The sequence below is a fragment of the Rhizobacter sp. SG703 genome (genome assembly GCF_012275445.1).
Lineage (GTDB): Bacteria > Pseudomonadota > Gammaproteobacteria > Burkholderiales > Burkholderiaceae_C > Rhizobacter.
This window is the reverse complement of the sequence record NZ_JAAZQK010000005.1, coordinates 395,450-506,722: the sequence shown is the minus strand read 5'-3', so window position 1 is coordinate 506,722 and position 111,273 is coordinate 395,450. Positions and strand designations below refer to the sequence as shown.

The 111,273-nt window shown below is 70.5% G+C and carries 101 protein-coding genes, 1 pseudogene and 1 riboswitch (2 of these 103 only partly in view); of the genes and pseudogenes, 42 read left to right on the top strand and 60 right to left on the bottom strand.

The annotated features are described in order from the left end of the window. Positions 1 to 480 carry the 3' portion of a lipase family protein gene (locus tag FHT26_RS12980; RefSeq protein WP_168560524.1) on the top strand. It extends 705 nt beyond the left edge of the window, so 480 of the gene's 1,185 nt are visible here — the last part of the coding sequence; the start codon falls outside the window, past its left edge; its stop codon occupies positions 478 to 480. On the opposite strand, the gene FHT26_RS12975 is transcribed toward FHT26_RS12980, so the two are convergent. Next, positions 432 to 1,547 (bottom strand): AI-2E family transporter, encoded by a 1,116-nt coding sequence (locus tag FHT26_RS12975; RefSeq protein ID WP_168560523.1) that lies wholly within the window; start codon positions 1,545 to 1,547, stop codon positions 432 to 434. The genes FHT26_RS12980 and FHT26_RS12975 overlap by 49 nt on opposite strands. Before the next feature lie 191 nt (positions 1,548 to 1,738). Then, a complete protein-coding gene (locus FHT26_RS12970; protein ID WP_168560522.1) occupies positions 1,739 to 2,410 on the bottom strand; it encodes a DUF2236 domain-containing protein in 672 nt (223 codons plus the stop codon). Between the two features lie 91 nt (positions 2,411 to 2,501). Here FHT26_RS12970 and FHT26_RS12965 point away from each other — a divergent pair, with 91 nt between their 5' ends. Both FHT26_RS12965 and FHT26_RS30335 read left to right on the top strand, forming a co-directional pair. Beyond that, positions 2,502 to 3,692, top strand: a complete 1,191-nt coding sequence (locus FHT26_RS12965; protein ID WP_168560521.1) for a M20 aminoacylase family protein — start codon at positions 2,502 to 2,504, stop codon at positions 3,690 to 3,692. After that, positions 3,693 to 6,122 (top strand): diaminopropionate ammonia-lyase, encoded by a 2,430-nt coding sequence (locus tag FHT26_RS30335; protein WP_168560520.1) that lies wholly within the window; start codon positions 3,693 to 3,695, stop codon positions 6,120 to 6,122. A 769-nt stretch (positions 6,123 to 6,891) separates the two neighbouring features. Here the strand turns inward: FHT26_RS30335 and FHT26_RS12955 are convergent. Continuing rightward, complete coding sequence (locus tag FHT26_RS12955; protein WP_168560519.1) at positions 6,892 to 7,788, bottom strand: NAD(P)-dependent oxidoreductase; 897 nt, start codon at positions 7,786 to 7,788, stop codon at positions 6,892 to 6,894. Between the two features lie 53 nt (positions 7,789 to 7,841). On the opposite strand from FHT26_RS12955, the gene FHT26_RS12950 reads away from it, so the two are divergent. Further along, entirely contained in the window at positions 7,842 to 8,510 is a 669-nt protein-coding gene (locus FHT26_RS12950; protein ID WP_168560518.1) for a GntR family transcriptional regulator, read from the top strand. On the opposite strand, the gene FHT26_RS12945 is transcribed toward FHT26_RS12950, so the two are convergent. Continuing rightward, positions 8,498 to 9,481, bottom strand: coding sequence for an aldo/keto reductase (locus FHT26_RS12945; RefSeq protein WP_168560517.1), 984 nt, complete (start codon positions 9,479 to 9,481; stop codon positions 8,498 to 8,500). The genes FHT26_RS12950 and FHT26_RS12945 overlap by 13 nt on opposite strands. A 237-nt stretch (positions 9,482 to 9,718) precedes the next feature. Between FHT26_RS12945 and FHT26_RS12940 the strand changes: the two genes are divergently transcribed. From FHT26_RS12940 to FHT26_RS12915, 6 genes are all read left to right on the top strand, one after another. Then, positions 9,719 to 11,821: a TonB-dependent receptor family protein gene (locus FHT26_RS12940; protein ID WP_168560516.1), complete on the top strand. Its 2,103-nt coding sequence runs from the start codon at positions 9,719 to 9,721 to the stop codon at positions 11,819 to 11,821. Beyond that, positions 11,821 to 12,924, top strand: coding sequence for a PepSY-associated TM helix domain-containing protein (locus tag FHT26_RS12935; RefSeq protein WP_168560515.1), 1,104 nt, complete (start codon positions 11,821 to 11,823; stop codon positions 12,922 to 12,924). The genes FHT26_RS12940 and FHT26_RS12935 overlap by 1 nt, the downstream gene beginning before the upstream one ends. A gap of 158 nt (positions 12,925 to 13,082) precedes the next feature. Further along, positions 13,083 to 13,820 carry a hypothetical protein gene (locus FHT26_RS12930; protein ID WP_168560514.1) on the top strand — a complete coding sequence of 246 codons (738 nt, stop codon included), beginning with the start codon at positions 13,083 to 13,085 and terminating at the stop codon, positions 13,818 to 13,820. A gap of 10 nt (positions 13,821 to 13,830) precedes the next feature. After that, entirely contained in the window at positions 13,831 to 14,289 is a 459-nt protein-coding gene (locus FHT26_RS12925) for a hypothetical protein (protein WP_168560513.1), read from the top strand. Between the two features lie 223 nt (positions 14,290 to 14,512). Continuing rightward, positions 14,513 to 17,527, top strand: a complete 3,015-nt coding sequence (locus tag FHT26_RS30330; RefSeq protein ID WP_168560512.1) for an RICIN domain-containing protein — start codon at positions 14,513 to 14,515, stop codon at positions 17,525 to 17,527. Between the two features lie 79 nt (positions 17,528 to 17,606). Beyond that, positions 17,607 to 18,227, top strand: coding sequence for a glutathione S-transferase family protein (locus tag FHT26_RS12915; protein WP_168560511.1), 621 nt, complete (start codon positions 17,607 to 17,609; stop codon positions 18,225 to 18,227). A gap of 15 nt (positions 18,228 to 18,242) precedes the next feature. Here FHT26_RS12915 and FHT26_RS29890 read toward each other — a convergent pair whose 3' ends face one another. After that, the gene (locus FHT26_RS29890) at positions 18,243 to 18,482 is read right to left on the bottom strand and encodes a DNA polymerase beta superfamily protein (protein WP_246867850.1); all 240 of its coding nucleotides are present in this window, start codon (positions 18,480 to 18,482) and stop codon (positions 18,243 to 18,245) included. Positions 18,483 to 18,554: 72 nt separating this feature from the next. After that, positions 18,555 to 18,822, bottom strand: a pseudogene (locus FHT26_RS29885) (nucleotidyltransferase domain-containing protein); the annotation flags it as partial. 176 nt (positions 18,823 to 18,998) lie between these two features. Between FHT26_RS29885 and FHT26_RS12905 the strand changes: the two are divergent. Beyond that, on the top strand, positions 18,999 to 19,373 hold the full coding sequence (locus tag FHT26_RS12905; RefSeq protein WP_168560510.1) for a hypothetical protein: 375 nt from the start codon (positions 18,999 to 19,001) through the stop codon (positions 19,371 to 19,373). A 12-nt stretch (positions 19,374 to 19,385) separates the two neighbouring features. Here FHT26_RS12905 and FHT26_RS12900 read toward each other — a convergent pair whose 3' ends face one another. Genes FHT26_RS12900 through FHT26_RS12890 form a run of 3 tightly spaced genes read right to left on the bottom strand, consistent with a single transcriptional unit; the run spans position 19,386 to position 21,476 of the window. Beyond that, positions 19,386 to 19,793 (bottom strand): SRPBCC family protein, encoded by a 408-nt coding sequence (locus FHT26_RS12900; RefSeq protein ID WP_168560509.1) that lies wholly within the window; start codon positions 19,791 to 19,793, stop codon positions 19,386 to 19,388. A 38-nt stretch (positions 19,794 to 19,831) separates the two neighbouring features. After that, positions 19,832 to 20,485 (bottom strand): phosphatase PAP2 family protein, encoded by a 654-nt coding sequence (locus FHT26_RS12895; RefSeq protein WP_349238138.1) that lies wholly within the window; start codon positions 20,483 to 20,485, stop codon positions 19,832 to 19,834. A 43-nt stretch (positions 20,486 to 20,528) separates the two neighbouring features. Further along, positions 20,529 to 21,476: a LysR family transcriptional regulator gene (locus FHT26_RS12890; protein ID WP_168560508.1), complete on the bottom strand. Its 948-nt coding sequence runs from the start codon at positions 21,474 to 21,476 to the stop codon at positions 20,529 to 20,531. A gap of 94 nt (positions 21,477 to 21,570) precedes the next feature. Here FHT26_RS12890 and FHT26_RS12885 point away from each other — a divergent pair, with 94 nt between their 5' ends. After that, complete coding sequence (locus FHT26_RS12885) at positions 21,571 to 22,590, top strand: SDR family oxidoreductase (RefSeq protein ID WP_168560507.1); 1,020 nt, start codon at positions 21,571 to 21,573, stop codon at positions 22,588 to 22,590. A gap of 119 nt (positions 22,591 to 22,709) precedes the next feature. Beyond that, a complete protein-coding gene (locus FHT26_RS12880; RefSeq protein WP_168560506.1) occupies positions 22,710 to 23,525 on the top strand; it encodes a hypothetical protein in 816 nt (271 codons plus the stop codon). 24 nt (positions 23,526 to 23,549) lie between these two features. Here FHT26_RS12880 and FHT26_RS12875 read toward each other — a convergent pair whose 3' ends face one another. From FHT26_RS12875 to FHT26_RS12865, 3 genes are all read right to left on the bottom strand, one after another. After that, the gene (locus tag FHT26_RS12875; RefSeq protein WP_168560505.1) at positions 23,550 to 24,881 is read right to left on the bottom strand and encodes an esterase/lipase family protein; all 1,332 of its coding nucleotides are present in this window, start codon (positions 24,879 to 24,881) and stop codon (positions 23,550 to 23,552) included. Next, positions 24,878 to 27,265 carry a hypothetical protein gene (locus tag FHT26_RS12870; RefSeq protein ID WP_168560504.1) on the bottom strand — a complete coding sequence of 796 codons (2,388 nt, stop codon included), beginning with the start codon at positions 27,263 to 27,265 and terminating at the stop codon, positions 24,878 to 24,880. Before FHT26_RS12870 ends, FHT26_RS12875 begins: the two co-directional genes overlap by 4 nt. 67 nt (positions 27,266 to 27,332) lie before the next feature. Further along, entirely contained in the window at positions 27,333 to 28,115 is a 783-nt protein-coding gene (locus FHT26_RS12865; RefSeq protein ID WP_168560503.1) for a hypothetical protein, read from the bottom strand. 207 nt (positions 28,116 to 28,322) lie between these two features. Here FHT26_RS12865 and FHT26_RS12860 point away from each other — a divergent pair, with 207 nt between their 5' ends. Then, positions 28,323 to 28,592: a ParD-like family protein gene (locus FHT26_RS12860; protein ID WP_056813685.1), complete on the top strand. Its 270-nt coding sequence runs from the start codon at positions 28,323 to 28,325 to the stop codon at positions 28,590 to 28,592. After that, a complete protein-coding gene (gene map, locus FHT26_RS12855; protein WP_168560502.1) occupies positions 28,589 to 29,392 on the top strand; it encodes a type I methionyl aminopeptidase in 804 nt (267 codons plus the stop codon). The genes FHT26_RS12860 and map overlap by 4 nt, the downstream gene beginning before the upstream one ends. Before the next feature lie 74 nt (positions 29,393 to 29,466). Here map and FHT26_RS12850 read toward each other — a convergent pair whose 3' ends face one another. The 4 genes from FHT26_RS12850 to FHT26_RS12835 form a co-directional block, all read right to left on the bottom strand. After that, positions 29,467 to 30,204, bottom strand: a complete 738-nt coding sequence (locus FHT26_RS12850) for a GNAT family N-acetyltransferase (RefSeq protein ID WP_349238137.1) — start codon at positions 30,202 to 30,204, stop codon at positions 29,467 to 29,469. Then, positions 30,191 to 30,409: a hypothetical protein gene (locus FHT26_RS12845; protein WP_168560501.1), complete on the bottom strand. Its 219-nt coding sequence runs from the start codon at positions 30,407 to 30,409 to the stop codon at positions 30,191 to 30,193. Before FHT26_RS12845 ends, FHT26_RS12850 begins: the two co-directional genes overlap by 14 nt. A gap of 235 nt (positions 30,410 to 30,644) precedes the next feature. Continuing rightward, on the bottom strand, positions 30,645 to 32,417 hold the full coding sequence (locus FHT26_RS12840) for a PAS domain-containing sensor histidine kinase (RefSeq protein WP_168560500.1): 1,773 nt from the start codon (positions 32,415 to 32,417) through the stop codon (positions 30,645 to 30,647). Between the two features lie 2 nt (positions 32,418 to 32,419). Then, a complete protein-coding gene (locus tag FHT26_RS12835) occupies positions 32,420 to 32,815 on the bottom strand; it encodes a polyhydroxyalkanoate granule-associated phasin (RefSeq protein WP_168560499.1) in 396 nt (131 codons plus the stop codon). 175 nt (positions 32,816 to 32,990) lie between these two features. Between FHT26_RS12835 and FHT26_RS12830 the strand changes: the two genes are divergently transcribed. Continuing rightward, the gene (locus FHT26_RS12830) at positions 32,991 to 33,944 is read left to right on the top strand and encodes a hypothetical protein (protein ID WP_210427360.1); all 954 of its coding nucleotides are present in this window, start codon (positions 32,991 to 32,993) and stop codon (positions 33,942 to 33,944) included. A gap of 127 nt (positions 33,945 to 34,071) precedes the next feature. Continuing rightward, positions 34,072 to 35,142 (top strand): flavodoxin family protein, encoded by a 1,071-nt coding sequence (locus FHT26_RS12825; RefSeq protein WP_168560498.1) that lies wholly within the window; start codon positions 34,072 to 34,074, stop codon positions 35,140 to 35,142. Between the two features lie 25 nt (positions 35,143 to 35,167). Here the strand turns inward: FHT26_RS12825 and FHT26_RS12820 are convergent, their stop codons facing one another. The 3 genes from FHT26_RS12820 to FHT26_RS12810 are packed head-to-tail and all read right to left on the bottom strand — an operon-like array spanning position 35,168 to position 38,117. Beyond that, complete coding sequence (locus FHT26_RS12820) at positions 35,168 to 37,522, bottom strand: catalase (protein ID WP_168560497.1); 2,355 nt, start codon at positions 37,520 to 37,522, stop codon at positions 35,168 to 35,170. A gap of 17 nt (positions 37,523 to 37,539) precedes the next feature. Next, the gene (locus tag FHT26_RS12815; RefSeq protein ID WP_168560496.1) at positions 37,540 to 37,881 is read right to left on the bottom strand and encodes a four-helix bundle copper-binding protein; all 342 of its coding nucleotides are present in this window, start codon (positions 37,879 to 37,881) and stop codon (positions 37,540 to 37,542) included. A 14-nt stretch (positions 37,882 to 37,895) separates the two neighbouring features. Beyond that, the gene (locus tag FHT26_RS12810; RefSeq protein WP_168560495.1) at positions 37,896 to 38,117 is read right to left on the bottom strand and encodes a hypothetical protein; all 222 of its coding nucleotides are present in this window, start codon (positions 38,115 to 38,117) and stop codon (positions 37,896 to 37,898) included. A gap of 207 nt (positions 38,118 to 38,324) precedes the next feature. Here FHT26_RS12810 and FHT26_RS12805 point away from each other — a divergent pair, with 207 nt between their 5' ends. Both FHT26_RS12805 and FHT26_RS12800 read left to right on the top strand, forming a co-directional pair. Continuing rightward, positions 38,325 to 38,858: a hemerythrin domain-containing protein gene (locus FHT26_RS12805; RefSeq protein WP_168560494.1), complete on the top strand. Its 534-nt coding sequence runs from the start codon at positions 38,325 to 38,327 to the stop codon at positions 38,856 to 38,858. 21 nt (positions 38,859 to 38,879) lie between these two features. Next, positions 38,880 to 39,401: a DUF421 domain-containing protein gene (locus FHT26_RS12800; RefSeq protein ID WP_168560493.1), complete on the top strand. Its 522-nt coding sequence runs from the start codon at positions 38,880 to 38,882 to the stop codon at positions 39,399 to 39,401. A gap of 12 nt (positions 39,402 to 39,413) precedes the next feature. On the opposite strand, the gene FHT26_RS12795 is transcribed toward FHT26_RS12800, so the two are convergent. Genes FHT26_RS12795 through FHT26_RS12775 form a run of 5 tightly spaced genes read right to left on the bottom strand, consistent with a single transcriptional unit; the run spans position 39,414 to position 44,452 of the window. After that, a complete protein-coding gene (locus tag FHT26_RS12795) occupies positions 39,414 to 41,951 on the bottom strand; it encodes a hybrid sensor histidine kinase/response regulator (RefSeq protein WP_168560492.1) in 2,538 nt (845 codons plus the stop codon). Continuing rightward, positions 41,948 to 42,268, bottom strand: coding sequence for a circadian clock KaiB family protein (locus FHT26_RS12790; protein WP_168560491.1), 321 nt, complete (start codon positions 42,266 to 42,268; stop codon positions 41,948 to 41,950). The genes FHT26_RS12795 and FHT26_RS12790 overlap by 4 nt, the downstream gene beginning before the upstream one ends. Next, on the bottom strand, positions 42,265 to 42,576 hold the full coding sequence (locus FHT26_RS12785; protein WP_168560490.1) for a circadian clock KaiB family protein: 312 nt from the start codon (positions 42,574 to 42,576) through the stop codon (positions 42,265 to 42,267). The genes FHT26_RS12790 and FHT26_RS12785 overlap by 4 nt, the downstream gene beginning before the upstream one ends. Beyond that, positions 42,573 to 44,069: a circadian clock protein KaiC gene (gene kaiC, locus FHT26_RS12780; RefSeq protein ID WP_168560489.1), complete on the bottom strand. Its 1,497-nt coding sequence runs from the start codon at positions 44,067 to 44,069 to the stop codon at positions 42,573 to 42,575. Before kaiC ends, FHT26_RS12785 begins: the two co-directional genes overlap by 4 nt. A 17-nt stretch (positions 44,070 to 44,086) precedes the next feature. Continuing rightward, positions 44,087 to 44,452 (bottom strand): response regulator, encoded by a 366-nt coding sequence (locus FHT26_RS12775; protein WP_168560592.1) that lies wholly within the window; start codon positions 44,450 to 44,452, stop codon positions 44,087 to 44,089. A gap of 326 nt (positions 44,453 to 44,778) precedes the next feature. Between FHT26_RS12775 and FHT26_RS12770 the strand changes: the two genes are divergently transcribed. The 4 genes from FHT26_RS12770 to FHT26_RS12755 all read left to right on the top strand — a co-directional run bounded on the left by FHT26_RS12770 (position 44,779) and on the right by FHT26_RS12755 (position 53,244). Further along, positions 44,779 to 49,704 (top strand): HAMP domain-containing protein, encoded by a 4,926-nt coding sequence (locus FHT26_RS12770; protein ID WP_168560488.1) that lies wholly within the window; start codon positions 44,779 to 44,781, stop codon positions 49,702 to 49,704. After that, positions 49,701 to 51,866, top strand: coding sequence for a response regulator (locus tag FHT26_RS12765; RefSeq protein WP_168560487.1), 2,166 nt, complete (start codon positions 49,701 to 49,703; stop codon positions 51,864 to 51,866). Before FHT26_RS12770 ends, FHT26_RS12765 begins: the two co-directional genes overlap by 4 nt. Positions 51,867 to 51,961: 95 nt before the next feature. Beyond that, on the top strand, positions 51,962 to 52,348 hold the full coding sequence (locus FHT26_RS12760) for a hypothetical protein (protein ID WP_168560486.1): 387 nt from the start codon (positions 51,962 to 51,964) through the stop codon (positions 52,346 to 52,348). 125 nt (positions 52,349 to 52,473) lie between these two features. Beyond that, positions 52,474 to 53,244 carry an alpha/beta fold hydrolase gene (locus tag FHT26_RS12755; protein WP_168560485.1) on the top strand — a complete coding sequence of 257 codons (771 nt, stop codon included), beginning with the start codon at positions 52,474 to 52,476 and terminating at the stop codon, positions 53,242 to 53,244. Positions 53,245 to 53,265: 21 nt separating this feature from the next. Here the strand turns inward: FHT26_RS12755 and FHT26_RS12750 are convergent, their stop codons facing one another. Genes FHT26_RS12750 through FHT26_RS12740 form a run of 3 tightly spaced genes read right to left on the bottom strand, consistent with a single transcriptional unit; the run spans position 53,266 to position 56,091 of the window. Continuing rightward, on the bottom strand, positions 53,266 to 54,000 hold the full coding sequence (locus tag FHT26_RS12750) for a substrate-binding periplasmic protein (protein WP_168560484.1): 735 nt from the start codon (positions 53,998 to 54,000) through the stop codon (positions 53,266 to 53,268). A 17-nt stretch (positions 54,001 to 54,017) separates the two neighbouring features. Beyond that, a complete protein-coding gene (locus FHT26_RS12745; RefSeq protein WP_168560483.1) occupies positions 54,018 to 55,349 on the bottom strand; it encodes a diguanylate cyclase in 1,332 nt (443 codons plus the stop codon). Then, entirely contained in the window at positions 55,321 to 56,091 is a 771-nt protein-coding gene (locus FHT26_RS12740) for a substrate-binding periplasmic protein (RefSeq protein ID WP_210427358.1), read from the bottom strand. Before FHT26_RS12740 ends, FHT26_RS12745 begins: the two co-directional genes overlap by 29 nt. 149 nt (positions 56,092 to 56,240) lie before the next feature. Between FHT26_RS12740 and upp the strand changes: the two genes are divergently transcribed. Then, positions 56,241 to 56,873, top strand: coding sequence for a uracil phosphoribosyltransferase (upp, locus tag FHT26_RS12735; RefSeq protein ID WP_168560482.1), 633 nt, complete (start codon positions 56,241 to 56,243; stop codon positions 56,871 to 56,873). A gap of 21 nt (positions 56,874 to 56,894) precedes the next feature. On the opposite strand, the gene FHT26_RS12730 is transcribed toward upp, so the two are convergent. From FHT26_RS12730 to FHT26_RS12700, 7 genes are all read right to left on the bottom strand, one after another. Next, the gene (locus tag FHT26_RS12730) at positions 56,895 to 58,244 is read right to left on the bottom strand and encodes a sensor histidine kinase (protein ID WP_168560481.1); all 1,350 of its coding nucleotides are present in this window, start codon (positions 58,242 to 58,244) and stop codon (positions 56,895 to 56,897) included. A gap of 7 nt (positions 58,245 to 58,251) precedes the next feature. Then, the gene (locus FHT26_RS12725; RefSeq protein ID WP_168560480.1) at positions 58,252 to 59,586 is read right to left on the bottom strand and encodes a sigma-54-dependent transcriptional regulator; all 1,335 of its coding nucleotides are present in this window, start codon (positions 59,584 to 59,586) and stop codon (positions 58,252 to 58,254) included. 92 nt (positions 59,587 to 59,678) lie between these two features. After that, complete coding sequence (locus FHT26_RS12720; protein ID WP_210427357.1) at positions 59,679 to 60,896, bottom strand: ABC transporter permease; 1,218 nt, start codon at positions 60,894 to 60,896, stop codon at positions 59,679 to 59,681. A 31-nt stretch (positions 60,897 to 60,927) separates the two neighbouring features. Beyond that, positions 60,928 to 62,232, bottom strand: coding sequence for an ABC transporter permease (locus tag FHT26_RS12715; RefSeq protein ID WP_168560479.1), 1,305 nt, complete (start codon positions 62,230 to 62,232; stop codon positions 60,928 to 60,930). Then, positions 62,232 to 63,578 (bottom strand): TolC family outer membrane protein, encoded by a 1,347-nt coding sequence (locus FHT26_RS12710; protein WP_168560478.1) that lies wholly within the window; start codon positions 63,576 to 63,578, stop codon positions 62,232 to 62,234. The genes FHT26_RS12715 and FHT26_RS12710 overlap by 1 nt, the downstream gene beginning before the upstream one ends. Before the next feature lie 208 nt (positions 63,579 to 63,786). Beyond that, a complete protein-coding gene (locus tag FHT26_RS12705) occupies positions 63,787 to 64,500 on the bottom strand; it encodes an ABC transporter ATP-binding protein (protein ID WP_168560477.1) in 714 nt (237 codons plus the stop codon). A gap of 37 nt (positions 64,501 to 64,537) precedes the next feature. Then, entirely contained in the window at positions 64,538 to 65,842 is a 1,305-nt protein-coding gene (locus tag FHT26_RS12700; protein WP_210427356.1) for an efflux RND transporter periplasmic adaptor subunit, read from the bottom strand. Positions 65,843 to 65,990: 148 nt separating this feature from the next. On the opposite strand from FHT26_RS12700, the gene FHT26_RS12695 reads away from it, so the two are divergent. Then, on the top strand, positions 65,991 to 66,455 hold the full coding sequence (locus FHT26_RS12695; protein WP_168560476.1) for a hypothetical protein: 465 nt from the start codon (positions 65,991 to 65,993) through the stop codon (positions 66,453 to 66,455). A gap of 7 nt (positions 66,456 to 66,462) precedes the next feature. On the opposite strand, the gene atpE is transcribed toward FHT26_RS12695, so the two are convergent. Continuing rightward, positions 66,463 to 66,714, bottom strand: coding sequence for a F0F1 ATP synthase subunit C (gene atpE, locus FHT26_RS12690; protein WP_056813613.1), 252 nt, complete (start codon positions 66,712 to 66,714; stop codon positions 66,463 to 66,465). 98 nt (positions 66,715 to 66,812) lie between these two features. Here atpE and FHT26_RS12685 point away from each other — a divergent pair, with 98 nt between their 5' ends. Beyond that, on the top strand, positions 66,813 to 68,111 hold the full coding sequence (locus FHT26_RS12685) for an amidohydrolase family protein (RefSeq protein WP_490362784.1): 1,299 nt from the start codon (positions 66,813 to 66,815) through the stop codon (positions 68,109 to 68,111). Between the two features lie 76 nt (positions 68,112 to 68,187). On the opposite strand, the gene FHT26_RS30495 is transcribed toward FHT26_RS12685, so the two are convergent. Both FHT26_RS30495 and FHT26_RS12675 read right to left on the bottom strand, forming a co-directional pair. After that, positions 68,188 to 69,243, bottom strand: coding sequence for a DUF7092 domain-containing protein (locus FHT26_RS30495; RefSeq protein WP_168560475.1), 1,056 nt, complete (start codon positions 69,241 to 69,243; stop codon positions 68,188 to 68,190). Then, positions 69,240 to 70,541: a YjgN family protein gene (locus FHT26_RS12675; RefSeq protein ID WP_168560474.1), complete on the bottom strand. Its 1,302-nt coding sequence runs from the start codon at positions 70,539 to 70,541 to the stop codon at positions 69,240 to 69,242. Before FHT26_RS12675 ends, FHT26_RS30495 begins: the two co-directional genes overlap by 4 nt. A 161-nt stretch (positions 70,542 to 70,702) precedes the next feature. Here FHT26_RS12675 and FHT26_RS12670 point away from each other — a divergent pair, with 161 nt between their 5' ends. After that, complete coding sequence (locus tag FHT26_RS12670) at positions 70,703 to 71,320, top strand: glutathione S-transferase N-terminal domain-containing protein (RefSeq protein ID WP_168560473.1); 618 nt, start codon at positions 70,703 to 70,705, stop codon at positions 71,318 to 71,320. Positions 71,321 to 71,790: 470 nt separating this feature from the next. On the opposite strand, the gene FHT26_RS12665 is transcribed toward FHT26_RS12670, so the two are convergent. Further along, complete coding sequence (locus FHT26_RS12665) at positions 71,791 to 72,441, bottom strand: LuxR C-terminal-related transcriptional regulator (RefSeq protein ID WP_168560472.1); 651 nt, start codon at positions 72,439 to 72,441, stop codon at positions 71,791 to 71,793. A gap of 88 nt (positions 72,442 to 72,529) precedes the next feature. Further along, positions 72,530 to 74,158 carry an FMN-binding glutamate synthase family protein gene (locus tag FHT26_RS12660; protein ID WP_168560471.1) on the bottom strand — a complete coding sequence of 543 codons (1,629 nt, stop codon included), beginning with the start codon at positions 74,156 to 74,158 and terminating at the stop codon, positions 72,530 to 72,532. A gap of 144 nt (positions 74,159 to 74,302) precedes the next feature. On the opposite strand from FHT26_RS12660, the gene FHT26_RS12655 reads away from it, so the two are divergent. Continuing rightward, positions 74,303 to 74,773: an META domain-containing protein gene (locus FHT26_RS12655; protein WP_168560470.1), complete on the top strand. Its 471-nt coding sequence runs from the start codon at positions 74,303 to 74,305 to the stop codon at positions 74,771 to 74,773. Between the two features lie 80 nt (positions 74,774 to 74,853). Here the strand turns inward: FHT26_RS12655 and FHT26_RS12650 are convergent, their stop codons facing one another. The 3 genes from FHT26_RS12650 to FHT26_RS12640 form a co-directional block, all read right to left on the bottom strand. After that, a complete protein-coding gene (locus tag FHT26_RS12650; protein WP_168560469.1) occupies positions 74,854 to 75,333 on the bottom strand; it encodes a DUF4148 domain-containing protein in 480 nt (159 codons plus the stop codon). Positions 75,334 to 75,388: 55 nt separating this feature from the next. Further along, the gene (locus FHT26_RS12645) at positions 75,389 to 76,612 is read right to left on the bottom strand and encodes a 6-phosphofructokinase (RefSeq protein ID WP_168560468.1); all 1,224 of its coding nucleotides are present in this window, start codon (positions 76,610 to 76,612) and stop codon (positions 75,389 to 75,391) included. A 140-nt stretch (positions 76,613 to 76,752) separates the two neighbouring features. Beyond that, complete coding sequence (locus FHT26_RS12640; protein ID WP_168560467.1) at positions 76,753 to 77,058, bottom strand: hypothetical protein; 306 nt, start codon at positions 77,056 to 77,058, stop codon at positions 76,753 to 76,755. A gap of 116 nt (positions 77,059 to 77,174) precedes the next feature. On the opposite strand from FHT26_RS12640, the gene FHT26_RS12635 reads away from it, so the two are divergent. Then, positions 77,175 to 77,330: a DUF3096 domain-containing protein gene (locus tag FHT26_RS12635; RefSeq protein ID WP_082541910.1), complete on the top strand. Its 156-nt coding sequence runs from the start codon at positions 77,175 to 77,177 to the stop codon at positions 77,328 to 77,330. A gap of 18 nt (positions 77,331 to 77,348) precedes the next feature. Here the strand turns inward: FHT26_RS12635 and FHT26_RS12630 are convergent, their stop codons facing one another. Next, positions 77,349 to 77,711, bottom strand: a complete 363-nt coding sequence (locus FHT26_RS12630) for a hypothetical protein (protein WP_168560466.1) — start codon at positions 77,709 to 77,711, stop codon at positions 77,349 to 77,351. Between the two features lie 115 nt (positions 77,712 to 77,826). Between FHT26_RS12630 and FHT26_RS12625 the strand changes: the two genes are divergently transcribed. Next, positions 77,827 to 78,033, top strand: coding sequence for a hypothetical protein (locus tag FHT26_RS12625; protein ID WP_168560465.1), 207 nt, complete (start codon positions 77,827 to 77,829; stop codon positions 78,031 to 78,033). 13 nt (positions 78,034 to 78,046) lie between these two features. Here the strand turns inward: FHT26_RS12625 and FHT26_RS12620 are convergent, their stop codons facing one another. The 7 genes from FHT26_RS12620 to urtA all read right to left on the bottom strand — a co-directional run bounded on the left by FHT26_RS12620 (position 78,047) and on the right by urtA (position 84,641). Next, positions 78,047 to 78,373: an FmdB family zinc ribbon protein gene (locus tag FHT26_RS12620; protein WP_168560464.1), complete on the bottom strand. Its 327-nt coding sequence runs from the start codon at positions 78,371 to 78,373 to the stop codon at positions 78,047 to 78,049. Positions 78,374 to 78,389: 16 nt separating this feature from the next. Further along, the gene (gene fmdA, locus FHT26_RS12615) at positions 78,390 to 79,619 is read right to left on the bottom strand and encodes a formamidase (RefSeq protein ID WP_168560463.1); all 1,230 of its coding nucleotides are present in this window, start codon (positions 79,617 to 79,619) and stop codon (positions 78,390 to 78,392) included. Between the two features lie 40 nt (positions 79,620 to 79,659). Beyond that, a complete protein-coding gene (gene urtE, locus FHT26_RS12610) occupies positions 79,660 to 80,349 on the bottom strand; it encodes an urea ABC transporter ATP-binding subunit UrtE (RefSeq protein ID WP_168560462.1) in 690 nt (229 codons plus the stop codon). Between the two features lie 10 nt (positions 80,350 to 80,359). Further along, positions 80,360 to 81,103 (bottom strand): urea ABC transporter ATP-binding protein UrtD, encoded by a 744-nt coding sequence (gene urtD, locus FHT26_RS12605; RefSeq protein ID WP_168560461.1) that lies wholly within the window; start codon positions 81,101 to 81,103, stop codon positions 80,360 to 80,362. Continuing rightward, positions 81,100 to 82,290 carry an urea ABC transporter permease subunit UrtC gene (urtC, locus tag FHT26_RS12600; protein ID WP_168560587.1) on the bottom strand — a complete coding sequence of 397 codons (1,191 nt, stop codon included), beginning with the start codon at positions 82,288 to 82,290 and terminating at the stop codon, positions 81,100 to 81,102. The genes urtD and urtC overlap by 4 nt, the downstream gene beginning before the upstream one ends. Before the next feature lie 43 nt (positions 82,291 to 82,333). Next, positions 82,334 to 83,248, bottom strand: a complete 915-nt coding sequence (gene urtB, locus FHT26_RS12595) for an urea ABC transporter permease subunit UrtB (protein ID WP_168560460.1) — start codon at positions 83,246 to 83,248, stop codon at positions 82,334 to 82,336. A gap of 124 nt (positions 83,249 to 83,372) precedes the next feature. After that, the gene (urtA, locus tag FHT26_RS12590; protein WP_168560459.1) at positions 83,373 to 84,641 is read right to left on the bottom strand and encodes an urea ABC transporter substrate-binding protein; all 1,269 of its coding nucleotides are present in this window, start codon (positions 84,639 to 84,641) and stop codon (positions 83,373 to 83,375) included. Between the two features lie 238 nt (positions 84,642 to 84,879). Between urtA and FHT26_RS12585 the strand changes: the two genes are divergently transcribed. The 3 genes from FHT26_RS12585 to FHT26_RS12575 all read left to right on the top strand — a co-directional run bounded on the left by FHT26_RS12585 (position 84,880) and on the right by FHT26_RS12575 (position 90,921). After that, positions 84,880 to 88,281, top strand: a complete 3,402-nt coding sequence (locus FHT26_RS12585; RefSeq protein ID WP_168560458.1) for an ATP-binding protein — start codon at positions 84,880 to 84,882, stop codon at positions 88,279 to 88,281. Further along, positions 88,278 to 89,138 (top strand): response regulator, encoded by an 861-nt coding sequence (locus FHT26_RS12580; protein ID WP_168560457.1) that lies wholly within the window; start codon positions 88,278 to 88,280, stop codon positions 89,136 to 89,138. Before FHT26_RS12585 ends, FHT26_RS12580 begins: the two co-directional genes overlap by 4 nt. A gap of 70 nt (positions 89,139 to 89,208) precedes the next feature. Further along, complete coding sequence (locus FHT26_RS12575) at positions 89,209 to 90,921, top strand: VanW family protein (RefSeq protein WP_168560456.1); 1,713 nt, start codon at positions 89,209 to 89,211, stop codon at positions 90,919 to 90,921. Here FHT26_RS12575 and FHT26_RS12570 read toward each other — a convergent pair. Then, positions 90,907 to 92,691, bottom strand: coding sequence for a pectate lyase (locus tag FHT26_RS12570; RefSeq protein ID WP_168560455.1), 1,785 nt, complete (start codon positions 92,689 to 92,691; stop codon positions 90,907 to 90,909). The genes FHT26_RS12575 and FHT26_RS12570 overlap by 15 nt on opposite strands. 205 nt (positions 92,692 to 92,896) lie before the next feature. After that, positions 92,897 to 92,968: riboswitch (SAM riboswitch) on the top strand. A gap of 52 nt (positions 92,969 to 93,020) precedes the next feature. On the opposite strand from FHT26_RS12570, the gene metX reads away from it, so the two are divergent. Together metX and metW are read left to right on the top strand one after the other, a co-directional pair. Next, positions 93,021 to 94,163: a homoserine O-succinyltransferase MetX gene (gene metX / locus FHT26_RS12565; RefSeq protein ID WP_168560454.1), complete on the top strand. Its 1,143-nt coding sequence runs from the start codon at positions 93,021 to 93,023 to the stop codon at positions 94,161 to 94,163. Next, positions 94,160 to 94,744 carry a methionine biosynthesis protein MetW gene (metW, locus tag FHT26_RS12560; RefSeq protein ID WP_168560453.1) on the top strand — a complete coding sequence of 195 codons (585 nt, stop codon included), beginning with the start codon at positions 94,160 to 94,162 and terminating at the stop codon, positions 94,742 to 94,744. Before metX ends, metW begins: the two co-directional genes overlap by 4 nt. A gap of 103 nt (positions 94,745 to 94,847) precedes the next feature. On the opposite strand, the gene FHT26_RS12555 is transcribed toward metW, so the two are convergent. From FHT26_RS12555 to FHT26_RS12535, 5 genes are all read right to left on the bottom strand, one after another. Continuing rightward, positions 94,848 to 95,042, bottom strand: coding sequence for a hypothetical protein (locus tag FHT26_RS12555; protein ID WP_056813541.1), 195 nt, complete (start codon positions 95,040 to 95,042; stop codon positions 94,848 to 94,850). Then, positions 95,042 to 95,356: a hypothetical protein gene (locus FHT26_RS12550; RefSeq protein ID WP_246867848.1), complete on the bottom strand. Its 315-nt coding sequence runs from the start codon at positions 95,354 to 95,356 to the stop codon at positions 95,042 to 95,044. The genes FHT26_RS12555 and FHT26_RS12550 overlap by 1 nt, the downstream gene beginning before the upstream one ends. An 82-nt stretch (positions 95,357 to 95,438) precedes the next feature. Then, the gene (locus FHT26_RS12545; protein ID WP_246867847.1) at positions 95,439 to 96,041 is read right to left on the bottom strand and encodes a chalcone isomerase family protein; all 603 of its coding nucleotides are present in this window, start codon (positions 96,039 to 96,041) and stop codon (positions 95,439 to 95,441) included. 48 nt (positions 96,042 to 96,089) lie between these two features. After that, positions 96,090 to 97,211, bottom strand: coding sequence for an S-adenosylmethionine:tRNA ribosyltransferase-isomerase (locus FHT26_RS12540; protein ID WP_168560451.1), 1,122 nt, complete (start codon positions 97,209 to 97,211; stop codon positions 96,090 to 96,092). After that, positions 97,208 to 97,921: an SDR family NAD(P)-dependent oxidoreductase gene (locus FHT26_RS12535; RefSeq protein WP_168560450.1), complete on the bottom strand. Its 714-nt coding sequence runs from the start codon at positions 97,919 to 97,921 to the stop codon at positions 97,208 to 97,210. The genes FHT26_RS12540 and FHT26_RS12535 overlap by 4 nt, the downstream gene beginning before the upstream one ends. A 130-nt stretch (positions 97,922 to 98,051) precedes the next feature. Here FHT26_RS12535 and FHT26_RS12530 point away from each other — a divergent pair, with 130 nt between their 5' ends. Continuing rightward, complete coding sequence (locus FHT26_RS12530) at positions 98,052 to 98,657, top strand: helix-turn-helix domain-containing protein (protein WP_168560449.1); 606 nt, start codon at positions 98,052 to 98,054, stop codon at positions 98,655 to 98,657. A 124-nt stretch (positions 98,658 to 98,781) separates the two neighbouring features. Continuing rightward, positions 98,782 to 99,744, top strand: a complete 963-nt coding sequence (locus FHT26_RS12525; protein ID WP_168560448.1) for an MBL fold metallo-hydrolase — start codon at positions 98,782 to 98,784, stop codon at positions 99,742 to 99,744. 60 nt (positions 99,745 to 99,804) lie between these two features. Here FHT26_RS12525 and FHT26_RS12520 read toward each other — a convergent pair whose 3' ends face one another. Then, the gene (locus tag FHT26_RS12520) at positions 99,805 to 100,575 is read right to left on the bottom strand and encodes a DeoR/GlpR family DNA-binding transcription regulator (RefSeq protein WP_168560447.1); all 771 of its coding nucleotides are present in this window, start codon (positions 100,573 to 100,575) and stop codon (positions 99,805 to 99,807) included. Between the two features lie 98 nt (positions 100,576 to 100,673). Here FHT26_RS12520 and FHT26_RS12515 point away from each other — a divergent pair, with 98 nt between their 5' ends. Beyond that, positions 100,674 to 101,852: an MFS transporter gene (locus FHT26_RS12515; RefSeq protein WP_168560446.1), complete on the top strand. Its 1,179-nt coding sequence runs from the start codon at positions 100,674 to 100,676 to the stop codon at positions 101,850 to 101,852. Here the strand turns inward: FHT26_RS12515 and FHT26_RS12510 are convergent. Next, the gene (locus FHT26_RS12510) at positions 101,782 to 102,483 is read right to left on the bottom strand and encodes a TetR family transcriptional regulator (protein WP_168560445.1); all 702 of its coding nucleotides are present in this window, start codon (positions 102,481 to 102,483) and stop codon (positions 101,782 to 101,784) included. The genes FHT26_RS12515 and FHT26_RS12510 overlap by 71 nt on opposite strands. 227 nt (positions 102,484 to 102,710) lie before the next feature. On the opposite strand from FHT26_RS12510, the gene FHT26_RS12505 reads away from it, so the two are divergent. From FHT26_RS12505 to FHT26_RS12495, 3 genes are read left to right on the top strand one after another with little or no spacing between them, the layout of a single operon-like run. Further along, positions 102,711 to 103,982, top strand: a complete 1,272-nt coding sequence (locus FHT26_RS12505; protein ID WP_490362786.1) for an efflux RND transporter periplasmic adaptor subunit — start codon at positions 102,711 to 102,713, stop codon at positions 103,980 to 103,982. Positions 103,983 to 104,022: 40 nt separating this feature from the next. Next, complete coding sequence (locus tag FHT26_RS12500; protein ID WP_168560443.1) at positions 104,023 to 107,211, top strand: efflux RND transporter permease subunit; 3,189 nt, start codon at positions 104,023 to 104,025, stop codon at positions 107,209 to 107,211. Beyond that, positions 107,204 to 108,619 carry an efflux transporter outer membrane subunit gene (locus FHT26_RS12495; protein WP_168560442.1) on the top strand — a complete coding sequence of 472 codons (1,416 nt, stop codon included), beginning with the start codon at positions 107,204 to 107,206 and terminating at the stop codon, positions 108,617 to 108,619. Before FHT26_RS12500 ends, FHT26_RS12495 begins: the two co-directional genes overlap by 8 nt. Positions 108,620 to 108,636: 17 nt before the next feature. Here the strand turns inward: FHT26_RS12495 and FHT26_RS12490 are convergent, their stop codons facing one another. Further along, entirely contained in the window at positions 108,637 to 108,855 is a 219-nt protein-coding gene (locus tag FHT26_RS12490; protein WP_168560441.1) for an addiction module protein, read from the bottom strand. A 53-nt stretch (positions 108,856 to 108,908) separates the two neighbouring features. Next, positions 108,909 to 109,814 carry a DUF1993 family protein gene (locus tag FHT26_RS12485; RefSeq protein ID WP_168560440.1) on the bottom strand — a complete coding sequence of 302 codons (906 nt, stop codon included), beginning with the start codon at positions 109,812 to 109,814 and terminating at the stop codon, positions 108,909 to 108,911. 73 nt (positions 109,815 to 109,887) lie between these two features. On the opposite strand from FHT26_RS12485, the gene FHT26_RS12480 reads away from it, so the two are divergent. Then, positions 109,888 to 111,273 carry the 5' portion of a ferritin-like domain-containing protein gene (locus FHT26_RS12480; RefSeq protein WP_168560439.1) on the top strand. It continues 618 nt past the right edge of the window, so only the first 1,386 of its 2,004 coding nucleotides appear in the window; it begins with the start codon at positions 109,888 to 109,890; the stop codon falls past the right edge of the window.

Sequence of the window (111,273 nt, the reverse complement as noted above, 5' to 3'; positions counted from 1 at the left end):
CGCATCACCTCGTCGTACCTGCTGCAGGCCTACAGCGACACCTATGGCGACGTGAGCTTCGACGCCTACGCGCACGGCTGGCCGGCGCGGGTGGCGCGCGACATCGCGTCGCGCTGCCTCGCAGGCCGCGGGGCCTGGTTCACCGCGCTCGAGGCGTTGGCCGCCGGCGGCAGCATCTTCTCGGCGCCACCCACCAGCGGCCCGCTGGGGCAGCGGCTCGCGCAGAACACGCCGGTCGGGCCGTGGCCGCAGCCGGTGCTGGTCGCGCAGGGGCTGGCCGATGCACTGGTGCTGCCTGAGCTGCAGTCGCGCTTCGTCGCCGCGCGGTGCCGGGCGGGGCAAGCGATCGACTACCGGCGGTATGCGGGGCGGGATCACTTGTCGGTAGTGGCGGCGGATTCGCCGTTGACGCCGGACCTGGTGGCATGGACTCAGCTGCGCTTCGCAGGCGCCTCGGCGGACGCGGCTTGTCGCGGTTGACCGCCCAGCCTCCCCCGCCACACCTCCAGCAACGCCACCCCCATCGCCAACGCCAGCGGCCCGATCACCAGCCCCGTCGCGCCGAACGCGACCAGCCCGCCGACGATCGCGATGAACGCCGGCAGCGTGTGCAGCCGCAGCTGCCGCCCGATCAGCACCGGGTACAGCAGGTTGTCGACCAGCGCGACGACGACCGACCCCCACAGCGTGAGGATCAGCGCCTTCTCCCAGCTGCCCTCCAGCAGCAGCAGCCCCGCCGCCGGGATCCAAACGATGGCCGCGCCCAGCACCGGCAGCATCGACAGCACGAACATCACCAGCCCCCACAGCATCGGCGCCGGCAGCCCGAGCCACCAGAACATCAGCCCGCCCAGCAGCCCCTGCAGCGCCGCGATGGCCACCGTGCCGAGCACGCTGGCCCGCACCACCTCGGCCACGCGCTTGAAGATGCGGCTCGTCTCGCGCGGCGTCAGCGGCAGCATGCTGCGCAGGTAACGCAGCGCCAGCTCGCGGTCGCGCAGCAGGTAGAACAGCGCGAAGAAAGTGACGAGCAGCTGCACGCTGCCCCACATCGAGCCGGTCAGGAACCCCTGCAGCCGCGGCGCCAGGTGCCGGGCCATCTCGTCGCTCGACGGCATCTGCTTCGTCGCCCAGGTCACGGCGCGGGCGAGCGTCGGGCGGTCGCGCACCAGGTCGTCGACGCGTTGGCGCACTTCGTCGGAGCGCAGGTGCTCCCAGCCGTCGCGCGCCTTGTCGATCATCAGCGGGGCGATGGCGATGGTGGGTATCAGCAGCACGGCCACCAGCAGCGCGGTCGTCAGGCCGGCGCTCAGGTTCGGGTGCTTCACGTACTTGGCGACGCGCTGGTGCAGGTTGGTGGCGACGATGGCCAGGGCGATGGCCCACACGAGGGCGGAGACGAAGGGCTCGGTCATTTGCCAGCACAGAACCAGCACGATGACCGTGATGACGGCGAGCGCGATCAGCGAGACGCGGCTGCGGGTCAGCCCGCCTTGCGACGAGGCATCGGCGGTGTCTTCAGGGGTGTCGGCATCATGGCGATTCATTCAGGCCGCGGGCAATCGGTGTTCCCGACACGCACTCGATATGCAAGACCCGTTCGGACTGAGCTTGTCGAAGGCCCTCTTCGCTGCGGAGGCAACCCTTCGACGGACGGACCCTCGACAGGCTCGGTCCCTGCTCAGGGCGAACGGGTTGTGCGCGGATGGGTGCTGCGCGGACGAGGGGCATGAGCGGGTCAACGGGAAGTGGGTGAGCCGACGAGTACAGCCACCCATCGGTTCGCTTCCCTCAACCCCAGCACCTTGTGCACTCGCGGCTCCATCGTCGCCAACATGCCCTGCCTGAACGCCCAGCGCGTGCCCCACGGCACCGTCAGCTTCACCACATCCCGCAGGCACATGCGCGCCAGGCGCTCGCCTTCGGGCGTTCGAGCCATGCAGCGCCCTTCGTAGTCGCGCTGCAGCTGCTGCCACTGCGGCAGCGACTCGGGCAGGTCCGTCATCCCCATCTCGCGCCCCACGCGCTGCCAGAAGGCCAGCAGCAGCGCCGTCTCGTGCGCCTCCAGCGTCACCCGCGCATGCGCCGCGTTCCAGCGCAGCGGCTCCAGGAAGAACGTGGCCAGCACATAGCGATAGTCGCTCGCATCGGCCGGCACGTTGCGGTGCACGTCGCGCAGCCGCTGCATCGCCGCGCGGCCGGCGTCGCTGTCGAAGCCGTGGCAGATCAGGTCGCGCAGCGTCTGCCGCGTGCGGGCCAGCCGGGCCTGCGTCTGCGACACCAGCTGCGCATGCCCGTACAGCGCCGTCACCAGGTGCGCGATGCCCATCATGCGGATCAGCGCCAGGTAAGTGCCGATGCGAAACGTCATCCGGTGCCGGCCGTAGTACAGCGCCTCGATCTCGGTCATGTCCAGGGTTCATCAGGTGAGCGGTCCCCGCATTCTCGGCCCGCGGGTCGTGTCCAATGCAGAACGCACCCGTTCCGCGCAGGAGCACGCCATGTCCGCCCCATCCGTCACGTCAGCCACCGAGTTCGAAGCCCAGCTGCAGAGCTGGCGCCACCACCTGCACCGCCATCCCGAGACCGGCTTCCACGAGCACCGCACCGCCGACCACGTCGCCCGCGTGCTCGAACTGCTGGGCCTCGAGGTGCGGCGCGGCATCGGCGGCACCGGCGTGGTGGGCACGTTGACGGTGGGCCGCGGCCGCGGCGCGATCGGCCTGCGTGCCGACATGGACGCCCTCGCCCTCACCGAAGGCGCCGAAGGCCGCGCCCACGCGTCGCTGAACCCCGGCTGCATGCACGCCTGCGGGCACGACGGCCACATGGCGATGCTGCTCGGCGCCGCACAGCTGCTCGCGCAGCGGCGCGATTTCGACGGCACGGTGCGCTTCATCTTCCAGCCGGCCGAAGAGCACGGGCGCGGTGCGGCCGCGATGATGGCCGACGGGCTGCTCGAGCGCTTCCCGGTCGACGAGATCTACGGCGCGCACAACATGCCGGGCCTGCCGGTCGGCCACATCGCCACGCGCGTCGGCGGCATCATGGCCAGCGAAGACAACTTCGTGATCCGCATCACCGGTCGCGGCGGCCACGCGGCCCGGCCGCACATGGCGGTCGACCCGCTGGTGATCGGCGCCGAGATCGTGCTGGCGCTGCAGACCATCGTCGCGCGCTCGGTCGACCCCGGCCAGCCGGCGGTCGTCTCGTGCACCGAGTTCATCACCGACGGCATCCGCAACGCGCTGCCGACGCACGTCACGATCAAGGGCGACACCCGCAGCTACGCGCCCGAGGTGCAGGCGCTGCTCGCGCGCCGCATCCGCGAGGTGTGCGAAGGCATCTGCAGCGCGCACGGTGCGCGCTGCGAGGTCGACTACACGCACGAGTTCGCGCCGACGGTGAACTGGGCGCAGTGCGTACCGGTCGCGGTGGCCGCAGCCGCCGAGGTGGTGGGCGCCGACCGCATCGACGACGATGTCGCGCCGATGATGATCTCGGAAGACTTCGGCGCCTTCCTGCGCGTGCTGCCCGGCGCCTTCGTCTTCATCGGCAACGGCGATGGCGACAGCCCCGGCGCGGTGCCGCTGCACAACGCGCGCTACGACTTCAACGACGCGCTGCTGCCGATCGGCGCGCGCTGGTTTGCCGAGATCGTGCGCCAGCGCCTGCCGCGCGAGGAGGCCTGAATGCCGTTGTTCATCAACCCGCGGGCCGAACGCCGGCCGTACGACGCCGAGTTGCAGGCGATCCTGAACGTGGCATCGGGGCGCGAGGGCCGTCGCTGGCTGCGCGCCTGGCCGCTGCTGACCCCGGGCGCAACGCCGCTGTGGCCGCTGCCGCGGCTGGCCGCACAGCTGGGCATCGCCCATCTCGCGGTGAAAGATGAATCGACACGCTCGCCGCTCGGCAGCTTCAAGGCGCTGGGCGCGCCGCTCGCGCTGCTGCGGCTGGTCCTGCGGCGCTGGCCCGATCGCGGCTGGCGACCGGCGGATCTGCTGGCCGGGCAGCATGCGGATGCGCTGCGCGAGCTGGTGGTGATCAGCGCGATCGACGGCAACCACGGCCGGGCGCTCGCGGCCGCGGCGCAGTCCCTCGGCTGCCGCTGCGTGATCGTGCTGCATGCGCAGGTCAGCGCCGAGCGCGAGGCGCCGATCGCGGCCTGCGGTGCCGAGATCGTGCGCATCGCCGGCGACTACGACGCGTCGGTGCGAGAAGCCGCGCGGCTGGCACAGGCGCACGGCTGGACGGTCGTCTCCGACACCTCGTACGACGGCTACGAAGCGATCCCGCGCGACGTGATGCAGGGCTACGGCACGATCGCCGACGAGGTGCTGGAGACCGGTGGCGCGCCGTTCACGCACGTCATCGTGCAAGGCGGCGTCGGCGGGCTCGCGGCCGGTGTCGTCAGCCATTTCTGGGAGCGCTTCGGCGCGCAGCGGCCGGCGTTCATCGTCGTCGAGCCGGCGCAGGCGGATTGCCTGCTGCAGAGCGCGCGCCGCGGCACGCCGGCGCGTGCCAGCGGGTCGGTCGATTCGGTGATGGCCGGGCTGGCCTGTGGCGAGACCTCGCCGCTCGCATGGCGCTTCCTGCAACCGTCCGTCGAGGCCTTCGTCACGGTGGACGACGACGCGGCGGTGCAGGCGATGCGCATGCTCGCCGAAGGCCGCGCCGGCGATGTGCCGGTGCTCGCCGGCGAATCCGGCGCAGCCGGGCTGGCGGGGTTGAGGGCCGCGCTGGCCGATCGCGAGGCGGCGCGACAACTCGGCCTGGATGAGCACGCCCGCGTGCTGCTGCTGAACACCGAAGGCGCGACGGCGCCGGGCGTCTACGAATCGCTCACCGGCCAGTCGGCCGATGCGGTGCTGGCGGCGCAGAGCGCGTGGCGCGCCCGCGATGGCATCGACGAGGCCGCGCTGATCGCGCGCATCGAGCAGCACGGCCGCATCGGCGCGATCGACGGCGGTGGCGTCTGCCGCATCGCGCTGACCGATGCCGACCGCGCCGGCCGCGAGCAGCTGGTGCAGTGGATGAAGGACGCGAATCTCGACGTGCAGGTCGACCAGATCGGCAACATCTTCGGCACGCGCGCCGGCACGCACGACCTGGCGCCGGTGATGACCGGCTCGCACATCGACACCGTCGCCACCGGCGGCCGCTACGACGGCATCTACGGTGTGATGGCCGGGTTGGAGGTCATCCACTGGCTCGACGCGCACGGCGTGCGCACGCGCCGCCCGCTGGTGGTGGCCGCCTTCACGAACGAGGAAGGCGTGCGCTTCATGCCCGACATGATGGGCTCGCTGGTGCATGCCGGCGGGCTGCCGCTGCAGCAGGCGCTCGACACCATTGGCACCGACGGTGCGCGGCTCGGCGACGAGCTGCGGCGCATCGGCTTTGCCGGCACGATGCGCTGCGGCACGCTGCGCCCGCATGCCTTCGTCGAACTGCACATCGAGCAGGGGCCGGTGCTGGAGGCCGAGGGCATTTCCATCGGCGCGGTGCACGACCTGCAGGGCATCTCGTGGCAGTCGTTCGCGATCCAGGGGCAGTCGAACCATGCGGGCACCACGCCGATGCACCTGCGCCACGACGCCGGCTACTGCGCGGCGGCCCTCGCGGTGTTCGTGCGCGGGCTGGCGCTGCGCTTCGGCGGGCCGCAGGTCGGCACGGTCGGCGCGATCGACCTGCATCCGAACCTGGTCAACGTGATCGCATCGAGGGCGACGGTCACGGTGGACCTGCGCCACACCGACGAAGCGCTGCTGCAACGGGCCGAGGCCGAGCTGGCGGGCTTCGTGCAGCGGCTGGCGTTCGAGCAGGGTGTGACGATCACCGCGACCTCGCTGGCGCGCTTCGAGCCGGTGCGCTTCGACGAGCGGCTGGTCGGCTGCATCGAGCAGGCGGCGGCGGCGCGCGGGTTGACGCAGCGGCGCATCACGTCGGGCGCGGGGCACGACGCGCAGATGATCGCGCGCATCGCGCCGTCGGCGATGATCTTCGTGCCGAGCCGCGGCGGCATCAGCCACAACCCGCGGGAGTTCACCGCACCGTCGCAGTTGCGCGACGGGGCGAACGTGCTGCTCGACGTGCTGCGTGCGCTGGCCGATGAGGCTTGACCTCACCTATTCGCCCTGAGCAAGACCCGTTCGCCCTGAGCAGGGACTGAGCTTGTCGAAGGCCCGCCCGTCGAAGGGTTGTATCCGGAGCGCGCGGGACTTCGACGAGCTCAGTCCGAACGGCGTCATGCGAACGGGCCAACGTCGTCACGCGAACAGGCCCTTCGACAGGCTCAGGGCGAACGGGGGTGATGGCGCTGCCCGAAACGGGCGTGGAGGGGCTGCCCGAAACGGGGGTGGAGGGGCTGCCTGTCCAACGGGCGTGGAGGGGCTGCCTGTCCATTGCTGCACCGGGGTCGTCCCCGTGACCGCGCAGCCCCCCCGTTCGCCCTGAGCAGGGACTGAGCTTGTCGAAGGCCCGCCCGTCGAAGGGTTGCTGTCGAGGCGCGCAAGGACTTCGACAAGCTCAGTCCGAACGGTGTCATGCGAACGAGCCAACGGTGTCACGCGAACGGGCCCTTCGACAGGCTCAGGGCGAACGGGTTGATGGCGGGTGGAGGCGCTGCCCGAAACGCGGGTGGAGGGGCTGCCTGTCCATTGCTGCACCGGGGTCGTCCCCGTGACCGCGCAGCCCCCCCGTTCGCCCTGAGCAGGGACTGAGCTTGTCGAAGGCCCGCCCGTCGAAGGGTTGTATCCGGAGCGCGCGGGACTTCGACAAGCTCAGTCCGAACGGCGCCATGCGAACCGACCCTTCGACAAGCTCAGGGCGAACGGGGGGAGTTGGCGAACGGAGGGAGTCGGCAAACGGGGGAGTACGCGAACGAAGGAGTCAGCGCGGCACCAGCCTCGTCCCAGTGACTTGCTCCTGCGCCTCGACCAGCGACGGCACGAACTTCGCGCCGTGCCCGAGCGCGCTCGCGAGCGTCAGCGACTGGTGCACCGCCTCGCCCAGCCAGGCCGGCACCGTCAGGCTCTCGGCCAGGTGGGTGTAATAGCGCAAATCCTTGCGCGCGTTGTCGAGCTCGAACGACAAGCCCTTCACATCGCCCTGCAGCGTCTTCGCCATCGCCTGGAACAGCCCCGAGTTGACCGCGCCGACCGTCGTCACCGCCACCAGCTGCCCCAGGTCCACCCCGGCGCGCCGGCCGACCGCAAAGGCCTCGGCCGTCGACGTGCAGATGGCCTGCGCCATGAAGTTGTAGAGCAGCTTGACGACATGCCCCGCGCCCGGCGGCCCGACGTGGTGCAGGTTCTCGGCGAAGCAGCGCAGCCACGGCTCGATGCGCGCGAAATCGGCCTGCTCGGCACCCACCATCACGGTCAGCCGGCCGGCCTCGGCATCGGCCGCCGAACGCGCGAGCGGAGCATCGACCAGCAGCACCTGCTGCGCGGCACAGCGCTCGCGCAACGCCGCAGTCGACGCTGGCTCGCTGGTCGAGCAATCGATGACCACCAGCCCCGGCTTCGGCCGCGCCAGCAGCCCGCGGTCGCCGGCGAACAGCCCTTCGACCTGCGGCGTGCCGGTGACGCAGATGAACACCGCGTCGCAGCGCGCCGCCAGCTCGGCCGGCGAATCGGCCTGCACCGCGCCACGCTCGAGCAGGTCGGCCACGCGCTCGCGGTTGCGGTGCACCGTGAGGTGCAGCGCATGGCCCTTCAGCTGCAGGTTCTTCGCCATGCCGTGGCCCATCAGGCCGCTGGCGCCGATGAATCCGATGTTGCTCATGCGGTGATCTCCTCGTGATGTGTTGGCAAGAGTGTTGGCAGAATCTGCGGCTCATGACCCGCCGCACCGAGCCCCCGCCGCTGCCTGTCGAAGCGCAGGACGTCGCGCGGCTGCTCGGCGAAGACATCATCTTCGGCCGGCTCGCGCCCGGCAGCCGGCTGGTCGAAGACCCGCTGATGGCGCGCTTCGGCGCCACGCGCCACGGCGTGCGCCAGGCGCTGGCCGAGCTGGAGCGCATCGGCATCGTGGTGCGCGAGAAGAACAAGGGCGCCAGCGTGCGCGCGCTGGCCGCCACCGAGGTGCGGCAGATCTACGAGGTGCGCGAGCTGCTGCAGCGGCAGGCGGCGCTGCGCATTCCGCTGCCGGCCGATGCCGCGCTGGTGTCGGCGCTCGAAGCGCTGCAGCGGCAGTTCGTCGCGGCGCTGCGGGCCGGCGACCACGGCACGGTGCACCGCATCAACGACGAGTTCCACCTGACGCTGTTCGGCGGCTGCGGCAACCCGTACCTGATCGGCTCGATCCGCCACTACATGTGGCTGAGCCTGCCGGTTCGCGCCCAGCGCACCGCGGCCGCCGGCCATGCGGAAGCCGCGGCCGACGAGCACCTCGAAATGATCCGGTTGCTGAAGGGCCACGACAACGCGGCGCTCGCGGAGTTGTGCGTGGCGCATCTGCAGCTCGCGAAGCGGGACTATCTGGAGAACGCCGATCACCAGCGGTGATGGACTTGCGCTTTGGCGTGCTTCTCGTAGATGGCGTCGACGGCCTGCAGCGTCGCCGACGACAAGGCCGGCAGGTCCGCCGCTCGCATGTTCTCCTCGATCTGCGCCGGCCGGCGTCCGCCCGGGATTGCGCAGGTCACCGCCTGCTGCATCAGGATCCAGCGCAGCGCGAACTGCGCGAGCGTCTGGCCGGCCGGCACCAGCGGGCGCAGCGCCTCCACCGCGTCGAGCCCGCTCGCATAGTCGAGCCCCGAGAAAGTCTCGCCCTTGTCGAACGCGGCCCCCTCGCGGTTGAAGCTGCGGTGGTCGTCGGCGGCGAACTGCGTCTGCCGCGAGAGCCCGCCCGACAGCAGCCCCGACGACAGCGGCAGCCGCGCGAGGATGCCGACGCGGCGCGCCAGCGTCTCGCGGAACAGCAGCTCGGCCGGGCGCTGGCGGAAGATGTTGTAGACGATCTGCACCGACTGCACGCCGGGGAAGTCGATCGCCTTCAGCGCCTCCTCGACCTTCTCGACGCTGACGCCGTAGTGGCGCAGCTTGCCGGCGCGCACCAGGTCGTCGAGCACGCCGAACACCTCGGGCATGTAGTACACCGGCGTCGGCGGGCAGTGCAGCTGCAGCAGGTCGAGCGCGTCGGTGTCGAGGTTGCGCAGGCTGCGCTCGACGAACGCGGTCAGGTTCTCGCGGGTATAGCCCTCGGCCACGTGCGGGCTCAGCCGCCGCCCGGCCTTGGTCGCGACGTAGAACGGCTCGCTGCGCTCCTTGCGCAGCCGCGCGATCAGCCGCTCGCTGTGGCCGTCGCCATAGACATCGGCGGTGTCGAAGAAGTTGACGCCGAGGTCGAGCGCGCGGTGCAGCGCGGCCATCGATTCGTCGTCGTTCACCTGGCCCCAGGTGCCGCCGATGGCCCAGGCGCCGAAGCTGATCGTGGACACCTTCCAGCCGGTGCGGCCGAGTTCGCGGTAATGCATGGAGACTGCCTTCAGGAATGGGATTGCGATTATCGATAATTCTGGCGCAGCTGGCCAAGGGCCAATTGCGAACCCTTCTCATCGCGGGGTCGCCGCGATTTATCATGCGCGGCTGGACGGCAGTCGTCCTTCGCCCCCTCAATCGCCAGCCACCGCGGCCGCGCATGGAAGCGCCTCCATGCCGCGCATCGCCAGCCAGCACAAGTGCCCGCAACAGGGCATCGGAGTTTGTTTCCCATGGCAGTTCCCTCCCTTTCCCGGCCGCTGACGGCCGTCGCGCTCGCGATCGCGTCATGGCCCGCCGCGCTGCACGCACAGCAGGCCGATGTGCCTGAAGCCACACAAAAAGCCGCCCCCGAGGTCACGCTCGAACCGGTGCAGATCAGCGGCAACTGGCTGGGCAGCGGCCTGCAGAACAGCGTGAAGAGCTTCGCCGGCGCCCGCACCGTGGTGCAGAAGAGCGAGATCGAGCAGAGCGGCGCGGCGTCGATCGGCGACGCGCTGCGGCGCATCCCCGGCGTGCAGGCGACCGAGAACTCCGGCACCGCCGGCAGCGCGATCTCGCTGAACATCGGCGTGCGCGGGCTGACCGGCCGCTACTCGCCGCGCTCCACCGTGCTGCTCGACGGCATTCCGCTGGCGGTCGCGCCCTACGGCCAGCCGCAGCTGTCGTTCGCGCCGGTGAGCCTGAACAACATCGAATCGGTCGACGTCGTGCGCGGCGGCGGCGCGGTGCGCTACGGCCCGCAGAACGTCGGCGGCATCATCAACTTCAACACCCGCCCGATCCCGGCGACCGACACGCTGAGCGGCGATGCAACGGTGCGCTACAACGACTTCAGCGAGGGCGGCGGGCACAACACGCAGTACAGCCTGTTCCTCGGCCGCGAGCTCGACAACGGGCTCGGCCTCGCGCTGCTGTACGCGGGCCTGGACGGCAGCGAATGGCGCGCCGGCAGCGACGAGAAGGTGAACGACCTGGCCATCAAGTTCCGCCAGCCGCTCGAAGGCAAGGCGGAGGTCCACGGCAAGGTCTCGTACTACGACGTCACGTCGCGCACGCCCGGCGGCCTGACGCCCGACCAGTACGACGCCGACCCGTTCCAGAACACCCGGCCGACCGACTACTGGAGCGGCATGCGCAAGGGCATCGACCTCGGCTACCTGAACCCGCTGTCGTCGACCCAAGAGGCCGAGGTGCGGCTCTACTACAACGAGAGCTCGCGCACGAGCGTGCTGGTCCCCATCGGCGGGTTTTCGCTGACGCACCAGCCGCGCAACTACCGCGTGCTGGGTCTCGAACCTCGCTACACGCAGCGCCTGGCGTTCGGCACGGTCGCGCACGACGTGACAGTCGGCTACCGGTTCGTCCGCGAACGAGGCAACGACAACCAGTTCTCCGAGAGCCGGATCAGCGGCGAAGTGACCGGCGCCTCCAGATTCGAGAACAAGACCGACGCCCACGCGGTGTACGTCGACGACCGCATCGCGCTCGGCAGCTGGCGCATCACGCCGGGCGTGCGCTTCGAGCACATCGGCTCCCGGCGCATCAACGACGCCGGCGACAGCTTCGACGTCGACAACGACAAGGCGCTGCCGTCGTTGAACGTGGCCTGGCTGGTGACCGACACGTGGACGCTGTTCGGCAACTACAACACCTCGTTCGGCCCGGTGCAGAACATCCAGCTGAACTCGCAATCGGCCGACAATCCGCTGAAGCCGGAAGTGGCGAAGACCTTCGAGCTCGGCACGCGCTGGAAGAGCGCGACGCTGAGCGCCGAACTGACGGCCTTCCGCCTGCGCTTCGACAACCAGATCCAGCAGCTTCCGGGCATCACGCCTGCAAAGTTCGCGAACGTCGGCGAGACCAGGCACGATGGCATCGAGACCGCGATCGACTACCGCTTCGACAAGGACAGCGCGCTCGCCGGCCTGAACGTCTTCGCGAACTACACGCACACGCGGGCGCTGCAGGATTCGGGCAGCACGGCCGGCAAGGAGCTGCCGTTCTATTCGCAGGACACCGACACCGTCGGCGCACGCTACGTGCTGGGCGCGTGGGCCTTCAACCTGTCGACCACGCACCAGAGCTCGCAGTTCTCGGACAACGCGAACACCTGGGCCGAAACGGCCACCGGCGGCAACGGCCTCGTCCCCGGCTACCGGTTGTGGAATGCGCAAGTGGGCTGGAAGCTGCCGACCGCCACCGCGATCGACCTGCAGCTTGGCGTCAACAACCTGGCCGACAAGCGCTACTACACGCGCAACGTCGACGGCAACGCCGGCCGCATGGTGGGCGCGCCGCGCACCACCTACGTGCAGGCGCGCGTGGCGTTCTGATGGCCATCGCCGCGCAACCGACCTCTCGGCGGCAGGGCCTGCGCCGCGTGTGGCTGCGGCTGCACCGCTGGCTCGGGCTCAGCGTCGGCTGGGTGCTGGCGCTGGTCGGCCTGCTGGGCGCGGTGCTGGTCGTCGCGCAGCCGGTCGACCGCTGGGCGCACCCGAACCTGTTCAAGGCCGAGGCCCGCGGTGCGCAGGCCGTCGCGCTGGAGCCGATCCGCCAGCGGCTGGTGGCCGAGTTCGGCAGCACCAGCACCTTCACCTTCCGCCCGCCGCGCGCGGCCGACGACACGCTGTGGGTGCTGGTGCGCGCCAAGCGCTGGAGCGGTACGGTCTATGTCGACCCGGCCACCGGCCGCGAGCAGGGCCGGCGCGGCGACAGCGAGGGCTTCGTCGGCTTCGCGTTCAAGCTGCACAGCTCGCTGCTGCTGCAGGACACCGGCAAGGCGCTGCTCGCCTGCGGCGCACTGGTCTACCTGGCGATGCTGGTCACCGGCGCGGTGCTGTGGTGGCCGCGCCGCTGGCCGCCGTCGTGGCGCATCGAGCTGCGCCAGGGCGTGCTGCGCGGGTTGTTCGACCTGCACCGCACCGGCGGCGTGCTGATGGGGCTGGTGATCGCGGTCTCGGTGGCGAGCGGGGCCTACATGGCCTGGCGGCCGCTCGGCGAGGCCGTCAGCTGGCTGGCCGGCGCGAAGACCACCGGTGCGCCGACGCTGCCGAAGGACGCCGCGGGCGGCACGCCGGCGACGGTCGACGAGATGGTCGCGCAGGCCAAGCAGCGCTTCCCGTCGGACCCGATCGGCTACCTGCAGCTGCCCGGTGCGTCCGACCGCCCGGTGCGGGTGCGCATGATGCTGCCGGACGATCCGCACCCGAACGGCCTGACCAACGTCTGGCTGCACCCGCGCACCGGCGAGGTGGTGGGCGTGCAGCGCTGGAGCGAGCTGGACCCCGGCGCGCGCGCCGTGGCCTGGGTCTACCCGCTGCACATCGGCGAGCTCGGCGGCCTGCCGCAGCAGGTGCTGACCTTCTTCAGCGGCCTGGCGTTCGGCGGCCTCGGGCTGACCGGCGTGTGGCTGTGGTGGCGCCGCCGGCCAGCGTAGCCCACCGCGCTTCATTGCGTGACACAGGCGCACGCGTCATCACGCGTCATCACGTGTCCGTGCCGTTTGTCTGAGCAAGCGCGGCGCGTTCTGCATTCTTCCTGCAGAACTGTTCGATAGCGTGTCCGCTTCCGGTGTGGACACGAAGGCGGACGGGCATGAGCGGCGGCAACGACGAGATGGAAACCCAGTTGATGCGCTGGCCGCTGCGGCTGCTGCTGCAGGGACTGGACGCCCGCGACGAGAGCGCGGTGCGCCGCTTCCTGGCGCGTGCCAGCCGCCAGTTGAAGCACGACTGGCAGGTGGTCCACGACGGCGATGCCGACGTCGTGATGGTGGCGGGGCTCGAGGTCGACACGGTGCGCGGCATGCTCGAGCCGCCGTTGATGACGCTGCACCTCGTGCCGCCCGGGCAGGATTCGCGTGCGCTCGCCTGGCGCACCGGCCGCGCCCCCGGCTCGGTGCTGAGCAGCCCGCTGCAGTTCGATGCGCTGGTCGAGGCGCTCGAATGCGCCGAGCACTGCGCCACCGGCGAGGTGCCGGCCACGTTCACGCAACTGTCGGCCGGCTGCCGCTTCCGGCTGCGCCGCTGGCCGCCCGCCGGGCTGCTGTGGGATGACGCCGAGAACCTGCGCCTGGCCAGCTTCCTGCTGACCCGCTCGCTCGACCTCGAGAAGCTGATGCGGCTCAGCAACGTCACCGCCGACAAGTGCGTCGCCTTCATCACGCGAATGGCCTCGGCCAACCTGCTGCACCTCGAACCGGTGGGCAACGGCGCCGGGCCCGCCGCGCTGCCCGCGCTGCCGCCCCCCGCGGCACCGGCGCGCCGGACCGCCCCGGCCCCGGGCGGCCCGTTCAACGCGATGCGCCGATGGCTGCGCCTCGCGAACCGCTGAGGAGACACCGATGCCGCACGCCGCATTTCCCGAGATCGCGTTCCACAGCTGCGCCCCGGACGCCGTGGCAGCGCCGCGCGATCCGGCCGCGATCGCCCTCGCCGGCATCTGCCGGCAACCCGGCGTCGAAGGCTGTGCGCTGGTCGACGCGTCGACCGGGGCGGTGCAGTACGTCAGCGGCCGCCACCGCGGCGATGGCAGCGCCTGGGAGGCCGCGGCCGACTACTGGCGCCTGTACCACCGGCAGCAACGGCATTTCGCGCCGTGGGGCCCGCTGCGCGCGGCGGTGCTCGTGCACGCCGGCGGGGCGATCGGCGTGCTGCCGTGCTGCGACGAGCCGCCGCTGGTGGTGGTGGTCTGCGGCCGCGGCGACGGCGTCGACTGGGAAGAGTGCGAACGCCTTGCGCGGGCGCTCGGCGCGATGCTTCGGTCGCTGCTCGACCGGCCGCTGGTCGAAACCGCTGCCTGATCGCGCCGCCGCAGGCCATCCGACGGCCTGCCATCGCGATTTCATGGTCCATCGATATCTGAATCCGATACACCAATACCAATTCATGCCACGTCTCGCAAGCATTGCAAGCGGGTGAAACCGCTTCCACTTCGAGCCGGGCCGGCCTCCTACCATCCGGCGGACTTCAGCCTCGGCGACCCCTGAGTCCCGAGCCCGCGAAGCCCCACAAGGAGGACGACCCATGTTTCCGTTTCGAAGCAGCAAGCTCTGCCTGGCGTTGATCGTCGGCGCCGGCTTCACGCAGCTCGGCCACGCCGCCGACCTGGCCGCCGGCCGCTACACCGTCCGCTCGTCGTTCAGCGGCCTGTGCCTGGCGGTCGACGGCGCATCCACCGCCGAAGGCGCGAACGTCGTGCAATGGACCTGCGACAACTCGGCTGCGCGCCAGTTCGACCTGCAGCGCGACGCCCAGGGCTGGTACCGGCTGGTGAACGTGAACAGCGGCAAGGTCGTCGACGTGCAGGACATCTCGACGGCCAACGGCGCCAACGTGCACCAGTGGACCTGGCTGAACGGCGACAACCAGCGCGTCGCGCTGCAGGACCTGGGCGGCGGCAAGTACTACGTGCGCTTCAAGCACAGCAACAAGTGCATGGACGTCGGCAACGCGAGCCGCGCGCCGGGCGGCGCCATCGGCCAGTGGGAGTGCAACGACGGCGAGACCGAGAAGTGGAGCTTCGTGCCGGTGGCCGGCGCGCCCGCCCCGGCGCCGGCGCCCGCACCGGCCCCGACGCCGGCCCCTGCGCCGTCGTCGCGCTACAGCGTGCGCTCGAACTTCAGCGGCCTGTGCCTGGCGGTCGCCGGCGACTCGACGATCAGCGGCGCCGACATCGTGCAGATGGCCTGCAACAGCTCGCTCGGCCGGCTGTTCGACCTGGTGCGCGACACCGAGGGCTACTACCACCTGACGAACGCGAACAGCGGCAAGGTGATCGACGTGCAGGACGTGTCGACCGCCGACGGTGCCAACGTGCACCAGTGGCAGTACGGCGGCGGCGACAACCAGCGCTTCGCGCTCGACAACCTGGGCGGCGGGCTGGTGAACGTGCGCTTCAAGCACAGCAACAAGTGCCTGGACGTCGGCAACTTCAGCAAGGCCGAAGGCGGCCACATCGGCCAGTGGAGCTGCAACGGCGGCGAGACCGAGAAGTGGACGCTGGTCGCGGCCGCGCCGGCGCCTTCGCCCGCACCGGCACCGGCCCCCGCGCCCGCTCCGGCGCCGGCACCCGCCCCCACGCCGGCCCCGGCTCCCGCTCCTGCACCCGCCCCTGCACCGGCCCCCGCTCCGGCCCCTGCGCCGAGCCCGGCACCAGCGCCCGCTCCGGCGCCCGCACCCGCGCCTGCCCCGGCGCCGTCCCCCGCGCCTGCGCCCGCGCCGGTGCCGGTCGGCCGTGGCGCGAACGTGCCCTGGGTCGAGTACCAGGCCGAAGACGGCACCACCAACGCGCAGATCCTCGGCCCGAGCCGCCAGAAGTGGGACGCGAACCACATCGAGGCCGAGGCCATCGGCCGCAAGGCGGTGCGCCTGAACAAGACCGGCGACTACGTGTCGTTCAAGACCACGAAGGCCGGCAACGGCGTCGTCGTGCGCTACTCGATCCCCGACGCCCCGGGCGGCGGCGGCATCGACAGCACGCTCGGCCTGTACGTGAACGGCGTGCGCGTGAAGACGCTGCCGCTGACCTCGCGCTACAGCTGGTCGTACCAGGGCGGGCTGATCGGCGACCCGATCGTCGACAAGCCGGCCGGCCAGCCGCACACCTTCTTCGACGAGGTGCGCACGCTGGTCGACACCATCCCGGCCGGCGCGACGGTGATGCTGCGCCGCGACGCGCAGGACAGCGCCGCGTTCTACGTGATCGACCTGGTCGACATCGAGCCCGTGCCCGACGCGCTGACGATGCCGGCGGGCTTCACGTCGGTGACGAGCTTCGGCATCCAGCCGAACGACGGCAAGGACCATGCCGACGACGTGCTGCGCGCGATGCGCTCGACCAGCAAGCTGTGGTTCCCGCCCGGCGACTACCTGCTGCAGAAGATCTCCGGCGGCAACGTCGGGCTCGACAACCCGGGCATCGAGGTGCGCGGCGCGGGCATGTGGTACACGAACCTGAAGGGCCCGAAGTCGCTGTTCTTCTGCTACGGCGCGAGCGCGAAATGCGTGTTCGGCGACTTCTCGATCCTCGGCGAATCGAAGGCCCGTGCCGAAGAGTCGGAAGGCGTGCAGAAGGCCTTCGCCGGCCCGATGGGCGCCAACAGCCTGATCGAGAACGTCTGGATCGAGCACGTGGTCGGTGCGATCTGGGTCGGCAACGACCCCCCGTACCAGACGCAGCCGACGCAGAACCTGACGATCCGCAACTGCCGCATCCGCAACACGTACGCAGACGGCATCAACCTCGACAACGGCACGTCGAACTCGGTGGTCGAGAACTGCCACCTGCGCAACACCGGCGATGACGCGCTGGTGGTGTGGTCGATCAAGTGGACCGACTGGGTCAAGGAGAAGACGTACCAGCTGGGCGACAACTTCATCAGCCCGGAAGGCAAGAACGCGCCCGACCAGGGCCAGGGCGTCAACAACGTGTTCCGCAACAACACGGTGCAGATGCCGTGGCGCGCCAACTGCTTCGCGGCGTATGGCGGTGCGAACAACGTGTTCAAGGACAGCGTCTGCGAAGACGTGCTGACCTACCCGGGCATCCTGATCGACAACGAGTTCAGCCCCTACCCGTTCGGCCCGGCGGCGACGACCTTCAGCAACATCTCGCTGATCCGCGCGGGCGGCCCGATGTTCATGGAGAACACCGGCATGCCGTGGCAGCACGGCGCGCTGAAGTTCTACATGCGCGAAGGCAGCGTCAACGACATCCTGGTGGAGAACCTCGACATCGTCGACCCGACCTACTCCGGCATCGAGTTCCGCGGCTTCGGCACGGCCTTCGTGCCGCCGGGCGAGAAGTTCCATCCGGACCTGCTGCGCGACGCCGACAACGCGAGGTTCAGCAACGTCAGGCTGAAGAACATCAAGATCACCAACCCCGGCAAATACGGCATCGAGGTCATCGACAACGGTGGACGCGGCGCGGTGAACTTCGACGGCGTGGTCGTGACGAACCCGGCGCTTGGCGGGCTGAAGCAGGACACCGCACCGAGCAGCTTCTTCATCCGCGGGACCGGCAACTCGGGCTGGTAAGCCCGAAGAAGCCCCACGTTCCCGGTCGGGCGGGCTCCTCGATAGAGTGGGCCCGCATCAACGACTGCCGGGACCGCGAATGCTGAAGATCTGGGGCAATGCCGATTCGATCAACGTGCAGAAGGTGCTGTGGTGCTGCGAGGAACTCGCGCTGCCCTATGAGCGCATCGACGCCGGCCGGCACTACGGCGTCGTCAACACCGCCGAGTTCCGGCGCCTGAACCCGAACGGTCTGGTGCCGACCATCGAGGACGACGGCTTCGTCGTGTGGGAGTCGGGCACCGTGCTGCGCTACCTGGCCGCCAAGCACGCGGCCGGCAGCCTGTGGCCCGACGACGTGGCGGCGCGTGCCGAGGCCGACCGCTGGATCGACTGGTCGAACTCGACGCTGTGGCCGGCGATGGTGCCGATCTTCCGCGCCTTCCTGCGCACGCCGGAGCACGAGCGCGACGACAACCTGGTCGAAGCGGCGCGGCGCGAGACGCTGGAGGCGCTGGGCATCCTCGATGCGCACCTCGAGGGCCGCGCGTTCGTCGGCGGCGAGCGCTTCACGATGGGCGACATCGCGCTCGGCTGCGCGGTGTGGCGCTGGATGTCGCTGCCGATCGAGCGCGACGACCTGCCGCAGGTGCAGCGCTGGTTCGACGCGCTGTCCAAGCGCGAGGCGTACCGCAAGGTGGTGATGTTGCCGCTGGTGTGAGCGGGCGGGTCGCGCCTACCCGCCCATCACCGTCTCGAACAGCACGTCGTCCAGCCGCTCGAGCGACACCGACTCATCCCGCGGCCGGGCCTGCGCCAGTTCTGCGACCAGCGTGCCGATGAAGGCATTGAGAACCGGCCGCGCCGGCAGCCACTCCTGCTCGCCGCTGCGGCGCTTCGACACCAGCAACTCGGCGATCTCCTGGCGCACCGCCGGATCGTCGACCATCGCGTCGACGAGCGCCTCGAACGCCATCGGCGGCGGCGGCCTCGCGAAGCCTCGCCAGGAAGCGTTCGTCGGCGCGGTACACCACCGGCGAGCTCAGCCACTCCACCAGCGTCGCATTGCCTTTGGCCGACAGCCCCAGCGCCTTGCGAAGGTCCCATCCGTTGACGTCGAACACCGGTCCGGGCACCTCTTCGATCACGTCGCGCACCGCGGTGATCCGAAGGTAGTCGCGTGCCGGTCGAACGAAGATGAAGCGAACGTCGTAGTCGGAGTCGGGCGACGCCAATCCCCAGCCCCGGCTGCCGGATTCGCAGGCGAACAGGATACGCACCCCTTCCTGGGTCTCGACGGCGGCGAGTCTGGCCATGATCCCGCCCGGATGTCGGCAGCGATCGGGTGTGCGTCCTGCGGTGATGTGTCGGCGGTCATGCGGTCTCCTCGGTCGGCATTCTCGTACCTCGTATCGGTAAAGACTCTTCACCCCGGTGCGACAATCCCGCTCCTGCCCCGCCGCCCCCTTTCCTGCAGCCTTCCTCGCCCGCCGTGTCCGACAACATCACCCTGCTGCGCCGACAGAACGTCCTCACGCTGTTCCAGCGCTTCGCCGAGGAGCAGATGCGCGACGGCGTCGCCCCGAAAGGCATGGAGCAGCTGTTCGCGCAGGCGCTGCAGATCAGTCCCAGCATGTGGAGCCAGATCAAGAGCAGCCGCCCGATCGGCGACAAGCTGGCGCGGCAGATCGAGGCGGCGCGTGCCCAGGCGGCCGGCTGGCTCGACACCGCGCACGAACCGCAGGGGCTGACGCCAGCCGAGCTGCAGTTCCTGCAGCTCGCGCTGAAAGCATGGCGGGCGACCAATGCCGACGGGCGCAAGCAGCTGCGGCTCGCGCTGAAGCAGGCCACCGCCCGCGACGGCTGAGCCCCGCGAGCTTCAGCGGTGCGCGGCGCTCTCCAGCAGCCGCTTCAGCGCCTGCAGGTCGCCGGTGACATGCGCGCAGTCCTTCTCGAAGCTCGCGCTGTCGGCCCCGACGGCACGGAACACCGTGAACGTCAATTCGCAGCCGTCGCCGTTGGCCACCGCGCGCAGCGGATTGTGGAACACCGTGCCGTCGGGCAGCGTGACGTCATGGTCCAGCACGCCGTACGGGTTGTCGGGCGTCATCTCGATCTGCACCCGGCCCATCGGCGACTGGCCGAACCAGCGCCCGCCTTCCTCGGCGATACCGGCCGCCAGGCCCGAGGCCCATTGCGGCAGCAGCGACGGCTGGCGTGCGAACTCGTAGACCACCTGCCAGGGCACGGCGATCGACGTGGTGACGATGCGGACATCCTGCAGCATGGCTCGCTCCCGGGTTGCGGTGACCCGGGTCCGGGCAATCAGCGTGCCGGCTCGCGCAGCGGCACGGCCGCCACCACCAGGCCAAGCACCAGCCCGCCGATCACGTCGACCACGACATGCTGGCGGATCGCGATCGTCGAATAGGCGATGCCGACGCACCAGGCCAGGTTGGCCAGCCGCAGCACGACGGGCACCTCGAGCTCGCGCAGCTGCCGCGCCAGCAGGTGGCAGGTCAGCACCGCGAAGGAGACGTGCAGCGACGGGAACGCATTGCGCGATGCGTCGCCGGCGCGCAGGAACTGCAGGCTGCCGTACTGCGTCCAGTCGACGCCGAAGTCCGGCACCGCGCTCGGGTAGAACAGGTAGAACGCGAAGCCGATCGCGCTCATCAGCGCGGCCCGCGCCGTGTAGCGCAGCAACTCGCCGCCGTCCTTCGAGAACGCCGGCGCGAGCGACACATAGACCCACAGCGACGCATACACCGGCAGCAGCCCCTCGCGCAGCGTGAACCAGCGGTCGATCGCGAGCACCGGCATCACGGCCAGCGGGGCCTGCGGCGAGCGCGCGGCCCAGAAATACAGCACGAAGAACAGCGAGATGCCGGCGGTGATGCCCACCAGCTTGGTCGGCCACAGCACGAGCAGGCGCCGCAGCGCGGCACGGGGCCAGGAAGCGGCGGGAGCGGGAAGCACGGTCGAGGTCAAGGTGGCGGGTCGCAAGCGGCGCAGGCCTGCATCATCGCGCGGTTTGGCTTGGGGCCGGCTTAGGGCCGGGCTGTCGGCGCCCGGCCGCGCCGAGGTAGTCCGACAGGCCGGCCACCAGCGCGTCGAACGCGACCCGGCAGCGCGGGCTGCTGCGCAGGTCTTCGTGCATCGTGACCCAGGTGCCGAGCGGCAACGCGAACAGCTTGGGCAGCAGCCGCACCAGGTTGGCGTCGCGCCGGGCCAGCGGCACCTGGCACATGCCGATGCCGGCACCGGCGCGGATCAGCGCCAGCTGCGCCAGGTTGCTGTCGCTGCGCATCGTGAACACCTCGCGCCGCAGGCCGTGCAAGGCTTTCTCGGCCTGGCGCAACCAGGCCGACGGCTCGTCGTAGCCGATGCTCGCGTGGCCGGCGAGTTCGTCGGGCCGGCGCGGCGTGCCGCGGCGCGCGAGGTAGTCGCGGTGCGCATGCAGGCCCAGCTCGATGTTGCCGATGTGGCGCGCGATCAGCTGCTCCTGCTTCGGCTGCACCATGCGCACGGCGATGTCGGCCTCGCGGCGCAGCAGGTCCTGCAGCTTGTCGGTCAGCACCAGTTCGATCTTCAGCTGCGGATGCGCCTCGTGCAGCCCGGCCAGCACCGGCGGCAGCACCTCGACGCCGATCACGTCGCTGCAGCTGATGCGCACCGTGCCCTTGACGACGCCGTCGGCGCCCTGGCCGCCGGCGGCGCGCTCCAGCGCCGCCGCGGTGCTCTGCATGGCCTCGGCATAGGGCCGCAGCGAACGGGCCGCCTCGGTCGGCAACAGGCCGGTCTGCGAGCGGGTGAACAGCACGACGCCGAGCGCCTGCTCGAGCGCCGCGACGTGGCGGCCGACGGTCGGCTGCGTGATGCCCAGCCCACGCGCCGCGCCCGACAGCGAGCCTTCGTCCAGCACGCCGAGGAATGAGCGGTAGAGCTCCCAGCCGATGTTCGAGGTCATTCACAAATGTATAGCGTCACGTCGATATTCGGCAATTCCATCGGAACGCCAAGCTCCGCAGAATCCATCCCGTACCACCACTCTGGAGAACGACATGGGCAGCAACGGCAACATCGACAGCGGCAACAGGACGGCCCTGGTGCTGGGCGCGACCGGCGGCGTCGGCGGCGAGGTCGCGCGCCAGCTGCGCGACGCGGGCTGGACGGTGCGCGCACTGCAGCGCAACGCCGCCGACGCGGTGCAGCAGCGCGACGGCATCACCTGGCTGCGCGGCGACGCGATGCAGCGTGCCGACGTGATGCGCGCCGCCGACGGCTGCTCGGTGATCGTGCACGCGGTCAACCCGCCCGGCTACCGCCGCTGGGCCGAGCTGGTGCTGCCGATGGTCGACAACACGATCGCCGCCGCGCTGGCGCAGCGGGCCACCATCGTGCTGCCGGGCACGGTCTACAACTTCGGGCCCGATGCGTTCCCGCTGCTGCGCGAGGATTCGCCGCAGCACCCGCAGACCCGCAAGGGCGCGATCCGCGTGCAGATGGAGGAACGGCTGCAGGCCGCGAGCCGCCAGGGCGCGCGCGTGCTGATCGTGCGGGCCGGCGACTTCTTCGGACCGAAGCTCGGCAACAGCTGGTTGTCGCAAGGCATGCTGAAGCCGGGCCAGCCGGTGACGGCCATCAGCAACCCGGCCGATGCCGGCGTGGGCCACCAATGGGCCTACCTGCCGGACGTCGCACGCACGATGGTCGAGTTGCTGGGCCGGCGCGACAGCCTGGCGGCATTCGAGCGCTTCCACCTCGGCGGGCACTGGGATGCGACCGGCCGGCAGATCGCCGAAGCGGTGCAGCGCGTGGTCGCGCGCCGCACCGGGCAGACGCCGCGCATCACGCGCACGCCGTGGTGGCTGCTGCGCCTCGCATCGCCGTTCGTCGCGACGCTGCGCGAGCTGATGGAGATGCGCTACCTGTGGCAGCAGCCGGTGCGCATGGCCAACGACCGGCTGGTCGCGGTGCTGGGCCGAGAGCCGCACACGCCGCTGGACACGGCGGTGGAGGAAACGCTGCGGGGCATCGGCTGCCTGCCCGAGCCGACACCTCGGGCCCTGGCGATGGAATGACAGAAATTGCCGCGGCGGCCGGGCGGTTTGTCCTGGGGCCGGAACCAGCGCGTCGCGATCGCGACTCAGCCTGCATCACCCGAGCGGTTCGCGGTGTGCAGTACCCAGGAGCAGTCGCCATGGCCTTCGTCCGACCCAATCCGTCCCCCAAGCACGTCGTCGGGGCCCCCCCGCCACCCGGCCAGGCCGGCGACCCGGCGGCGGCACCCGCTGTCTCGAAGCGCTTCGCCGGCCCTCGTCGCAACGCAAGCATCACCTGGGAAGGCAGCAAGGCCGACCGCATCCCGTCGAAGGAGCAACTGTGCGCGAGCATCCGCGTCGGCGCAGCGGTGGCGAAACAGGCGGCAGACCGGGGTTCGCGGCCGGAGGTCGGCGCCGCGTGCACGCGCCTGACCGATGTCGGCCGGGCCGTGCTGTCCGGCGTCGGTGGCAAGCACCAGCGAGCGGCCATCGCTGCATTGCTGCGCGAGTTCGACAACGTGGTCGCCCTCGGTTTCCGGGCCGGCGACCTTCAGCACGTCGCCGAGACCTGCCGTCTCTATTCCCGGCACCTGGACAGCCTCGTCGGGATCGAACGGCCCGCCGGCAAGGATCCCGTGGACGAGGCGTCCACGCAGGCACTTTGCACGAAGAAGGCGTATTGCTCCCGGATCAAGGAACGCGCGGGCCAGCTCGAAGCGTTGGTCCGGCAGGGGGAATGCTCGAGCGAGCACATGAAGACGTGGTGCAGGTTCCTCGCCGCCGACGGGCAGGCGATCCTGAGCCTCGCGAATGGCAAGGCCCTCAGGCCCGCCATCGCCGACGCCATCGGAGATTTCCAGCGCAAGACGGTTGCCGCCCTGGCCGCGGGCGATCTCGCCGCCATGGCGCAGCTGTGCGTGGACTATGCGAAGACGCTGGAGGAGCTCGTCGGCATCGAGAAGCCGCGGGCCTGATTCCGTCCGTCGGCGCGGGACGCCTCAGGCGCCCTGCGCCTTCCGCGCGAGAAACGCCACCACCGCCGGATCGCGAAAATAGTTCGTGTGGAAGGTCGTCGCCGTCCTGCCGAGCGACAGCAGCTCCGGCTTGCCCTGCGCCGGCTGGCCGAGGAAGCTCATCGACCCGGTGTCGACGACCAGGTCGTTGGCACCGGGGAACACGATGTCGGCGCCGAGGCTCGCCAGTTGCAGGCCGGGGTTGCGGAAGCGCGTCCAGAACTTCCACGCCGGCTCGCCGAGGTTCGGCTCGAAATCGGCCGACACCACCGCGAAGCGCGGCTGCACCAGCCAGCGGTCGTCGAACAGCGCGCGCGTCTCGGCGTTGTCGCTGACGCGCTGCTGGCTCGCGAGGCCCGGCACCAGCGCCACCGCCGCGTCGGCCAGCGGCAGCGCCGCGCCGAGCTGCAGCGTCTTGCCCAGCACCTTGGCGAGCCCGGCCGCGCCGGCGGCCAGCGGGAACACCGTGCTCGCCGCCTGCCCGGCCAGCGACAGCGCGTTCGCGATGTTGGCCAGCATGTCGAGCGCGGCACGCAGGCGGTACGGCGACGCGAGGCTGGTGCCGCCGAGCGGCGAGCCGACGAACACCACCTGCTGCACCCGCACCGGCGCGAGCCGTAGCAGCCACGACGCGACCAGCCCGCCGCGGCTGTGGCACACGACGTCGACCGGCCCGGCGATGCCGCGCAGCGCGCGCTGCAGGTCGAGCGCGTTCAGCCACGGTGCGACCGACAGCGTCGGGTGGTCGAACGCGAAGATGCGCTCGCCGTAGACCTGCTGCCACTGCGCGAGCAGCGCAACGCCGGCCGGCGTTGCGCCGAGCTGGTCGAACCACATGTCGCCGTTGCTGAAGGTGCCGTGCAGCAGCAGCAGCGTGCGCTGCGCGCCGCCGGGCTGCGGCGCGGGCGCCGGCACCAGCGCGCCGCCGACCCACTGGCGCAGCCCCTGGTGCGGCGTGAGCCGAGCGTCGAGCGCGACCAGCGACTGCGCCACGCGGTTCGGCCCGATGTCGTCGTACTCGAAGCGCTGCAGCAGGTCGCCGAAGCCGAACCCGCCGGCGCGGCGCGACCGGCCGCGCAGCACCTGGGCGGCCGGCGGCTCGTAGTTCCAGCGCAGCACGCCGTCGTCGTCGCGCAGGCTGACGCTGGCGCGCGGATCGGCCATCGACGGCGTGAAGCCGCGACGCCGCCGCATCGAGATCGGCAATGCCGCGGCCTGCGCGGGCGCCGGCTCGCTCAGCCCGAGCCGCGCATCGACCGCCGCCCACGGTGCGGCGCTGAACGGCAGCGGATCGCCGGTCGTGATGGCGTCGTTCATGCGCGCTCCCCGAGGGCCAGCGCGGCCGGCGCCACGATCGGCAGCGGCGTGACCTGGTGCTCGCGCGCGATCGCGATGTCGAGGATCGAATCGAAATCGCGCGGCTCGCTGAGCGCCTGCACGCCGGCCTCGCGCGCTTCGCGGAAGCCGCAGTGCTCGGTCAGCCGCACGCTCTCCAGCGGCGCCAGCTTGCCGTCGCGGATCAGCCCCCACACCTCGCGGTAGCTGGCGCGACCGGCCCGCCACGGCCGCGTCTGCGCGCCCGGCGAGCCGCTGCGGTGCTCGTCGCTCGGCGGCATCGCGTCGCCCGGTTCGATCACTTCGCGGTACGCGAACTGGTAGTCGCGGTGGCGCCAGTAGCCGGGCAGCGCGTGGCCGTCGAGCAGGAACACCACCGGGTGGATGTCGACCAGCTCGAGGCAGGCGGCGAACAGCAGCGTCAGGTCGATGCAGGTGCCCATGCGCGCCGCACGCACCGCGCTCGGCGTGCGCAGGCGCTGCGAATCGAGTGCGCGGTTGTAGGTGGGCGGCGGGTTGATGTAGCCGAGGTCCCATTCGTGCAGCAGCGCCGACCAGATCGCCTCGACCTGCAGGTCGACGTTCTCGAGGCTGGCCGGGTCGGCGGACGACGACGACTGGTAGCCCTCGAAGCCGGCGCTCGGGTCGTCGCGGATCACCCGCACGTAGCGCTGCGCGAGCGTGATCGCGCGCTCGACCGCCGGGTCGCGCGGCAGCACGAACGACGGCAGCCAGACGCCGCTGGTGCTGTTGTCCAGCCACTGGTCGACCGGCATCAGCCGCATCGCGTAGGTGTCCTTGTGGATCACCCGGCCGCCGACCACCACCTGCACGAACAGGCTGCTGACGACCGCTTCGGAGACCGAGCGCATCAGCCGCGCGGTCAGCGGCATCTTGATGCGCGCGCCGAGGCTGGTGCGCTCCTGCGTCAGCTCGATCTCGGCCTCGTAGCGTGCGCGTTCGATGCCGCAGTTCAGCTCGACCAGCACCTGCGCCCGCGTCGGCGGTTGCGTGACCGCGCCGCGCAGCTCGAAGCGGTGGAACAGCGCGCTGCGCTTCTCGGCGGGGTCGCCCTGGTTGTGCAGCTCGGCGTAGTTGAATTCGGTGCGCGGTTCGACGACGGCGCGCAACAAGGCGCGCGACACCGACGGCACACGCGCGGCCGCGGCCGCCGCCGGCCGGGCGAGGTGCGGTGCACTGCGCTGCGCGACCAGCGGCGCCCGCGCCCACAGCGCGATGCCGGTGCCGGGCACCAGGTCGACCTGCGAGCGCGTCGCGGCCCAGGCCTGCTCGAACGCGACCGGCAGGTTCCACGCCTGCGCCGCGAGCTGCGCATACAGCGTCTCGAAGAAGTAGCCGGCCAGCGCGTCGTCGAATGCATCCTGGAAACCCATCGCGGCCAGCACGCCGGCCGGCAGCAGCTGCGGAGCGATGCGGGCTGCCGAGTTCCACAGGTTCAGGCCGACGAAGAACGGGCGGTGGCGACCGCCGCCGGTCAGCGCATGCGCCAGCTCGGGCGGCGCCACCATCACCGGCAGGCCGTCGCTGCGCCGCATCAGGCAGCCGTCGACCACGCCTTTGTCGTCGCGCTGCCAGTCGGCGGCGCTGCGCCGCTCGTCGCGCAGCGTCACCGCGACATCGGTGCCGGCGCTGTTGGCCAGCTGCGCGATGCCTTCGTGGTTGTCGAAGCCGCAGAAATGCACCACCTCCGGCCGGAACGCCGCGCACAGCGCGGTCAGCTCGCCCAGCGTCGGGTTGACGGCCACGCGCCAGCGCGGGTCGTCGCCGTGCAGCCCGAAGGCGCGGCGCACGCGCTCGGTCTCGTCGGTGGCGTCATAGGCCTGCGCCAGCGCGCCGGGCAGGCTCTGCACGACCAGCACCCGGCCGTCCATGCGGCGCACCGGCAACGGCGGACGCTCGGCGAGGTCGAGGTGGCGCATCACCGTCAGGCCGTGTCCGCCCGAGGCCGCGGCCCCGCCCGCGCGCCGGTAGCGACGCGTCGCACGCGACAGCACGAACTCCCACGGGAAGATGCGGCCCTCCCAGCCGACGCTCTCGGTCTCGAACGGCATCGTCACGACGGCGCGGCCGGCCTGCGCGATCTCGCGCAGCGCCTCGTCGCCCAGCCCGAAGGCATTCAGCGTCGCGGTGGCATCGGCCTGGTGGCGGTCGGCCACGTCGGGCATGTCGCGCCAGCGCTCGCGGCTGCGCAGCACGTAGCTCCAGCGCATTGCCTCGTTCGCCAGCGTGCGGGCGCGCAGCGCCGGGTCCGGCGCCGTGCCGGGGCCGCCGAGCCGGTAGCGCCGGGTGGCGGTGACGATCTGGATGCGGGGCAGGAAGCCGTCGGCTTCGTTTCGCGGGGGCATGGGGTTCTCCGGACTCGGACAGGCCGCGCGGAGTCTATCGGGCCGCGGGCGTGTCGCCCCCTGGGCGTCAGTCGGAGCGGGCGGCGCGGACCACCAGCGCGTCGCTGCGGTCGGCGTTCGGCGCCATCACGTACAGCGTGCGGGTGTCGGCATCGAAGAGCGCGATGCCGCTGAACGCCAGCCCGTCGGAGGCGCAGTCGTCGCCGCTGAGCGCGAGCACGATGCCGTAGGCGTTCGCATCGCTGCGCGGCACCAGCGAGCCGTCGATGCGGCAGCCGGTGCCGCTGCCGGTGAGCACGCCTCGCGCGTCGATCGACAGCGTGGCCGCCAGGCTGTCATCGGGCCGCGCCGCCTGCGCATCGTAGGGGCCGGCCACGTCTTCGAGCGCGGCAGTGCGTGCAAAAGCGGGGTTGAAGGTGGTCGTGAAGCCGAGCCCGTCGTCGAACAGGCTGCCGTCGAAGCGCTGCTGCGTGACGGCGGTGGCGCTGAACGGCGTGGCGGCGACCGTGCCGTCGGCGAGCCGGAAGTCGATCGCATCGGTCGACGCGAACGCGCCGTCGACGCCGGCGCCGCTGCCTTGCACCAGGCCGGCCACCGAGTCGGGCGCGTCCTGTGCGGAATAGAGGAGGCTGAAGCTGCCGTCGGCGAAGACCAGGCCGGTCAGCGCGCGGTGGTCGGCGGTGCTGCCGGTCCACCAGCCGGCCGCGACGGTCGGGACCGGCGTGGGGGTCGTGCCGCCGCCACCGCCCGCGTCGGCCGCCGTGCTGCTGCTGCCGCCGCCTCCGCCACCGCAGGCGCCGAGCAGCGCCGCCATCCCCATCGCCATCAGCCGTCTCGAACGATGTCCCATGTGATCCCCTGCGACCGGTGCCAAAAGGCCCGATTGTTCGAGTGCGGCGCCGGGCCGCCCACGGGAGACATGTACTTCTGCGCCTTGCCATCGCGGCGCAGTCGGCCGAAGTGCGACTTCGGACCACCCCCGCATCCACCGCCCGCCGGCGTCTGCTAATATACGAACCATATACGTTTCATACAACACACCTCCAGATCGCACACCATGGGAATCGTCAAGATTTCAGACCAGATGCACGACAACCTGCGCAGCGCGAGCGACGCGCTGAGCCGTTCGATCAATGCGCAGGCCGAGCACTGGATGCGCGTCGGCATGCTGGCCGAGCTGCACCCCGCGCTGAGCTACGGCGACATCTGCCAGTTGATGTTGCGCGCCGCGCAGTCGAACGAGCCCGGGCTGTCGTTCGTGAAGCCGGTGCCGGCGAGACCGGCGGCCCCGGTCGCCGCCCGCACGCCGCGCAGGGCCGCCCGATGAACCGCCCCGCCCGCTCCGTGAAGATCCACCCGGCCGCCGACCTCGCGATGGCACGCGCCGCCGGGGCACTGGCCGCCGACGTGCTGCGGATGATCGCGCCGCACGTGAAGGCCGGCATCAGCACCGGCGAGCTCGACCGGCTGTGCCACGACCACATCGTCGAGGTGCAGAAGGCGGTGCCGGCCAACATCGGCTACCACGGCTACACGAAGACGATCTGCGCCTCGGTCAACGAGGTGGTGTGCCACGGCATCCCGTCGGCCGACGAGGTGCTGCGCGACGGCGACATCGTCAACATCGACGTCGCGGTGATCCGCGACGGCTGGTACGGCGACACCAGCCGCAGCTTCGTCGTCGGCCAGGTCTCGCCGCTCGCGCAACGACTGGTCGACACCACCTACGAGGCGATGCGCGCCGGCATCCTCGCGGTGCGGCCGGGCGCGACGCTCGGCGACGTCGGCCACGCGATCCAGACGGTGGCCCAGCGCGAGGGCTTCACCGTCGTGCGCGAGTACTGCGGCCACGGCATCGGCCGCATCTACCACGACGAGCCGACGGTGGCGCACTACGGCCAGCGCGGACAGGGCTTGCGGCTGGTCCCGGGCATGGTGTTCACGATCGAGCCGATGCTGAATGCCGGCAAGGCCGGCACGCGCACGCTGGCCGACGGCTGGACGGTGGTCACCCGCGACCGCTCGCTGTCGGCGCAGTGGGAGCACATGGTCGCGGTGACCGAGGACGGTGCCGAGGTGCTGACGCCGTGGCCCGAAGGCACGGGCGCCTACGCCGCGGTTCCGTAGGGCCGAGCGCCGGGCCGCGCCAAGCCGGCCCGCACCCCTCCGGCGTACCCGCCGGGCGAGGGGTCGTCATGCCTTCACGGCACCAGCGAGTGCACCCAGGCCGACACCGGGTTGCCGCGGATCACCAGCCGGTTGCGCGCGAGGCATTCGAACTGCGCGCCGAGCTTGCGGGCGACCGCAAGGCTGGCTTCGTTGCCTTCGGCGACGACGATCTCGATGCGCTGGAAACCCAGCGCGCTGAAACCATAGCTGGCCAGCGAACGCGCGGCGCGGGTCGCGATGCCCTGCCCCTGGGCCGACTGGCGGACCCAGTAGCCGAGGTTGCAGACGCGGTGGACCGTGTTGAACTGGTTGAGCCCGGCACCGCCGACCAGCCGGCCGCTGCGCTCGTCGAACAGCCCGAATTCGCAGGCCTGCCCCTGGGCCAGGCTGTCGGCGCAGACATCGACCCAGTCGATCGCGTCGCGCACGCCGTAGCCGGGGTGGCACCAATCCATCCAGCGGCCGATCGTGCCGGTCGATTCGCGGGCCGCTTCGGCCATCGCCCGGGCGTCGTCGCGCGTCCAGGGTCGCAGCACCATGCCGTCGAAGCGCAAAGGCTCCATCGGGTCGCGCGTGTCGATGCGGCGCGACGCGGTGTCGCCCATCTCGAACTGCCACGGCGCAGCGGCCAGTGGCGCGGCTTCGGTGGGGGGCAGGCCGTCGTCGACGACACGCCCACTGTGATTGAAATCGCCGAAGTCGTCGAGGAACGAAGCAGCGGCATCGTCGCGGGGGCGCGCGTCACGGGAGAGGACATCACGAAAGGCCATTGTTCGCATCATCGGTGGGCGCGGTGCGCCGGTCGTCGTCGATCACGGTGTCGGCCCACGCGCCGGCGGACGTGAAGCCGGAGTGCTGCATCGTCGAAGGCGCCGCGGCATCCGGATCGTTTCGCAGCGGCGCACCGCCGATGCGAGACCACAGTCGCTGGAACAAGGGTGCCGCATCCTCGGCACCAGGCTTCCTGGAAGACATCGTTTCCATCCCGGAGGAGCGCCGCTGCGCGGCGCGATGCCGGGGAATGGCAAGAAGCGGTCCATGCCGGCGCGCCGGCGCAGCGCGCGATTTGTCAGCCCTCGCTTGCGGCCGGGCCGCGCCGGCGCTGCGTTTGCGCCGGCCATCGACACGGCGTGCACCTGTCGTTCAAAAACTGTCAGGTGCCGATCCTGTCGGACAGCGGACACTTCTTGTTCCAGGGTGCCGCGGATCGTCACTGCGCCATGCGCGCGCCGTGGTCCAGCACCGCCCGCACCTTGCTCGCCAGCGCCCGCGCGCTGTATGGCTTGGGCAACAGCTCGACGCCGGGGTCGAGCCGGCCGCCGTGCACGATCGCGTTCTGCGCGTAGCCCGACGTGAACAGCACCGCGATGCCGGGCAACCGTTCGCGCGCCTTGTCGGCGAGTTCCGGGCTCTTCAGGCGGCCGGGCATCACGACGTCGGTGAACAGCAGGTCGATCGCCGCATGGTGCGCCACCGCGTCGTCGATCACGACCAGCGCCTGGTCGGCATCGCTCGCCTTCAGCACCCGGTAGCCGAGCTCCTGCAGCATCTCGACGGTGGCGCGGCGCACCGCGGCGTCGTCCTCGACCACCAGCACCGTCTCGGCGCCGCCGCTGGCGTCGCCGGCGGCGGCCGGGTCGGGCGCCGCGTCGGCCAGGGCGTCGGCGTCGTGCGCGCGCGGCAGGTAGACCTTGACGGTCGTGCCCTGCCCCGGCTCGCTGTAGATCTTCACGTGGCCGCCCGACTGCCGCACGAAGCCGTAGACCATCGACAGCCCGAGCCCGGTGCCGCTGCCGGCCGGCTTGGTCGAGAAGAACGGCTGGAACACCTGCGACAGCACCTGCGGCGTCATGCCGCAGCCGGTGTCGGTGACGGCCAGCATCACGTACTGGCCCGGCTTCACGTCAGGCTGGCCGCGCACGTAGTCGTCGTCCAGGAAGGCGTTGCCGACCTCGATCGTCAGCCGGCCATTGCCGTCCATCGCGTCGCGGGCGTTGATCGCCAGGTTGAGCAGCGCGTTCTCGATCTGCGTCGGGTCGACGAAGGTGTGCCACAGCCCGCCGGACACGATCACCTCGACCTCGACGCCCTCGCCGATCGAGCGGCGCACCAGGTCCTCGAGCCCGGTGATGAAGCGGCCCACGTCGACCACCCGCGGCGCGAGCGCCTGGCGCCGGCCGAACGCCAGCAGCTGGCTCGCCAGCTTGGCCCCGCGGCGCACCGCCTCGGTCGCGCTGTCCAGCCGCTGCATCACCTTCACGTCGTCGCGCGTCAGCCGCGACACCAGGTGCAGGTTGGCCGAGATCACCTGCAGCAGGTTGTTGAAGTCGTGCGCGACGCCGCCGGTCAATTGCCCGACGGCTTCCATCTTCTGCGCCTGCCGCAGCCGCTCTTCCGCTTGGTGGCGCTCGGTGATGTCGATCGCCTCCGGCACGATCGCGACCACCGCGCCGTCGCGGTCGTGCACCGGCCGCACCGCGAAATCGAACTGCCGCCAGCCGGCCGGCAGCAGCAGGCGCATCTCCTGGCGCCGGCTGTGGCCCTGGGCCGCGGCCTGCACCGCCAGCCGCACCGTCTCGGGCATGCCCGGCGTGCGCGCGAACCACGGCGAATCCCAGAACGGCCGGCCGAGCACCTGCTCGAGCGTCGCACCGATGCCGCGCAGCGAGGTCTCGTTGGCATCGAGCAGGGTGCCGTCGAGCGCCAGCAGGCCCTGGTACTGGAAGCTGGTCGAGAAGATGGTGCGCATGCGGGCCTCGCTGGCCTGCAGCGCTTCGGTGCGCGCGGCGACGCGGGCTTCGAGCCGCGCCTGCAGCTCGGCATGCCGCGCCTCGGCATCGGCCAGCAGTTGGGCGGTGCGTCGTCGCTCGGCCAGTTCGTTGCGGTGCAGCCGACGGCTGCAATGCAGCGACCAGCCGAGCCAGACCGCGCCCGGCAGCAGCGCGCCGAGCATCAACGACAGCGCGATCGGCAAGGCGTCCATCGTCAGCGCAGGCGGGTTCGAGACAGGCGTTTCGCGTTGGCGACCGCGGTGCGGTGCACCGGCGCGAGGCCATGGCCGAGCACGCCGAGCGCGGCCGATTGCAGCTGCGTGCCGATCGCCTGTGCCGACGGCGGCCCCCACGGCGACAGGCAGGCGCGCCACCAGAACAGCGCGAAGGCCTGCTGTGCGCGCCAGCCCTGCATCGCCATCGCGATCCACGACTGCTGGAACGCGGCGGTCTTCTCGGCGCCCATGCGGGTGAACTCGCGGCGGTCGCGTTCGGACGGGGCCGCGCCGGCCAGCGCCATGCGGGCGATGCGGTGCGCCATCACCGGCGGCACCGCAAAGGCGAGTTCGGCACTGCGTTGCGCAAGCGTGCTGCGTTGGCGTTTCGACATGACGGGCTCCTGGGTTGCAGCCACTGTAATTGCCGTGCTGCCGTGCAGCAGCGGATCGCGCCCTATTCCTACAGCGCGTGCCATCGCAGTCCGACGCACTGCGGCTCGCTGCACGCCGACCATCGCGGCATCGCAGTCGCAGCAGTGCTGCCAGCCCACCCAGGAGACAGAACCCATGGCCTACCAAGACGTCGCCAGCGTCGGCATTCAAGACGGCCCCGCCGGCCGGCGTGCCATTCCCTCTCTCGCGCCCGCGGCCGTCGCGGTGGCCGCCGACGGCAGCCGCAGCGCGGTGTCGTGGGGCGCGGTGCTCGCCGGTGCGGCCGGCGCCGCGGCGCTGTCGCTGATCCTGCTGATCCTGGGCGTCGGGCTCGGCCTGTCGGCGGTCTCGCCGTGGGCGCGCGACGGCGTCAGCGCGAGCACCTTCGGCGTCGGCAGCATCCTGTGGATCACGCTGACGCAGATCGCCGCGTCGGGCATGGGCGGCTACCTGGCGGGCCGCCTGCGCACCCGCTGGGCCGACACCGCCGGCGACGAGATCTACTTCCGCGACACCGCGCACGGCTTCCTCGCGTGGGCGGTCGCGTCGCTGGCGACCGCGGCGATGCTCGGCAGCGCGATCGGCGGCATCGTCGGCACCGGCGCGAAGGCCGGCGGTGCGGCAGCCGCTGCAGCGGGAGCGATGGGCGCCGCATCGGCGGTCGCGATGGCGCCGGCCGGCGCAACGCCGGACCCGGTCGGCTACCACGCCGATGCGCTGTTCCGCCGCGATCCGTCGGCCACCACCGCACCGGCCACGACCGAGGCGCCGCCGCTGGCCGAGGTCGGCCGCATCTTCGCCGCCAGCGGCCGCGCGCCGACGCTGCCGCTCGACGACACCCGCTACCTGGGCCAGCTGGTCGCGCAGCGCACCGGCCTGTCGCAGGCCGATGCCGAGAAGCGCGTCACCGACACCTACACCCGGCTGCAGACCGCGCTGAACGACGCCCAGGGCCGGGCGCGCGACGCGGCCGACCGCGCGCGCAAGGCCTCGGCGTATGCGTCGCTGTGGCTGTTCATCTCGTTGCTGGCCGGCGCCTTCGTCGCCAGCTTCTTCGCGACCTGGGGCGGCCGCCAGCGCGACCTGTGAGCACCGTTCGCCCACCCTTCATCCACCACTGGAGACACCGATGCGATCCCTGCTGCTGTTCTTCCTCGGCGTGCCGATCCCGATCATCATCCTGATCGCGCTGTTCTTTCACTGACCGTCCGCCGAGATGACGACGGTCCGCACCGGCCAGGCCGACACGCCGTTGACCCGCGACGAGTTCGGCCGGCGCTTCCGGCAGCGCTGGGTCGATCCGGCCTACGACGGCGAGCGCGACGCGATCGCCCGGCTCGAGGCAATCGCCTGGTGCGCGGTCGACGAAGGCCGCAAGTCGCCGGTCACGCGGCCGGCAGGCCCGGGGTTCGCAGACCCCGCTTACGACACCGCGGTGGAATGGCTCGACACCCACCAACGGCTGAAGGACGCGCAGGCGAACTGGGCAAACCCCGGCACGCGCTCGCGCGTGCTGGTGGTGTGCGGCAGTTCGCGCAACGACGGCACCTGCCCCGGCGAGGTGTCGAAGACCTGGCGCCTGAGCCGCCTGGTCTGCGAGGAGATCGAACGCGGCGGCGTCGATGCCGACCTGCTGGACCTGAGCCTGGTGACCTCGGAGTACGGCCGCCGCATTCACCCGTGCAAGGGCTGCGTCGGCACCGCGATGCCGCTGTGCCATTGGCCGTGCAGCTGCTACCCGAACCACGCGCTGGACCAGGCCAGCGACTGGATGGCCGAGATCTACGAGCGCTGGGTCAGCGCGCACGGCGTCGTGCTGGTCGCGCCGACCTACTGGTACCAGTCGCCGAGCCCGCTGAAGCTGATGATCGACCGGATGGTCTGCGCGGACGGCGGCAACCCGGACCCGACCAGCACGCACGGCAAGAAGGCGGCCGAGGCGAAGGCGATCGAGGAAAAGGGCTGGGACTTTCCGAAGCACCTCGCCGGCCGCGTCTACGGGCTGGTGGTGCATGGCGACGTGGCCGGCGTCGAGCAGCAGCGGCACGCGCTGGCCGACTGGCTCGACTGGATGGGCTTGGTCGATGCCGGCGACGGTGCGCGGCTGGCCCGCTACCTTGGCTACTACGAGCCGTACTACAACAGCCACGACACGCTGGACGCCGACACCGCGTTCCAGCAGGAGACGCGCAACGTCGCGCGGGCGGTGCTGGCGGCGGTCGCGCAGTTGCGCACCGGCAGCTCGAGCCAGCCCGATGCCGCGTTGACGCCGCCCCGGCCCAAATAGCCCGGATGCCGATCCGGGCTGCGGTTCAAACGCGCGGCGGGTCCCCTTCGCGCTGCGGATGCCGGTGCTTCGCCACCGCGGCGATGAAGGCCTGGGCCGTCCTGTCGTCGCCGTTGCCGAACAGCACGCCCGGGTCCGGCGACCCGTCGCCCAGAGACGTCGGCACGTCCGCCTTCTCGATCAATGCGCGACCGGCGCCGAGCGCCAGCAGTGTCTTGCCGTGCCGCCACGTCAGCGTCGCGTACTCCAGCGCCTGCCCGAGCCCGAGCAGCACCTCGACGCCCTTCGCGCCGTCGGGCAGCACGACCGCGTCGAACAGCACCGGCGGCGAGTTCTCGATCGACCCGGTCGCGATCAGCGGTTCACCGTCCGACGTGGTCACCGCGCCGATGCGCGGCGCGACCACGGTCGCCACCGCCCCCGCCTTCAGCAGCGCGGCCATCAACTTCGCGATCGGCTTGCCGGCGACACCGTGCGCCGCGAGCAGCGCGATGCGGCGCGTGCGGATGCTGCCGTCGCCCGGCCGCGCCTTCAGCGACAGCGGCGGCGACACCGTGACCTCCGGCTTCCCCGGCTTCGGCAGCGCGCGCGGCAACGGCGGCGGCAGCGGCATGCCAAGACCGTCGGCGACCGCCTTCGCCAGCGGCTTCGACACGTTCAGCAGCGACGCCACCATGCGCTCGCGCACCGCCGGCACCGTCACCTTGCTCAGCTCGAAGCGGAAGCCGCCGACGATGTGCGCCTGCTCGACCGGCGTCTGGCTGGCGTAGAACAGCGTGGCCTGCGTGTAGTGGTCGGCGAACTTCTCGGGCTTGCCGCGCAGCTTCTCGCCGTTGACCGGCTGCGGGAACGACACGAAGCCGGCGGCACCGGCCTGGAACGGGCAGCCGCCGCCGAGCGAGTTCGGCTCGTACGCGACGCGCCCGCGGTTCACCGTCTGCCGGTGCAGCCCGTCGCGCTGGTGGTTGTGCACCGGCGCGAGCGGCGCGTTGATCGGGATCTCGTGGAAGTTCGGCCCGCCCAGCCGCGAGATCTGCGTGTCGACGTACGAATGGATGCGCCCGGCCAGCAGCGGGTCGTTGCTGAAGTCGATGCCCGGCACCACATGCGCGACGCAGAACGCGACCTGCTCGGTCTCGGCGAAGAAGTTGTCCGGGTTGCGGTTCAGCACCATGCGCCCGACCGGCTGCAACGGCACCAGCTCTTCCGGGATGAGCTTGGTCGCGTCCAGCACGTCGAAGCTGAAGGATTCGGCCTGCGCTTCGCTGAACACCTGCACGCCGAGCTCCCATTCGGGGTACTCGCCCGACTCGATCGCTTCCCACAGGTCGCGGCGGTGGTAGTCGGCATCGGCACCGGCGATCTTCACCGCCTCGTCCCACACCAGCGAATGGGTGCCGAGCAGCGGCTTCCAGTGGAACTTGACGAAGCTGCTCTCGCCGCGCGCATTGACGAAGCGGTAGGTGTGCACGCCGAAGCCCTGCATCATCCGGAAGCTGCGCGGGATCGCACGGTCGGACATCGCCCACATCAGCATGTGGGTCGACTCCGGCATCAGCGACACGAAATCCCAGAAGGTGTCGTGCGCCGATGCCGCCTGCGGCATGCCGTGGTGCGGCTCGGGCTTCACCGCATGGACCAGGTCGGGAAACTTCATCGCGTCCTGGATGAAGAACACCGGGATGTTGTTGCCGACCAGGTCCCAGTTGCCTTCGTCGGTGTAGAACTTGACCGCGAAGCCGCGCACGTCGCGCGCGGTGTCGATCGAGCCGCGTTCGCCGGCCACGGTCGAGAAGCGCACGAACACCGGCGTGCGCTTGCCGGCCTCGGCGAACGGCGCGGCGCGCGTCAGCTTCGTCAGCGGCTTGTAGCACTCGAAGAAGCCGTGCGCCGCCGAACCGCGCGCATGGACGATGCGCTCCGGGATGCGCTCGTGGTCGAAGTGCGTGATCTTCTCGCGCAGGATGAAGTCCTCGAGCAGCGCCGGGCCGCGCAGCCCCGCCTTCAGCGAGTTCTGGTTGTCGCCGACCGCGACGCCCTGGTTGGTCGTCAGCACCTCGCCGCCGGCATCCGCGCGCACGCGCTGCAGCGAACCGAAGCCGTCGTGCGACGGCGCGTCGTCGCCGCCGTCGCCGGTCTTGCCGGTGTCGTTGATTTCGCTCAGCGTGCCGGCGCCGGTCGACACCGACGCCCGCTGGCTGCGCTGCCCGACCGGCGGCGCGATCGCGTTGTCGCGGCCGATCTCGTTCGGCTTGTTGACATTGAACGGAATCGCCGCGGCCAGCGCCTGCACTTCGACGGCCTGGCGCTCCTGGCCGGCCGGGCTCGGCGGAATCGGGCGGCGCTTGCCGGCGGAGGTCTTCGGGGGTGTCTTGGGCATGGGTGCTCGCAGAAAAGTCAGAGGTGGCCGCGGCCCGCGAGGGCTTCGCAGGCCTGGGCGCACGCGCGGCAGGCCTGCGCGCAGGCCTGGCAATGGTCCATCGGGTGCCGGGCGCATTCGTCGCCGCACACGCGGCACAAGTGCGCGCTCAGCTCGCAGGCGTCGCCCAGGTGGCTGCTGTCGCGTGCGAGGTAGGCGGCGGTCAGCCGGCAGGCGTCGGCGCAGTCGAGGTCCAGCGCGATGCAGCGCCGCATCGACGCCGGGTCGGGCTCGGCGAGGCAGGCGACGGCGCAGTGCAGGCAGGCGGTGGCGCAGGCCTGGCACGCGGCCAGGCAGGCTTCGAGGGTCTGGTCCTTCATGGTGGTCACCGCCGTCAAGGTGTGTGGCGCGGCTTGGTGGCCTGCAGGTCGGGCGGCGCCGGCTTGTGCAGGCTCGCCTTGCTCGCCTCGGCCGATGGCAGCTCGGCCGGCGTCTTGCCGTCCGGGTTGGTGGCGGGCTTCGGACCCTTCTTGCTGTCGGGGCTGCCGGCATCGTGGATGCTGCGCGCCTTCGTGCCGGACGACGCCGGGTCCGGGGTCTGCGTGGGCTTGCTCATGTCGATCTCCTGCAGGGCAGCACGGGCACACCGCGACGTGCGGTGCAGAGGATCGCGCTGCGCCGTGACAGGGCAATCGACGTACCCGAAGGGGGGTGCTCACATCGCACCGCGACTCGCGCCCTTCTCCTACAGCGCACGCCATTGAAGTGCGTAGATTGAGGGCGTTCATCCCTTCATCCCAGCCATCGCCAAGGAGTGCTTTTCATGCCCACCAACCACGCCACCACCCACACGTCGAGCCGCTCGCACGCCGCACCGCGCACCCGCAAGGCGCCCGCGGCGGATGCGATCAAGCTGCTGCGCGCCGACCATGCCGAAGTGAAGAAGCTGTTCGCCGAGTACGAGAAGCTTGCGAAAGCCGAAGCCCCGGCCGACGAACGCGAAGCGCTCGCGCTCGACATCTGCAACAAGCTGACGGTGCATGCGCAGATCGAGGAGGAAATCTTCTACCCGGCCTGCCGCGACGTGCTGCAGGAGAAGGACGACCTGCTCGACGAGGCCACCGTCGAACATGCCAGCGCGAAGGACCTGATCGCCCAGCTGCAGTCGAGCTCGCCCGACGACGACCTGTACGACGCCAAGGTGAAGGTGCTCGGCGAGTACATCGACCACCATGTGAAGGAAGAGCAGAACGAGCTGTTCCCGAAGGTGCGGCCGAAGCTCGACCGCAAGGATCTCGGCGAGCAGCTGCAGGCCCGCAAGGACGAACTGCTGGCGCGCCTCGACGGCACGCACTGACCGGCCGCCGCGCACGCCGCCATGGACCTGTTCAGCTTCCACGTCTCGCCGCTCGAACTCGTCGTGCGGGGGACGCTGATCTACTGGTTCCTGTTCCTGATGTTCCGCTTCGTGCTGCGGCGCGATGTCGGGTCGGTCGGGATTGCCGACGTGCTGCTGGTCGTGCTGATCGCCGATGCGTCGCAGAACGCGATGGCCGGCGGCTACGAGACGGTGGCCGAAGGCTGCGTGCTGGTACTCACGCTGATGGGGTGGAACTGGGCGCTCGACTGGGCCTCGTACCGCTTCGACAGCGTGCGCCGCTTCGCCGAGCCGCCGCCTTTGCTGCTGGTGCGCCACGGCCGCGTGCTGCACCGCAACTTGCGGCAAGAATTCCTGACGCTGGACGACCTGCAGTCGCAGCTGCGGCAGAACGGCGTCAGCAACCTGGCCGAGGTGCGCACGGCCTTCATGGAATCCGACGGCCGCTTCTCGGTGATCACCCGCGACGGCCGCCAGGCCCGCGGCGGCGCGAGCGCCGACAGCCCCGCGACCGACGGCTGAGCCGCCGTCCGTTCAGCCCGCGGCCGCCACCGGCCGCGTCTGTTGCAGCACCGCCTCCAGCTCGTCCAGGTCGACCGGCTTCACGAAGTGGGCATCGAAGCCGGCTTCGCGCGAGCGCTGCCGGTCTTCGGCCTGGCCCCATCCGCTCAACGCGATCAGGTGCATCGAGCGGCCCCAGTCCTCCGCGCGGATGCGCAGCGCCACCTCGTGGCCGGTGAAGCCCGGCAGGCCGATGTCGAGCACGATGGCGTGCGGCCGGAACTCGCCGGCCGCGGCCAGCGCCGACGGGCCGTCGTGCGCGACCCGCACCTCGTGCCCGCCCATCTCCAGCACCTCGGCCAGGCTTTCGGCGCTGTCGATGTTGTCGTCGACGACCAGCACCCGCAGCCTGTCGTCCGCCGCGGCCGGCGTGTGGACCGCCACCGGCGCCGGCGAGGCGACCGGCGCACGCAGCGCCGCGGCTGGCGCGGACGCCGGCCAGGTTGCCGCCAGCAGCGGCAGGCGCACGACGAAGCGGCAGCCGCTGCCGACGCCGTCGCTGTGCGCCTCGACGCTGCCGCCGTGCATCTCCACCAGCTGGCGGACCAGCGCGAGCCCGATGCCGAGCCCGCCCTGCGCCCGCGCGACCGAGCGGTCGACCTGCGCGAACATGTCGAACACCCGCGGCAGCATCTCGGGCGCCAGCCCGACGCCGGAATCCTGCACCGCGATCACCGCTTCGCCGTTCTCCGGGTCGCCGCGCTCCAGCTTGCCATTGCGCCCTTCCTCTCGCCACGCCGACAGTTCGATCGTGCCGCCCTCCGGCGTGTACTTCGCGGCGTTGTTCAGCAGGTTCGCGACGATCTGGCACAGCCGCGTGGTGTCGCCGTCGACGCACAGCTCGCCGGCCGGCGGCAGCTGCACGCGCAGCTCGTGCCGCCCGGCATCGATCAGCGGGCGGCTGGTCTCGACCGCGGTCTTCAGCACCTCGGCCAGGTCGGCGCGCGTGCGCCGCAGCTCGAGCTTGCCCTGGCTGATGCGGCTGACGTCGAGCAGGTCGTCGACCAAGTGCACCATCTGGCCGATCTGCCGCTCGATCACGTCGCGGGCATGCGCCTGCGCCACTGCGCCCGGGCTGCGCTGCATGATCTGCAGCGCATTGCGGATCGGCGCCAGCGGGTTGCGCAGCTCGTGCGCAAGCGTCGCGAGGAACTGGTCCTTGCGGCGGTCGTTGTCGTGCAGCGCCTCTTCGGCCAGCTTGCGGTCGGTGATGTCGGCAATGATGCCGAGCAGCCGGCCGCCAGCGCCGTGCGCGTCGCCCTCGCCGGCGTAGAACACGCCATGCGCCTCGATCCAGTGCAGCGAGCCGTCGGGCCACAGCACGCGGGCCTCGAAATGCAGGTCCTGGTGCGTCGCCTCGCTGGTCCGGAACAGCGCCGCCACCCGTTCGCGGTCGGCCGGGTGCACATGCGACAGCATCACCCGGCTGCCCCATTGGCCGACCGGTTCGTCGTAGCCGAAGCAGCGGTCGTGGCGCAGCGAGGTGCGTGCGGTGTCGCTCGCAAGGTCGAGTTCCCATTCGCCGATGCGCGCCGACGCGAGCGTGAACTGCAGCCGCGCCTGGCTCTCGTGGAAGGCGGCATCGATCTGCGCCTGCTCGGTCACGTCGGAGGCGATCACCAGCACCGATTCGACGCCGCCGTCGTCGCCGAACTCCGGCATCAGCCGCGCATTGAAGAAGCGCTCGCCCGGCACCGGGCCGCGCATCGTGTAGTTCAGCCGCACCAGCCGGCCGGTCGCGAACACCTCTTTCAGCGCGCCGTTCCATTGCGCGCACAGCGCCGGCGGCAGCCCGAGCTCGCCGAAGGTCTTGCCCAGCATCGCCGACGGCGCGATGCCGAGGTGGCGCTGCACGACCGGGCTGACGTAGACATGGCGCAGCCCGCGGTCGATGCGCGCGAAGATGTCGGGCGAGTTCTCGACCAGCGTCGCGAACTCGCGTTCGCGGCGCGCCAGCGCGAGCGTCGCGGCCATCAGCGTCTGCTCGGCCGCGACGCGCGCGCTGACGTCGCGGATCACGCACAGCCGGCCCATCGGCTCTCCCTGCACGCCGCGCAGTCGCGACACGGTGCACTCCACGTGCATCGCATCGTCGTTGCGCTTCACGTGCAGCAGCCGCGCGCGGTAGGCGCCGGTGTCGAGCAGCTCGCGCAGGCAGGCGTCGCGCAGCCCCTCGTCGGGCCAGACCTCGCGGTACAGCGCTTCGGCGCTGCGGCCGAGCAGGGCCGACGCGCTCTGGCCGTACTGCCGCTCGGCGGCGGCGTTCATGAAGATCAGGTGGCCGCCGTCGTCGAACGCCAGCACCGCGTCTTCCATCTGCGACAGCACCGCGCGGCGCAGCTTGTTGTCGGCGGCATTCGCGCTGTCGAGCGTGTAGACGTCGCTGCCGACGACGATCGCATCGACGTCGCCGCTGCGGATCGCGCGCAGCGTGTCGTCGGCCTCGTCCAGGCGCAGCCGAAGCGCCTCGTTCTCGGCCAGCAGCTGCGCCAGGTGCGGGTCCGCGCTCATCCGGCCCCCCCGAGCGCCGGCAGCACCCGCACCGGGTCCAACGCGCGCCGCAGGCGCTCATCGTCGGACAGGTCGCCGATGAAGCGCCGCAGCGGCAGCGGCGCCAGCCGGATCAGCGTCGGCGCCGCGACGATCTGGTCCTCGGCGGCCTGCTCGACATGCTCGCCGATGTCGAGCACCTCGAGCCGGTAGCGGCCGGCCAGGTGGGCTTCGCAGAAACGCCGCGCGTTGACGACCGCGCGCGCCGAGGCCGGCGTCGCGCCGGTGACGTAGAGGCGCAGGTCGACGAGGTCCGGCGCGCGGGTGTCCTGCGTCATCGCAAGGGCCGCACGTCGAGGCCGACCAGCACGCGCTCCTCGTTCGACAGGTCGCCGATGATCTTGCGCATCGGCTCGGGCACCTTGCGCACCAGCGTCGGCACCGCGAGGATCTGGTCGCCGGCCGCGAGCTGCGGGTTGACCAGCAGGTCGACCACCTCGATCGAGTAGCGGCCCGCGAGGTGGGTCTCGCAGATGTGCTTCAGGTTGTCGAGCGCCGCCATCGACTTGGACGTGTGCCCGGCCACGTACAGCTTCAGCTGCCACTCCGGCTTTGTCGCGGCGGCCGCCGCGCGCACCGCGCTCATGCCCGCCGCTCCTGGGCTTCGCGCAGCTTGCGCGTCGAGCCGGTCAGCACCCGCTGGTCGGCGACGAACACGTCGACCAGGTCGACACCGTGGTCGCCGATCAGGAATTCGCGCACCTGGTTCGAATGCGGCATGCCGCGCGACTTGATCACCTGCATCGTGCGCGTGCGCTCGCCGTTGAATTCGAGGTTCGCCAGCACGATCCAGCTGTCCATCAGCGACGAGACGCCGACCCCCGAGCTGTCGACGGCCTCGTTGGCCGGGGCGTGGGTCAGCGTCGTGAACACCGAGGTCACGCCCTGCTGCTTCAGGAAATCGATCAGCCGGATCAGCGTGGCCTGCAGCGAGTGGTCGGCGCCGCTCATCTCGAGGTTGCTGATCGGGTCGATCACGACCACGTCGGGACGGGTCTTGCTGACGATGTCGTACATCGACACCAGGTGCTGCTCCAGCCCGTACAGCGTCGGCCGCGACGCATGGATCTGCAGCAGCCCGTGCGCCTTCCAGCGGCCGAGGTCGATGCCGATCGACTTCATGTTGCGGATCAGCTGGCTTTCGGATTCTTCGTAGGCGAACAGCACCGCCTTCTCGCCACGGGCGCACGCCGAATCGACGAAGCTCGCGCTGACGCTGCTCTTGCCGGTGCCGGCGGTGCCCGAAACCAGCACGCTGCTGCCGCGGAACACGCCCTGCCCGCCGAGCATGTCGTCGAGCCCGCGCACGCCGGTGGAGACGCGCTCGTCGCGCGCCTGGTGGTCCAGCCGCAGCGAGGTGATCGGCAGCACCGACAGCCCGCTGGTGCCGATCAGGAACGGGTACTCGTTGGTGCCGTGCGCCGAGCCGCGGTACTTGACGACGCGCAACCGGCGCGTCGAGACCTCGTCGACGATGCGGTGGTCGAGCAGCAGCACGCAGTCGGCGACGTACTCCTCGAGGCCGTAGCGCGTCAGCGTGTTCTCGCCGCGCTCGCCGGTGATGATGGCCGTCATGCCGCGCTCCTTCAGCCAGTGGAACAGCCGGCGCAACTCGGCGCGCAGCAGCGCCTGGTTGGGCAGCCCGGAGAACAGCGCCTCGATGGTGTCGAGCACGACGCGCTTCGCGCCGATGCGGCGGATCGCGTGGTCGAGCCGGATGAACATGCCTTCGAGGTCGTACTCGCCGGTCTCCTCGATCTCGCTGCGCTCGATCTTCACGTGGTCGATCGCGAGCTTGCCTTCGGCCTGCAGCACGTCGAGGTCGTGGCCGAGCGAGCGCATGTTGGCGACCAGGTCGTCGTTGCTCTCCTCGAAGCTCATGAACACGCCCGGCTCGCCGTGCTGCAACGCACCGTTCACGAGGAATTCGGCCGCCAGCAGCGTCTTGCCGCAACCCGCGGCGCCGCACACCAGCGTCGGGCGGCCGCGCGGCAGGCCGCCTTCGGTGATTTCGTCGAGGCCGGCAATGCCGGTCGGGGCTTTCGGCAGCAGGCGATCCGTGGTGTCGGGCTTCTTCATGCGGGGCGTTCTCCTCGTCAGCCGCGGTCCCTGACCGCGGCGCTGATCTCGTCCATCAATTGTTCGAGCTCTTCCGGCTCGAACGGCTTGCGCAGCGCCCGCACGTTCGGACCGAACTGCCGCACCCACTCGCCGAACTCGTAGCCCGAGCACAGCACCACCCAGCGCTCCGGCCGCTTCGCGAGCAGCTGCTTCGCGAGGTCGGTGCCGGAGATGCCGGGCAGGCTGACGTCGGTGATGACGATGTCGTACTCGTTCTCGGCGCACAGCGCCAGCGCCTCTTCGCCGTTGGCGCAAGCCGTCAGCGCGCGCCCGGGCTGCTCCATCAGCATCGAGATGCTCAGTCGCAGGTCATCGTTGTCTTCGACGTAGAGCACGGTCACGTCTTGCAAATCGGATCCTCCAGCGGGTGCCATGGTGAAAAAGTCTACGCTGTCGCAGCGCCTGCATCGACATGCCGCCAGCACGTCGCGTCGGATGGGTGGGGGCTTGCCAACCCAGCCAAATCGCGGGTTGGCGGGTCGACGCGCAGCGCCTGTAGTCCCCATCCTACAAACGCTCTCGGCGGCGTCTGTCACAAGGACGCGCCGAACCAGAGGTAGTCTGCAGCACCTGCGCCTGCGCCGTATGCAAAAAGACATGACGCGAGCCCCGACTCGCACCCGCCGTCCTGGTCTCGCCGGCATGAATCAGCCTGGAAAGCCCCGCCATGAATGTGCTTGAACTCAACGAGGTCGCGACGCCGGAGCGCGAGATGGTCACCCTGCTCGCCGCGTTGACGCAACTGCGGCGCGGCGATGCCAGCGTGCGCCTGCCGCTGCACTGGGAAGGGCTGGCCGGCAAGGTGGCCGATGTCTTCAACGACCTGGTCGAGCAGAACGCCGCGATGGCCGACGAGCTCGGCCGGCTGCGCCAGGTGGTCGGCAAGGAAGGCAAGCTGAAGCAGCGCGCGGTGCTCAGCGAGACGCGCGGCTTCTGGGGCGCGTCGATGGAGTCGATCAATGCGCTGATCGACGACCTGGTGCACCCGACCAGCGAGGTCGCGCGGGTGATCGGCGCGGTGGCCCAGGGCGACCTGAGCAAGAGCATGGCGCTGGAGGTCGAGGGCCGCGAGCTCGAAGGCGAGTTCCTGCGCACCGCGAAGACCATCAACAAGATGGTCGAGCAGCTCGGCAACTTCTCGGCCGAGGTGACGCGGGTGGCGCGCGAGGTCGGCACCGAAGGCATGCTGGGCGGCCAGGCCAAGGTGAAGGGCGTGGCCGGCACCTGGAAGGACCTGACCGACTCGGTCAACTCGATGGCCGGCAACCTGACCGACCAGGTGCGCAACATCGCCGACGTGACGACCGCGGTGGCCAAGGGCGACCTGTCGAAGAAGATCGACGTCGACGTGAAGGGCGAGTTCCTGACGCTGAAGAACACCATCAACACGATGGTCGACCAGCTGCGCTCGTTCGCGTCGGAAGTGACCCGCGTCGCGCGCGAGGTCGGCACCGAAGGCTCGCTCGGCGGACAGGCCCGGGTCGAAGGCGTGTCGGGCACCTGGAAGGACCTGACCGATTCGGTCAACTCGATGGCCGGCAACCTGACCAGCCAGGTGCGCAACATCGCCGACGTGACGAAGGCGGTGGCCGCCGGCGACCTGTCGAAGAAGATCACGGTCGACGTGAAGGGCGAGATCCTGGAGCTGAAGAACACCGTCAACACGATGGTCGACCAGCTGCGATCCTTCGCGGCCGAGGTGACCCGCGTGGCGCGTGAAGTGGGCACCGAAGGCATCCTGGGCGGCCAGGCCGACGTGCAGGGCGTGGCCGGCACCTGGAAGGACCTGACCGAGTCGGTGAACTTCATGGCCGGCAACCTGACCAGCCAGGTGCGCAACATCGCCGAGGTGACGACCGCGGTGGCCGCCGGCGACCTGTCGAAGAAGATCACGGTCGACGTGAAGGGCGAGATCTCGGAGCTGAAGAACACCATCAACACGATGGTCGACCAGCTGCGCTCGTTCGCCGCCGAGGTGACCCGCGTCGCGCGCGAGGTCGGCACCGAAGGCAAGCTGGGCGGCCAGGCCGACGTGCAGGGCGTGGCCGGCACCTGGAAGGACCTGACCGATTCGGTGAACCTGATGGCGTCGAACCTGACCAGCCAGGTGCGCAATATCGCCGACGTGACGAAGGCGGTGGCCGCCGGCGACCTGTCGAAGAAGATCACGGTCGACGTGAAGGGCGAGATCCTGGAGCTGAAGGCCACCATCAACACGATGGTCGACCAGCTGTCGTCGTTCGCCGCCGAGGTGACGCGGGTGGCGCGCGAGGTCGGCACCGAAGGCCGGCTCGGCGGGCAGGCGCAGGTGCGCGACGTGTCGGGCACCTGGAAGGACCTGACCGACAACGTGAACTTCATGGCCGGCAACCTGACTGGCCAGGTGCGCGGCATCGCGAAGGTGGTGACCGCGGTGGCCAACGGCGACCTGCAGCAGAAGCTGACGGTGGAGGCCAAGGGCGAGATCGCCGCGCTGGCCGAGACCATCAACAGCATGACCGAGACGCTCGCGACCTTCGCCGACCAGGTGACCACGGTGGCGCGCGAGGTCGGCGTCGAAGGCAAGCTCGGCGGCCAGGCCAAGGTGCCGGGTGCGGCCGGCACCTGGAAAGGCCTGACCGAGAACGTCAACCAGCTGGCGGCCAACCTGACCACGCAGGTGCGCGCGATCGCCGAGGTGGCGACCGCGGTGACGCAGGGCGACCTGACGCGCTCGATCACGGTGGAGGCGCAGGGCGAGGTGGCCGCGCTGAAGGACACCATCAACGAGATGATCCGAAACCTGAAGGACACCACGCAGAAGAACACCGAGCAGGACTGGCTGAAGACCAACCTCGCGAAGTTCAGCCGCATGCTGCAGGGCCAGAAGGACCTGCTGACCGTGGGCCAGCTGATCCTGTCGGAACTGGCGCCGGTGGTCGGCGCGCAGCAGGCCGAGTTCTACGTGCTGACCGGCGGCGGCACCGGCCCGCGGCTGAAGCTGTTCGGCAGCTATGCGTCGGGCGGCCAGGCCTCGCACGGCAAGGAGGTCGACCTGGGCCAGGGCCTGGTCGGCCAGTGCGCGGTCGAGAAGACCAAGATCCTGGTGACCAACGTGCCGAGCAGCGCGATCCGCATCGCGACCGGGCTCAGCGAGGGCGCGGCGCTCGACATCCTGGTGCTGCCGATCGTGTTCGAAGGCGAGGTGCGCGGCGTGCTGGAGCTGGCCTCGCTGGAGCGCTTCAACCCGGCGCACCAGGCCTTCCTCGACCAGCTGACCGAATCGATCGGCATCGTGATCAACACGATCAGCGCGAACATGCGCACCGAAGACCTGCTGACGCAGTCGCAGTCGCTGGCCGAAGAGCTGCAGAGCCGCCAGCAGGAACTGCAGCAGACCAACGAGGAGCTGCAGGAGAAGGCGCGGCTGCTGGTGCACCAGAACCAGGAAGTGGAGCGCAAGAACCAGGAGGTCGAGCAGGCACGGCAGGCGCTGGAAGAAAAGGCCGAGCAGCTCGCGCTGACCTCGAAGTACAAGTCCGAGTTCCTGGCCAACATGTCGCACGAGCTGCGCACGCCGCTGAACAGCCTGCTGATCCTGTCGGACCAGCTGTGCAAGAACAGCGACGGCAACCTGACGCCGCGCCAGGTGGAGTTCGCGAAGACCATCCACCTGTCGGGCAACGACCTGCTGATGCTGATCAACGACATCCTCGACCTGTCGAAGATCGAATCGGGCACGGTCGCGGTCGACGTGTCGGAGCTGCGGCTGGAAGACCTGCAGCGCTCGGTGGACCGCAGCTTCCGCCACGTCGCCGAATCGCGCCACGTGGCGTTCGAGATCGGCGCGCCGGTGCGGCTCGCGCCGCTGCCGAAGACCATCGTCACCGACGTCAAGCGGCTGCAGCAGATCATCAAGAACCTGCTGTCGAACGCCTTCAAGTTCACCCACCAGGGCGCGGTGCGGCTGACGATGGAGGTGGTGGACCGCGGCTGGTCGCGCGACAACGAGGACCTGAACCGCGCGTCGCAGGTGCTGGCGTTCTCGGTGTCGGACACCGGCATCGGCATCTCGCCGGACAAGCAGCAGATCATCTTCGAGGCGTTCCAGCAGGCCGACGGCTCGACCTCGCGCAAGTACGGCGGCACCGGGCTGGGCCTCGCGATCAGCCGCGAGCTGGCACGGCTGCTGGGCGGCGAGATCCGGCTGGTCAGCGCGCCGGCCGAGGGCAGCACCTTCACGCTGTACCTGCCGCAGAGCTACAGCCCGACGCGCAACCCGCGGCACGGCCGCGGCACGCCGCCGGGGGTGATGACCGAGGTGGTGCTGCCGATGCTGGAGCGGCCGCGCGCCGAGGTGCCGGTGTCGGTGTCGGTGAGCGACGGCACGGACGCCGACGAGATGGGCGACAACGCCGCCAACGACGACCGTGCCGACATCCTGCTCGGCGACAAGGTGCTGCTGATCGTCGAGAACGACCTGGCCTTCGCCGACGTGCTGCTGCAGGCAGCACGGCGCGTCGGCTTCAAGGGGCTGGTCAGCACCAGCGGCGCCACCGCGCTCGCGCTGACGCGCGACTTCCAGCCGGCGGTCATCACGCTCGACATCTTCCTGCCCGACATGGAGGGCTGGCGCATCCTGGAGCGGCTGAAGTCCGACCTGTCGACGCGCCACATCCCGGTCTGCGTGGTCTCGACCGACGACTCGCGCGAACGCGCGCTGCGCTCCGGCGCGGTCGGCTTCCTGACCAAGCCGCTGCAGTCGGTCGACCAGGTGGAAGAGGCGCTCGGCCACCTGCACGAATTCGCCGAGCGGCGGCGCAAGCGGCTGCTGGTGATGATGGCCGACACGCCGGCGCGCGCGCAGTTCCTGGACGCACTCGACACCGAGACCGACATCGTGCAGGCCAGCCGCGTGGACGAGGCGCGCGAGCGCATCGCGCACGGCAGCATCGACTGCCTGATCACCGACGGCAGCGTGGTCGACTTCGGTCCGGAGGACGTGATCGAGTCGCTCGAATCGCGGCCGCTCGCGCGCCAGCTGCCGATCGTGCTGGCCAGCAGCGACCCGGCGGTGTGCGGGAGCTGGGAGCGCGGCCACAGCGCGTTTGCGCTGCGCCGCGCCGACACGCTGGAGCGCATGCTCGATGCGTCGGCGTTCTTCCTGCACCGCGGCGAGGCGACGATGTCGGAAGAAGAGCGCCGCTCGGCACGCGAGCTGCACGACGCCGACCGCCGGCTGCAGGGCCGCAAGGTGCTGATCGTCGACGACGACATGCGCAACATCTTCGCGCTGGCCACCGTGCTGGACAACCACGGCATGGTGATCGTGTCGGCCGAGAACGGGCGCGACGCGATCCGGCTGGTCGAGACCGACCCCAGCATCGACATCGTGCTGATGGACATCATGATGCCGGAGATGGACGGCATGGAGACGATGCGCCAGATGCGCCGGCTGCCGCGCGGCAAGGAGCTGCCGCTGATCGCGGTGACGGCCAAGGCGATGAAGGGCGACCGCGAGAAGTGCATCGACGCCGGGGCCTGGGACTACCTGTCCAAGCCGGTCGATACCGCCTACCTGCTGGTCGTGCTGCGCGGCTGGCTGAGCAAGTGAGCACCGCGCCGGGGGATCCGGACAGCCGGGTCAATATCTTGGTCGTCGACGACCTGCCGGAGAAGCTGCTGGTCTTCGGCACGGTGCTCGAGGAACTCGGCCAGAACCTGGTGTTCGTGCGCTCCGGGCGCGAGGCGCTGCGCGAGGTGCTGCAGCGCGAGTTCGCGGTGATCCTGCTCGACGTCAACATGCCCGACATCGACGGCTTCGAGACCGCGGCGCTGATCCGGCAGTACAAGCGCTCGGTCGACACGCCGATCATCTTCATCACGTCGTACGCCGACGAGATGCAGACCGAGCGCGGCTATGCGCTGGGCGCCGTCGACTACATCCAGTCGCCGGTGGTGCCGCACATCCTGCGCAGCAAGGTGCGGGTGTTCGTGCGGCTGTTCGCGATGCAGCGGCAGATCCGCGAGCAGGCCGATGCGCATGCGGCGGTGGCGGCCGCCGACGCCGCGCGCCGCGTCGCCGAGGACAACGACCGCCGCTCGGCCTTCCTGGCCGACGCGAGCCGGGTGCTCAGCGGATCGCTGCAGGCCGAGGTCTGCGTGCGCGCGCTGGCCGAGCTGCTGGTGCCGGCGATGTCCACCGCCGCGCTGGTGCTGCCGGGCGACGAACCCGGCGCGCGCCAGAAGCTGGTGTGCGCGTCGCCGGGGCACACCGCGAGCCGCATGCTGATGGACGTCTCGCCGCCGCTGGCCGCCGCGCTGCGCCAGGCGCTGGCCGAACGCCGCACGGTGACGCTGGCGCCGGCCGACCTGGCTGCGCTCGCGCCGGACGCCTTCGGGCCGGGCCGGGCCCGCGCGCTGCCGTGGCAGGCGGTGCAGGCGCTGCCGCTGATCAACGGCGACCGGCTGCTCGGCGCGCTGCTGGTGGCGACCGACGATGCGCTGCAGCGGCCCGACTGGCGGGTGCTCGACGACCTGGCCGCACGCGCCGCGGCGGCCCTCGAGAACGCGATCCTGTACGGCAGCCTGCAGGGCGAGATCGTCGAGCGGCGCGCCGCCGAGATGCAGCTGCAGGAGGCCGGCCGGCGCAAGGACGAGTTCCTCGCGATGCTGTCGCACGAGCTGCGCAACCCGCTGGCGCCGATCCGCACCGCGCTGGAGGTGATCCGCCGCATCGCGCCGCCCGACCCGAAGATCGGCTGGGCCACCGACATCATGGTGCGCCAGCTCAAGCAGATGACGCGGCTGATCGAGGAGCTGCTCGACGTGGCCCGCATCAGCCAGGGCAAGATCGTGCTGAGCCGCGAGAAGGTCGACCTGAACGCGGTGATCCTGCAGAGCGTCGAGACCGCGCAGCCGCTGATCGACGCCCGCGAGCAGCGGCTGCAGGTGCTGCCGCTGGCCGAGCCGATGTGGCTGCACGGCGATTTCGCGCGGCTGGCGCAGATCGTCTCGAACCTGCTGAACAACGCGTCGAAGTACAGCGAGAAGGGCACGCGGATCGCGCTGGAGGCGAGCGCGACGCCGCAGGGCGCGGTGATCCAGGTCAGCGACCAGGGCATCGGCATCGATGCGCAGCTGCTGCCGCGCATCTTCGATCTGTTCACGCAGGGCTCGCGCACGCTGGACCGGGCGCAGGGCGGGCTCGGCGTCGGGCTGACGCTTGCGCAGCGGCTCGCGCAGATGCACGGCGGCAGCCTGGAGGCGTCCAGCGAGGGCATCGGTCGCGGCGCGGTGTTCACGCTGCGGCTGCCCTGCGTCGGGCTGGTGCGCAGCGGCGAGGCCGGGGGACCGGCGGCCGAGCCGGGCACGCCGCACCCGACGCGCGTGCTGGTGGTCGACGACAACCACGATGCGGCGCACAGCGTGGCCGACCTGCTCGCGCTCGGCGGGCACGAGGTGCGCACCGCCGCCGACGGCCGCGAGGCGCTGAGCGTCGCCGAGCACTTCAGCCCCGAGGTGGTGGTGCTCGACATCGGGCTGCCGATCCTCGACGGCTACGAGGTGGCCGCGCGGCTGCGCACGATGGACGGCACGCGCGGCGCGCTGCTGCTGGCGCTGACCGGCTACGGCCAGCAGGAGGACCGCGAGCGGGCCGAAGCGGCCGGCTTCGACCACCACTTCGTGAAGCCGGCCGATCCGGTGGCGCTGCAGAAGTGCATCGACGGCTGGCTGCGGCAGCGCGGCGACGCCGGGCGGCAGCAGGCGGGCTGAGTCGCCCGGCAACTTCTCACGCGGCACGCCGGGACGGATGGCCCGCGGACCGCCCGGCACGGAACCGAAGGCGCCCGGCGGTTACTGATGCGCGCATGAGCGGCTGGCGCGATTACCTGTGGATCACCTGGTGGCGGTCGCTGTGGGATGGCGGCGGCCCGCGCGGGCGTTCGCCGTCCGCTGCAGCGGCCGCGCGCACCCCGAAGGAGCGGCTGCAGCAGCGGCTGCTCGACGACTACGCCCGCGACGTGCCCGGCGCCGACGGCGTCGTGCGCACGCTGCGCCGCTGGATCGACGGGCTCGGCGGCCACCTCGACCTGTCGCGCTGCGAGCGCGCCGCGGTGCGCCAGTTGCCGAAGGAGCTGATCGACGACTGCATCGCGTACGTCACGCAGCGCAGCCGGCACGAGCAGCTGCGCATCACGCTGCCCGACGGGCTGAACCAGCAGATGGGCTGGTGGTCGGACTACGGGCTGGGCTGACCCGCGTCGCCGAAGCGCCTGCACGGCACTGCCTCGGAGTCCTACACGGATTGCCTCTTTTGCCCGATAGGCAGGCCCGTGCCGCGGCCCTAGCCTCGAACCATCGAATCTCAGGAGCATTCCCCATGGGTCCCAGCACCGACACCTGCTCGCCGTCCGCGGCGCTGGGCCCTGCGCCGATCTCCCGCCCGGCCCTCGGCCTGCTGGTCAGCGAACCGTGGCGCGCGGCGCTCGAACTGGCCTCGCACCGGCTGGGCCGCGGCTTTTCGACCGTGCAGCGCAAAGGCGACGGCCACCCGGTCGTCATCTTCCCGGGCCTCGCCGCCGACGGCAGCGCGGTGGCGACGCTGCGCGAGCACTGCACGGCGCTCGGCTATACCGCGTTCGACTGGGGGCGCGGCCTGAACGTCGGCCCGCGCGGCGACGTCGACGCCTGGATGGCGGACCTTGCCGACCATGTGCGGGCCCTGCTGGAACGGCACGAGGGCCGCGCGACGCTGGTCGGCTGGAGCCTCGGCGGCCTGTACGCCCGCGAACTCGGCAAGCTGCTCGCACCGCAGGTGCGCCGCGTGATCACGATCGGCACGCCGTTCAACGCCGAGGCCGACCACAGCCACGTCGGCTGGCTGTACCGCCTGCTGAACGGCGCGCCGGCCCGGCTCGACGCCGCGATGAGCCGCCGGCTGCGCACGCCGCCGCCGGTGCCCACCGCGTCCATCTACAGCCGCAACGACGGCATCGTCGCGTGGCAGACCTGCATCCACGGCGCGCAGGAGCACGCGACAGGCCTGGTGCGCGACCTCGAAGTCGACAGCAGCCACATCGGCATGGTGTGGAATCCGCGCGTGCTGAACGCGGTCGGCGAACTGCTCGCGCTGCCGGGCACCGGCGCCTGAGCCGCCGGCGAGCGGCCGGGCTCAGCGCCCCGGCGCCGCCATCAGCCGCGCCAGCGTGCCGTCGGCCTTCAGCTTCTCGAACGCCGCGCGCGTGCGCAGCACCACGTCGTCGGGCGTCGCCTTGCTGTAGGCCATGAACAGCCCGGTCGACAGCGTGTCCAGCGTGTAGACCTTCTCCAGCATCGCGCAATCGATGTGCGACTCGTCGCACAGCTGGCGCGCGTCGCGCTCGGGCATCGGCACCAGCTGCACCTGGCGGTGCAGCAGCTTGCGGAAGTTGTCGCCGTTCTGCGCCGACACCACCAACCGCGTGAAGCCCTGGGACTGCAGGTACTGCTGGCGCACGTCGTCGCGCACCACGCCGATGCTGTAGGCCCTGGCGTCCTGCAGCGTGCGCACCACCACCTCGGTGCTGCTGCGCAGCTTGTACAGGTGGTACTCGATGCGCATGAACTCGCCGGCCCACTTGAACTTGTCCTCGCGCTGCGGCGTGCGGGCGATCATGAAGATCAGCACGTTCGGTTCCTGCAGCGCCATGTCGTAGGCGCGCGCCCACGGGTAGATGCCGACGCGGTAGTCGGCGAAGCCGGCGCGCTGCATCGTCGCGGCCACCACCTCGCTGGCCGGGCCGAGCACCCGGCCGGCGCTCAGCCAGGTGTAGCCGGACTCCTCGGTGACGCCGCGGATCGCCTGGGCCTGGGCGCCCACCAGCGTGAGCGCCAGGACGAGGCCTGCAAGACAACGGGCAAAGCGCATGGTCTTCCTCCTTCGGATCAGGCGGCCACCCGGTCGCGGCCTTGTCGCTTCGCGCGGTACAGCGCCTGGTCGGCACGCTGCAGCAGCGCGTCGAAGCGGTCCATCGTCAACGGGTCGAACTGCGCGACGCCGATGCTCAGCGTCACGCGCGAGGCCACCTGCGACGCGCCGTGCGCGATGTCGCGGTCGGCCAGCGCCTCGCGCAGCCGCTCGGCCGCGGCATGCGCCTGGCCGGCATCGACCGCCGGCAGCAGCACCGCGAACTCCTCGCCGCCGATGCGCGCGGCCAGCTCGCCGGCGCGGCCGAAGGTCTCGCGCAGCGTCTGCGCGATCAGGCGCAGGCAGTCGTCGCCGAGCGCATGGCCGTAGGTGTCGTTGTAGCGCTTGAAGAAATCGACGTCGCACAGCAGCACCGACAGCGGCTGGTTCAGGCGCTGCGCGCGGCGGAACTCGACGTCCTTCACCTCGTCGAAGTGGCGCCGGTTCGCCAGGCCCGTCAGCGGGTCGCTGCGCGACAGCGCTTCCAGCTGCGCATTGGCGGCGCGCAGCTCGGCGGTCTGCTCGTCGACCAGCTCGGCCAGCCGGTCGCGGTGCGCCGCCAGGTCGCGCTCGTCGCGGCGCTGGCGCGCCAGGTAGTCCGACAGGTTGCCCTGCAGCTGGTTGACGCCCGACTCCAGCAGGCTCAGCTCGTCGCGCCGGCCCGGTGCGCGATCGAGCACCAGCCGGTGGTCCAGCGTCTGCGGCGTCAGCTCGTCGAGGTGGCGCGCCATGCGCCGCACGTGCACGGTGACGGTGCGGTTGAAGACCCACATCACCAGCCCGGCCAGCAGCAGCGACTGGACCAGCTGCGTCAGCACGATGCCGGCCAGCTCGCCGCGCAACCGCTGCCACAGCACGCGCTCGTCGCCTTCGAGCGTCAGCTCGCCGACCACCTCGCTCGCGCCGGGGTAGGGTTCGTAGCTCAGCCTGCGGTGCAGCACCGGCGCGCGGGTCGACGGCTGCGCGCCGTCGCGCTGCTGCGCCATCTGCTCGGTGGTGCGGCCGTTCTGCAGCAGCCGCAGCTCGACGCGGCCGACCGGGCTGACCTGCGCAACGCCGTTCACATGGGTCTGCAGCGCATCGCGGTCCATCTCCCAGATGGCTTTCGCGAGCGTGCGCTGGAACACCTGGTCGATCAGCGTCAGCTCGGCGGTCATCGCCGACAGGTTGGCCTGCCAGGCCGACCAGGTGCGCAGCGCCACCGCGGCCAGCGTGAAGACGATGCCGAACGCGAGCGTCGCCAGCACCAGCTGGCGACCGAGCGAGCCGTTCAGCCCGCCGTCAGAGCCACTTGCGCTGGAGGCTCTCATAGGTGCCGTTGCGGCGGATCGTCTCCAGCCCCTTGCGGAAGCGCTCGACCACCTCGTCCGGCGTCTTCAGGCTGAAGGCCATGTCGAGCCCGCCTTCGCTGCCGAGGTCGGGCAGCGCGAGCGTGCGCTGCACCATGCGCGCCGGGTCGTCGCCGGCCTGCCGCACCAGCCAGGTGGCGTTCAGCTCGTTGGCGATCCACAGGTCGACGCGGCCGCCCTTCAGCTTCTCGTAGTTCAGCTCGTAGCGGTTGCTCGACTGCAGGTTCTGGCCGATCTGGAAGCCGTTGGCGACCAGGTACTGCTCGCCGGCGTCTTCATTGACGGTGGCGGTCTGGAAGCGGCGCGCATCGTCCAGCGTCCTGACCGGCGGCGCGCGGCCGCTCAGCGAGAACAGGTACCAGCGGGTCGGCGCGATCACCCCGACCCACTTGAAGCGCTTCTCGCGCTGCGGCGTGCGGGTGATCGAGTAGATCAGCACGTTCTCCTGGTTCAGCGCGATGTCGTAGGCGCGTGCCCACGGCATCACCTGGATCGGCGTGCCGGCGAGGCCGGCCTCCTTCAGCACCGCCTGCACGACCTCGGTGCCGAGGCCGGTGACCTGGCCGTTCACCGTCATGTTGTACGGCGGCAGTTCCTCGGTGACGATGCGCAGCGGCTGTGCCGCCGCCAGCGGAAGCAGCATCGCCAGCAGCGGCCCGGCCAGGCGGCGGGCGACACGGCGCAACGGGACAGGGACACGCATGCAGGGCTCGTGGGCGGAGTGACGCCTGTTTTTCGACCGGCCCGGCCGGCGACTTGAGCGGGGCAGCCGGGCGCGGGCGTGACGAAATGCTGGTTCGCTGCAGCGGGAGCCGATATAACTGACGCAGCCGACGCACCCGAGGAAAGCCCATGACCGCACCCGTTCACCACATCGTCCACCCGCTGATCCAGCACAAGCTGACGTTGATGCGCCAGAAGGACCGCAGCACCAACAGCTTCCGGCGGCTGCTGGGCGAGATCAGCATGCTGATGGCCTACGAGGTCACGCGCGACATGCCGACGCAGATGATCGAGATCGAGACGCCGCTCGAGACGATGCAGGCGCCGGTGATCGACGGCAAGAAGACGGTGTTCGTCAGCATCATGCGGGCCGGCGCCGGCTTCCTCGACGGCATGCTGAACGTGGTGCCGGGCGCGCGCATCGGCCACATCGGGCTGTACCGCGACCCGAAGACGCTGGTGGCGGTGGAGTACTACTTCAAGATGCCGGCCGACATGCACGAGCGCGACGCGATCGTGCTGGACCCGATGCTGGCGACCGGCAATTCGGCGGTCGCGGCGGTCGACCGGCTGAAGGAGACGCGGCCGAAGTCGATCCGCTTCGTGTGCCTGCTGGCGGCGCCGGAGGGGCTGCAGCACTTCCAGTCGGCGCACCCGGACGTGCCGGTGTACACCGCGGCGATCGACCGGCAGCTGGACGAGCACGGCTACATCGTGCCGGGGCTCGGGGATGCCGGCGATCGGCTGTTCGGCACCAAGTAGCCCGGGTGGCAACCCGGGGGATCAACGGTCCGGAATCCCCGGATTGGCATCCGGGCCACGGGGCACGGTGATCGCCACGCGCAGCCCGCCGTCCGGCCGGTTCGCGAGCGCGATGCGGCCGCCGTGCGCCTCGGCGATCTCGCGGGCCAGCGCCAGGCCGAGCCCGGTGCCGGCCCGCTTGGTCGAATAGAACGGCAGCAAGGCCTGCGCCAGCACCGTGTCGCTCATGCCGGGGCCGCGATCGGCCACTTCGAAGCGAATCTCCGTGCCGGTGTCGGTGATCCACAACGTGACACCCTCGGCCGGCCCGCCGGATTCGTGCGCGTTCTTCAGCAGGTTGATCAGCGCCTGCTCGACCTGCGCCGCATCGAACACGCCGGCCCGCGCCGGCACGTCGCCGGCGCGCGTGAACGGGTACTGCGCCGCCAGCGCGTCGAGGAACGGCGCCCACTCGACCCGGCCCGGCCGCGGCGCCGGCAGCTTCGCGAAACGCGCATAGCCGTCGAGGAAGCCGTGCAGGTGCCGCGCGCGCTCGCCGATCGCCGCGAACACCTCCGGCAGCCGCTGCACATCGCCGCGCCGCGCCAGCTCGGCGCCGCTGTGGGCGAGCGACGAGATCGGCGCCAGCGAGTTGTTCAGCTCGTGGCTGATGACGCGGATCACGCGCTTCCAGGTCGCCACCTCCTGCCGCGACAGCTCGCGCGTCATGCGCCGGAACAGCAGCAGCCGGTGCGGCCGGCCCTGCAGCCGGAACTGGCGCTGCGACAGGTGGAAGGTCTCGTCGCTGCCGTCGAGCGTGACGCTGAACAGCGCATCGGTGCCCTCCTCCACCGCCCGCGCGAGCGCCGGCGGCAGCGTCGCGAGCAGCGCGCCGAAATCGCTGCCCTCCAGGCTGCGACCCTCGCCCAGCAGCTGGCGCGCGGCGATGTTGGCATAGGCCACGCGCTGCCGCAGGTCGGTCAGCACCAGCGCGACCGGCGTGTTCTGCACGACGGTGTCGAGCAGCAGCTCGCGCTGCGCCAGGTGCTGGCGCTGGTCGCGCAAGGCATGGCCGAGCGCGTTGTGGTGCCCGACCAGCGCACCGAGTTCGCCGCCGTGGTCGTCGCTGATCGACACGCTGAAGTCGCCGTCGCGGTAGCTCAGCACCGCGCTCTCCAGCGAGCGCAGCAGGCGCTTCAGCGGCGCGACCAGCCGCGCCGACCCCCAGGCCGCCAGCACCACCGCCAGCACCGCGGCGGCCCCGGCCAGCAGCGCCGCGTGGCCGCCCCATCGGGCCAGCGCGGCCATCACCGCGGCATGCAGCGCGGCACCCATGACGAGCGCGGCGACGAGCGCCAGCAGCAACCGCGCACGCAGGCTCGATGCGCGCATGCCGGGCTCAGGCCTCGAGCCCGTAGCGTTCCATGCGCCGGTACAGCGCCTGGCGCGACAGCCCGAGCGCCGCGGCGGCGCGGCTGACGACGCCGTCGGCACGCGCCAGTGCCGCCACCACCGTGTCGCGGCTCGGCTCGTCGAGGTTGCGCGCCGGCGCGGGGTCGGCCGGCGGCAGGCCGAGCAGGTCCGGCGTGACCGGCCCGCCGCGTGCCAGCAGCGCGGCCCGTTCGATCACGTTCTTCAGTTCGCGCACATTGCCCGGCCAGCCGTGCGCGAGCAGCTGCGCGCGCGCCGCATCGCCGAGCACCGCGCGGCCGGCGAGGAAGTGCTCGGCCAGCGGCAGCACGTCGTCGCGCCGCTGCGCGAGCGGCGGCACCGCGACCTCGATCACGTTGAGCCGGTAGTACAGGTCTTCGCGGAAGGTGCCGGCGCGCACCATCGCCTTCAGGTCGGCATTGGTCGCGCTGATCACGCGCACCCGCACCTGGCGCGTGCGCGACGAGCCGACGCGCTCGAAGCGCCCGGTCTCGAGCACCCGCAGCAGCTTCACCTGGCCGGCGAGCGGCAGCGTGCCGATCTCGTCGAGGAACAGCGTGCCGCCGTCGGCGGCGTCGAAGCGGCCGTCGCGCGACTTGCCGGCGCCGGTGAAGGCGCCGCTCTCGGCGCCGAACAGCTCGGCCTCGACCAGCTCGGACGGCAGCGCGCCGCAGTTGACCGCGACGAACGGGCCGTCGCGCACCGCCGAGTTCGCGTGCACGGTGGCGGCGACCCGCTCCTTGCCGCTGCCGTTGGGCCCGCTGACCAGCACCGGCAGCTCGGAGCGAGCGACCTGGCAGGCGAGCTCCAGCGTGCGCTCCATCGCATCGGACGCATAGACGATGCCGCCCAGGTCGTGGCGCTGCGCGAGCGCGTCGCGGCGGCGCCGGCGCTCGTCGCGCACGCGGGCCACCTCGCGCGTCGATTCGGACAGCTCCAGCAGGTTCTCGACGGTGGCGACCAGCTTCGCGTCGTCCCAGGGCTTCGCGAGGTAGTCGGCCGCGCCGGCCTTCACCAGCTCGACGGCCGCCTCGAGCCGCGTCCAGGCGGTCAGCAGGATCACCGGCAGGTCGGGCTGGCGCTCGCGGATCGCGCGGAACAGCGCCGCGCCCTCGGCGCCGGAGGTGGTGTCGGCACTGAAGTTCATGTCCTGGATCACGACGTCGACCGGGCGGCGGTCGAGCGCGGCCAGGCCGTCCTGCGGGGTCAGCGCGACCTCGGCCTGGATGTCGTGCAGCGACAGCAGCAGCGACAGGGCCTGGCCGACCGCGGGGTTGTCGTCGATGATCAGGATGCGGCGCATGGGAGGAGCTTACTTCGGACGCAACCCTTCGACGGACGGGCCTTCGACAGGCTCAGTCCCTGCTCAGGGCGAACGGTGGTGTGCTGTTTTCCTCACGCCCCCCGCATCACCACCACCGGCGGCAACGCGGCCGCGCGCCGCGCCGGGCCGAGCACCGCGACCTGCCCGAGCGCCCACAGCGTGACCGCGCCGATCGGCAGGCACACCCAGGGCAGCTGCGGCAGCTCGTACAGGCGCATCAGCAGCGCATTGACGCCGTACGCGGCCGTCATGCCGAGCACGATGCCGATCGTCGTCAGCAGGAAGTTCTCGGCCTGGAAGTAGCGCAGGATCTGCACCCGCGACGCGCCGAGCGCGCGCCGCACGCCGATCATGCGGGTGCGCTGCTGCACCCAGAAACTGGCCAGCCCGACGATGCCGAACGCGGTGACCACCAGCAGCGCGATGCACACCGCGACCAGCAGCACCGCCATCCAGCGGTCCTGGCGGAAATACTCGTGGCGCAGGTCGTCGAAGGTCTGGCGCTCCATCACGATGCGCTGGCTGTCGACCGCCTGCAGCGCGGCGACCGCGTCCTTCAGCAGCCGCTCGCGCTGGGCCGGGTCGGCCACGCGCACCAGGTAGTTGCCGTCGTTGTAGACCGGCTGCACCGGCAGCAGCGTCAGGTAGGCGCCGCGCGGACCGTTCGGCTGCGGGATCGCCATGTGCTCGACCACGCCGACCACGCGCATCGGCGACGGGCCGAACACGTACAGCGAGCGGCCGACCGCGCTGCCGTCGGGGAACAGGCGCGCCGCGGTGCCGCGGTCGACGATCACCGCCGGCACCTTCGGCTCCTCGGCCTCCAGCGCCGAGGCCGGCTGCACTTCCTCGGGCAGGAAATCGCGGCCCTCGACCAGCTTCAGGCCGAGCGTCGCGAGCGCGTTCTCGCCGACCAGGTACAGCGCCGCGGTGAGGGTCGGCGTCTGCTGCTCGAACGACAGGCTGACGCCGCTGTCGGACGAGCCGTTGCCGAACGGCACGTGGTTGACGCTGGTGGCCGACCGGACGCCCGGCAGCGCGCGCAGCGTGGCCAGGTCGCGCCGGGTCAGCGCCTCGGCGTTGTCGCGGCGCGCGATGTCGTTGAGCCGGATGTGCAGCAGCTCGGCCTCGGCCAGCCCGGTGGGCGCCTGCATGCGCTCCAGCCGCTCGCCGATCAGGAACAGCGCATTGCTGACGATCGCGCAGCTGAGCGCGACCTCGAGCACGATCAGCGCGGCGGCGGTCTTGTGGCGGCGCAGCGTCGACAAGATCGGTCGGAGGTCCATCATCGCGTTCTCCTCGGGTTCGTCTTGGCTTCGTTCATTGCGACTTGAGCTGCAGCGCCGGTGCCACCTGGCAGGCGCGCCAGGCCGGCAGCAGCCCGGCAGCGAGGCTCGCGACCAGCGCGAGCACCAGCGTGGTGGCGAGCATCGGGGCATCGAGGTACGCGAGCTGCGCGTAGCTGGCCGGGTTCTGCCGCACGCCCCACAGCCCGAGCAACGCGAGGCCGAGCCCGAGCACGCCGCCGACGACGCCGATGCTGCCGGCCTCGACCAGGAACTGCCCGAAGATGGCGCGCCGCGTCGCGCCGAGCGCGCGCCGCACCGCGATCTCCGGCGCGCGGCGCATGCACTTGGCGAGCAGCAGCCCGACGGTGTTGGTCAGGCAGACCAGCAGGAAGCCGAACGCGAGCCACAGCTGCAGGTGCACGTCGCCGGGCACGACGTGCTTGAATTCCATGCGCTCGGTGACGTTGCGCAGGCGCACGTTGCTCGGCCGCTCGAAGCGGCCGGCCGCGCGCTGCTGTTCGGAGTAGGCGGTGAGGTACTGCCGCAGCGCCGGCGCATCGGCCGCCGACGGCATCTGCACCCAGTACTGCAGCCAGGCGCAGGGCGCGTTGACGGCGCGTGGATCGGCCGTGGTGCGGTTGCCCCAGCAGGTCAGGCTGCCGGAGATCGGCAGCCTGGCCTGCAGCGCGGTCGACAGCGGCGTGAAGACCTGTTCGGTCTTCGCGTAGCGGCCGGCGAACAGGTCGTAGTAGTGCGGCACCGGGCGCCACGGCGCGAGCACGCCGACGATGCGCAGGTCGCGGTCGCCGGCGCGCAGCAGGCGGCCGGTGCTGTCGGCCCCGTCGAACAGCTTCTGGTTCAGCTCGTGCGAGATCACCGCGATGCGCGCCCCGGCCGCGTCGTCCGCCGCCTCCCAGCCATGGCCGTAGCGCCACGGCGTCTCGAACATCGGGAAGAAGTCGGCGGTGGTGTAGCGGGCGCTCGCGAAGAACGGCGGCCGGTCGGCCTGGGCCGGCTGCACCGCGACCGAGCCGCCGGTCATCATCACCTGGCGTTCGCCGCGGTGCTCGCGCAGCAGCGCCTCGGCATCGAAGCGGGTCAGCTGCTCGAGCGGTTCGGCGCCCGGCGGCGCCGCGCCGGGTTCGTTGGCATCGAGCTGCACGTAGAACAGCCGGTCGCTCTTGCCGGGAATCGGGTCGCCCGACAGCACGTGGAACACCGTCAGCGTCGTCATGCTGGCGCCGATGCCGAGCGCGATCGCGAGCACCATCAGCGCGGTCAGCGCGGGGCTGCGCCGGAAGCTGCGCAGCGCCAGGTCGAGGTGGTAGCCAAGCATCACGGGGTCTCCTGTTTCAGCAAGGTGTTGACGGCCGCGAGGTCGGCCTCGTCGATGCGGCCGGCCGCCTGCAGCAGCAGCAGCCGGCTCAGTACGAACTGGTGGCGCGCCTGCGAGTACGAGGCCTGCGCGGAGGCCTGGGTCTGGATCGCGAGCAGCAGGTCGGTCATCGTCTGCGTGCCGAGCTCCTGCCCGATGCGGGTGGACGCGAGCGCGCGGCCGGCCGATTCGACCGCCGCGCGCGTCGCGCCGATGCGCCCGATGCCGGCCGCGATGCTGCGGTACTGCTCCAGCGTCTCGCGCGCGACGCGCCGGCGGCGCAGCTCGTAGTCGTCGCGCGCGGCGTCCTGCTGGTGCAAGGCCTGGCGCAGCCGCGACTGCGTGGCCCCGCCGGCGAACAGCGGCACGTTGAGAACGATGCCGACGCTCGCGACGTTGCGGCCATCGGTGTTGCTGGCCGGCGTCGGCCAAGCCGCGGCGCGGCCGAGGCCGAGGTTGGCGCCGAGCGTCGGCAGGTGCGCGGCGCGCGCCGCGGCGATGTCCTGGTCGGACGCCTCCAGCACATGGCGCTGCGCCGACAGCGTCGGGTTGTGCAGCAGCGCCTCGTCGACCCAGGCCTGCGGATCGGCCGGCGCCGGCAGCGCCATCGGCAACTCGTCCTGCAGCCGGTTCAGCGCCGGCGCCGGCTGCCCGGTGATCTCGGACAGCGCCTCGCGCGCCTCGTCGCGCGCCTGGCGCGCATCGATGCTGGCCGCGCGCGCCGCGGCGTGATAGGCCCGCGCCTGCTCCACGTCGACCTGTGCCGTCAGCCCGTTGCGATAGCGTTGGTCGGACTGCTCGACCTGCTGCCGGTAGGCATCTTCATTGGCCTCGACCTGCCGCACCGCGTCGTCGGCGGTGAGCACGTCGAAGTAGGCGCGGGCGACGCGGGCGCACAAGGCCTGCTCGGCCGCACGCACCAGGTCGTCCTGCGCGTCGGCCTGCGACTGCGCGACATGCAGCTGCGACAAACGGGCCACGTCGACCAGCACCTGGTTCAGCGTGACGGACGCCGAGCGGCTGCTGTTGCGTTCGCCCGGGTCGCCACCCGGCTGCGTGCGGTCGAAGGCCACGCCGGCCGAGGCCTGCGGCAGCAACGGGGCGCGTGCTTGCACGACCCCTTCCCGGGCGATACCGCGCTGCGCATCGGCGGCGGACAGCACCGGGTCGGCGCGGCGGGCCTGCTGGTAGACCTGCAGCAGGTCGTCGGCCCGGGCCGGGATTGAAGTGATCGCTGTCGCGATGACGATGCTTCGTGCGATGGTTCCGAGCGTCGCGGGGCGTGGCGGGATGCGCTGGGGGCTCATGCCGAGGCGGTCGGCCCTGGCGGGCCGACTGCACGAAGAAATCGCCCCCAGCGCATCCCGCCACCCCCCGCGAAGAACCATCGCCTTGGGTTGGGGGAAAAGACTGAACAGACCGACCAACACGCGAGCAGCCGCAACCCTTTCGTCCTTCCGTTCCATCTTTTCCACCCCCACCCCAAGCGCTGCGGTGTCGGCAAAGGCGCCCATCTCACCCAACCATTTCATCCGCAGCAGCTGAACTCAACCGCAGCTCATCGGACACATCGACCACCTGGCCATCGACGACATGCACGTTCCGCTGCGCCCGCGCCGCCAACTGCGGATCGTGCGTGACCATCACGATCGTCGCGCCCGACCGGTGCAGCTCTTCCAGCAGCGCCATCACGCTGCGCGCCATCTGGCTGTCGAGGTTGCCGGTCGGCTCGTCGGCGAGCAGCAGCCGCGGGCTGCCGGCCAGCGCACGGGCGATCGCGACGCGCTGCTGCTGCCCACCCGACAGTTCGGCCGGGTAATGGCGCTCCCGGGCTGCCAGGCCGACCCGCTCCAGCGCGTCGCGCACGCGGCGGCGGCGCTCGTCGCCCTTCATGCCGCGGTAGCGCAACGGCACCTCGACGTTGTCGGCGATGTTCAGGTCCGGGATCAGGTTGAAGGCCTGGAAGATGAAGCCGATCTTCTCGTTGCGGATGCGCGAACGGGCGTTGTCGTCGAGCTGGCCCACCTCGATGCCGTCGAGCAGGTAGCTGCCGCCGGTCGCGGCCTCCAGCAGGCCGGCAATCGTCAGGAACGTCGTCTTGCCGGAGCCGGACGGGCCGGTCACCGCGACGAACTCGCCCTCCTTCACGTCGAGGTTGAACGCGCGCAGCGCATGGGTCTCGATCACTTCGGTGCGGTAGACCTTGGACAGGCCGGTCATCTTCAGCATGGAACGTCCTTCGATGAAAACGATGAGGGTTGCTGGCTCATTGGCTGATCGCGACGGTCTCGACACCCTGGAACAGCTCGGCGCCGGACACCACCACGCGGTCGCCGACGTTCAGGCCGCCCAGGATCTCGACCTTGTCGAGGCTGCGCGCGCCGGCACGGATCGGCGTCCTGACGGCCACGCCGTCGCGCAGCACATACGCATGGGCACCGCCGGCCTCGTCGATGAAGCTGCCGCGCTGCACCGCCAGCACGTCGTCGCGCCGGTCGAGCAGCACGCGCACCGCCAGGCGCTGGTTCTGGCGCAGCTGGCTCGGCTGCTCCGCGGCGCCGCCGGTGAAGCGCAGGCGGGCCGCGACCTCGTTGTTGACGACCTCCGGCGACACCGCGCTGACGGCCGCGCGCCAGGTGTGGCCGTTGCCGCTGATCTCGCCGGGCATGCCGACCGCGAGGTCGCGCGCGAAACTCTCGGCCACCTGCATCTGCACCTCCAGCGCCGACAGGTCGATCACCGACAGCAGCTGCGCATCCTTCGCGACGTTCGCATGCTCGGCGATGAACAACTGCCCCACCTGTCCTTCGACCGGCGAGCGCACGGCCAGGCTGTCGACCTGGCGCTGCAGGTCCTTCACGATCAGCAGCTGGCGCGCATGCGCGAGCTGCTTCGCCTGCACGTCGAACTTCAGGCTGTCGTCCTTCAGCTTCAGCCCGGCCTCGGCATGCTCCAGCGCAATGCGCGCCTTCTGCAGCGTGTCGCGCGCATGCTCGACCTGCATGCCCGACACCGCGCCGGCGTCGAACGCCTTCTGCTGGCGGGCCAGGTCGTTCTCCGCGCTGCTGTGGTCGACGCGGGCCGCGTCGAAGGCCGCCTGCAGCGCGCCGCGCTGCTGCCGCGCATCGACGTCGGCACGCAGCACGTCGGCCTTCATCGCGTCGGCGTTCGACAGCTCCTGCGCCAGCTTCGCGGCCAGCTCGGGGCTGTCGATCAGCGCCAGCACCTGGCCGCGCGCGACACGGTCGCCGGCATGCACCTTCAGCGTCGCGGCGCCCCCACCGGCGGCATACAGCGTCGGGCTGACCGCCGCGACGACCTTGCCTTCGGCCGCAATGTCACGCACGAACGGACCCCGTTGCACCGTCGCGACCACCAGCCGCGAGGCCGAGACCGACGAACCGGACGAGAAGCCGTGGCGCAAGGCCGGGGTCGACAGCACCACCGCGACCAGGGCCGCCAGCGCGGCGCCGATCGCCAGCCACGGCCCGAACCGCATGCGGCGCGCCGGCAGCGGCTGGTCCTGCGCCGAGGTGTCGCGGATCGTCGGGGCGTCGTTCGCAGCGTTCATGGCGTGATGCATTGCAACGCCCGTGCCCACCTGCGCTGCCGGCGAAAGCTGCATGGAATCAAGGGCTTGGCCTGGATTGCCCCTGGCGCCGACGTGTCCGCGGACACCCGTCGGACGGACAGCGGACAGCGCGCGGACAATCCGCCGCATGACGACACCCACCGACTCCGCCACGCGCGACGCGCTGGCCGCGCTGACCCAGGCCTTCTTCGACGCGGTGTCGTTCGAGCCGGGTGGCCATCCTCCCTACGAGCGTCTCCATGCGCTGTTCATCGACGGCGGCCTGCTGATCCGCAACCTCGGCCCGGCGCCCGAGGTCACCACCGTCGCGCAGTTCATCGCGCCGCGCCAGCGCTCTGTCGACGCCGGCGAGCTGACCGCCTTCCGCGAGACCGAGCTGGCCGAGATCACCGAGGTGTTCGGCCAGGTGGCCCACCGGATGAGCACCTACGCGAAGACCGGCATGCTGAACGGCCGGCCCTTCGCGGCGCGCGGCGTGATCTCGACGCAGTTCGTCTCGACCCCGGCCGGCTGGCGCATCAGCGCGATGGCCTGGGATGACGAACGCCCCGGCCTCGCGATGCCGGCGCGCTACGAGCCGCCGGCGGGCTGAGCCTTCGTCAACCCTTGAACGGGTTGGCGGTCGCGAACCACAGCCCGATGCCGGTCGCGATGATGAACGCGCCGTCGAGCACGCCGACCAGCAGGAACACCTTCTGCTGCAGCGGCTCCATCAGCTCCGGCTGGCGCGCCGAGGCTTCGAGGTACTTGCTGGCCATCACGCCGACGCCCAGGCACGAGCCGATCGCGCCGAGGCCGATCATGTGGCCGACGGCCAGCGGGACGAGGTTGAGGGTGCTGGCATCATTCATGAATGCTCCTTCGGGGTGGGTGTGAGGACATGGCTGCATCGTCGCGGCCCGGTCGCACACGGTCGATGACCTCCGAGGTCATGTCACAGGAGAACCCGATGCCGATCTCGCCGCTGTTGGTGCCGCTGTTGGTCCGCAACGTCACGCTGCCCGACGGGCGCCGCGGTCACGACGTGCTCGCGCGCGACGGCCGCATCGAGGCCATCGCGCCGAACCTGCCGCTGCCCGACGGCGCGACGCTCGTCGACGGCCAGGGCTGGCTGCTGTCGCCGCCCTTCGTCGACGCCCACTTCCACATGGACGCGACGCTCAGCCACGGCCTGCCGCGCGTCAACCAGAGCGGCACGCTGCTCGAAGGCATCGCGCTGTGGGGCGAGCTGAAGCCGCTGCTGACGCAGGACGCGCTGGTCGAGCGCGCGCTGCAGTACTGCGACTGGGCGGTGGCCAAGGGGCTGCTCTCGGTGCGCTCGCATGTGGACGTCTGCGACGACCGGCTGCTGGCGGTCGATGCGCTGCTGGACGTCAAGCAACGCGTGAAGCCGTGGCTCGACCTGCAGCTGGTCGCGTTCCCGCAGGACGGCGTGCTGCGCTCGCCGACCGCGCTGGCCAACCTGAAGCGCGCACTCGACCGCGGCGTCGACGTGGTCGGCGGCATCCCGCACTTCGAGCGCACGATGGCCGACGGCGCCGAGAGCGTGCGCCTGCTGTGCGAGCTGGCCGCCGAACGCGGGCTGCGCGTCGACATGCACTGCGACGAAAGCGACGACCCGCTGTCGCGCCACATCGAGACACTGGCGTTCCACACGCAGCGGCTCGGGCTGCACGGCCGCGTCACCGGCTCGCACCTGACCTCGATGCATTCGATGGACAACTACTACGTCAGCAAGCTGCTGCCGCTGATCGCCGAGGCGCAGGTGCATGCGGTCGCGAACCCGCTGATCAACATCACGCTGCAGGGCCGACACGACAGCTACCCGAAGCGCCGCGGCATGACGCGGGTGCCCGAGCTGATGACCGCCGGCGTCAACGTCGGCTTCGGCCACGACTGCGTGATGGACCCGTGGTATTCGTCGGGCAGCGCCGACATGCTGGAGGTCGCGCAGATGGGCCTGCACGTCGCGCAAATGACGTCGCAAGCGCAGATGCGCGCCTGCTTCGACGCGGTCACCGTCAACAGCGCGAAGATCCTCGGGCTGGACGGCTACGGCCTGGCGGTCGGTTCACGCGCCGACTTCGTGCTGCTGCAGGCGCGCGACCCGGTCGAGGCGATCCGGCTGCGCGCGACGCGGCTCGCGGTGGTGCGCGGCGGGCAGGTCGTTGCGCAGACGCCGGCCGCGACCGCGCGGCTGGCGCTGCCGGGCCGGCCGGACAGCGTCGACTGGACGCTGCAGCGTTAGAGAGATGACAACGCCTCGGCCGCCGGGTACGGCAACCGCTCCCCCGGCTGGGGCGACCCGGCGCTCGGCCCGCCAGCTATTGGCTTGCGGCTTGCTTGAAGTAGCGGATCCGGTCGTCGTCGGCCGGGTGCGACGCGATCGCGATGCCGAGCCAGCCCGGCTCGCCGCCGCCGGAGCGCTTTCGGCGCTCTTCGGCGATCTTCTCGAAGAAGCGCACCATCGCGTCGGGCGAGATGCCGGCCGCCTTCATCAGCCGCACGCTGTCGGCATCGGCCTCGCGCTCGGCATCGCGCGCATAGCCGGCCTGCCCCAGCACCAGCGGCACGCCGGCCAGCAGGTTGCTGAAATCGCCGAGCACGACGCTCGTCACGACCCCCAGCGCAGTCGCCTGCACCAGCATGCGCAGCCCGTGGCGGTGCCGCACATGGCCGAGCTCATGGCCGAGCACGCCGAGAATCACCGACTCGTCGCCGTCGACCAGCGCGACCAGCTCGTCGGTCAGCACCATCGTGCCGCCGGGCAGCGCGAACGCGTTCGGGCCCAGCGACTTGTCCTTGCCGCGGCGGAACAGCAGCTCGTGCGGCGGCGCGCTTTGCGGCCAGGTTTGCGCCACCGCGCGCTCGAACGCGGCGCGCAGTTGCGCCTGCTGCGCCGGCGGCAGCGCGCTCGGCTGCACCAGGTCGCCGTCGACCGATTTCAACGCGGCGTTGCCGATCTCGCGGTCGACCGAGGCCGGCAGCACCGCGACGACGGCACGCGACGCCCACGGCAACCCCCACAGGTAGCCGGCGGCCAGCACCAGCACCAGCGCGACGACGATGCCGCCGACCCAGCGCCAGCTCTGCTGTGCCCGCACCACCAGCGTCTCGCCGCGGCCGCTGTCGCGTGCCCAGGCGTCCCACGCCGTGGCCTCGGTGCAGTGCAGCGCGCCGCCGTCCTTCAGGTGCGCGACGCGCGCGCCGTGGCGGGTGCGCTCCGGCCATTGCACGTCGGCCAGCGGCACGCTGCGCGCGATGCCGTCGCCGGAGATCAGCAGCCGCTCGCCGCTGACGTGGATGCGCACGCGGTGGCTGCGCGCGCTGCGGCCGTCGAAGAAATCGACCGCGAGGGCAGGACCGGCCGGTGCGCTCACAGCCCGACGTCGATGCCGAAGAAGTCACCGGCCGCGTCGCCGGCGGCATCGCCTTCGAGGCCGGCCTGCGCCACCAGTGCGTCGAGGTGGGTGCGGCTGACGATGCCGACCGACTCGAGCCGCAGCCGCGTCAGCGCGACGCGCGCGAACGGCCAGTACAGCCCGAGCGTCACGATCATCAGCAGCCAGTTCTGCAGCGTCGTGCGCAGCAGCGGCCAGAAGCGCAGATCGCTCTTGAAGCGCAGCTGCCGGTTGCCGGTTCGCGACCACAGCAGGTTCTGGAAGCGCGATGTGAAGTACGGGCGGGCGAAGACCTGCATCAGCAGCGACACCGCGAAGAACAGCACGACGACGAGGATCACGGCCGCGATGCCGCCCCGCCGGCCGGGTCCGGCGCCCCTGTGGCGCAGCCAGTCGCCCAGGCCGTCGCCGAGCAGCGCGAACCCGCCGGCCATCAGCAGGCCGACGGCGAGGCCGGACAGCAGCCACACGCCCAGGCCCTTCAGGCACAGCCCGTAGAACGACCCGGGGCCGGCACGCAGCTCGGTCTGCAGCTGGGCGAACGCATAGTGGTCGTGCTGGTACTTCTTCAGGTTCCACAGCAGCAGCGGCAGCGACAGCAGCGTCAGCCCCATCACGCCGCCGAAGGCCGCGCCGAACCAGCCGGGCGGGTGGGCTTGGTCGGGCACCGCGGCGAGCACGGCGGCCAGCACCGCGCTCGGCGCGAACAGCGGCAGCAGCGCGCGGTAGGCCCCGCCGGTGCTGCCCTTGAAGCGGAACCGCAGTCCGCGCCAGCTGGTGTTGGCCATCCGGAACTGCAGCGAGGACTTGAACAAGGCCGGCCACAGCAGCGCGACGATCACGAAGGCCAGCAACCCGGCCGCCGGAGAGAAGCTGCCGGCCGCGGTGTACAGCACGCCGAGCAGCGCCACGAGCAGGTAGCCGCGCAGCATTTTTTTCGGGTCGCCGTGGAAGCCCAGCGGGTGGCCGGCCACCAGCGTGTTGCCGTGGAAGTAGCGCAGCCGCCGGACCTTGGCCCACGGGAAGTAGAGCCCGAGGGTGACCAGCGTCAGCAGCAGGTTGACGATCCAGATGCGGAAATACTCGCTGCCCGAGCCGGTGAAGCGGATCGGCAGGCGCTCGGTGAGCGTGCTGTCGAAACTCGACGGGGTGGCCGATGGCGGCAGCGTGGTGTCGAGCGTCGAGACGACGCCGTTCAGGCCGGCGCTGTCGATGCTGGCGATCTGCGCCGGCTGGTCGCCGTCGGACGCGATGAATCCCTCTTGCGGCAGTGTCATGCAGTGTTGCGTCGTGCCCTGGAATGGCCGGCGTTCTCCCTCTGCGAAAAATGTACCACCGCGTTGTTCCCCGCGAGAGGGCGCCGCCATACTCCCCTGTTCGAGGCCATGGGGGAGCGCACCCTTCGCTAGAATCGTTTTCACTCCAGGGACACCCACACATGAAACTCATCGGCTCGCTCGCAAGCCCCTACGTGCGCAAGGTGCGCATCGTGATGGCGGAAAAGAAGCTCGACTACCAGTTCGAACTGGAAGACGTGTGGACGCGCGACGCGATCATGAAGTCGAACCCGCTCGGCAAGGTGCCGGTGCTGGTGATGGAAGGCGGCGAGGCGGTGTTCGACTCGCGCGTGATCGTCGAGTACATCGACACCCGCTCGCCGGTGGGCAAGCTGATCCCCGAGACCGGCCGCGAGCGCACCGAGGTGCGCACCTGGGAAGCGCTGGGCGACGGCCTGCAGGATGCCGCGATCCTGGCCCGGCTCGAGCAGACCTGGGCCGGCCGCAGCGAGGGCCAGCGCAGCGCGGCCTGGGTCAGCCGGCAGATGGACAAGGTGCACGCCTGCCTGGCCGCGATGAGCCAGGGCCTGGGCGACAAGCCCTGGTGCTCGGGCACCCACTTCACGCTGGCCGACATCGCCACCGGCTGTGCGCTCGGGTACCTCGATTTCCGCTTCGCGCACATCGACTGGCGGGGGAGCTATCCGAACTTGTCGAAGCTCTACGAGAAGCTCGCGCTTCGGCAGAGTTTCATTGATACGGCGCCGCCGAAGGGGTGAGGGGGCGGTTCACTGTGTGAGGCTGCTGCCGGGTCTCGCCCCGGCGGGCGAGTCACTTTCATTTGCTGGCTCAAATGAAAGTAACCAAAGCAAAGCGCCTCAACACACACCATACGGCTCGTTCTGGCTCGCTGCGGACAACACTGCCGCGCCGCCGGAACCCCACCTTGGTCGGGATTGTTGTCCGTTCTTCCCAAGCAGCTCGCTGCGCATCGCCTGGAGGCTGGATCGGCATTCGGGCTACGGCAACCCGAAGCGGGGCGTGTGACGAAAAAGGAAGGGCAACAATCCCAACCAAGGCGGAAGTGCAGCGGCGTGGCAGTGTTGTCCGCAGCGAGCCAGAACGAGCCGTATGGTGTTCGGGTTCAAGCGCCTTTGCTTTGGTTACTTTCATTTGGCAAGACAAATGAAAGTGACTCGCCCGCCGGGGCGAGACCCGGCAGCAGCCTCACACAGCGAGAAGCCCCCCCTCAAGCCGATTCCAGCGCCAACCCATTGGCCCGCAGATCGAACTGCAGCTTCTGATAAACCCGCCGGATCCCGCACGCCACCGTGTGCACGCTGGCATGCCACTGCTGCGCAATCTCGTCGATCAGGTAGCCCTGCGCCAGCCACTGCAGGATCTGCCGCTCCATGCCGGTCAGCACCAGCGGGTTCAGCGCCTCGGTCATCGTGTCGGCCAGCAGGGTCCGCGGCGGGGCCTCGAAGTGCGACAGCACCTGGCGGGCGATCGTCGGCGTCATCGGCGATTCGCCGCGCACCACCTCCTGCAGCCCGCTGATCAGCGCTTCGTGCGAATTGGCGTGCACCCAGTAGCCGTCGGCACCGGCCCGCAAGGCCTGCAGCAGCACCGTGTCGTCGTGCGACATCAGCGTCACCAGCACCTGCGGCCGCGTCGCGCGGCCGCCCTGGCGCAGGTCGCCGAGCAGGCCGTCGACCGGGCCGTCCTGCACCCGCAGGTCGGTCACCAGGATGTCGGGGTCGGTGCGCGCGATCAGCGGGCGCGCCTCGTCGACCGTGTGAACCGTGCCGACCACCTGGAAGCCCGGGGTGGCAGCGATCAGCGCCGCCAGGCGAGGGCTGGCCTCGTGGTCGCGCTGCAGTAAGACGAGGGACGGCATGGAAAACGGTCGGGCACGAAGATCGCTCATTCTTCGGCGCGCCACCCGCCGGTGCATCCCCACGACCCCGGGGCACCACCCCCCCTGACTAAGGGGTCATCGCAAAACTGTGGGCCTGCGCCGCCGGCCAGTACAGCCGGAAGACGTTGTGCGCCGGCTCGCTGCCGTCGAGCAGCGAACCCGGCTTCAGGAAGGGCAGCAGGTTCGCGAGCAGCTTCACCTCGTGGTCGGCGGAGCGCCGCACGATGTGCGACGCGGTGATGCCGCCCGGGTGCGCCAGCCCCGCGGCCTGCACCAGCTCCTTCAGCGCGCGCAGCGTGTTCTGGTGGTAGTGGAAGACGCGCTCGGACTTGCCAGGCACCACCAGCGCGCGCTGGCGCTGCGGGTCCTGCGTGCTGACGCCGGTCGGGCAGTTGCCGGTGTGGCAGGCCTGCGCCTGGATGCAACCGAGCGCGAACATGAAGCCGCGCGCCGCGTTGCACCAGTCGGCACCGAGCGCCATCATCCGCGCGATGTCGAACGCGCTGACCACCTTGCCGGCGCAGCCGAGCTTCACCTGGTCGCGCAGGTTCAGCCCGACCAGCGTGTTGTGCACCAGCAGCAGGCCTTCCTGCAGCGGCGCGCCGACGTGGTCGGTGAACTCCAGCGGCGCGGCGCCGGTGCCGCCCTCGGCCCCGTCGACGACGATGAAGTCGGGCGAGATGCCGGTGGCGAGCATCGCCTTCGCGATCGCGAACCACTCCCACGGGTGGCCGATGCACAGCTTGAAGCCGGTCGGCTTGCCGCCCGACAGCGTGCGCAGCCGCTCGATGAAATGCATCATCTCGACCGGCGTGTCGAACGCGCTGTGGCGGGCCGGCGAGATGCAGTCGACCCAGGCCGCGACACCGCGCGCCTCGGCGATCTCGGGCGTGACCTTCGGTCCCGGCAGCACGCCGCCATGGCCGGGCTTCGCGCCCTGGCTCAGCTTCAGCTCGATCATCCGCACCTGCGGCTGGGTCGCGTTGTCGGCGAAGCGCTGTTCGTTGAAGCTGCCGTCGTCGTTGCGGCAGCCGAAGTAGCCGGAGCCGATCTCCCAGATCAGGTCGCCGCCGTTCTCGCGGTGGTGCCGGCTGATGCTGCCTTCGCCGGTGTCGTGCGCGAAGCCGCCGCGCTTCGCGCCGGCGTTCAGCGCGAGGATGGCATTGGCCGACAGCGCACCGAAGCTCATCGCCGAGATGTTGAAGACGCTGGCCAAATAGGGCTGCGCGCGGCCGGCGCCGATCATCACGCGGAAGTCGTGCGTCGGCAGCTCGGTCGGCACCAGCGAATGGTTGATCCATTCGTAGCCGAGCGCGCCGACGTCCATCTGCGTGCCGAAGGGGCGCTTGTCGGGGTCGTTCTTCGCGCGCTGGTAGACCAGCGAGCGCTGCTGGCGCGAGAACGGCGCGGCCTCGTTGTCGCCCTCGATGAAGTACTGGCGCATCTCGGGGCGGATGAACTCCAGCAGGAAGCGCAGGTGCCCGATCACCGGGTAGTTGCGCAGTACCGAATGGCGGGTCTGCATCACGTCGCGCGCCCCCACTGCGAGCAGCAACGCGAACAGCAGCACGAAGGCCAGCCCGACATGGAAGGCCACCAGCGTGAACGCGCTGAGCAGCAGGCCGACCGCGCACACCAGCCAGGCGCTGTAGCGGATCGGGAAATACCGGTTCAGCCGGAGCAGCCAGTCTTGCATCGGAGCCTCCTCGTGGTCGCGCGATGGTAGTCGCTGGCCCGGGCACGCGAATGACGGAACAGCGAGACCGCAGCGCTGCTGTTCGGGCGATCCACGGGGCTTGCGGCGATGGACAGCGCAGTCCCCGCTCCGTATGCTCGCCCGATGACCCCCTTCCTGTTTCGCCGCGCGCTGTGCGGCACCGTGCTGTGCAGCGTCGTCACCGTCGCCGCTGCGGCCGACAAGCTGCCCGACCTGAACGCGACGCTCGCCGGCACGCGTTGGACGCTGCAGACCCTGGGCGGCGTGGCGCAGGCGCAGGTCGCGGGCGGCACGCCGGTGCAATTGAAGCTCGACGCCGCATCGCAGCGCCTGAGCGGCCACACCGGCTGCAACCGGCTGATGGGCCGCTTCGTTCAGCGCGGCACGCTGCTGACGCTGTCGCCGCTCGGCACCACGCGCATGGCCTGTGCCGAATCGGCGATGCTGCAAGAGCAGGCGGTGCTGAAGATGCTCGGCGAGGTCGACGGCTACCGCGTCGAGAACCGCACGCTCAGCCTGCTGCAGGGCGAGGTGGTGCGTGCGACCTGGAGTGCGCCCGCAAAGCCCGCCGTTGCAGGCGCATCCGCTCCCTGATCAAGCAACGCCCCGCGGAGCCGGCTTTGCCGGGCCGCAGGGCGGCGCCCCTTGGGGGCAGGAGCGAAGCGACTGGGGGTCTACGGCTTCGATTTGCCGGACTCTTCGCTGCGCTCGATCTCGCCGTTCTTCATCGCGCGCTTCGTTTCGGCCTTCACATCGGCCCGGTCGGCCGGCGGCGGCGATCCGGCAGCCGGCGGCGGCATCTTGTTCAGGTCGCCTTCCGACGTCTTCATCTCGCCCATGGCCTTTGCAGCCTTGGTGTCCGCCTTGACCTGCTCGCGCGTCGTTTCCGACGTGATCGGCTTGCGCTTGTTGTTGTGCTGCTCGCCGACCGGCACCTTCTTGCCGGTCGCCGCGGCCTCCCGGGTTTCGGCCTTGACCTGCTCGCGCGTCTTCGGCGCGGACGGGTCGTCGGTGGTGGTCTGGGCCAGCACGGTCTGCGAGCCGAAGGCGCCGGCCAGCAGCGCAGAGAGCAATAGCATCTTGTGGGTCATGGTGAATCCCTTTCCGGTGGATGGAGTGAGCCCATCAGACCCTTTTGCGACCCCGCGGCCCATCAGCGGGAGCCGGGCGTCGCGGTAGGAAATGCCCGACCCGCAGCCCGTGCCTGCTTCAGCCCAGCTTCTTCGGCACCGGGTGGCCGCGCAGCCGGTGCGCCTGCGGCATGTCGCTGCCGAGCAGCGGCCGCAGGTAGCTGCGGAACGCGTCGGTGACGGCATGGCCTTCCTCGGCGATGAACACGTCGTCCATCACCCGCGTCTTGCCGGCCACCGCGTCCAGCGGCAGCAGCTCGTAGCGCACCGCATAGTCGCCACAGCGCTGGATCGCGACCGAACCGTCGCGGTCGCCGCGCAACGCGAACTGCAATGCGGTCTCGCCGACCTCGCGCGCCTCGCGCTGGTCGACATCCGACACGCAGCCGAGGAACGAACGCTGCAGGTAGCCGAAGGTGTCGCCGCGCACGCGCTTGATCTTCAGCTGGTCCTTGATCAGGTCGCACAGCAGGTCGGCCAGCGCGCCGGTGCCCGACAGCTGCACGTTGCCGTGCGCATCGCGCTCCGGCCCGCCGCTCGCGAGTTGCGCCGCGATCGGCTCGCCCGACGCGTCGTGGATGCCTTCGGAGACCGCGATCACGCAGCGCCCGACGCGCTGGTGCGTCGCGCGCACGTCGGCCAGGAAGCGCTCGCGGTCGAACACGCGCTCGGGCAGGTAGACCAAGTGCGGGCCGTCGTCCGGGTAGCGCGCACCGAGCGCCGCCGCCGCCGTCAGGAAACCGGCGTGCCGGCCCATCACGACACCGAGGTAGACGCCCGGCAGCGCGGCGTTGTCGAGGTTGGCGCCGGCAAAGGCCTGCGCGACGAAGCGCGCCGCCGATGCATATCCCGGCGTGTGGTCGTTGCCCACCAGGTCGTTGTCGATGGTCTTCGGCACGTGGATGCAGCGCAGCGGGTGGCCGGCCTCGCGGGCCTCGTCGCTGACGATGCGCACGGTGTCCGACGAATCGTTGCCGCCGATGTACAGGAAATGGCTGATGCCGTGCGCCTGCAGCACCTTCAGGATCGCGCGGCAGTAGGCGCGGTCGGGCTTGTCGCGGGTGCTGCCGAGCGCCGACGCGGGCGTCGCGGCGACGGCCTCGAGCTGCTGCGGCGTCTCGCGCGCGAGGTCGACGAAGTCCTCGTCGACGATGCCGCGCACGCCGTGGCGCGCGCCGTAGACCGCGCTCACCTCCGGAAAGCGCTGCGCCGCGAGCACCGCGCCGACCAGCGACTGGTTGATCACGGCGGTCGGGCCTCCGCCCTGGGCGATCAGGATCCTGGCGTCGGGCGTCGTCGGCATGGGCTGCTCCGCGTTCTGGAAGACGCCAAGGGTAGCCGGTGATGTCGGACGTGCCTAGCGGGCCGAGCGCCGGGCCGCTCCCAGGCCGGCCCGCGCTCCCCTCGGGGGAGTGGCCGGCGTACCCGCCGGACGGGGGGCTGTCATTTCGTGGAGAACAGCTTGGCAGCGCGGCCTTTCAACTCGAGCAATTCGCTCGGCGTCACCGAGTACGCGCCCGACATGATGTCCACCTCGATGCGGAACTCGACGTCCCGCTTGCCGTTGGTCAGCAGCCCGGAGGTGAACTCGTAGGTTTCGTCCTCGACCGGCATGCCCTCGGCCTTCACGTCGTAGTCCTCGTACTGCACGTTGCGGATCTCGCCGCTGGCCAGGTCGAGCATGCCGGTGGAACGGATGACGGACTCGGTGAGCTCGTCGAAGATGACAATCGGCAGTTTCAGGTCCACAGCAGGCTCCAGGGAGAATCGGTGCGCCATCGTCTTCGATGCGCGGGCCGACATTCTAGGGACCTGCCCGCGGTCCGCCGTCAGCCACCCCGTCCACCCCCACCGGAACCCCCACCTTGAACATCCACCTGAGCCTCACCCCCCTGATTTCGCTGATCGCCGGCATCCTGGTGCTGGTCATGCCGAAGCTGCTGAACTTCATCGTCGCGATCTACCTGATCGTGATCGGCCTGGTCGGGCTGTTCGGCATGTCGTCGTTCCGGCTGCACTGAACCGCCGACCCGCCGCGGTCAGCCGTCGAGTTCCTCGTCGGCGGTGATCTTCAGGCGGACCCGCCGCACGCCGTGCACCTCGGTGCGGGCCGTCACCCGCAGCGGCTCGCCGACCGGCACGACCCTGCGCAGCCGCACGTCCAGCGAATCGCTGCCGGCGTGCGTCGCGACGCGGCGCGTCCAGGCCTGGGCGCCGTCGACCAGCACCCGCAGCGCATGGGCCGCATCGTCGCCGCCCAGCGGGTTGGCGACCTCGAAGCTGCAGAAGATCTCGAAGCGGCGCTCGCGCGTCGCGTGCGGCGGGATGTCGAGCTGGGCGGCGTCGTCGTCGCCGGCGTCCTCGGCCCAGTGTTCGGCGACATCGCGCGGCCGATCTGACATGGCGGCTGCCTGGGAAGGCTTCATCGGGTGTCTCGCATGCGCAAAAGTGGGGATGCTAGCGGGCCAGCAAAACCGCAGTCGATGCCCCACAATTGCCACTCCACCGGAGAGCGCCATGGGCACCCGTTTCGCACGCACCGCTTTCGCGCTGATCAGCATCGTCGCCGTCGCCGGCGCGGTGTTCCGGATCGCCACCGCCCCCGACCGCATCCGCGAACGCCACCAGACCGCGCGCACGGTCTGCCTGCAAAAGGGCGGCGAGTGGGTCACCGTCGACAACAACGAGATCTGCCGCAGCCCGGAGCTGGCCAAGCAGATGTAGCCAGGTGGCGTCCTCAATGACTGATCATCCACGGGCGCTTCCCCGCGAATGACCGCGGCGCCTTCGCCGCCTCGCCGCTGCGCTTCGGCCCGGCGCAACACCCACACCCCGCCGGATGGCGATAGCGGGCCGATTCCTTCGGCTCGTGCTGCGCCCGCTCGTTGGTCGCCAGCGCGAACCGCCGCTCGGGCGGCATGTCGGCCAGCCGGGGCGCGGCCACCCAGGCACGCGCCGACGGCATCTTGCAACGCGGGCAATCGGCGGGCACGTCGCGCTCGGCCATGGGCCGCAGCGCATCGAACGGCCCGCACTGCGGGCACCGGTAGTCGTAGGTCGGCATGGTCGGCGCTTGCGGCTCAGAGGTCGGGCGACATCGGCATGTCCGGTCCGCCCTGGATGTACTTCACCGGCCCGCCGGCGTTCGGCCGGATGTCGAAATCGAAGATCTGCGTCGGCAGCCACAGCGTCGCGCAGGAGTTCGGGATGTCGACCACGCCGCTGATGTGCCCCTGGACCGGTGCGGTGCCCAGGATCGAGTACGCCTGCGCCTTGCTGTAGCCGAACTTCGTCAGGTACTCGATCGCGTTCAGGCAGGCCTGGCGGTAGGCGACGTTGACGTCGAGGTAGTGCTGCTTGCCCTGCTCGTCGACCGAGATGCCTTCGAAGATCAGGTAGTCGTTGTAGTTCGGCGTGATCGGGCTGGGCCGGAAAATCGGGTTCCGGATGCCGTACATCGCCATCCCGCCCTTGATCACCTCGACCTTCATGTGCACCCAGCCGGCCATCTCGATCGCGCCGCAGAAAGTGATCTCGCCGTCGCCCTGGCTGAAATGGAGGTCGCCGACCGACAGGCCGGCACCCTTCACGTAGACCGGGAAGTAGATCTTCGAGCCGCGCGACAGGTCCTTGATGTCGCAGTTGCCGCCATGCTCGCGCGGCGGCACGGTGCGCGCGCCTTCGGCGGCCGCCTTGGCCTTCGCATCGCCGCCCAGCTTGCCCATGTGCGCGGTCGCGGCAAACGGCGGGTTCGCGAGCGGCGGCACGCGGTCGGGCTCGGTCGCGATCAGCCCGACCTCGCGCTCGTTCCACTTCGCCAGCAGCGTCGGGTCGGGCAGGCAGCCGATCAGCCCCGGATGGATCAGCCCGGCGTAGTTGACGCCCGGCACGTGGCGCGATCGGGTGAACATGCCCTGGATGTCCCAGATCGACTTCTGCGCGAACGGGAAGTGGTCGGTCAGGAAACCGCCGCCGTTGTTCTTCGAGAAGAAGCCGTTGAAGCCCCACAGGCTGTCGGCCTTGGCGCCGATGTCGAGCAGGTCGACCACCAGCAGGTCGCCCGGCTCGGCGCCATGCACGCCGACCGGGCCCGACAGGAAGTGCACGATCGACAGGTCGATGTCGCGCACGTCGTCGGCGCTGTCGTTGTTCTGGATGAAGCCGCCGGTCCAGTCGTAGGTCTCCAGCACGAAATCCTCGCCAGGCTTGACCCAGCAGGCCATCGGGATGTCGGGATGCCAGCGGTTGTGGACTTGCTCGTTCTCGTACGGCGATTGCTTCAGGTCGACCTTGATCAGGGTGTCGGGCATGGCGATGCTCCTGGGAATGTGGGAGGGGGCGGACGGAAATTCAGACGGAAAGGAACTGCCTGATGCGCTGCACGTCGGTGCTGGCGCGCGGGCTCTCGTGCACCAGCCGCCCGCCTTCGATGACGAACAACCGGTCGGCCACGTCCATCGCGAAGCTCAGCACCTGTTCGGAGACGACGATCGTGATCTCGCGCCGCTTGCGGATCTCGTTCAGCGCACGTGCGATGTCCTTGATGATCGACGGCTGGATGCCTTCGGTCGGCTCGTCGAGCAGCAGCACCTTCGGGTCGGTGACGAGCGCGCGCGCGATCGCGAGCTGCTGCTGCTGGCCGCCCGACAGGTTGCCGCCCTTGCGCGAGCGCATGTCGAACAGCACCGGAAACAGCGCGTAGATCTCGTCGGGGATGCGCCGGCTCGCGGCGTTCTCCAGGCCGGTCTGGATGTTCTCCTCGACCGTCAGCGCCGGGAAGATCATCCGTCCCTGCGGCACATAGGCCAGGCCCTTGCGAACGCGCTGGAAGCTCTCGTCCTTCGTGAGCTCGTGGCCGTCGACCTCGATGCTGCCCGAGCGGGTCGGCAGCACACCCATCAGGCTCTTGAACAGCGTGGTCTTGCCCATGCCGTTGCGGCCCATGATCGCGACCGTCTCGTTCTTGTTCGCATGGAAGTCGATGCCATGCAGGGCCTCGCTCTGGCCGTAGGCGACGTGCAGGTTCCTGACGTTGAGCATTGCGGTGTCCTCAATGACCGAGGTAGACGTCGATCACGCGGGGGTCGGCCTGCACCTGCTCCATCGATCCTTCGGCGAGGATCTTTCCCTGGTGCATCACCGTCACCTTGTGGGCGATCTGCTTGACGAATTCCATGTCGTGCTCGATGACGATCATCGAGCGGCCCTTGCAGATGCGCTTCAGCAACTCGGCCGTCAGCTCGCGCTCGCGCACGCTCATGCCGGCGATCGGTTCGTCGAGCATCAGCAGCTCCGGGTCCTGCATCAGCAGCATGCCGATCTCGAGCCACTGCTTCTGGCCGTGCGACAGCAGGCCGGCCTCCAGCTGCAGCTGGTCGGCCAGGCCGATCTCGGCGGCCACCGACTGCACCGCGTCGCGCACCTCGTCGTCACGCTTGAAGGCCAGTGCGCCGAACACGCCGCGCCCGCGCGGAAACGACACCTCCAGGTTCTGGAACACACTGAGGTTCTCGTAGATCGACGGCGTCTGGAACTTGCGGCCGATGCCGGAGCGCACGATCTGGTACTCCGGCAGCCGGCTCATCTCGGCGTTCTTGAACTTGATGCTGCCGGCGCTCGCGCGCGTCTTGCCGCAGATCAGGTCGAGCAGCGTGGTCTTGCCGGCACCGTTCGGGCCGATGATCACGCGCAGTTCGTTCTTGTCGACGTACAAGGTCAGTGCGTCGATCGCCTTGAAGCCGTCGAACGAGACGGTCAGGTCTTCGACCGCGAGCACGAAGTCGGTGTTGCTCATGACAGCCCCCACGTCGCTTCGCTCCTGCCCCCCGCGGGGGTGCCGGCCGGCCCCCCCGGGCGGCCGGGGGAAGCGGCCGTTGCCTGATCGGTCGCTTCGCTGCGCCTGCTTCGGCGCCGCATCCACCACGGCTTCAGCTTGTTCGCGTACAACCCGGCCAGCCCGTCGGGGAACGCAAGCACCACGCCGAGGAACATCGCGGCCATCAGGAACAGCCACAGGTCGGGGAAGCTCTCGGAGAAATAGGTCTTGCCGAAGTTGACGAGCAGCGCGCCATACACCGCGCCGACCAGCGACATGCGGCCGCCGACCGCCGCGAAGATCACCATCTCGATGCTCGGCACGATGCCCACCAGCGACGGCGACATGAAGCCGACCTGCAAGGTGAACAGCGCGCCGCCGATCGACGAGAGAAGCGCCGCCAGGCAGAACGCGAACACCCGGAACATCGCGACGTCGTAGCCGGAGAAGCGCACGCGGTCTTCCTTGTCGCGCATCGCGAGCAGCAGCGTGCCGAGCTTGCTCTTCTGGATCGAGCTGCACAGCACGATGGCACCGATCAGCAGCGCGACCGTCAGGAAGTACAGGATGTACTTCGCGCCGTTGGTGCGGGTGTCCCAGCCGAGCAGCGTCTTGAGGTCGGTCATGCCGTTGACGCCGCCGGTGTAGCCCTGCTGGCCGATGATCAGCACCGTCAGGATCAGCGCGACCGCCTGCGTGATGATCGCGAAGTACACGCCGCCGACGCGCCGCTTGAACATCGCGAAGCCGATCACGAAAGCGAGCAGCGTCGGCACCACCAGGATCGCGACCAACGCGAACGGGAAGTGGCGGAACGGCTCCCACCACAAAGGCAGCGCGGTGACCTGGTTCCAGTCCATGAAGTCGGGGATGCCCGGCGTCGACTGGATCTTCGTGGTGACGGGGTCGCTCGCTTCGAGCTTCAGGAACATCGCCATGCCGTAGCCGCCGAGGCCGAAGAACACGCCCTGCCCCAGGCTCAGCACGCCGCCGTAGCCCCACAGCATCACCAGGCCGAGCGCGACGAAGGCATAGCTCAGGTACTTGCCGACGAGGTTGAGGCGGAACAGGTCGAAGGCCAGCGGGAAGACCACGGCCAGCAGCAGCGCGAGCAGCAGCACGCTGCCCATGCCGCTGCGGTCCAGCCACGGCTTGATTCGGTTCATCGTGATGCGGGTCATCGGAATGCCTGGTGGATGAGGATGGCCTTCAACGCCGCACCTTGGCCGCGAACAGGCCCTGCGGTCGAATCATCAGGATCAGCACGATCAGCGACAGCGTCAGCACCTTGGCCATCGAACCGGTGATGAAGAACTCGGCGATCGACTGGGTCTGCGCGATGCCGAAGGCCGACACCACGGTGCCGAGCAGGCTGGCGGCGCCGCCGAAGGTGACCACCAGGAAGGCGTCGACGATGTAGAGCGAGCCGCTGGTCGGGCCGGTGGAGCCGATCGTGGTGAAGGCGGCGCCGGCCACGCCGGCGATGCCGCAGCCGATCGCGAAGGTCAGCCGGTCGGTCTGCCGGGTGTTGATGCCGGTGGCGTTCGCCATCACGCGGTTGGCGACGGTGGCACGCACCCGCAGCCCCCAGCGCGAGCGGTACAGCGCGAGCAGCACGCCGCCGGTGACGACCAGCGTCAGCGCCATCACGAACAGGCCGTTGATCGGGATGTCGAGCCCGGCGGACGGCGCCCACGAGCCCATCAACCAGTCGGGCAAGGTGGGACTGACTTCCTTCGCGCCGAAGGCCGAGCGGAAGATCTGCTGCATGCCGAGCGACAGGCCCCAGGTGGCGAGCAGCGTGTCGAGCGGGCGGCGGTACAGGTGGCGGATGAACAACCACTCGACCGCCCAGCCGGCGGCGAACGCGAAGCCGAAGGCCGCGACGATCGCGACCGGGAAGTACGCCGCCACCAGCTTCGGTGCGTAGCTTTCGGCGAGGTGCGACACGAAGTAGATCGTGTAGGCACCGATCGTCATGAACTCGCCATGCGCCATGTTGATGACGCCCATCTGCCCGAAGATGATGGCCAGGCCCAGGCCCATCAGCAACAGCACCGAGAACAGGCTCAGGCCGGCGAAGCCCTGCATCAAGCCGATGTTCAGCATCTCGGAGAAGGTCATCGTGTGTCCTTGGTGAGGCCCGTGGATGGGGCCCTTCGGCAGGCTCAGGGGAACCCTTCGACAAGCTCAGGGCGAACGGAATGCACACCGTTCGGGCTGAGCCTGTCGAAGCCCTTCGTCCAACTTACTGATATCCCTTCGGGAACGGATTCGGCTCGATCAAACCGGGCGACTCCGCCACCACCTTGAACTGCCCGTCCGCCTGCGCCATGCCGATGCGCGTCTTGCTCCACAGGTGGTGGTTCTCGTGCACCTTCACGTAGCCCTCGGGCGCGGTCTTCAGCTCGATGCCCGCCGACGCCGCGGCGATCTTGTCGACGTCGAAGCTGCCGGCCTTCTCGACCGCCGCCTTCCACAACCACGGCCCGAGGTAGCCGGCCTGCGTCACGTCGCCGATCACCGAACTCGGGCCGTACTTCGCCCGGAACGCCGACACGAAGGCCTTGTTGTTCGCGTTGTCCAGCGACTGGAAGTACTTCATCGATGCGTAGAAGCCGGCCATGTTCTCGCCGCCGATGCCCAGCACCTCGTCTTCGGTCACCGAGATCGTCAGCAGGAACTGCTTGTCGGCGGTGACGCCGGCCGCCTTCAGCTGCTTGTAGAACGCGACGTTCGAGCCGCCCACCACCGCGACGAAGATGCAGTCGGGCTTGGCGACCTTGATCTTGTTGATCAGCGAGTTGAAGTTGGTATGGCCCAGCGGGTAGTACTCCTCGCCGACCACCTTGCTGCCGGCCAGGTGCCCCTCGATGTGCTTGCGACCGATCTTCATCGAGGTGCGCGGCCAGATGTAGTCGGAGCCGACCAGGAAATAGGTCTTGGCCTTCTTTTCCTTGGCCGCCCAGTCGAGACCCCACAGGATCTGCTGTGTCGCCTCCTGGCCGGTGTAGATCACGTTCTTGCTCTGCTCCAGGCCTTCGTAGAAGGTCGGGTAATAGAGCATGCCGTTCTCCTTCTCGAAGATCGGCAGCACCGCCTTGCGCGACGCCGAGGTCCAGCAGCCGAACACGCAGGCCACGCGGTCGTTGACCAGCAGCTTCTTCGACTTCTCGGCGAAGGTCGGCCAGTCGGAGGCGCCGTCTTCCTTGATCACCTTGATCTTGCGGCCCAGCACGCCACCCATCGCGTTGATCTGGTCGATCGCGAGCTGTTCGGCCTGGATCGAGCCGGTCTCCGAAATCGCCATCGTGCCGGTGCCCGAATGCAACTGGCCGACCGTCACCTCGGTGTCGGTGACCGCCAGCTTCGTCGTGTTCACCTTGGCGGTCGGGAAGGCCTGCGCCGACGCCAGCCCGGACAGGCCCGCCAGCGGCAGCGCCGCGGCGGCTTGCAGCAGGCGGCGGCGCTGCATCATCGAATCGGGCTGGACGTCGTCGTTGCGATGGTCGGACATGGGGTTCTCCGGGCAGGTTGAGGGCATCGTCGGAACGCGCCGGCACCAAGCCTGGGCGGTGCCGCGTCGTTCACGCTGGTGCCGACTGTCCCGGATGGCGTGCGCAATCCGAATACGTCAATCAACGTAGGGCCGGTCGCGCCGCAGCGGGCGACACTCGCGCCGCAAGCGCAGGGCAAGCGGCAGGAGCGCTTCTTGCAAGCAGGAGCCGACACTGCCGTCGTTGTCGGAGAAGCCGGTGTCCGTGGCCACGCAAAAGATCTTTCGCATCCGCCGGGACTACAACACCTGGGTCGGCAACGAGACGCTCGAGGACTACGCGCTGCGCTACACGCCGCGCAGCTTCCGCAAATGGAGCGAGTTCCGCGTCGCGAACACCGCGTTCGGTGCCACCTCGTTCCTCGCGCTCGAGGCCATTGGCGGCTCGATCGCGATCGGCTACGGCTTCTCGAACGCGCTGTGGGCGATCCTCGTGGTCGGGCTGATCACCTTCCTGACCGGGTTGCCGATCAGCTACTACGCCGCGAAGTACGGCGTCGACATGGACCTGCTCACGCGCGGCGCCGGCTTCGGCTACCTCGGCTCGACGCTGACCTCGCTGGTCTATGCGAGCTTCACCTTCATCTTCCTGGCGCTCGAGGCGGCGATCCTCGCGCTCGCGCTGCAGATGTACTTCGACTGGCCGCTGTCGCTGTGCTACCTGCTGTCGTCGCTGGGCATCGTGCCGCTGGTGATGCACGGCATCACGCTGATCTCGCGGCTGCAGCTATGGACGCAGCCGCTGTGGCTCGTCCTGCTGATCTGCCCCTACGCCTTCGTGCTCGCGAAGAACCCGCAGGTGTTCGTCGATTTCACCGGGCTGGTCGGCCGCGCCTCGGGCAGCAACGGCTTCAGCTGGCTGATGTTCGGCACCGCGGCGACGGTCGCGTTCTCGCTGGTGGTGCAGATAGGCGAGCAGGTCGACTACCTGCGCTTCCTGCCCGAGAAGACGCCGGCGAACCGGCGCCGCTGGTGGGCCGCGGTGCTGGTGGCCGGCCCCGGCTGGATCGTGCCCGGCATGGTGAAGATGCTGGGCGGCGCCTTCCTGGCCTTCCTCGCGCTGCAGCACCAGATCCCGACCGAGAAGGCGGTCGAGCCCACGCAGATGTACCTCGCCGGCTTCGGCTACGTGTTCGACAACCCGGCCTGGGTCCTCGGCGCGACCACGCTGTTCGTGCTGGTGTCGCAGCTGAAGATCAACCTGACCAATGCCTACGCGGGCTCGCTCGCGTGGTCCAACTTCTTCGCGCGGCTGACGCACAGCCACCCGGGCCGCGTGGTGTGGCTGGTGTTCAACGTGCTGATCGCGGTGCTGCTGATGACGCTCGGCGTGTTCGAGGCGCTGGAGCGGGTGCTCGGGCTGTACAGCAACGTCGCGATCGCCTGGGTCGGCGCGCTGGTGGCCGACCTCGTCATCAACAAGCCGCTCGGCTGGAGCCCGCGCCACATCGAGTTCAAGCGTGCCCACCTGTACGACATCAACCCGGTCGGGCTGGGCGCGATGCTGTCGGCAGCGGTGCTCGCGATCGTCGCCTACGCCGGCGCGCTGGGCGCTGCCGCGCAGGCTTTCGCGCCGTTCATCGCGCTGGCCACCGCGATGCTGGTGTCGCCGCTGCTCGCGTGGGCGACGCGCGGGCGCTGGTACCTGGCGCGGCGCGACGTCGCGCGCTGGGCGCCCGGCCAGAGCATCAGCTGCACGGTCTGCGACAACGCGTTCGAATCCGAGGACATGGCGCACTGCCCGGCCTACGGCGCCCCGATCTGCTCGCTGTGCTGCACGCTGGAGTCGCGCTGCCACGACCGCTGCAAGACCGATTCGCGCGCGGCCGAGCAGGTGAGCGCGGTGCTGGCCGCGGCGCTGCCGCAGCGGCTCGCATCGCGGGTGAACTTCCGGGTCGCCCACTACCTGGTGGTGGCGGCATCGCTGATCGGGCTGCTGGCGGTGATCCTCGGCATCGTCTATGACCAGGAGGGCGTGCTTCACGCCACCGCCCAGGACGCGCTGAAGGCGCCGCTGCTGAAGGTGTTCGCGCTGCTGTCGCTGGCCGCGGCCGTCGGCGCCTGGTGGGTGGTGCTGGGCAGCGAGAGCCGGCACATGGCGCAGGACGAATCGAACCGGCAGAACCAGCTGCTGACGAAGGAGATCGATGCGCACCGCCGCACCGATGCCGCGCTGCAGGCCGCGAAGGACCTGGCCGAGGCGGCCAACCAGGCGAAGACGCGCTACGTGGCCGGCATGACCCACGAGCTGCGCACGCCGCTGAACAGCATCCTCGGCTACGCGCAGATCCTGCTGAAGGACGAGCAGGTGCAAGGCGTGCGGCGGGCGTCGGTCGACACCATCCACCGCAGCGGCGAGCACCTGCACGGGCTGGTCGACGGGCTGCTCGACCTGGCGCGCATCGAGGCCGGCCGGCTGCGGCTGGACATGGCGCCGCTGCCGATGCACGAGTTCCTCGACGACCTGGTGCGCATGGTGGCGCCGCAGGCGGAGGCGAAAGGGCTGGTCTTCACGCTGCAGACCAGCGGACGCGTGCCCGACCATGTGAACGCCGACGCGAAGCGGCTGCGCCAGATCCTGATCAACCTGCTGAGCAACGCGGTGCGCTTCACCGACCGCGGCAGCGTGACGCTGCGGCTCGACTACCGGCTGGAGCTGGCGCGCTTCGAGGTGATCGACACCGGCATCGGCATCGCGACGCAGGACCAGGAGCGCATCTTCCTGCCGTTCGAGCGCGGCAGCGCCGGCCGGCGCACCGGCGACCCGGGCACCGGCCTCGGGCTGACGATCACGCACCTGCTGACGCAGTTGATGGGCGGCGAGCTGTCGTTGAAGAGCGCGCCTGGCCAGGGCAGCACCTTCACCGCCCGGCTGTACCTGCGCGAGATCAGCGCGCCGATGCTGCCGCGGCGCACGCACCGGCCGGTCACCGGCTACCTCGGGCCGCGGCGCAGCCTGCTGGTGGTGGACGACCAGCCGACGCAGCGCCAGATGCTGGCCGGCCTGCTGATGCCGCTGGGCTTTCGCATCCGCGAAGCGGCGAGCGGCCGCGAATGCCTGGAGAGCGTGCTGGACGACTGCCCCGATGCGGTGCTGCTCGACGTCTCGATGGACGACATGGATGGCTGGCAGACGGCACGCCAGATCCGCGCGGCCGGGTTGCTGCACGTGCCGATCCTGATGGTGTCGGCGAACGCGTTCGAGAACCAGGCCGACAAGCTGGCCGCCGCCGGCTGCCAGGGCTTCGTCGACAAGCCGGTGATCGAATCGGAGCTGCTCGACATGCTGCAGCGGCACCTGCAGATCGAGTGGCTGGCCGAGCTGGCGCTGCCGAACTGGGCCGCGGCCGAGGCCGCCGGCGCGCCCGGGCAGTCCGGCGCGACGGCGCTGCCGGCCGAACTGGTCGGCGACCTGATCCGGCTGGTGCGGCTCGGTCACCTGCAAGGCGTTCAGGCCGCGCTCGACGCCGCGACGGCGCTGCACCCGACCGCCCAGGCCGAGCTGCGCGCGATGCGGCTGCTGGCGGAGCGATTCGAGCTCGACGCGCTGCTCGACCGGCTGACGCAGGCGCTGCGCGACCTGTCGACGGAGGCCCTGTGAGCGCGTCGCCGGTGGTGCTGGTGGTCGACGATGCGCCGCAGTCGCTGGGCGCGCTGTGCGTGTCGCTCGAGGCCGAGGGCTACACGGTGCTGGTCGCGCGCGACGGCGAATCGGCGCTCGCGCGGCTCGACCTCGCGACGCCCGATGCGATCCTGCTGGACGCGCTGATGCCGGGCCTGTCGGGCTTCGAGACCTGCCGGCGCATCAAGCGAGACCCGGCGCTGTCGCACATCCCGGTGATCTTCATGACCGGCCTGTCGGAGACGCCGCACATCGTCGAAGGCTTCGAGAGCGGGGGCGTCGACTACGTCGTGAAGCCGGTGCGGGCGCAGGAGGTGCTGGTGCGGCTGGCCACGCACGTGCGCAATGCGCGCGCGGTGCGGCTCGCGCGCGAGGCGGTGGATGTCGGCGGGCACGGCGTGCTGGTGCTCGATGCGCAGGGGCGCGTGGCGTGGCGCTCGCCGCAGGCAGCGGCGTGGCTGAGCGAGTTCCACCCTGAGGGCCTGCCGCCGGCGTGGACCGGTGATGGTTCGATGGAGCACCGCTCCATCGGTGAGGACGGCCGCGTGCTGGCAGTGCGCCATGCCGGCGCGGTCGGGCTGGGCGAGCGCATGCTGCTGCTGAGCCTGCAGGCCGCGAGCGACATGCTGCCGACACGCCTGAGCACCGCGTCGCTGACGCCGCGCGAGACCGAGGTGCTGTCGTGGATCGCCAAAGGCAAGACCAACCGCGACGTCGGCGAGATCCTCGGCATGAGCCCGCGCACCGTGAACAAGCACCTCGAGCATGTGTTCGAGAAGCTCGGCGTGGAGACGCGCGCCGCGGCGGCGGCGCTGGCGAGCCGGGAACTCGGCTGAGCCGGTCCGTTCTCGCGCGCTTCACACGGACTTCGCGTCCGCCTCGCGACCGACCGGCACATTCGCCGGCATGCACGACATCTCTCCCCTCCCCGCTTCCTCGATGCCGGCCGCGTCAGGCTGGTGGACCTCTCGCCTTCGGGCCCTCGACTTCGCATGGCGTGCCGAGGGCCTGCGCTGGATGCGCCGCGGTCGCGACCTGGTCGACCGATGGAACGGCACCCGCTTCGCGACCACCCGATCGACATCGCAGGACCCGGTGCGTGCCGAGTGCATCACGCCGTTGTGGACGCAACACGCGCCGCACGAATGGCCGCTGACCGCCGGCAAGGTCCACAACCTGCGGACGGCAGCCTCGCGGCTCGACGGACTCGTCGTGCAACCCGGCGAAGTCTTCAGCTTCTGGCATGCGATCGGCGCCCCGACCTGTCGCCGCGGCTTCGTTCCCGGCCGGGAGTTGCGCGAGGGGTGCCTGATCGCGAGCATCGGCGGGGGCCTGTGCCAGCTGTCGAATGCGCTGTATGCCGTGGCGCTCGACGCCGGGGCGCGGATCGTCGAGCGCCATCCGCATTCGCGTGCCGTGCCGGGCTCGCAGGCCGAGGCACGGCGCGACGCGACGGTGTTCTGGAACTACCTCGACCTGCGCTTCGCGCTGCCGCAGCGTGTCGTCGTCGAGGCGCGGCTCGACGGCGAGCGCTTGATCGTCCGGCTGCGCGGTGCATCGCCGCCAGCGCGGTCAGCACGGACCGTTCCGATCGAGCCCGACCGCCGGCCGCCGGCGCACGACTGTCTGGACTGCGCGCAGACGGATTGCCTGCGCCGCGTGGCTTCGCGCCCCGTCGGTGAACGGGTCGCCGTGATGCCGGTGGCCGGCTGGCCGGAGTTCGACACCTGGCTCGCCGCTCGCGGCATCCGCCTTCGCGCGCTATGGCCGACCGGGCCGGCCGGCCTGACCGAGCGCTGGCATCGGCTCGCGGCGCGCGCCTGCCGTCATCGGCCGGCCCGGCGCCAGCACCACTTGATCGCCGCCTGCGATGCGCGTGCCTCGGCCTGGCTCGCGCGGGTGCCGACCGAGGCCGACGAACTGATCGTTCCGGTCGATGCGCTGGCCGAGCTGCAGCGCCGCGGCGCGCTCGGCGGCCGCCGCGTGACGGTGATGATGACCCGGTCGCCGCTGCGCATGCTGCATCAGCAGCTGGACGACCAGGCCGGCGAACCGACCGCGGCCGGCCTGCGCGAGTACCGTGCGCCGGACTGGCGCGTCGATGCCGAGTGGAAGGCGCTGCGGGGCGCGGTTCGCGTGCTGACGCCGCACCATGCGGTCGCCCGCTGGTTGCGGAGCCGCGGCCTCCATCAGGTGGGCCTTCTCGACTGGGACCGACCCGCGGCAACGCCTTCGGCGCGCGGCGGCACGCTGCTCTTTCCGGCCTCGTCGCTGGCGCGCAAGGGCGCACCCGCGCTGCGCGACGCCTGCCGGGCGCTCGGGCTGCCGCTGGCCGTGCTCGGCCGCGCCAGCGAGTCGCCCGGCTTCTGGCAGGGCCTCGAGCAGGTGCCACTCGATGCGGGCGACCCGTGGCGCGACATCGGTGCCGTGGTGCTGCCGGCGCATGTCGAGCATGCGCCGCGCTGGCTGCTTCAGGGCCTCGCGCGCGGTCTGCCGGTCATCGCAACGCCGGCGTGCGGGTTGGATCCCCGCACACCGGGCCTGCGCCTGGTGCCGGCCGGCGACACGCTCGCGCTGACGCTGGCCCTCTACGAGACGGCCGCCTCAGACCACCGGTGACACGAACGCGATCAGCCGTCCGAGGCGCCGGATCACATCCGCCGTCACGATGAACTGCGGCTTGTCGCGCTTCACGTAGGGCGCGATGTCCGGCGGGTTGTCGGCCGGGTACGGCGAGGTGTCGTAGATGTCGCCCACATGCTTGCTGCGGTAGGCGGTGCCGGTGTACGGCGTCGCCGGCCCGTCGCCGCGGTAGGGGTTCACCACCTCGGGCACCGGGGCCGTCCAGTAGTTCTTCGTGCCGAGGTCGGCGACCAGCGTGTCGACCTCGGTCTGCGGCACCACCGGTGTCGTCATCTTCGCGCCCGCGAACAGGTCGGGGAAATCGACCTCGCGGATGCCGAAGTATTTCGGCAGCGCGGTCGGCTGCGTCGCCTTCAGTGGCGAGCGCGCCACCAGCTCGGCCACCGCCGCGTCGCTCATGCCGCTCAGCTCGTCATACCGCTTCTGCAGCCCGGCGATGTCGATCGACCGCCCAGCCGAGTAGTGGCTCAGCGTGTTCGTCAGGTCCTTGTCGGCGAAGTAGGCGCCGTTGTGGATGTTGGAGCCGTAGCGGTGCACGTACAGCGACTCGTTGCTGTCGAGCTCGATGAAGGTGGCATGCGTGCGGCCGTTGAGCAAGGCATTGCGTTGCACCGCATCGGCCGGCAGCGGCACCGTCTTCAGCCACGCGATGGCCTCGGGGATGCGCGCGAGGAACTTGCGGTCGCCGGTCAGCGTGAAGTAGTGGAACAGCTGCTGGATGTTGGTCTGCGTGGTGTGCGTGGCCAGCGAGCGCGGCTCGTAGGTGCGCGCGCCGGCGGCGGCGCCGGCCGGGCGGCCGTTCGTCTCGCGCGACAGGTGCTGCAGGCTCCAGCCGGCCTGCGGCCCGGGCTGCTGCATCGCGCGCATGCACTCCATCGCGCGGCCGATGTTGTCCAGCAGGTCGGTGCGGCCGAGTGCCATCACGCACATCGTCAGGAACTTGATGTTCTCGCCCATCACGTCGTCGTTGAAGGTGACGTGCAGCGTGTAGTCGCCATCCTCCATGCCGGCATGCGCACCGGCCGGGAGCTGCTCGGGGTTCGGCTGCGGCATGCCGGCCTTCGAACCGGCGTAATGCGGGAAGCGCTGCGGCCAGCCGCCGTTGGCGATGCCGAGCTCGGCACCGAACTGGGCCTGCTTGATGAAATCGATGGCTCGATTCAGCGGCGCTTCGAAGCGCGCGTCCTTCTTCTCGAGCCACATGCGCAGCATCAGCTGCGAGGCGACCGCGGTGCCGGCGTCGTCGAAGGTGGCGTTGCCGTAGTAGTTCTGGAATTCCTCGAGGCGCCAGCCGTTCTTGCCGATGGTCTCGTACCAGTGCTTCAGCGAGTCTTCGCCGGCGAAGTCGTGGATGTAGTTCCAGCCGCCCGAGGCATGCTGCGCCGCGACGACCGCGAGCGCGGTGCGCTCGGCCGCCTGGTAGAAGCGCTCGTCGCCGGTCGCGTGATACGCGTCGAGGAACACGTTGCCGACCGACGGCGTGCCGGGCGGCTGGATCCAGCACATCGTGCGCTTGGCCTCCATCTCGCCGAAGGTCTGCGTCAGGTCCGGCGAGTACGACCAGACGTAGCCGCCGCGGTACGAGACCTTTTCGTCCATGTAGGCGACCGCGCGTTTCATCGCGTCGATCGCGGTGCCCTGCGCGGTGGGCGGGGCCGGCGGTGCCGGGTTGTCGTCATCGCCGCCACCGCAGGCGGCCAGGGCGACGGGGCTCAAGGCGGCCCCGAGAAAGCTGCGTCGTTGCATGTTGTCTGCCTCCTGATGTTGTGAAATGACAAACGATTTCATCGTGTGTCATCAGTCATCGTACAACTCAAGAATCAAGGGTTTGCTGGGGCAATCCCTGTCAGATTGCACGCAATCGGATGCAAACCGGCGGAACTATCCTCAAGAGATACGACGACATGGCCCGCTTCTTCGTCTCCGGGGCGAAACGCCCCGGCGCCCTATACTTGCCGCCAGCGCTGATTTGTTCCGGCTTGCGGGCGCTTTAAAAAACCAGCTAAAGAATGGACGCACCCACCGGTGTCCCGATTCTTGGCGACGCCGGTTTTCTTTTCGGGGTGTGTGTCCACATGAGTTCCGTGGGTGATGTGAAACCGCAGGTGATGCAGTTCAACGAACCGCTGCCGCTGCGCAGCGGCGCGAAGCTGAGCGACTACACGCTCGTCTACGAAACCTACGGCACGCTGAACGCCGACCGCAGCAACGCGGTGCTGGTGTGCCACGCGTTGAACGCGTCGCACCATGTGGCCGGCACGCTGGCGGGCGAGCCGCGCAGCGAAGGCTGGTGGGACAACCTGGTCGGCCCGGGCAAGCCGCTCGACACCGACCGCTTCTTCGTGATCGGCATCAACAACCCCGGTTCCTGCTTCGGCTCGACCGGCCCGATGCATGTCGACCCGGCCACCGGCCGCGTCTACGGCGCCGATTTCCCGGTCGTCACGGTGGAGGACTGGGTCGATGCGCAGGCCCGGCTGCTCGACCGGCTGGGCATCGACCAGCTCGCCGCGGTACTCGGCGGCAGCCTGGGCGGCATGCAGGCGTTGAGCTGGTCGCTGCGCCACCCGGACCGGCTGCGCCACTGCATCGCGGTGGCGACCGCGCCGAACCTGTCGGCGCAGAACATCGCGTTCAACGAGGTCGCGCGGCGCGCGATCGTCACCGACCCCGAGTTCCACGGCGGCCACTACTACGGCTACCGCGTGGTGCCGCGGCGCGGGCTGCGGGTGGCGCGGATGATCGGCCACATCACCTACCTGAGCGACGATGCGATGGAGGCCAAGTTCGGCCGCGGCCTGAAGAGCGGCGCGCCCGGCTACAGCACGCAGGACATCGAGTTCGAGATCGAGAGCTACCTGCGCCACCAGGGCGACAAGTTCAGCGAGTACTTCGACGCCAACACCTACTTGCTGATCACGCGCGCGCTCGACTACTTCGACCCGGCGCGCGAGCACGGCGGCGACCTGAGCGCGGCCTTCGCGGCCGCGCGCTGCAAGTTCCAGCTGGTGAGCTTCACGACCGATTGGCGCTTCTCGCCGGCGCGCTCGCGCGAGATCGTGCGCGCGCTGCTCGACAACCGCTTCGACGTCAGCTACGCCGAGATCGACGCGCCGCACGGCCACGACGCCTTCCTGCTCGACGACGCCCGCTACCACGGGGTGCTGCGGGCGCGCTTCGACAACATCGCGAAAGAGTTCGCCGGAGCCCGGGCATGAGCGATCGCAAGGACATCGAATTGATTGCGGCGATGGTGCCGCCGGGCTCGCGCGTGCTCGACCTGGGCTGCGGCAACGGCGAGCTGCTCGCCCACCTGCGCGACAAACGCCAGTGCAGCGGCTACGGCATCGAGATCTCCGACGCCAACGTGCTGTCGTGCACGCAGCGCGGCGTCAACGTGATCCAGCTGAACCTCGAGGAAGGGCTGTCGATGTTCGAGGACCGCAGCTTCGACGTCGTGCTGCAGCTCGACACGCTGCAGCACCTGCGCAACACCGAACGCATGCTGCTCGAGACGGCACGCGTCGGCCGGGTCGGCATCGTCAGCTTCCCGAACTTCGCGCACTGGGCGAACCGGCTGCGCATCGCGAGCGGGCGCATGCCGGTCACGAAGGCGCTGCCGTACGAGTGGTACGACACGCCGAACATCCGCGTCGGCACGTATGCGGATTTCGAGGTGCTGGCGCGCAAGAGCGGGCTGCAGATCCTCGATTCGTTCGGCATCCAGAACGGCACGGTGCGCCGGCGCCGGCCGAACCTGACCGCGAGCGTCGCGGTGTTCAAGTTCGAAAAGGTGTGAGCTAGGGCCTGTCAACGCTACGGGAAGGCTCGCGCCGGTGCCTGCCAAGGCGCTGGGCCGAAGGGTGATCTCATCAAAAGGGCACCCGCGGCGTTGACAGGCCCTAGTCTTTCGTCAGGCGCTTCAGCAGCGCCGCGCCGGTCAGCAGTTCGAGCTGGGCTTCGAGCCGGATCACGCGGCCGGTCAGGTCTTCGATCTTCTGCTGTTGGGATTTCATGGCCTCGGACTGGCGGTTGACCTTGTCCTCGAGCTTGATGACGGAGGTGAACGCACTCCAGACCTTGTCGGTGACCCCCATCAGGCGGCTTTGCGCGCCGGGGTGCGGGCGGCCTGGGCTTCCATCGCGGCAATGCGCTGGTTGCTGGCGGCGATGAAGTCGAGCGCGTCGTCGATCGACGCGGCGGCGCGGTCGGCGGCGTCCCGCGCCGCTTCGGCCAGGGCCTGCAGGTCGGCCTCGCCTTCGGTGGTTTCGTAGGCTGCGGCACCGCGGCGCATCAGTTCGGAGATCGGCAGGCCGAGCCGCTCGGCCTTCGCGGCGATCGCCTTCTTTTCCTGGGAGGTGGCTTGCACCACGATGCGTTCAACGGCTCCGGACACGGCGCGCTCCAGCAAGTTCGAGGGATGGACATGATATGTACATGATCCCGCCGCAGCTGGCAAGCGCGGCGGAGGCATCGCCCCGCCGGAGCCGCTGCTATTCCTTGTCGCGCCCCAGCAGCGCGGCCTTCAGCAGGTGGTCGGCCGGCGCATCGCCGACCCAGATCTTCAGCACCATCGCGAAGAACTCCGCATCGCCCACCGGCTCGCCCTGCGGCTGGCCCAGGATGTAGAAGGTGGTGCCCTTGCCCGGCACGAACTCCATCGCGAAGGTCTCGCCGGCCGCCATCTTCGAGCGACCCGAGAAGATCTCGATCAGCCGGGTCGCCGACAAGGTGTGCTTCTGCACCATCTCCTTCGGCGAGTTCTCCGACATGCCCTTGATGAACAGCCGCCCGAGGTCGGTGCCCGGCAGGTCGCGCAGCGCAGTGAACTGCAGCCGCTTCGGACCGGGCAGCGCGATCAGCTCTTCCGGCGTGCCGACCTTCTTGCTGGTGTACAGCCCCAGGTCGTAGACCTTGAAGATGGCCTTGAAGCGCGTGCCCGCACCGTTCAGCAGCAGCGGCGTGCCCTGCACCTGCAGCATCGGCTCGAACCTGGTCGTCGTCTGTGCCGCCTGGGCAGCGCCGGCGATCAAGGCCAGCCCGAGCGTCAGGGCGGCGAAGGGGGTGCGGATCGCGTGGGTGCGAATCAAGATCATGCGTCTCCTCGGGACCATCTGTTTATAGGGTGGCGCGATTATTCGGGCTTATGCGGGCCGCAACAAGCCGGCGAACCCGGCCTGATCGACCGATCGCACGATCGTTCGTGAACCCTGGCGCGGTGATCTTTGGGAACTCCGCGCGTTTTCGACCAGCACCGTATCGCCGAACTCGTGCGTGCGGTAGCCGCCAGCCGCCAGCGCGGCGTCGGCACGGCGCAGCACCGCGGCATCGACGAAGGCCTGCAACAGCGCGTGGTGGCTGCTGCCCGGTTCGTGCGTGCCGCTGACGATCGCGTCGACCACCTGCAACCGGCTGTGCGGCCCGAGCCGCTGGTTGGCCAGGCCCTCGCCGGCGCGCAGCGGCCCGGCCTGCGCTGCATGCTCGAGCGCCCGCGTGACGGTGGTGCCGAGCGCGACGATCCGGCCGCCGCTGCGCCGCGTGTCGGCGATGGCCTGCACCGTCGCCGCCGGCAGGTGGTAGGGCTCGTCGAACGGCAGCCGCGCGTCGAGGGCCGCATCGCCGGTCGACGACAGGCCGGCCGCATGCGTCAGCGTCGCGAAGCCGATCGCGCGCTCGCGCAGCGCGTGGAGCATTTGCCAGTCGAGCACGAAGCCGGCCGACGGCGGCTCGAACGCGACCGGCTGCGCCGCGACACGCGTCCACACGTCCCACAGCGCGAGCGCTTGCGGCACGTGGGCGTACTGGATCGGCCGGCCGTGGCGGGCGATGCCGGCCCGGATGCCGTCGCCGTCGCCGTCGAAGCGCAGCTCGACCAGCCGCGGGTGGTCGAGCAGGCGCGCGATGCTCGCCTGCAGCGGGCCGAGCTGCAGCCGGTCGCCCGCACTCAGGGGCGGTGGCGCGGGACGGTCTTCGGTGCGGGTGCGGAAGTCGCCGGCACCGAAGACGACCGCGGTGAAGTCGTGCACCGCATCCACCTGCAGCGACGCCCGCCCGGCCAGCCGCACCTCGATCGCAGCGCCGCTGCGCAGGTGCGTGCCGTGCAGGCTGGCCGGCAGCGTCGCCGCATCGTTGGCGACCAGCAGGTCGCCGGGGCGCAGCCAGTGCGCCAGTTGCGCCCGCGCGGCATGGTGCAGCTCGCCGTGCCGGTCGATCACCAGCAGGCGCGCGTCCCGCGGGCGCTGGGTCGGCACCGCGGCGGCCCTCATGCGGCCTCCCGGCGCGCGACGGTGCTGGCGATCAGCGCGACGATCGGCCGCGCCGCATCGGCCGGGCGCCGCAGCGCGGCCGGGTCGGCATCGGGCACGGCCAGCGCATGCAGCGGCGTGTCCATGTCGCCCGGGTCGACCGAGAACACGCGCACGCCGTGCTCGCGCAGCTCGGCATCCCAGATGCGGCTCAGGTGGTGCAGCGCCGCCTTGCTGGCACCGTAGGCGCCCCAGCCGGGATAGGGCGTGACGGCGGCATCGCTGCTGATGTTCAGCACCAGCGATGTCGCGCCACCGCGTGCCGACGCGGCCAGCGCGCCGAGCAGTGCCTTGCCGAGGCGGAACGGCCCGAGCAGGTTGGCCGCGAGCGCGGTTTCGAGGTCTTCGCATTCGGTGTCGGCCAGCAGCGCGAGTGGCACCGGGCCGAGGCTCGACGCGTTGTTGATCAGCACGTCCAGCCCGCCGAGCGCGGCCGTGACCTGCAGCGCGATCGGGTGGATGTCGTCGCGGCGCGCGATGTCGCCGACGATGCCGTGGCTGCCGGGCAGGTCGTGCGCGACGCGTCTCACGCGGGCCGCGTCGCGGGCGACGAAGGCGACGCGCGCGCCGCGCGCCGACAGCGCTTGCAGCAGCGCGAGGCCCAGGCCGGAGGTGCCGCCGGTGATCGCCACGCGCAGGCCGGCCAGCGGATCGTTTCGAAGGGTGTTCATGAAGGGCTCCGTGAAGTGATGGCCCGACGATAGGCAGCGCCCGACGCGGCGCCCAGCGCGCCGTCCGCCGTGTTGGCGAAGCGTCCGTTCCGTCGTCACGGCGTCGCCATCTGGTCACAATGCGGGCCTGATGAGCGAGCCCGCCGCCCCTTCCACCGATCCCGCCAGCCCGACGGCCAGCCACCTGGCCCGCAACCTCGTCGGCCTGCGCCATGCGCGCGGGCTGACGCAGGACGGCCTTGCGAAATCGGCGGCCTTGCCGCGTTCGACGATCGCGACGCTGGAGTCCGGCGACGGCAACCCGTCGCTGTCGGTGCTGGTGAAGGTGGCCGGCGCGCTCGGCGTGCCGATCGACGAGCTGCTGGCCTCGCCGCGCGCGATGGTGCGCCACTGGGCCGCCGACGAGGTCGCGCTGCGCAGCCGCCCGGCCGGCAAGGGCCGCGGCGTGCGCTTGCGCGTGCTGGTGCCCGAATCGGTGCCCGACGAGATGATGGAGGTGATGGACTTCGAACCCGGCGCGGTGATGGGCGGCACGCCGCACCTGCCGGGCACGCGCGAGTTCTTCACCTGCCTGGACGGCCGCGTGAACCTGATGGTGGCCGGCGAGCGCTACACGCTGGCCGAAGGCGAGGTGCTGGCCTTCCCGGGCAACCTGCCGCATTCCTATCAGAACGCCGACGCGCTCGCGCCGGCGCGCGGGATCTCGCTGGTGGTCCTCGCGAAAGCAGGCGCGTAGCCCCGGATACCGATCCGGGAATCGTCCGCCGCTCGCGGATGGCGCTTCGCTCCATCCGGGCTGCAGGGGAATGCAGAGCGCCCTATGCTCTCGCCCGCACTTTTGCACCCGAGGAGAAATTCGAATGACATTCACGCCCTGGATTCGCAACGGCATCGCCGCGCTGGTCGGCTCGCTGGTACTCGCGGCCGCCGCGCAGGCTGGCGCGCCGCAGGTCAAGACGCAGGCGCCCGGCTTCTACCGGATGATGCTCGGCGACATCGAGATCACCGCGCTGAACGACGGCACGCTCGACCTGCAGCCCAAGCAGCTGCTGACCAACACGACGCCGCAAGAGGTCGGCAAGCTGCTCGGCAAGGGCTTCGAGAAGGACGTCGTGCAGACCTCGGTCGACGGCTACCTGGTCAACACCGGCAGCAAGCTGGTGCTGGTAGACACCGGCGCCGGCAGCCTGTTCGGCCCGACGCTCGGCAGCCTGGTCGCCAATCTGAAGGCCGCCGGCTACCAGCCGGAGCAGGTCGACGAGATCTACATCACCCACATGCACGGCGACCACGTCGGCGGGCTGGTGGCCGACGGCAAGCTGGTGTTCCCCAATGCCATCGTGCGCGCCGACCAGCATGACGCCGACTTCTGGCTCAGCAAGGAGAACCTCGACAAGGCCCCGGAAAAGATGAAGGGCTTCTTCCAGGGCGCGCAGGCCTCGCTGAACCCGTACGTCGCCGCCGGCAAGTTCAAGCCCTTCGACGGCGAGGTCGAGCTGGTGCCGGGCGTGCGCGCGATCGCCGCGCGCGGCCACACGCCGGGCCATTCGATCTATGCGGTCGAATCCAAGGGCAGCAAGCTGGTGCTGTGGGGCGACCTGATGCACGTCGCCGCGGTGCAGTTCCCGCAGCCGCAGGTCACGATCGCGTTCGACACCGATTCGAAGTCGGCCGCGATCCAGCGCAAGAAGGCGTATGCCGAGGCCGCAAAGGAAGGCTACCTCGTCGCCGCGGCCCACCTGCCGTTCCCGGGCATCGGGCACATCCGCGCCGAAGGCCGCGGCTATGTGTGGATCCCGGTGGACTACCAGCAGATCAGGTAAGGATTGACGACCCCTCGCCCGGCGGGTACGCCGGGCGGTCCCCCGGCCCGCCCTGCCGCCTCACCGAGGGGTGACCACCACCTCGACACCAAGCGCCTGGACTTCGGGCCAGGCGCGGTCGCTGACCAGCGTGTGCACCTCGCTCCACTGGCCGACGGCGAACGGCGACACGTTGTTCTGCTTCGAGTGATCGGCCAGCACCATCGTGCGGGCCGCGGCGCCGATCATCGCGCGCTTGGTCGCGGCATCGGCCTCGTCGGTGACGGTGATGCCCATGCGCAGGTCGACCGAGCACGCGCCCGGCACCGCCCAGTCGGCGCGGCACTGCCGCAGCATCGCGCGCGCCGCCGGCCCCCACAGCGCACGCGCCTGCGTGTGCCAGGTGCCGCCGGTCAGCACCAGTTGCACGCCGGGGTCGCGGTCGAACAGCGCCGCCACGTCCAGCGAGTTCGTGATCACCGTGACCGGCCGCACCGCCAGCGCGCGCGCCAGGCTCAGCGAGGTCGAGCCGGCATCGATGATCACCGTCTGTCCCGCCTCGATCAGCGCCGCGCCGGCCCGGCCGATCGCCTGCTTCGCATCGGCCATCACGTCGGCGCGTCCGGCGAAATCGAGCCGCGCGGTGTCCAGCGACACCGCGCCGCCATGCGTCTTGTGCAGCGCGCCCTGTGCCTGCAGGTCGAGCAGGTCGCGGCGGATCGTGTGCTCGGACACGCCCATCATCCGAGCAAGGTCGAGCACCTCGACGCGCCCCTTCTCCTGCAGCAGCTTCAGCGTGCGAGCACGGCGCTCTTCGCCGAACCAGGGAGGGGCAGGTGTCTTGCGGACCATCGTGGCGCGAATTCTAGCTTGCCCGTCCCGGTCGCTTGCTCTAATATGCTCGAACTTGATCGATTTCGCTCAAGCTTGTCACGCCTTCCGGAGCCGCCATGTCCTCCTCCCCCACCGCCTCGCGGGCCGAGCACCTCGCGATGGCCGCCGTGTTCTTCGCCAACGGCGCCGGCTTCGCGAGCTGGGTCTCGCGCATCCCGGCGGTGCGCGATGCGCTGAGCCTGAGCGAAGGCCAGCTCGGCATGGCGCTGCTGGCGATGGGCGCTGGCGCGCTGGTGTCGTTCCAGCTCGCCGGACGCGGCATCGGCCAACTGGGCGCGCGCGGGCTGACGCTCGCGACCGGCTTCGTCTACTGCTTCCTGCTGCCGCACCCGGTGCTGGTCGGCTCGCTGCTGCCGCTGGCGTTCACGCTGTTCCTGCTCGGTGCGGCCAACGGCGCGATGGATGTCGCGATGAACGCGCTGGCGGTCGAGGTCGAGTCGCGCCGCGGCAAGCCGATCATGTCGGGCCTGCACGGGCTGTGGAGCGCCGGCGGGCTGTGCGGCGCGGCGCTCGGCGGCACGATGGCGCACCACGGCGTCGCGCCGGGGCTGCACATCGGCGTGGTCGCCGCGCTGCTCGCGCTGGTGCTGCTGGTCGCGATGCGCTGGCTGCAGGCCACGCCGCCGAAGCCGGCCGAGCCGGCACCGCATTTCGCGCTCCCCGAGCCGGGCATGGGCGGCCTCGGCGCGATCGTGTTCTGCGCCTTCCTGATCGAAGGCGGCATGGCCGACTGGAGCGCGGTCTACGTGAAGGACGGCCTCGGGCTGAGCGCCGCGCTCGGCGCCTTCGGCTATGCGGCCTTCGCCTGCGCGATGATGGTGCTGCGCCTGGCCGGCGACAAACTGATGGCGGTGTGGCGCGCTGCCACGTTGCTGCGCGCCGGCAACGCGGTGGCCGCGCTGCTCTTCGCAACCGCGCTGCTCACGCAGCATGCCGGGCTGACGCTCGCGGCCTTCGTCGCGGTCGGGCTGGGCGTCGCCACGGTCGCCCCGCTGGTCTTCGGCACCGCCGCGCGGCGTGCGCGCCGAGGGCCGGGCCAGGGCATCGCGGCGATGGCCACGCTCGGCTACGGCGGCTTCCTGCTCGGCCCCCCGCTGATCGGCTGGCTCGCGCAACTGACCAGCCTGCGCTTCGCACTGCTGGTGCTGGCCGGGCTGGCAGCGACTATCGCGCTGCTCGCCCACCACCTCGACGAGCCCCGGTCGGCGCGGGCGACGAACCCGGCACGGGCGTGATCGCCGGCACGGGCGGCGGCGGCGCCATGCCCGCCAGATAGCCTTCCAGCGTCTGCCGGCCGACCCGCACCAGGTCGAACGAGTCCGGCTCCAGCAGCCAGGTGCGGATCAGCCCGTCGATCAGCGCATGCAGCCCGATCGCCGCCGTGCGCGCCGGCGTGCGCAGCACGATCTGGTGGCGCTGCACCGCCCGCTTCAGCGCGCTCTCGACGCGCCCGAGCATCTCGTTGTGCACCTGGCGGTGCCGCTCCCACACCTTGTCGAGATCGTCGATGTACTCGACCTTGTGGGATGCGATGTCGAACACCCGCCGCACCTGCGGGTCGTGCACCGTCTTGCGCAGGGCATCGACAAAGCTTTCCAGAATGTGATCCACTGGCGCGTCCAACTGCGGGTCGTCGCTCGCGTGAACCATCTGCTCCATCGGCAAGGTCACGCGCAGCATCATCGCGTTGAAGAGGTCGCCCTTGTCCTTGAAGTGCCAGTAGATGGCGCCGCGGGTCAGGCCGGCCGCCAGCGCGATGTCGTTGAGCGAAGTGCGCGACACGCCACGCTCCTGGAACACCAGCTCGGCGGTGTCCAGGATGTGGCTGCGGGTGGCCTGGGCCTCTTCTTTCGTGCGTCGCGCCATCGCGTGGCGACTCCTCGGTGATCGGTGCCGGTAAGCACTCCGTAAGAGCGCAGCCGCTACCGTGCAGGTAAATGGGACGTTTACATTCAATCGTGTATGTATACTAACCCGCATCGTCGACAAGTCCAGCCAGGTTCTCACCCGGCCTTTGCGCTTTGTCGGCTTTTCCCCAGCTCATCAGGCGCCCGCGGCGGGCGCAGCATCCGGAAGGGATTTGCATGTCTGCGTTGAAGAACGTCGCGGCGGAAAGTGCTGCTGTTGTGTCCCCGGTCCGTGGCGCGCTGAAAGCGCTGCCGCTGGCGATCGTCGCCGCGTTGCTGGTGGCCTGCGGCGCCAAGGACGGCGCAGCCGGCGGCGCCGGTGCCGCCCCGGGTGGCGCCGGCGCACCGCCGCCGCCCGAGGTGGGGGTCGTGACCGTCGCGCCGCGCGAGGTCGGCCTCGTGACCGAACTGCCGGGCCGGCTCGAAGCCTCGCGCGTCGCGCAGGTGCGGGCCCGCGCGGCCGGCATCCTGCAGAAGCGGCTGTTCCGCGAAGGCAGCGACGTGAAGGCCGGCCAGCCGCTGTTCCAGATCGATGCGGCGCCGTACCTCGCAGGCCAGCAGAGCGCCCAGGCCACGCTGGCGCGTGCGCAGGCCAACCTGACGCAGGCCACCGCGCAGGCCGAACGCTACAAGCCGCTGATCGAGGCCAACGCGATCAGCAAGCAGGACTTCATCAACGCTGTGGCGGCGCAGAAGTCCGCCGAGGCCGATGTCGCGTCGGCCCGCGCCGCGCTGCAGACCGCGCAGATCAACCTCGGCTACGCCGCCGTCACCTCGCCGATCGCGGGCCGCATCGGCCGCGCGCTGGTGACCGAAGGCGCGCTGGTCGGCCAGGGCGAGGCGACCCAGCTCGCGGTGGTGCAGCAGATCAACCCGATGTACGTGAACTTCACGCAGTCCACCACCGAGACGTTGAAGCTGCGCAAGGCCCTCGAGGCCGGCAAGCTCAAGCGTGCAGGCAGCGGCGAGGCCGCCCAGGTGCGCATCGTGCTGGAAGACGGCACCGAGTACGCGAAGCCCGGCCGGCTGCTGTTCTCCGACCTGACGGTCGACCCCACGTCGGGCCAGATCACGCTGCGCGCCGAGGTGCCGAACGCCGACGGCCTGCTGCTGCCCGGCATGTACGTGCGCGTTCGGCTCGAGCAGGCGCAGGTCGACGGCGCGATCGCACTGCCGCAGCAGGCGGTCACCCGCAGCAACCAAGGCGACACCGTGATGGTGGTCGGCGCGGACGGCAAGGTAGCACCGCGGCCGATCAAGATCGGCTCGGCCGCGCAGGACGGCCAGTGGCTCGTCACCGACGGCCTGAAGCCCGGCGAGCAGGTGATGGTCGACGGCTTCCAGAAGCTGCGCGGCCCGGGCCCGGTGAAGCCGGTGCCGTGGCAGCCGCGCGCGGCGTCGGCCGCGGCGGCGGCATCGGCCTCCCCGGCGCCGGCTTCCGCCGCGTCCGGCGGCTGAGCCTCGTACCTCCCAAGACAGAACCAGCGAGCCTCCTTCCATGGCCAAGTTCTTCATCGATCGCCCCATCTTCGCGTGGGTGATCGCGCTGTTCATCATCGTGCTCGGCAGCGTGGCGATCACGCAGCTGCCGGTCTCGCAGTACCCACCGGTCGCACCGCCCTCCATCGTCGTGTCGGCCACCTACCCCGGCGCCTCGGCGCAGACGCTCGAAGACAGCGTGATCAGCGTCATCGAGCAGGAAATGAACGGCTCGCCCGGCCTGCTCTACATGGAGTCGGTCAGCCAGGCCAACGGCACCGGCTCGATCACGATCAGCTTCGAACCCGGCACCAACCCGGACCTGGCGCAGGTCGACGTGCAGAACCGGCTGAGCCGAGCCGCGCCGCGGCTGCCGTCGGCCGTCACGCAGCAGGGCGTGCGGGTCGACAAGGCGCGCTCGAACTTCCTGCTGTTCACGATCCTCTCGTCCGACAACCCGGCCTACGACCCGATCGCGCTCGGCGACTACGCGTCGCGCACCGTGCTGCCTGAAATCCAGCGCATCCCCGGCGTCGGCCAGGCCCAGCTGTTCGGCACCGAGCGTGCGATGCGCGTCTGGATCGATCCGGCCAAGCTGGTCGGCTTCAACCTGTCGGCCGCCGACGTCGCCGCCGCGATCCGCACGCAGAACGCGCAGGTCTCGTCCGGCACCATCGGCGACCTGCCGAACCTGCCCGGCCAGTCGATCTTCGCGACCGTGGTCGTCAACGGCCAGCTCAGCAACGTCGAGCAGTTCGGCAACATCGTGCTGCGGGCGAACGCCGACGGCTCCACGGTGCGCCTGAAGGATGTCGCCCGCATCGAGCTCGGCGCGCAGACCTACGCCACCTCGGCGCGCCTGAACGGCAAGCCGTCGACCGGCATCGGCGTGCAGCTCTCGCCGAGCGGCAATGCGCTCGCCACCGCGACCGCCATCCGCAAGCGCATGGACGAGCTCGCGCGCTACTTCCCGCAGGGCGTCAAGTACAGCGTGCCGTACGACAGCTCGCGCTTCGTCAAGATCTCGATCTCGCAGGTGGTGGAGACGCTGCTCGAGGCGGTCGCGCTGGTGTTCGTCGTGATGTACCTGTTCCTGCAGAACTGGCGCTACACCGTGATCCCGACGCTGGTCGTGCCGATCGCGCTGCTGGGCACCTTCGGCGCGCTGCTCGGCCTGGGCTTCTCGATCAACGTGCTGACGATGTTCGGCATGGTGCTGGTGATCGGCATCGTGGTCGACGATGCGATCGTCGTGGTCGAGAACGTCGAGCGCATCATGAGCGAAGAGGGGCTCTCGCCGCGCGAGGCCACCCGCAAGGCGATGGGCCAGATCTCCGGCGCGATCGTCGGCGTGACGGTGGTGCTGATCTCGGTGTTCGTGCCGCTCGCGTTCTTCGCCGGCTCGATCGGCAACATCTACCGCCAGTTCTCGGCGGTGATGGTGGCGTCGATCGCGCTGTCGGCCTTCATGGCGCTGTCGCTGACGCCGGCGCTGTGCGCGACGCTGCTGAAGCCGGTCGAGGCCGGCCACCACCACGAGAAGACCGGCTTCTTCGGGTGGTTCAACCGCGGCTTCGCCCGCACCGCGAAGGGCTACGAAGGCTGGGTCGCGAAGATCCTGAAGCGCGCCGGCCGCTTCCTGATCATCTACGCGGCGATCATCGCCGCGGTGGGCTGGACCTTCTCGCGCCTGCCGGCCTCGTTCCTGCCCGCCGAGGACCAGGGCTACATCATCGTCAACGTGCAGCTGCCGCCGGGTGCCACCGTGAACCGCACGGTCGAGGTGATGCAGCAGGTCGAGGGCTTCATCCTGAAGCAGCCGGAAGTGCAGAGCATGGTCGGCGTGCTGGGCTTCAGCTTCTCGGGCCAGGGCCAGAACGCCGGCCTCGCGTTCGTCACGCTGAAAGACTGGGACGAGCGCAAGGGCGCGCAGCATTCGGCGCAGGCGCTGGCCGGCCGTGCGTTCGGCGCGCTGATGGGCGTGCGCGATGCCTTCATCTTCCCGCTCAGCCCGCCGCCGATCCCTGAACTGGGCACCTCGTCGGGCTTCGCGTTCCGGCTGCAGGACCGCGGCGGCAACGGCCACGCGGCGCTGCTGGCGGCACGCAACCAGCTGCTGGGGCTCGCGGGCCAGAGCAAGATCGTCGCGGGCGTGCGCCCCGACGGCCTGGAAGACGCGTCGCAGCTGCAGATCGACGTCGACCGCGACAAGGCGAACGCGCTGGGCGTGAGCTTCGATTCGATCAACTCGACCCTGTCGACCGCCCTTGGTTCGGCCTACATCAACGACTTCCCGAACGCCGGCCGCCTGCAGCGCGTGGTGGTGCAGGCCGATGCGCCGGCCCGCATGCAGCCGGACGACCTGCTGCGCCTGAACGCGTTGAACAGCAAGGGCCAGCCGGTGCCGCTTTCGGCGTTCGCGACGACGCGCTGGATCAGCGGCCCGGTGCAGACCATCCGCTACAACGGCTACCCGACGATGCGGCTGGCCGGCGATGCCGCGCCGGGCCGCAGCACCGGCGAGGCGATGAACGAGATGGAACGGCTGGCGGGCCAGCTGCCGCCGGGCTTCGCGTTCGAATGGACCGGCCAGTCGCGCGAGGAGAAGCTGTCGGGCTCGACCGCGTTCATCCTGCTCGGCTTCTCGCTGCTGGCGGTGTTCCTGTGCCTCGCGGCGCTGTACGAGAGCTGGTCGATCCCGCTGTCGGTGATCCTGGTGGTGCCGCTCGGCGTGCTGGGCGTGGTGCTGGCGGCCACCTTCCGCGGCCTCGAGAACGACATCTACTTCAAGGTCGGCCTGATCACGGTGATCGGGCTGAGCGCGAAGAACGCGGTGCTGATCATCGAGTTCGCGAAGGACCTGCATGCGCAGGGCAAGGGGGTGGTCGAGTCGGTGCTGGAGGCGGCGCACCTGCGCTTCCGGCCGATCCTGATGACCTCGATGGCCTTCATCCTCGGCGTGCTGCCGCTGGTGGTCGCGTCGGGCGCAGGCTCGGCGAGCCAGCGCGCGATCGGCACCGGCGTGATGGGCGGCATGTTCAGCGCGACGCTGCTGGCGGTGTTCTTCGTGCCGGTGTTCTTCGTCGTCGTGCGCCGCATCTTCAAGGGCAGCGAGCGGCAGCGCCGCATGTATGCCCACGAATTGAATGGCAACCCGGCACCCGCCGCCCCGGCGGCCGGCACGGCGAAGGATGGTTCCCATGAGTGATTTCCGAAGCCCCCGGCTGCTGCGCGGCCCGGCCCTGGTCGCCACCGCGCTGCTCGCGGCCGGCTGCACGATGATCCCGACCTACGAGCGCCCGCCGGCGCCGGTGCCCGGCTCGTTCGCGGGAGAGGCAACCACCGCGCGGCCCGGCCCGAAGGCGAGCGACATCGAATGGCAGAGCTACTTCGCCGACGAGCGGCTGAAGCGGCTGATCGACCTGTCGCTGAAGAACAACCGCGACCTGCGGGTCGCGGTGCTCAACATCGAGCAGGTGCGGGCGGCCTACCAGATCAAGCGCGCCGACGAATGGCCGACGATCAACGCGGCCGCGAGCGGCCTGCGCCAGACGGCCGGGCCCGACACGATCAACAGCACCTACAGCGTCGGCCTCGCGGTCTCGGCCTACGAGCTCGACCTCTTCGGCCGGGTGCGCAGCCTGAGCCAGGCGGCGCTCGCGCAGTACCTGGCGACCGAGGAGACGCGCAAGGCGGTGCAGATCAGCCTGATCGCGTCGGTCGCCAATGCGTACTTCAACCTGCTGGCCGACGACGAGCTGCTCGACGTGACCCGTCAGACGCTGAAGACGCGCGAGGATTCGCAGAAGCTCACGCGGCTGAAGTTCGACAACGGCGCGAGCTCCGAGCTCGACCTGCGGCAGGCCGAATCGCTGCTCGAAGCGGCCCGCGTGTCGCTCGCGCAGCAGACGCGCCAGCGCCTGCTGGACGAGAACGCGCTGGTGCTGCTGCTCGGGCAGGCGCTGCCCGACGACCTGCCGGCCGGCGTGTCGCTGGTGGCCGACCAGGTGCTGCCGGAGGTACCGGCCGGGCTGCCGTCGGACCTGCTGAACCGCCGGCCCGACGTGCGCGCGGCCGAGCAGCAGCTGATCGCGGCCAACGCCAACATCGGCGCGGCGCGCGCGGCGTTCTTCCCGCGCATCACGCTGACCGGGCTGGTCGGCTCGGTCAGCAGCGACCTGTCGGGCCTGTTCAAGAGCGGCTCGTTCGGCTGGAGCTTCCAGCCGCAGGCGACGCTGCCGATCTTCGACGCCGGGCGCAACAAGGCCAACCTCGACAGCGTGAAGGTCGGTCGCGAGATCGCGCTGGCGCAGTACGAGAAGGCGATCCAGACCGCGTTCCGCGAGGTCTCCGATTCGCTGGCCGGCCGCGCGACGCTCGGCGAACAGGCGCGTGCGCAACGGGCGCAGGCCGATGCCGAGCAGGCGCGCTACCGGTTGGCCGACCTGCGCTACCGCAACGGCGCGGCGAGCTACCTCGACGTGCTCGATGCGCAGCGCTCGCTGTTCGCCGCGCAGCAGGCGGTGGTGCAGGTGCAGGCGCAGCAGGCGCAGAACCTGGTGACGCTGTACAAGGCGCTGGGTGGGGGGTGGAAGGACGCGGGGGCGGCGAACTGATCAGCGCGGCGACGGGCTCATTCTTTGCGCAGTCGTGCAATGACCTCGCTGCCCGACGCGGCAGTGCTTGCCCCGGATTCGATCTCCGCGTCCCGTTGCGCTGCCACGGCATCCCACGCGGCATCCCATTCGCGATCCCTGTCCAGGCTCGCGACCACCCGATCCAGCAGCTGCGTTCGCGCGTCGCTGGGCAGCTGCTGGACTTCTTCTGCCAGGGATTCAATGGGGTGGTGCATGGAGACCTCCAGACGAGGATTGACGGTTCGTCCCGTAGCTGCCACGACAGTCATCACGGCTTGATCATCGTCGCCTGCGACCACACCACCTGCCAGCGGCCGTCGATGCGTTCGTACGCATCGATGTGCCAGCAGCGGAACGGCGCATTCGCATCGAACGCCAGCGTGGCCTGGTAGCGCAGCACCGCGCTGTCGGCATGCAGGCGCACGTCCATCGGGCCGGGCTCCCAGCGCAGGTAGCGCAGGTCGCCGCGCTCGATCTTGCCGAGGTACTCGTCGCGGGTGAACGCCCGTCCGCCCGGCGTGACGAGCTGGAACTGCGGCGCATGCAGTGGCCGGGCGAGCGCGATGTCGGCGTCGACCAGCGCGCGCAGCCGCGAGCGCTCGATCTCGCGGAGGGTCTCGGCCTCGCCGGCGTGCGTCGGCACAGGCGCCTCGGCGTGGGTCCGCGAATACGCATGGAACCCATCGAAATCCGCCTTGCCGATCGGCACACCCTGGCTGCGCAGGATCGCGTACGCCGTCGTCAGGTGGAAGAAGAAGTTCGGCAGCGCATAGAGCTGCAGGAACTCGGCGGCCGGCAGGCGCACCAGCGCCTCGCCGGCACGGCTCTCCAGCGTGCGTTGGTCAGCGTCTTCGAACAGCGCTGGCGGCAATTCGTGCAGCATCGTCACCACGCGGTCGATCAGAGCGCGCAGCCCGTCGAAGCCCGGCCCCGGTTCACCCGCGGACGGGATCGGCAGGCCGGCCAGCGGATGGCAGGCGCGCAACGCGAAGTTCGCCGCGATGACGGCCTGGGTCTCGAACGGGTTCATGTCGTCGGCCAGCCGCGCGCCGAGCAAGCGATCCGCATCCGACCCGGTCGCGTGACCCTGCGCCAGATCGAGCCAGCCGCGCAGCCGCGCCAGGTAGCGCAGGAAGACCGGCACCGAGGCGGTCCAGAGCGAGGGTGGGTTCATCGCGCGAGCGTAGCAGTCGGGCTCTCGCTCGCTGCCCTTGCATCGCGCCGCCCTCCCCGGCATGCTGCCGGCCATGACCCCCGCCTCCCACCGCGCCCAGCTCGTGGGCATGCTCGCCGAAGCCGCCGAGATCGAGCATTGCCTGATGTGCACCTACCTCTATGCGGCGTTCTCGCTGAAGCAGAACGCCGACGAGGGCCTCGAACCCGACGAACTCGCCGCGGTGCAGCGCTGGCGCCGCGAGATCATCGCGATCGCCACCGACGAGATGCTGCACCTGTCGCTCGCCAACAACCTCGCGATCGCGATCGGCGCGCGCCCGCACTACCGGCGCTTCAACTTTCCGATCGCCGCCGGCCTGTTCCCGGCCGACGTCTCGGTCGAGCTGGCGCCCTTCGACGAGGCCACGCTCGACCACTTCGTCTACCTCGAACGCCCTGCCGACGTCGCCGAACGCGACGGCGACCGCTACGAGAAATCCAGCTACCGCCGCCATGCCGTCGCCGGCCGGCTGTCGATGCTGCCGGACGACTACAGCACCGTCGGGGAGCTGTACGAGACGATCGCGCAAAGCTGCGAACTGCTTGTGCAGCGCAGCGGCGAGGCCACGCTGTTCATCGGCCCGCGCGCCGCGCAGCTGTCGCCGCAGGATTTCCGGCTGCCGGGGCTGGCCACCATCGGCACGCTGGCCGAAGCGAAGCAGGCCATCGACTTCATCGTGCAGCAGGGCGAGGGCTCCAGGGCCGAGAAGGCCGGCTCGCACTACGCCCGCTTCTGCGCGATCCGCCGCGAGTGGCAGGGCCTGAAGGCGCGTCGCCCAGGCTTCGAGCCGGCCCGCCCGGCCGCGCGCAACCCGGTGATGCGCGACCCGGTGGTCGCCGGGCTGCGCATCCACGTCACCGCCGAACCGGCCGCCAGCCTGCTCGACGCCGCGAACGTCTGCTACGAGCTGATGCTGCGGCTGCTGACCGCGATGTCCGACGTGCCGCCGCGCTCCGAAGAAGCGGCCGCGCGGCGCCGCGAGATGGCCGACCAGACGCTCGCGATGATGCACATGATGGGCGACATCGGCAGCGCGCTGGCGACGCTGCCGGCCAGCGACAAGCACCCCGGCATCAACGCCGGCATGACCTTCACCGCATCGCGCACCGTGCTGGCCTACTTGTCGGCCGAGACGGCGACGCTGGTGCTGGCCGAACGCTGCGGCTGCGTCGCCGACCGTCTGGCCACGCTGGCCGCCCAGCCGGGCGCGCTGCCGTCGCTCGCGCGGCATGCCCAGGCGCTGCGGCGCTTCTCGGACCACTGGTCGGCCGAGCATGCGAAGCGCTGGCCCGCGCTCGGGCACAAGGTGACGCCTTCTGCACCGCCACCTGTGGTGCCGCAGCCCACACCGGCCCCCGTGCCCATGGTGGCCAGCCGGCCGAAGCCGCCTGACGAAGCACGGGGCCGCGACGTGCTG

What these genes read in the sequence shown, in the direction of transcription:
- FHT26_RS12525 (WP_168560448.1), top strand. Translation starts at nt 98,782, where the DNA reads ATGACATTCACGCCCTGGATTCGCAACGGCATCGCCGCGCTGGTCGGC.
- FHT26_RS12860 (WP_056813685.1), top strand. Translation starts at nt 28,323, where the DNA reads ATGGGAATCGTCAAGATTTCAGACCAGATGCACGACAACCTGCGCAGC.
- urtA (WP_168560459.1), bottom strand. Translation starts at nt 84,641, where the DNA reads ATGTCCGACCATCGCAACGACGACGTCCAGCCCGATTCGATGATGCAG.
- FHT26_RS12790 (WP_168560491.1), bottom strand. Translation starts at nt 42,268, where the DNA reads ATGACGCAGGACACCCGCGCGCCGGACCTCGTCGACCTGCGCCTCTAC.
- FHT26_RS12570 (WP_168560455.1), bottom strand. Translation starts at nt 92,691, where the DNA reads ATGCAACGACGCAGCTTTCTCGGGGCCGCCTTGAGCCCCGTCGCCCTG.
- FHT26_RS12955 (WP_168560519.1), bottom strand. Translation starts at nt 7,788, where the DNA reads ATGAGCAACATCGGATTCATCGGCGCCAGCGGCCTGATGGGCCACGGC.
- FHT26_RS12825 (WP_168560498.1), top strand. Translation starts at nt 34,072, where the DNA reads ATGACGACGGTCCGCACCGGCCAGGCCGACACGCCGTTGACCCGCGAC.
- FHT26_RS12755 (WP_168560485.1), top strand. Translation starts at nt 52,474, where the DNA reads ATGGGTCCCAGCACCGACACCTGCTCGCCGTCCGCGGCGCTGGGCCCT.
- map (WP_168560502.1), top strand. Translation starts at nt 28,589, where the DNA reads ATGAACCGCCCCGCCCGCTCCGTGAAGATCCACCCGGCCGCCGACCTC.
- FHT26_RS12500 (WP_168560443.1), top strand. Translation starts at nt 104,023, where the DNA reads ATGGCCAAGTTCTTCATCGATCGCCCCATCTTCGCGTGGGTGATCGCG.
- FHT26_RS12620 (WP_168560464.1), bottom strand. Translation starts at nt 78,373, where the DNA reads ATGCCGACCTACGACTACCGGTGCCCGCAGTGCGGGCCGTTCGATGCG.
- FHT26_RS12970 (WP_168560522.1), bottom strand. Translation starts at nt 2,410, where the DNA reads ATGACCGAGATCGAGGCGCTGTACTACGGCCGGCACCGGATGACGTTT.
- FHT26_RS12695 (WP_168560476.1), top strand. Translation starts at nt 65,991, where the DNA reads ATGACGACACCCACCGACTCCGCCACGCGCGACGCGCTGGCCGCGCTG.
- FHT26_RS30330 (WP_168560512.1), top strand. Translation starts at nt 14,513, where the DNA reads ATGTTTCCGTTTCGAAGCAGCAAGCTCTGCCTGGCGTTGATCGTCGGC.
- FHT26_RS12630 (WP_168560466.1), bottom strand. Translation starts at nt 77,711, where the DNA reads ATGTCAGATCGGCCGCGCGATGTCGCCGAACACTGGGCCGAGGACGCC.
- FHT26_RS12835 (WP_168560499.1), bottom strand. Translation starts at nt 32,815, where the DNA reads ATGTCGAAACGCCAACGCAGCACGCTTGCGCAACGCAGTGCCGAACTC.
- FHT26_RS12915 (WP_168560511.1), top strand. Translation starts at nt 17,607, where the DNA reads ATGCTGAAGATCTGGGGCAATGCCGATTCGATCAACGTGCAGAAGGTG.
- FHT26_RS12795 (WP_168560492.1), bottom strand. Translation starts at nt 41,951, where the DNA reads ATGAGCGCGGACCCGCACCTGGCGCAGCTGCTGGCCGAGAACGAGGCG.
- FHT26_RS12530 (WP_168560449.1), top strand. Translation starts at nt 98,052, where the DNA reads ATGAGCGAGCCCGCCGCCCCTTCCACCGATCCCGCCAGCCCGACGGCC.
- urtE (WP_168560462.1), bottom strand. Translation starts at nt 80,349, where the DNA reads ATGCTCAACGTCAGGAACCTGCACGTCGCCTACGGCCAGAGCGAGGCC.
- FHT26_RS12810 (WP_168560495.1), bottom strand. Translation starts at nt 38,117, where the DNA reads ATGAGCAAGCCCACGCAGACCCCGGACCCGGCGTCGTCCGGCACGAAG.
- FHT26_RS12820 (WP_168560497.1), bottom strand. Translation starts at nt 37,522, where the DNA reads ATGCCCAAGACACCCCCGAAGACCTCCGCCGGCAAGCGCCGCCCGATT.
- FHT26_RS12710 (WP_168560478.1), bottom strand. Translation starts at nt 63,578, where the DNA reads ATGAGCCCCCAGCGCATCCCGCCACGCCCCGCGACGCTCGGAACCATC.
- FHT26_RS12875 (WP_168560505.1), bottom strand. Translation starts at nt 24,881, where the DNA reads ATGAACGACGCCATCACGACCGGCGATCCGCTGCCGTTCAGCGCCGCA.
- FHT26_RS12785 (WP_168560490.1), bottom strand. Translation starts at nt 42,576, where the DNA reads ATGAGCGCGGTGCGCGCGGCGGCCGCCGCGACAAAGCCGGAGTGGCAG.
- FHT26_RS12485 (WP_168560440.1), bottom strand. Translation starts at nt 109,814, where the DNA reads ATGAACCCACCCTCGCTCTGGACCGCCTCGGTGCCGGTCTTCCTGCGC.
- FHT26_RS12840 (WP_168560500.1), bottom strand. Translation starts at nt 32,417, where the DNA reads ATGGACGCCTTGCCGATCGCGCTGTCGTTGATGCTCGGCGCGCTGCTG.
- FHT26_RS12670 (WP_168560473.1), top strand. Translation starts at nt 70,703, where the DNA reads ATGAAACTCATCGGCTCGCTCGCAAGCCCCTACGTGCGCAAGGTGCGC.
- FHT26_RS12675 (WP_168560474.1), bottom strand. Translation starts at nt 70,541, where the DNA reads ATGACACTGCCGCAAGAGGGATTCATCGCGTCCGACGGCGACCAGCCG.
- FHT26_RS12935 (WP_168560515.1), top strand. Translation starts at nt 11,821, where the DNA reads ATGGCCATCGCCGCGCAACCGACCTCTCGGCGGCAGGGCCTGCGCCGC.
- FHT26_RS12495 (WP_168560442.1), top strand. Translation starts at nt 107,204, where the DNA reads ATGAGTGATTTCCGAAGCCCCCGGCTGCTGCGCGGCCCGGCCCTGGTC.
- FHT26_RS12715 (WP_168560479.1), bottom strand. Translation starts at nt 62,232, where the DNA reads ATGCTTGGCTACCACCTCGACCTGGCGCTGCGCAGCTTCCGGCGCAGC.
- FHT26_RS29890 (WP_246867850.1), bottom strand. Translation starts at nt 18,482, where the DNA reads ATGGCGTTCGAGGCGCTCGTCGACGCGATGGTCGACGATCCGGCGGTG.
- FHT26_RS12540 (WP_168560451.1), bottom strand. Translation starts at nt 97,211, where the DNA reads ATGAGGGCCGCCGCGGTGCCGACCCAGCGCCCGCGGGACGCGCGCCTG.
- FHT26_RS12805 (WP_168560494.1), top strand. Translation starts at nt 38,325, where the DNA reads ATGCCCACCAACCACGCCACCACCCACACGTCGAGCCGCTCGCACGCC.
- FHT26_RS12940 (WP_168560516.1), top strand. Translation starts at nt 9,719, where the DNA reads ATGGCAGTTCCCTCCCTTTCCCGGCCGCTGACGGCCGTCGCGCTCGCG.
- FHT26_RS12705 (WP_168560477.1), bottom strand. Translation starts at nt 64,500, where the DNA reads ATGCTGAAGATGACCGGCCTGTCCAAGGTCTACCGCACCGAAGTGATC.
- FHT26_RS12930 (WP_168560514.1), top strand. Translation starts at nt 13,083, where the DNA reads ATGAGCGGCGGCAACGACGAGATGGAAACCCAGTTGATGCGCTGGCCG.
- FHT26_RS12725 (WP_168560480.1), bottom strand. Translation starts at nt 59,586, where the DNA reads ATGCGCCGCATCCTGATCATCGACGACAACCCCGCGGTCGGCCAGGCC.
- FHT26_RS12760 (WP_168560486.1), top strand. Translation starts at nt 51,962, where the DNA reads ATGAGCGGCTGGCGCGATTACCTGTGGATCACCTGGTGGCGGTCGCTG.
- FHT26_RS12685 (WP_490362784.1), top strand. Translation starts at nt 66,813, where the DNA reads ATGCCGATCTCGCCGCTGTTGGTGCCGCTGTTGGTCCGCAACGTCACG.
- FHT26_RS12845 (WP_168560501.1), bottom strand. Translation starts at nt 30,409, where the DNA reads ATGTCTTCCAGGAAGCCTGGTGCCGAGGATGCGGCACCCTTGTTCCAG.
- FHT26_RS12880 (WP_168560506.1), top strand. Translation starts at nt 22,710, where the DNA reads ATGGCCTTCGTCCGACCCAATCCGTCCCCCAAGCACGTCGTCGGGGCC.
- FHT26_RS12740 (WP_210427358.1), bottom strand. Translation starts at nt 56,091, where the DNA reads ATGCGTGTCCCTGTCCCGTTGCGCCGTGTCGCCCGCCGCCTGGCCGGG.
- FHT26_RS12575 (WP_168560456.1), top strand. Translation starts at nt 89,209, where the DNA reads ATGCACGACATCTCTCCCCTCCCCGCTTCCTCGATGCCGGCCGCGTCA.
- FHT26_RS12555 (WP_056813541.1), bottom strand. Translation starts at nt 95,042, where the DNA reads ATGGGGGTCACCGACAAGGTCTGGAGTGCGTTCACCTCCGTCATCAAG.
- FHT26_RS12830 (WP_210427360.1), top strand. Translation starts at nt 32,991, where the DNA reads ATGGCCTACCAAGACGTCGCCAGCGTCGGCATTCAAGACGGCCCCGCC.
- FHT26_RS12515 (WP_168560446.1), top strand. Translation starts at nt 100,674, where the DNA reads ATGTCCTCCTCCCCCACCGCCTCGCGGGCCGAGCACCTCGCGATGGCC.
- FHT26_RS12730 (WP_168560481.1), bottom strand. Translation starts at nt 58,244, where the DNA reads ATGCGCGCATCGAGCCTGCGTGCGCGGTTGCTGCTGGCGCTCGTCGCC.
- FHT26_RS12655 (WP_168560470.1), top strand. Translation starts at nt 74,303, where the DNA reads ATGACCCCCTTCCTGTTTCGCCGCGCGCTGTGCGGCACCGTGCTGTGC.
- FHT26_RS12660 (WP_168560471.1), bottom strand. Translation starts at nt 74,158, where the DNA reads ATGCAAGACTGGCTGCTCCGGCTGAACCGGTATTTCCCGATCCGCTAC.
- FHT26_RS12865 (WP_168560503.1), bottom strand. Translation starts at nt 28,115, where the DNA reads ATGGGACATCGTTCGAGACGGCTGATGGCGATGGGGATGGCGGCGCTG.
- metW (WP_168560453.1), top strand. Translation starts at nt 94,160, where the DNA reads ATGAGCGATCGCAAGGACATCGAATTGATTGCGGCGATGGTGCCGCCG.
- FHT26_RS12490 (WP_168560441.1), bottom strand. Translation starts at nt 108,855, where the DNA reads ATGCACCACCCCATTGAATCCCTGGCAGAAGAAGTCCAGCAGCTGCCC.
- FHT26_RS30335 (WP_168560520.1), top strand. Translation starts at nt 3,693, where the DNA reads ATGCCGTTGTTCATCAACCCGCGGGCCGAACGCCGGCCGTACGACGCC.
- fmdA (WP_168560463.1), bottom strand. Translation starts at nt 79,619, where the DNA reads ATGCCCGACACCCTGATCAAGGTCGACCTGAAGCAATCGCCGTACGAG.
- metX (WP_168560454.1), top strand. Translation starts at nt 93,021, where the DNA reads ATGAGTTCCGTGGGTGATGTGAAACCGCAGGTGATGCAGTTCAACGAA.
- FHT26_RS12750 (WP_168560484.1), bottom strand. Translation starts at nt 54,000, where the DNA reads ATGCGCTTTGCCCGTTGTCTTGCAGGCCTCGTCCTGGCGCTCACGCTG.
- FHT26_RS12700 (WP_210427356.1), bottom strand. Translation starts at nt 65,842, where the DNA reads ATGAACGCTGCGAACGACGCCCCGACGATCCGCGACACCTCGGCGCAG.
- FHT26_RS12925 (WP_168560513.1), top strand. Translation starts at nt 13,831, where the DNA reads ATGCCGCACGCCGCATTTCCCGAGATCGCGTTCCACAGCTGCGCCCCG.
- FHT26_RS12950 (WP_168560518.1), top strand. Translation starts at nt 7,842, where the DNA reads ATGACCCGCCGCACCGAGCCCCCGCCGCTGCCTGTCGAAGCGCAGGAC.
- FHT26_RS12975 (WP_168560523.1), bottom strand. Translation starts at nt 1,547, where the DNA reads ATGAATCGCCATGATGCCGACACCCCTGAAGACACCGCCGATGCCTCG.
- FHT26_RS12850 (WP_349238137.1), bottom strand. Translation starts at nt 30,204, where the DNA reads ATGGCCTTTCGTGATGTCCTCTCCCGTGACGCGCGCCCCCGCGACGAT.
- FHT26_RS12545 (WP_246867847.1), bottom strand. Translation starts at nt 96,041, where the DNA reads ATGATCTTGATTCGCACCCACGCGATCCGCACCCCCTTCGCCGCCCTG.
- FHT26_RS12900 (WP_168560509.1), bottom strand. Translation starts at nt 19,793, where the DNA reads ATGCTGCAGGATGTCCGCATCGTCACCACGTCGATCGCCGTGCCCTGG.
- FHT26_RS12535 (WP_168560450.1), bottom strand. Translation starts at nt 97,921, where the DNA reads ATGAACACCCTTCGAAACGATCCGCTGGCCGGCCTGCGCGTGGCGATC.
- FHT26_RS12645 (WP_168560468.1), bottom strand. Translation starts at nt 76,612, where the DNA reads ATGCCGACGACGCCCGACGCCAGGATCCTGATCGCCCAGGGCGGAGGC.
- urtB (WP_168560460.1), bottom strand. Translation starts at nt 83,248, where the DNA reads ATGACCTTCTCCGAGATGCTGAACATCGGCTTGATGCAGGGCTTCGCC.
- FHT26_RS12770 (WP_168560488.1), top strand. Translation starts at nt 44,779, where the DNA reads ATGAATGTGCTTGAACTCAACGAGGTCGCGACGCCGGAGCGCGAGATG.
- FHT26_RS12965 (WP_168560521.1), top strand. Translation starts at nt 2,502, where the DNA reads ATGTCCGCCCCATCCGTCACGTCAGCCACCGAGTTCGAAGCCCAGCTG.
- FHT26_RS12510 (WP_168560445.1), bottom strand. Translation starts at nt 102,483, where the DNA reads ATGGCGCGACGCACGAAAGAAGAGGCCCAGGCCACCCGCAGCCACATC.
- upp (WP_168560482.1), top strand. Translation starts at nt 56,241, where the DNA reads ATGACCGCACCCGTTCACCACATCGTCCACCCGCTGATCCAGCACAAG.
- FHT26_RS12745 (WP_168560483.1), bottom strand. Translation starts at nt 55,349, where the DNA reads ATGAGAGCCTCCAGCGCAAGTGGCTCTGACGGCGGGCTGAACGGCTCG.
- FHT26_RS12945 (WP_168560517.1), bottom strand. Translation starts at nt 9,481, where the DNA reads ATGCATTACCGCGAACTCGGCCGCACCGGCTGGAAGGTGTCCACGATC.
- FHT26_RS12870 (WP_168560504.1), bottom strand. Translation starts at nt 27,265, where the DNA reads ATGCCCCCGCGAAACGAAGCCGACGGCTTCCTGCCCCGCATCCAGATC.
- FHT26_RS12520 (WP_168560447.1), bottom strand. Translation starts at nt 100,575, where the DNA reads ATGGTCCGCAAGACACCTGCCCCTCCCTGGTTCGGCGAAGAGCGCCGT.
- FHT26_RS12720 (WP_210427357.1), bottom strand. Translation starts at nt 60,896, where the DNA reads ATGATGGACCTCCGACCGATCTTGTCGACGCTGCGCCGCCACAAGACC.
- FHT26_RS12625 (WP_168560465.1), top strand. Translation starts at nt 77,827, where the DNA reads ATGGGCACCCGTTTCGCACGCACCGCTTTCGCGCTGATCAGCATCGTC.
- FHT26_RS12890 (WP_168560508.1), bottom strand. Translation starts at nt 21,476, where the DNA reads ATGACCTCGAACATCGGCTGGGAGCTCTACCGCTCATTCCTCGGCGTG.
- FHT26_RS12650 (WP_168560469.1), bottom strand. Translation starts at nt 75,333, where the DNA reads ATGGGCCGCGGGGTCGCAAAAGGGTCTGATGGGCTCACTCCATCCACC.
- urtC (WP_168560587.1), bottom strand. Translation starts at nt 82,290, where the DNA reads ATGAACCGAATCAAGCCGTGGCTGGACCGCAGCGGCATGGGCAGCGTG.
- FHT26_RS12885 (WP_168560507.1), top strand. Translation starts at nt 21,571, where the DNA reads ATGGGCAGCAACGGCAACATCGACAGCGGCAACAGGACGGCCCTGGTG.
- urtD (WP_168560461.1), bottom strand. Translation starts at nt 81,103, where the DNA reads ATGAGCAACACCGACTTCGTGCTCGCGGTCGAAGACCTGACCGTCTCG.
- kaiC (WP_168560489.1), bottom strand. Translation starts at nt 44,069, where the DNA reads ATGAAGAAGCCCGACACCACGGATCGCCTGCTGCCGAAAGCCCCGACC.
- atpE (WP_056813613.1), bottom strand. Translation starts at nt 66,714, where the DNA reads ATGAATGATGCCAGCACCCTCAACCTCGTCCCGCTGGCCGTCGGCCAC.
- FHT26_RS12665 (WP_168560472.1), bottom strand. Translation starts at nt 72,441, where the DNA reads ATGCCGTCCCTCGTCTTACTGCAGCGCGACCACGAGGCCAGCCCTCGC.
- FHT26_RS12800 (WP_168560493.1), top strand. Translation starts at nt 38,880, where the DNA reads ATGGACCTGTTCAGCTTCCACGTCTCGCCGCTCGAACTCGTCGTGCGG.
- FHT26_RS12815 (WP_168560496.1), bottom strand. Translation starts at nt 37,881, where the DNA reads ATGAAGGACCAGACCCTCGAAGCCTGCCTGGCCGCGTGCCAGGCCTGC.